Origin of the sequence: Yoonia sediminilitoris, from assembly GCF_003058085.1 — a bacterium.
Classification (GTDB): domain Bacteria; phylum Pseudomonadota; class Alphaproteobacteria; order Rhodobacterales; family Rhodobacteraceae; genus Yoonia; species Yoonia sediminilitoris.
Genome location: NZ_QBUD01000004.1, coordinates 56,850 through 168,521 on the forward strand (window position 1 = coordinate 56,850; position 111,672 = coordinate 168,521).

Genomic DNA, 111,672 nt, shown 5'->3' on the forward strand with positions numbered 1-111,672 from the left:
GGAATCGGCGCACGCCCCAGTAAATTGCCGCCCCAAGTCCGAGGACGGATAAAACCGACAGGCCCCAGAAGAGCTCAAGCGGCATGATATCATGCCAGCCCATCATCAGCGGGGCAAGTACAACGAACATGACAGTCCACAGCGGCCAGAACGCCCTGACGACCTGCTCGGCCACCATGCCTGCGCGTGTCAAAGACACGGGCCAACGCAAATGGCGCATCTGGTCAGTCGGTTGGGTCAGTGGGCTTCTCCTTTAGCTCAGCCACTCCGGCAGTGTATCGCGGCCTATCATCTCTTCATAGGTAGGGCGCGCGCGGATAACTGCAAATTGATTGCCATCAACAAGCACCTCCGGGATTAGCGGTCGCGAATTATATTCAGACGACATGACCGCACCGTAAGCCCCCGCTGAGCGGAAAGCCACAAGATCATCCGGCTCCACCCGCGGCATTTCGCGCGCTTTGGCGAAGGTATCGCCGCTTTCGCAAATCGGACCAACGATATCATATTTTGCGGGCGCGTCCCCCGGTTCAGGTTCGACCACTGGCACGATATCGTGCCATGCCTCGTACATGGCCGGACGGATCAGGTCATTCATCGCACCGTCGAGAATCAGGAAATCGCGGTCTTCACCGGATTTCACATAGATCACTTTTGACACCATCAGCCCTGCGTTGCCTGATATCAGGCGGCCCGGTTCGATCTCTATCTCGCAGCCCAAATGACCGACCGTGCGTTCGATCAGCTTGCCATAGTCTGTCGGCAGCGGCGGCGCCTCGTTCGAGCGCGCGTAGGGAATACCCAACCCGCCGCCCAGATCAAGGCGGCTGATCTCGTGCCCGTCAGCGCGCAACTGTTCGGTCAATTCGGCGACTTTCTTGTAGGCGGCCTCGAACGGGGCAAGCTCGGTCAGTTGCGATCCGATGTGCACATCGATTCCAATGACCTTCAAGCCGGGCATTTTAGCCGCCATCGCATAGACATCGCGGGCGCGGCTGATGGGGATGCCGAATTTATTCTCGGATTTGCCGGTGGCGATTTTTGCGTGGGTTTTTGCATCCACATCCGGGTTTACCCGCACGGTTATGGGCGCAACCTTGCCCAGCGACCGCGCGACCTGATCCAGAACGACCATTTCAGGCTCGGATTCGACGTTGAATTGGCGGATGCCCCCTTGCAGCGCCGTACGCATTTCGTCGGCGGTCTTGCCGACGCCCGAAAACACGATGCGCTCACCGGGGATGCCTGCGGCCCTCGCACGCAGATATTCGCCCGCAGACACAACATCCATGCCGGCGCCCGCATCACCCAAAACCTTTATAACCGCTTGATTAGAAAGAGATTTCATTGCAAAGCAAACAAGGTGGTCAGCGAAACCCAGCGCCTCGTCAAAGAGCGCGAAATGACGGATCAGCGTAGCCGTCGAGTAGACATAGAACGGCGTTCCAACCGCCGCCGCGATTTCGGCGACAGGGACGTCTTCGGCGTAAAGCGCGCCATCGCGATACAGGAAATGATCCAATGCGGGTGATCCTTTTGCAAAACCGACCCCGGACATATCAGATAAAGGGTAAAGACCAACCCCGGATTAAAGGTCGCGGACGGTGTATTTGTCGGGCGTGTAGACGATCCGCATCCGCAGGTACAAATACAGCGGCAATCCGCAGCTGACCCCGATCAGGAAGGTCGCGGGGATTGCCAGCAAGCCCATCCAGTTCTTTGTCTTGGCGACCTCGGTAACAATCCACAGCGTCAGCGCCACCGCAGCAATCGTCAGATCCCAGACAAGGCCGCTGCTGGCCGCATTGGCGTGCCACGCGTCCACCATTTTCATGATGTCGAAGCCTTCGGCCTGAAACCATTGCAGGAAATAGTACATCGGATGAATTGCGCCCCAGATCGCAATCAGCAGGAAAACAGGACGCATCACAGGCCCACCCCGATTGATACAGTGCCATTGCTGGCCCCGACGCTTGCATTTGTACTGACCCCGCCGGACCCGACGCTCAACCCGACATTCGCGCTCGGGCGCATCGGTGGGCCATCAGCACCGCAAGATGCCAGCCCCATGATGCCAATCAACAAAACTGCCCGTTTCATTCCAACTTTTCCTTCCAAGTCGCGATTTGTGCCCTCACCTGTGAGGGTGCAGTACCGCCGAAACTCGTTCGTGACGCAACAGAGTTTTCAACCCCCAGCACGTCAAACACATCCGCGCGAATGTCAGCATGCACTGACTGCATCTGCGCAAGCGAAAGATCAGGCAGATCGCACGTTTTTTCTTCGGCCAATGCCACCAGCGAACCTGTTACATGATGCGCCTCGCGGAACGGTAGCCCAAGTTCGCGCACCAGCCAATCGGCCAGATCGGTCGCGGTGGAAAAGCCTGTCGCTGCAGCCGCCTTCAGGCTTTCGCGGTTGGCCGTCATATCCGCCACCATGCCCGTCATGGCTGCCAGCGCCAGCATCAGGTTGTCAGCAGCATCGAATGTCTGTTCTTTATCTTCCTGCATGTCCTTAGAATAGGTTAACGGCAGCCCCTTCATCACAGTCATCAGGGCCACATTTGCCCCGAAGATGCGGCCAATCTTGGCGCGGATCAACTCTGCCGCGTCCGGATTGCGCTTTTGCGGCATGATGGAAGACCCGGTAGACCATTTGTCGGACATCTTGACGAAACGGAACTGGGCCGAGGACCAGATCACCAATTCTTCGGCCAACCTGCTGAGGTGCATCGCGCAGATGCTTGCACTTGCCAGAAACTCCAGCGCGAAATCGCGGTCCGCCACACCATCCAGCGAATTGGACATCGGGCGATCAAAGCCCAGTGCTTGCGCTGTCATGTCACGATCAATCGGGAACGACGTACCAGCCAATGCGGCAGCGCCAAGGGGCGATGTATTCATCCGCGCACGCGCATCGGCAAAACGTGACCGGTCACGCGCGAACATTTCGACATAGGCCAGCATATGATGGCCCCATGTCACCGGCTGGGCCACCTGCAAATGGGTAAATCCGGGCATCACCCAGTCGGCCCCCGCCTCTGCCTGGCCCAGCAGCGCCTTTTGCAAGGCGCCCAATGCTTCATCCGCCTGATCGCACTGATCACGCACCCACAGGCGGAAATCGACAGCAACCTGATCGTTGCGCGACCGGGCTGTGTGCAAGCGCCCCGCTGGTTCGCCGATCAGATCGCGCAGGCGCGCTTCCACATTCATGTGGATATCTTCCAAAGCGGTCGAAAAGGGGAAATCGCCGGTTTCAATCTCTGACAAAACGGTGAGCAGGCCTTCCCTGATGACCTCTGCATCGTTATCGCTGATGATGCCTGTTGCGGCCAACATGGCGGCATGGGCCCGTGAACCTGCAATGTCTTGCGGCGCGAGGCGGCGGTCATACCCGATCGAGGCGTTGATCGCCTCCATGATCGCGTCTGGTCCGGCGGCAAAACGTCCGCCCCACATTGAGTTTGCGGATTTGGTCATGAAGGAAACGCCTATGCGAAAATTAACATCGGTCCTGCTTTATACGGCACTTGCTGCTGTTGCAAACATCGCGCAGGCACAGACTGCCAACATCGCGGATCTACGCGAAGGTGACATGCGCAAACTGGCCGTGCATAGCACGCCCGTCGCAAGCACGGATACCCCATTCACCGGGGCCGACGGTTCAGAAATGACGCTGGCTGCCTTTGAAGGGCAGATTGTCGTCCTGAATTTCTGGGCCACATGGTGCGCACCCTGCCGCAAGGAAATGCCGCAACTTTCCGCGCTTCAAGCCGAATTGGGTGGCGCTGATATGCAGGTGGTGACAATCGCGACCGGGCGCAATCCAATGCCCGCGATGCAGCGTTTCTTTGATGAAATCGGCGTTGATAATCTGCCCCTGCACACCGACAAGCGGCAATCACTGGCGCGCAGCATGGGTATTCTGGGCCTGCCCGTGACTGTTATCCTTGACCGCAACGGTGACGAAATCGCCCGTCTGCAAGGCGAAGCGGATTGGTCAAGCGACAGCGCCAAATCAATCTTGCATGCGCTGATTGCCGCGCCCTCCTAGGGTCAGGCCCCTAGGCGCGCCCGGCGGTTCCTGACAGCAGCAAAGGGTCAATGCCAATATGCTTGAGCGCGGCTGACCATTTATGTTCGTTGGCCCGCCCAAACACGATGTCATCGCGAGCATCGCAGGTCAGCCAGCCATTCTGGGCAATCTCGGCTTCTAATTGCCCCGGCCCCCAACCTGCGTAGCCCAGCGCCAACATGGATGTATCCGGTCCCTTGCCTTGTGCGATATGTTCCAGCACATCCAGCGTTGCGGTCATGCTGATATTGTCATCAACCCGCAAGGTCCCATGTTCGGACCGGTAGTCGGTCGAGTGCAGGACAAACCCGCGCGCATGATCCACCGGACCACCAAAATGGACACGAATATCACGGACGCCGGGTGATCGGTCGATTCCCAATTGCTCAAGTAGATCCGAAAAGCGCACGTCCGTCTGTGGCTTGTTCACAATCAGCCCCATGCCGCCATCATTTGAGTGAGCACACATGTAAACGACGCTCTGCGCAAAACGCGGATCGCCCATCTCGGGCATGGCAATCAGAAGTTTACCTGTTAAATCTAAACGATCAGAAGTCATGTCCTTATTATTTGCGCCTGGGCACAGCGACGCAAGTAACAACGTGACATTCTAATCGCCCGAATGTGACTTCCCATTTCAGGCCGGGTAACTAAATAAGAAACATGCGTTATTTCATGCCCACAACAGCCTTTGCCCTGCTTCTGCCCGTTCTGGCGGCGGCGGGGCCCTATGACGATCTGGCGCGAGTCGAGGTCTTGCCCGGCTGGCGGATGGAATCGGGTGAACATATGGCAGGCTTGCGGATTACGCTGGAACCGGGCTGGAAAACCTATTGGCGCGCGCCCGGCGATGCGGGAATTCCGCCGTCGTTCCAGTTTGCAGGATCGGATCAGATTACAGGCATCACGCCGCATTGGCCCGTGCCCGAAGTCATTGACCAAAACGGCATGATGTCGATCGGCTATTACGACGGCGTCGTATTTCCCCTGACCGTCACAAGCCGGGCCACGGATGTACCGCTTGAAATCAGCGGCACCTTGAGCATTGGCGTCTGCGAAGAAATCTGCATCCCCGTGACACTGGACTTTCAGGGGCTGCTGCCATCCGAGGGTGCCCGTGACGCATCGATTACGGCCGCTTTGATCAACCAGCCGCTGACTGCGTCCGAAGCGGGTGTTGGCGATGTCACCTGCGCACTTATGCCGATCAAGGACGGTCTGCGTGTCACGACGATTATTGATGTCGCCTCGGCCGGACAACCGGAGCATGTCATCGTCGAAGCTGGCACATCGACTGTCTGGGTGTCAGAGGCTGATATCAGCCGCACCGGAAGCAAGCTGCACGCAAGTGTCGATATGGTGCCTCAAAGCGGGTCGGCCTTTGCATTGGACAGATCCAAGGTGCGCATCACCGTGCTGGGCAGTGACCGTGCGATTGATATTCGTGGTTGCAGCGCAGGCTAGTTGCGTAAACGTGCCGCACCAATGGTGGCACTTGCCAGCACATAGATCGCAAGCAAGAGCAGGGCCAAGCCCGCCGCAAACACGCCAAAGGCCGCAGCGATCCCGCTGTTCAGGATTGGCATGATCGCAGCCACAGGGGCCCAGGCGGCGCCAGTGACAATAACCGGCCCCAACGTTGCAGCGAACAGCAATGCGGCACCAACCGCCCCAAGACCTGCGGGCAGTATGATCGCGGCGCGGCGGCCGCCCAGCGCGCGCTTGGCGGATTGCACCTGTTTGCCCACATCCGCCTGCATCGCCATCAGCGAAGGCACCACAAGCAGCACCAGAAACATGCCCACCCCTAGGCCAAAGACCAGCGTAATCACCGTGGGTTTGAGGAACTCAGCCTGATTGGACCGTTCATAAAGCAGCGGCATCAATCCCAACACCGTGGTCATCGTCGTCAGCATCACAGGGCGCAACCTGTCTGCGGCCCCGTCAATGATTGCAGGGACAAGCCCGCGATCCTGTGCGTATTCGTCAACGGTCGTCACCAGTACAATGCTGTCGTTGATGATGATCCCCACCATCCCAATCATGCCAACAACCGAAAACATGCTGAGCGGCACATCCCAGACATAGTGACCCCAGATCGTCCCGACGAGGCCGAAAGGAATGATCGCCATAACCACCACGGGCCGGGTCCAGCTGCTGAAAATCCATGAAAGCGTCAGGTAAATCCCCAACAGAACCAAGACCAAGCCTGTCTGCGCATCAGCAAGGAAGTTACGTTCCTGTTCGCTTTGGCCGGACAACTGGCTTTGAACCCCAAAATTACTTTCGATCCGGGGCAGAATGTCATCGTTGATGATTTTCTGAATTTCGGTCGCCCGGTCGGCATTGTCATCATCCAGATCGCCCTGCACCGATATCAACTGGATGCCATTTTCGCGCACCACGGTAGAAAAACCTGTCCGGCTTTGGCTGGTCACAACATCAGCAAGGGGCACATAGAACCCGTCGCCCGTGCGAATCTGTGTGCGATCAAGAAAATCGGCTGACAATTCCTCGGGCGGCAGTTCAACCCTGATCGTCGCGGAACGTGCCCCATCTGGATAGCTCGCGGCTTCGATCCCGCCAAGCCGGTTGCGCAGCACGCGCCCCAGACCATCGATATTGAGGCCAAGCGCCTGCCCTTGCGGGGTCAATTCAAGGATGAGTTCTTCCTTGTCATAGGACTGCGAGTCCTCCAGCCCCGAAATCTCAGAGAATTGCAGAAGCTCGGCCTTCAGAGCCTCGGCGGCGGCTTTGAGGGTTTCACTGTCTGCACCGAACATCTGAATATCAAGACTGTCGCCACCCGGCCCACGCCCCCAACTGCGGAAGCTGACGGTTTCGGCCATGGGGTGCTGGACGATGCTGTCTTGCAGTTCACTGACAAAGGAAAAGCTGGAATAGGGGCGGCTGTCGGCATCAATGAGTTCAATCGTGATCGACCCAAGCTGATCGGCATCCTTGGTCTCAGACCCGGCCACAGCGCGCCCCGAATTGCCGCCGACCTCTGCCACCACGTATTTGAGCGGGCTTAACCCGTGGCGTTCCGCGTATTCCGCGCCCAGCGCTTCGGTGGCGCGCTGCATTTCGCGCATCATTTCAAGCGTGTCTTCGCGCGTGGCACCGGGCAGCATGGAGAAGTTGCCGGTCACCTGTGACTGTTCGGGCGCATTGAAAAACCGCCAGTTCACGTCGCCCTTGATAAAAAGTGCAAGCTGGCTGGCCAAGGCGACCAGCGCCAGGGCAAATACCGGATAACGCGCCCAGATCACAAACCGCATGAACGGGCGGAACAGCCTGTCACGGCACCAGTCAAAGCCTTTGTTGACGAATTTGGACGGCAGATCGTACCAATGATCCTTGGCGGTATGGGCAATCGCATGCGACAGGTGATTGGGCAGGATCAGAAAGCATTCGATCAGACTGGCAGCCAGCACGACGATCACGGTGTAGGGGATATCAGCGATCAAACTGCCGAAACGGCCCCCGATCACGACCAGCCCGAAGAAGGCGATGATCGTCGTGGTCGTCGCGGAAAACACCGGGCTGAACATCCTTTTGGCTGCATTTTCGGCAGCAACGGTCGGGTGTTCGCCCAACTGGCGCACCCTGTAATCGGCATGTTCCCCCACGACAATCGCATCGTCCACAACAATGCCAAGGGTAATAATCAACGCAAAAAGCGAGATCATGTTGATCGTGATACCCACCGCGTACATCAGCGCAATCGCGGCCAACATGGCAACGGGAATGCCCGCCGCCACCCAGAACGCCGTGCGCGCGTTCAGAAACAAAAACAGCAGCGCCACAACCAGCATTAGCCCGGTCAGACCATTATCCAACAGGATATTCAGGCGGCCTTCGATGAATTCCGCCCGACCATTTGTCAGCGCAATCGACACGCCCACAGGCAAAGACGCGGTCAGTTCGTCGCGGACTTGTTCGACTGTGCGCTGCATGCCGATGGCATCACCTTGCGCAGAGCGCTGCACCCTGATTTTGATCGCCGGATCATCGCCCACAAAATAAGCGCGCTCTCGGTCGGTGCCTTCGACCTTGATCTGGGCGACATCCGCAATCGTCAGCTTTGAACCGTCGGCGTTGGAGCGCAGGACGATTCCGCCGATGTCCTCTGCCGTGCGTTTGGCGACACCGGTGCGCACGCGCGCGCTGGATGAAACGTCGCCTGCGGGGTCCGCGTCTGCCTCCTCGGCGATGCGGGCGGCGATGTCGGCCATCCCGATATCATGTTCGATCAGGGCCAAAGATGGTACCTGCACGATTGTCGACGGGGCGGCCACACCTTGAATGACAACCTGCGTCACACCTTCGGCGAATAGCCTGATCGAAAATTCATCAGCAAAGCGCGCAAGCTGGTCAACGCCAACAGGCCCCGTCAGCACCACGTCGGTCACGCGGTCGGACCAGCCACCACGCCGGATGTTGGGGTCGTCGGCATCATCGGGCAGATTGTTGGTGCTATCGACGGCCAGCTGCACATCCTCGGCCGCGCGGTCGATGTCGTAACCGGGGTCAAATTCCAGCCGGATCGTCGCGCGCCCTTCGGTGGACCGCGACGAAGAGGACGTCACCCCCTCGACACCAAGCAAAACAGGTTCCAGCACCTGCACAATGGCAGCGTCGACATCTTCGGCGCCTGCCCCGTCCCAGTTGACCGACACGCTCAGGTCATCAACAACCACATCGGGGAAAAACTGCGCCCGCATGTTGGGAAAGGCCAATAGCCCGGCCGAGATCATCAGCACCAGCAGCAGGTTTGCCGCCGTCCGGTGCCGCGTGAAATAGGACAGGATACCGCCTGCGCCTGCCGTCAGCCTGTCGCCTCCGGTTGCCATCAGCTGCCCATCCTGCTTTCCAGCCGTGCGACCGTTTCGGATGACACTTCGTCTTTTTCAAGCTGGCCGATGATCCGCGCCTTTACTTCATCAGGCATCCGGCTGTCGGTGACAAAGCTGACCAGTTTTGCGCGCCTGTCAGGATCAAGCGCGATCATTTCGGGCTGTTCCGGTTGTTCGACGACGCCGGGGCGGATGGGGCGCACTTTGATCCCCGCTCCCAATAGGGGCGACCGTTCTGCAACGATTGTCGCACCGTTTAATTCGCCTACGCTAATGATCACATCGTCACCCTGCCTGCGCAGCAAGCGCACCTGACCGACTTCAAGCCGGTCCTCTGCGCCGACAACCAAGACGGTTTCATCCGGCCCCACGGCAGTTGCGGGCAAGCGCACGACTTGGGTCAGCGCAGGTTCTTTAATGCTGACCGTCACAAAATCGCCGGGGCGAAAGCCCGGTGCCGCCTCCAATTGCGCAAACAACAGGCGACCCGTTTGCCCATCACCGACGCGCGCGCCTTCGCGTGTAATCTGGCCCGTGGCTGCAAGGTTCACCCCCGCCACATCCAATGCCACCGACACGGGCGCGTTGATCAACGTGCCATTTCCATCCAAAAGCCGGGCATATTGCGAAGTTGAGACTCGGAAAGCGACCTCCAGTCGTGTCGGGTCAACCAACTGCGCAAACCGCTCGTTCGGCGTGACCCGCCCACCGGGGCTGATGGTGACATCGGCCAATGTGCCGTCGAACGCAGCAAACACTTGTGTATCGGCAAGATCGCGTTCCGCCTCTGCCATACTGATTTGCGCCCGTGCCAGACGGGTCGTCGCCTGATCAATGCGGGCCTGTGCGGATGCAACGGCCTGTCTGCGTGTCAAAACCGCCGCCTGCGCGGATGACGCAGCCAGCTCGGCGGTTTCAATTGCGGCTGCTGTGCCAACGCCGCGCGCGGCCAGATCACGGGCACGGGCCAGGGCCTGATCACGCAGAGCGGCCTGCGCTTCGGCGGCCCGAAGCTCATCTTGATCAAGCAGAACAGAGCGTTGGGCATCGCGCAGTTCTGCCTGAGCATCCTGAAGGTCGGCGCGGACACGATCCCGGGCCGCTTCGGCCTCTACCGGGTCAATCCGCAGCAAAAGCTGGCCTTCGGTAACGGTGCCGCCCTCCTGCAAGGCTTCGCTTGCCTCAAGCACAGTGCCGCCTGTTACACTGCGCAAATCCAGCGTCCGCTGGCTGCGCAATTCGCCAAATGCCGTCAGCTCCGGGGTTAAGGTCTGCGCCTCAAGCGTGACCACATTGACCGCCAGTACGCGTTCGCGCTGGGGAAAACTGCGTGGTTCTTCGTTCATCCGGGCGACCACGGAGCCACGGACCAGACTGCCCGCCCACGCGAGCAGCGCCAGCGTCACCGCCAACAGAAAAATGCCGATCAGGCTACGACGAAGAAACCGCATGTTAGTTTTCCTAGATATACGCCTTAGATTTAGGTGCGGGCGCTTCTATGTCCAGTTGAACGCACGCTGCATTTATTTCCGGCGCAAATGTTCATCAAGACGGGGCATTATTTCAACGAAGTTGCAGGGGCGATGCCGATAATCAAGCTGTTTGGAAAGGATTTCGTCCCACGCATCCTTGCAGGCACCCGGACTTCCGGGCAACGCAAACAGATATGTCCCCAGTGCGACCCCCGCAGTTGCCCGGCTTTGTACGGCAGATGTACCGATTTTCTGCATGCTCACAATGGTGAAAACAGTGCCAAAAGCATCAATTTCCTTTTCGTAGACATCGCGGTGCGCCTCGACCGTAACATCGCGCCCAGTCAGGCCAGTGCCGCCTGTGGAAATGACCACATCGACCCCGTCATCATTGCACCAGACACGCAGTTGGGCAGCAATCTGATCCCGCTCATCCGCGATAATTTGACGATCAGCCACCGTATGCCCTGCGGCTGTGATCCGGTCGACCAGCGTCTGACCTGATTTATCATCCACCAGCGCGCGGGTGTCACTCACGGTGAGCACGGCAATGCGCACGGGCTGAAAATCCATTGTTTCGTCAATTCGACTCATATGATCCTCTTGAAATCTGGATACCTTTTAGTCGCGCAGCCGCGCGTTCAGCGCGAGCAGATCTGCCCATGCTTCGCGCTTGGCGGCGGGGTTGCGCAGCAAATAGGCCGGATGGAACATCGGCAGGCAGGGCTTGCCAAGCACTTCGGTCCAGTGGCCACGCAAACGCGTAATGCCCGTGCGGCCCAGCAATGCCTGACATGGGGTGTTGCCCATCAAGACGACAATATCGGGGTCGGCCAGCGTGATATGCCGCTCAAGAAAGGGCAGCATCATCGCAATTTCGGCAGGCTCTGGCGCACGGTTGGAGGGCGGACGCCATGGCATCACATTGGTGATATAGACCGCGCGGCTCAACTTCGCGTGGTCGCGCGCCAGATCAATGGCGGCCAGCATACGGTCCAGTAATTGCCCGGCGCGGCCGACAAACGGCTTTCCCGCCCGATCCTCTTCGCGGCCAGGTGCTTCGCCCACGATCATCACGCGCGCGCCGCACTGACCATCACAAAAGACAAAGTTGCGCGCGCCCCGTTTGAGTTCGCAGTGTTCAAAGGCCTGCATCGCGGCCGCCAGACCGTCCAGATCAACCGCCGCAGTGGCCGCAGCCTGCGCAATGGCAACAGGGTCAACCTGCACCTTTTCAGGAATAGGCGGCGGGCCGTCCTTTGGGACTGCGGGTTTTGGCGTGGGTTTGACCGCTTCCAATGCGTAGCGGTCTATCGGCGTGTCCTGAATGGCGTCGGTCGCGCCAAGTTCCACCTGCCATTCCAGCAGGGCGCGATCGTTCCAATAGTCTGACACAGAATCCATAGCGCATATGTTAGCGGCCTTTCGATCCGGGTGGTAGCGCGATCCGCTTGCCCCCATGCTTTGTGCTTTCTATAACCACCCGGAACAGCAAGGGTGGCCCGCGATGACATTCCGACAGCAGCATCTCTTGGGGATCGAGCCGCTTCATCCAACCGAGATCACAACAATCCTTGATCTGGCCGACAGTTACGCCGAACAAAACCGCCGCCGTGTCCAGCATAAGAACGTGCTTGCAGGGCTGACCCAGATCAACATGTTCTTTGAAAACTCCACCCGCACGCAGGCCAGTTTTGAATTGGCTGGCAAACGGCTGGGGGCGGATGTGATGAATATGGGGATGCAGGCCAGCTCGATCAAAAAGGGCGAAACGCTGATCGACACGGCGCTGACGCTCAATGCCATGCATCCTGATTTGTTGGTGGTGCGGCATCCACACTCGGGCGCGGTTGATCTACTGGCGCAAAAGGTGAACTGCGCGGTCCTGAACGCGGGCGATGGCAAGCACGAACACCCCACGCAGGCGCTGCTTGATGCGCTGACAATCCGGCGCGCCAAGGGGCGGCTGCACCGCCTGTCCATCGCGATTTGCGGCGATATCGCCCATAGCCGCGTCGCGCGATCCAACATTATGCTGCTGGGCAAGATGGAAAACAGGGTGCGGTTGATCGGGCCGCCGACCCTGATGCCATCGGGCATTGGTGAATTTGGCGTCGAAGTATTTGAGGACATGCGCGAAGGGCTTCGCGATGTGGATGTTGTCATGATGCTGCGACTACAGAAAGAACGGATGGATGGCGGTTTTATCCCGTCCGAGCGTGAATATTTCCACCGCTACGGGCTGGATGCCGAAAAGCTGGGTTACGCCAAATCCGACGCCATCGTGATGCACCCCGGACCGATGAACCGCGGCGTCGAAATTGACGGCAATATCGCTGACGATATCAACCGGTCAGTCATTCAGGAACAGGTTGAAATGGGCGTCGCCGTCCGCATGGCCGCAATGGACCTGCTTGCGCAAAACCTGCGCGCAAAACCCAAAGAGGTCATGGTGTGAGCATCAATATTCCCGCCAATGACTTTGGCCAGATCCGCATTTTCGAAGCCAGGACCGATTTGCCCCAAGAGGTTCTTGATAAGACGCCCGAAGGGCTGCGACTTCTTTTGGGCACTGATGCGCTAGATCCCAATTACATTGATACCGTGCGCATCAAGGACCTGAGTTCAATGCAGTTGGTCGACTATATTCAGCAAGGCTATGACATGCAGGCCGCGCCCTACGATGTGCCCGCCCTGAACGGGATCGAAGGGTACGCCGTGCTGGTGATGTCGGCTGCATCACGCGGTCAGGCTGTCACGTTGACGCCTGCACCATGGCTACGGCATGTGACCACGCTTGTCCCCAAGGCCCAGCTGGAGGTCATCACACCACTCAGCAGCACATCGGCCCAAGGAGTCATCGGCGACGCCCCCGTCAAGGAACCAAAATCAGATGCCCGCATCGGCGGCATGGTCGCAACCTTTGCGCTGATCGTCATGTTTTTGCTGGTGGCGGTCATGGTTTGGGTGGCCTGACATGAATTGCGCACCTCGGAAAGACACTGCATGACTGATATTTTCTTTGCCAACGCGCGCCTGATCGACCCTGCCGCCTTGACGGACCAGCCGGGCGCTTTGCTGGTGCGCGACGCCAAAATCGCCGAGGTCCACGAGGGCCATCCAGCGCCGCCAAAATCGGCCAACGTCATCGACTGCGGCGGCATGTGCCTTGCACCGGGGATCGTTGATGTCGGCGTCAAAGTGTCCGAGCCCGGCGAACGGCACAAGGAATCCTTCCGCTCAGCCGGGCGGGCCGCAGCGGCGGGCGGGATTACCACCATCGTCACCCGCCCCGATACGTCCCCCGCGATCGATACGCCCGAAACGCTTGAATTCGTCGAACGCCGCGCGCAGCTGGATGCGCCGGTCCATGTGCTGCCCATGGCGGCCCTGACCAAAGGGCGCGACGGGCGCGAAATGACCGAAATCGGGTTGCTGCAAGATGCAGGTGCCGTTGCCTTTACCGATTGCGACCGTGTGGTGGGCAACACCAAGGTATTCAGCCGCGCCCTGACCTATGCGCGCAGCCTTGACGCGCTTGTCATTGCTCATGTGCAAGACCCCGGCCTGTCGGACGGGGCGACTGTGACCTCTGGCAAATTTGCATCGTTGCGCGGCTTGCCCGGCGTCTCTGCCATGGCCGAACGGATGGCGCTGGACCGGGACATCGCGCTGCTCGAAATGACCGACGCCCGCTATCATGTGGACCAGGTCACCACGGCACGCGCCCTACCCGCACTCGAACGGGCCAAGCGCAACGGGCTGCGTATCACCGCAGGCGTCGGCATCCACCATCTGACGCTGAATGAGCTGGATGTGGCTGACTACCGGACGTTCTTTAAGCTCAAACCACCGCTGCGCAGCGAAAATGACAGGCTGGCCGTCGTTCAGGCGGTTGCAGAAGGGCTGATTGATATCATCAGTTCCATGCACACGCCCCAGGATGAGGAAAGCAAGCGCCTGCCGTTCGAGGAAGCCGCCAGCGGGGCGGTCGGGCTTGAAACACTGCTGCCCGCTGCGATGCGACTGGTGCATGCGGAGATGATCGACCTGCCGCGCCTGTTCAGGGCACTGTCGCTGAACCCGTCAAAATTACTGGGCCGAAGATCGGGGCGGTTGCAGGCTGACGCCCCTGCCGATCTGGTCCTGTTTGATCCTGACGCGCCATTTCTGCTGGATCGCAGCAAACTACTGTCGAAATCCAAGAACACCCCCTTTGATGGCGCGCGGCTTCAGGGCAAGGTACTTGGCACATGGGTGAATGGGCTGCGCATTTGGGGAGATAACTGATGCCATTTCTGGAAAGCACAATAGCGGTCATGATCCTTTGGGCCTGCCTGGGATATTTGCTCGGGTCGATCCCCAGCGGCGTGATTATCGCGCGCCTCATGAACCTTGGCAATCTGCGCGATATCGGCTCAGGCAACATTGGTGCCACCAATGTCTTGCGGACGGGCAACAAAAAGGCTGCCGCCATGACCCTGCTGTTCGACGCAGCCAAGGGCATTGCCGCCGTGGTTCTGGCCAGTATTTTTGCCGCCGAGGACGCAGCACAACTTGCTGGGCTGATGGCATTTCTGGGCCATTGCTTTCCAGTCTGGCTAAAGTTCAAAGGCGGCAAGGGCGTGGCCACCTACCTTGGGGTGATTGGCGGGCTGGCCCCGTTTCTAGGGCTGGTGGCCTGCGGTATCTGGTTGGTCGTCGCCCTGATCTCACGCTATTCGTCGCTGGCGGCGTTGGTGGCGGCGGGGTGGCTACCGATCGTGATGGCGATGACGGGTTATGGCACCTTGTTCCTCCTTGGCGTCATCCTGGCCCTCCTGATTTACGCGCGGCACTGGGGAAATATCCAACGCATGAAGGCCGGAACCGAAACAAAAATCGGGGCCAAGGCCTGACTGAGGTTTACAGCAATTCAACGCGAAGAAATGAAGCCGCAAATGCAGGCATGAATTGCGCGCCGCTTTGGCACTTGGCCAAAAAGCCAATTTTCAAAATTCGCCTAACCGCATTCGAGCCGGAGCCAGACGAGTGCATTGTTTATGGCTTACCCTCGCAGACACCGCAGCAGATGCTTTTCGACAAAGCCAGTCACTGCTGCGAGGGCCGCGCCCTTGGTTGCGTCGGGCGTCTCATGTCACAGGTGCGCGGCCCGCTGTGCAACGCGGGGTTTCGCATATACGCCAAGAACTCCGGAGCGATTGAATGACATCATTCAATTCCGAAGAACTGTTCGGCTTAACGATATAGCCGTTGGCGTTATTATCATAGGCTTTGTTAACATCCTCCTTGCTGTCAGACGTCTTAAAGACAAAAACCCTTGCGGATTTCAGGTCACTGCATTCTCTCAACGCGACCAGAAATTCATGGCCATTCATACGAGGCATGTTGATATCAAGCAGAATGACAAATGGATCAGGAAGAATTCCCCTCGTTTGGTTCTCTTTGAGTATTTCCAACGCCTCAACACCGTCTCTTGCCCGTACCAAGGAATTGGATGCACCAAGTCGCTTCAACCCGCGCCGCAAGATTTCCACGTCTAAGTCATTGTCCTCGACCAATAGAATGTTCATTTCCTCTTTCATCTCATGCAGCCTCGCTTGGCTGCGCATGCGACTGCAACTGTTTCCTGATCGGCCAATCAAAACCAAACGCCGCACCAGTCCCAATTGACGATACGAGCTCTACCTTCCCGCCATCAAATTCGACCACCTTCTTGACAATTGACAGGCCGATCCCTCTGCTTTTAGGCGTGTCGCCTGTGCGCAAGGTCTGAAATACATCGAAGATCCGATCATGGAATTTGGGATCAATACCAGGTCCGTTGTCCGAGACAACGAGACGTGCCCGATCACCGACGCGCAGTGCACGCACATTGATCCGAAGCGCTGCCGTGCCGACGTGATACTTGACCGCATTCCCGACAATGTTTTCAAGCACGCGGCGCAAGTTTGTCGTATCAACATGAATGGTGCCGACATCATCGGTCAGCTGCAACTGCTCTGGTGCCAGATCAAAGTCCACCCTCATGCTATCAATTGCCTCTTTGATGTCCAACGGATCGCCCGTGTCCCCTTGGTTACCGATGCGCGAATATTCCATGATGCTGCTTGTCAGGCGGGACATCCGGTCAATGCGTTCATGTATGCGCGCCAGATTGCTGCGCACCCCGGGGTTTGCATCGACAGACGCAAAATAATCTTCGAGATCCTCCTCTATCATCTCGGTCAGGCCGCCAATGCCGCGAATTGGTGTCTTGAGGTTATGCGAAACCGCGTAAGAGAACTGTTCGAGTTCGTCATTCGTGCTCGAGAGATACCGATTAGTCTCTGCCAGCTTGGCCGACTCTTGTCGCAGTGCGGCAGTGACATGCTTGGCATAACGGACCGCACGCGTGCGCGCGCGGGCCATGACGACAAGACAAAAAACAATCAACGCTTCAGTCAGCAGCCCCGCAAACAGAATAAAAGTAAGCTGGGAATAACTGTTTTCCTGACGAAACGTGAGGTTCGTCCGGATATCGAAGCCCCGATTGCGACCATAGAGATCAATCAGAATCTGATCGGAAAACATCGGGTCAGGGTCAAACATCGGCTCGGTGGTTTCATATTCATCGTAGATGAGTTCACTGCCTTCAGAGATGCTCAGCACAAATGCCACCTGCATTCTCAATTGATATGGCGCGCAACTCTGACATTTATGGTCCGGCTCCTTTTCGCTTCCAGAACCGTACAGCCGAATTGTTAAGAAGTTGCTCTACAGCAAGGTACAGTCGAAACAACGCCGTAGATCCGACCTACAGCATTTCGGCTTTGACCTGAGCCATCAGCGAAAGCGGAAAAACCCATAACATGTGAACGGCGCACGGCGTTTCCCGAAAAGCCGAGGCTCAGTTTTTTCACGAAACGCAACTATAGATCACTTTGCAGGACCAACCTAACGCGGCGGCAAACGCACCGCACCATCCAGCCGGATCACAGTGCCGTTCAGGTAAGGATTAGCGACAATCTGGCTGACCAGTTGGCCAAATTCCTCGGCCTTGCCAAGCCGCGCCGGAAACGGAATGTTAGCCGTGATTGCGTCAACGGTTTCGGTCGGCAGCCCCTCCATCATCGGAGTATAGAACAAGCCCGGCGCTATCGCCATGACACGGATGCCGGTTTTGGCAAACTCGCGCGCCGCAGGAAGGCACATCGACGCAATCCCTCCCTTGGACGCCGCATAGGCGGTTTGCCCCAATTGTCCGTCCTCATAGGCGGCAGACGAGGTATTGATGATAACGCCACGTTCGCCATCCTCCAGCGGATCGAGGCCTTGCATGCCCTTTGCCGCGTGCGACATCACAAAGTATGATCCGATCAGGTTTACCCGAATGACCCGCTCAAACAAATCAGTCGACAGCTTCCCCTCGCGACCGACAACTCTTGCGGCAAGCCCGATGCCTGCACAACTGACAGCGATGCGCGGCACGCCAAGATTTTCTGCAACCTCTTCAAAAGCAGCCGCCACCTGCGCCTCGTCCCCCACATCGGCACGCACGGCAATCCCGTCAATTTCCGCGGCGACCGTCTTGGCCTTGTCACCATCATAGTCAAGCACAGCGACGCGCGCGCCTTGTGCTGCCAGAACCCGCGCCGTGGCAGCCCCAAGGCCGCTGCCACCCCCGCTGACCAAAGCAATCTGGTTTGATACCTGCATGGGAGAGTCCTTTCGTTATGTTCCTTAACGGTTATACGCCTTATCGATTTTGCGTCAACGAATCCCGTTCAGCACAAGCAATGAACCCAGCCGCACGCCAGATGCCAGATGCCAGATGCCAGACCGTAAGGTGGAACTTGGACCACCTTCCTAGTAACTATATTCCGCGTAGATCCGTTTCAGGTCGCCATGCCAATCACCGTGGTAGTGATCCAAAAGCTCGTCCGCCGGGGTTTTGCCGGTTTCGATGCTGTCCTTGAGCGCATTGAGGAAATGGGTTTCATCGGGCACCATGCCACCCGCACCCGGCATGCCGCGTGCCTTGAGGCCGGATTCGGAAATTGCCACAGCTTCGCGCGCCAGATCGTGCATATTGATCCCGTCAACCTGCGCCTGCAAGCCATCGACGGATGCTGCGACGCGCAGGGCCTCGCGCTGCTCGGCGGTCCACCCCTTACACAGGTCCCATGCTGCGTCCAAAGCGCTCTGGTCGTACATCAGGCCCACCCAGAAGGCTGGCAAGGCACACAACCGCCGCCATGGGCCACCATCGGCGCCGCGCATTTCGATGTACTGTTTCACCCGCGCTTCGGGGAATACCGTGGTCAGGTGGTCAGCCCAGTCGGACAGGGTTGGCTTTTCACCCGGTAGTGCGGGCAATTCGCCTTTCAGAAAGTCCCGGAACGACATGCCAAGCGCGTCGATATATTTGCCATCGCGATAGACAAAATACATCGGCACATCGAGCACCCATTCCGTCCAGCGTTCAAACCCGAAACCTTCTTCAAAGACAAAGGGCAGCATACCGGTGCGCGCGTCATCCAGACTGCGCCAGATCCGACTGCGCCATGATTTATGGCCGTTTGGCTTGCCTTCAAAGAAGGGCGAATTGGCAAACAGCGCCGTTGCAACGGGCTGCAAAGCCAAGGCGACGCGCATTTTCTGGACCATGTCAGCCTCTGATCCGAAATCGAGGTTTACCTGCACGGTACAGGTGCGGCGCATCATCTGGGTGCCGTGAGTGCCGACCTTGCCCATATAGTCGTTCATCAGCTTGTAGCGGCCCTTGGGCATCAGTGGCATCTGCTCGTGCGTCCATTCGGGCGCGGCCCCCAGACCGATGAATTTCACACCGATTTCGTCAGACACCGATTTGACCTCGGCCAGATGCACATTCACCTCGTCACAGGTCTGGTGAATGCTTTCCAACGGGGCACCGGACAGTTCCAGCGCACCACCGGGTTCGAGGCTTACATTTGCGCCCTCCTTGGTCAGGCCAATGATGTTGCCATCTTCAAACACCGGGTCCCACGCAAAGCGATGCTGCAATCCTTCAAGGACCGCCCGAATGGACCGCTTACCCTCGTAAGGCAGGGGCAAAAGGTTTTCGCTGCAATAGCCGAACTTCTCGTGCTCAGTGCCGATGCGCCAGTCTTTGCGGGGCTTGCAGCCTTTGGCCAGATATTCGACCAGCTGCTCGTGATGTTCGATCAGGCCACCGCCAGATTGAGGGACAGACATGGGCAAGGCTCCGTTGCGCTTAACAAGACTCCATCGGTGCCGTGAACCAACGGGAGTGTCAATGCAAGAGAGGTCGTACCCTGCTCCACACCGTCACGCGCACATCAGGCGTGCGCGACAGCACATCAAGCACCGCAGACGTGTTGATGCCGGGCAATGCGGCAAAGATGTCGAACAGCGCATCCGCCCCTTTTGCATTGACGGGAATTGCAATGCGCTGCCCGCCCATGCCGGTCAGAATCCAACTGGGGTTGGGATAAGTGCCGGGATCAAGCTCAAGCATGTTCATCTCGTCCAGATCCATCATGCCGCCGTCCAGCGGGCCGAAATAGCCCAGTCTGCGTTCCTTGATCTGGACCACGCCCGGCCCTTCACCGTCCTGCGCAAAGCGCACGCGTTGCACGGCGGCGAACCCCCAAGCGGTACTAATTGCCAATATGACAAGACCCATCCAGAAGGTGATCCCGACGCCAGACAGTGCCCACCACAGCCCGAACAAGGCCGCCGCACCGGCGATCAGTACCTCGCGCCAGCGAATCAAAAAAGCACGCACTTCTGGGCGCAGGAAATCACCCATGTGCCACCTGATGGCTGCCATAGATCGCCATTGCATATTGGCCTGTCTGGTGAAATCCGATCGCGCGATAAGCCTTTTCTGCCGCCGCATTGGCAGCAAACAACACCGCTGTTTCCGCCCCCTGCCCGCGGGCCTGGGCCAGATGCAGCGCCACAGCTTTGCGGGCGTAGCCACGGCAGCGTAGCGCAGGCGGTGTGTAGACCCCGCCGATTTGCACGGTGTCGGGCAGTTCTGCATTGAACCCTGTCATACAAACGGGGACACCATCGCTGAACAGAACGCGGTGACTGTCCCGCGTCAGATAGCCTGCAACATCGCGCCGCGCTTGCGCCTTGGCCGTTGCTGCCGGGACGGCGAGGGACTCCATGCAATAGCGCGCCCGCCAGTTTTCGATCATCTGCAGGTGCGCATCGGACAAGGGGCGCAAATCGCACTCATCGCAATCGGGCATGGTCATCTGTGACAAGGTCATCTGGTATAGCGGCTCCACCGTGTCCAACGCGGCCAAGGTGGTGATCCCCAGCGCGTTCCGCAACCCTTGAACTTGAGACGCTTCGCCCAACAAGCCCTTGACCTTGGTCTGATGCATGACAGCAGCGATGTCCCCCCACGCGGCGGTGGGGCATTGCGGAAAAATCAAGCCCTCATCCGTCAGACCGAGTACATCTGCAATCTGCCCGGCCTGCCAATTCATCCAGAAACTGACCGCCCTTGGGTGTCCGCCGGACATGCCGTGGTTGATCAGGTTGGTCAGCGGAAACATGGACGTGGCGATATGCGCCCGCAGAAACGTTTCTATCTGCGGGCGGTCGGCAAGGGTCGCACGGATCACCGCCAGTCACCCAAAGCCTGCTGCCAGACGGTCAGGGCCGCGACCGCCGCTGTGTCAGCGCGCAGGATGCGGGGGCCAAGACTGACGGAATGCGCGTTCTGCATCGCATGCAGTTGCGCGCGCTCGGCTTCGGAAAATCCACCTTCTGGGCCAATCAATATCGCCCAAGGCCCCACGATCTGTGGCAGTTTGGCAGCATCGCCGACCAGCCCCTCGTCGCAGAACATCAACTGGCGGTCGTCAGGCATATTCGCAAGAAACGGCTTTAGTTTGACCAATTGATCCACCTTGGGGACAAAAGTGCCACCGCATTGCTCTGCAGCCTCGATCGCATGGGCTTGCAGTTTTTCAGGACGCAGCCTGTCTGCATTCTGCGTAAAGTCCGTCTGTACCGGACAAATCCGCGACACCCCCATCTCGACCGCTTTTTCGACAATAAAGGCTGTCCGTTCCTTGCGGATCGGCGCGAACAAGAGCCACAGGTCTGGCGGCATTTGCAGCGGTCTGGTCTGCGCACGGCAAACAAGGACCCCGCCTTTCTTGCTGGCCTCAACCACTTCGGCGTCCCATTCGCCATCGGCGCTGTTGATCAATGACAGGACCGCGCCAACGGGCAATCGCATCACCCCAAACAGATAATGGGCCTCCTCCCGCGACAGCGGAACCGATTGCCCTTCCCCCAGCGGGTGATCTACATAAAGTCGAACCTTGGATGCCATGAGGCGGACCATATGACCGACAATACCAAGACGCCAGACCCCGATGACCCCGAATTGGGTCGCGTTGCGGACGCCGTGAAAGGGAATTGGGTTGACCAGATAGCACCTGGCCCAACGCGCCCCTATTTGCGACTAAGCCGGGCGGACAGGCCAATTGGCACTTGGTTGCTTTACCTGCCGTGCGTCTGGGCGGTTGCTCTTGCGACGTTGAACACTGGCACCTACGGGCCGATGGATATCTGGATCATCGCAGGCTGCGGCATTGGCGCGTTCCTGATGCGGGGGGCGGGCTGTACTTGGAACGACATCACCGACCGGGATATTGACGGGCAAGTCGCGCGCACGCGGTCGCGGCCGATCCCGTCAGGACAGGTGACTGTCAAAGGGGCATTGATCTGGATGATCGTGCAATCCCTCGTGGCATTCGGGATTTTGCTGTCGTTCCAGCCGGCGGCCATTATCCTTGGCATTCTGTCACTTGCGCCTGTGGCCATTTATCCCTTTGCCAAGCGGTTCACTTGGTGGCCGCAGGTTTTCCTTGGGATCGCCTTTAACTGGGGGGCACTTCTCGCATGGGCGGCGCATAGCAACGCGCTGCACCCTGCCGCCATGCTGCTGTACTTTGCCGGCATCGCCTGGACACTGTTTTACGACACGATCTATGCGCATCAGGATACCGAAGATGACGCGCTGATCGGGGTGAAGTCAACGGCACGGCTGTTCGGTGACAACAGTCGCAAGTGGCTGCGTCTCTTTCTGACGCTGACCATCCTTTTGTTCGGGGGCGCGGTTGTGATGGCCTGCTATGACCGGTCGATTCTTTCGCTGGTGATCGCCTTGGGTGGGCCATGGGCGATGGGCTGGCATCTGACATGGCAGTTGGGGCGCTTTGACCCTGACGATAACGGCTTGTTGCTCAAACTCTTTCGGTCGAACCGGGATGCAGGCCTGATCCCGCTGCCGTTTTTTGCCATAGCGCTTTTGGTGTGATTGAATATCGTCCTGCCCCGGCCTATGCAGTTGAAGAAATAAACTACGGACTCACATGCGCCTTTCCGCCCTTTTCATTCGACTGATCGTATTTGCGATTGCGGGATTCGGTGCGGTTGCCGCAGCGCGTGTCGCGGTCAGTACAGTTGAAACCCGTTCGGTCATCGCCGTGCAAGAAAGCCTTGTAGATCAGGGGTATGAATGGGCCTCTGTGCTCGGCGACGGGTTGCAGGTGATCCTTGAAGGACAGGCCCCAACCGAAGCCACGCGATTCCGGGCGATTTCGGCGGCAGGCGAAATGGTGGATGCCAGCCGGGTGATTGATAATCTGTCGGTGGTTGATTCGGCACAGCTGGCCCCACCGGAATTCGCGATCGAGATTTTGCGCAATGACAGCGGCGTATCACTGATCGGACTGATGCCCGCCGATACCGACAGAGAAGCACTCGCAGCCCGGATCACCGAAATCGCAGATGGGCAAAATGTGACTGACCTGCTCGAGGTCGGGGATTATCCGGCAGCGGACACATGGCGCCCGGCCATGACATATGCGTTGCGTGCCTTGGCACTTTTGCCGCGCTCCAAAATATCGGTCAAGGCAGGGCGCGTGGACGTCAGCGCGATCTCCGACAGCGTCGAAGAAAAGCGGCGCCTTGAGACGGCACTTGCGCGGCAACCCCCCGAAGGCGTTCGGCTGGCGGTCAGCATCAGTGCACCGCGGCCTGTCATCTCTCCTTTCACCACCCGTTTCACGATTGATGCGGCCGGTCCGCATTTTGATGCCTGTGCGGCCGACACAGAGGAGGCGGCGGCCCAGATCGTGAAGGCCGCAACAGCAGCAGGACTGGCCGAGAAGGCCAGTTGTACGTTAGCACTGGGCGCACCGTCACGCTCTTGGGGTCAGGCTGTCGCAATGGCCATCGGCGCTGTTGGCCAACTGGGTGGCGGCACTGTCACCGTCTCTGACACCGACGTGACGCTGATCGCGCCACTTGGCACCGGGCAAGGCACTTTCGACGATATTGTCGGCGCGCTTGCAAACAACTTGCCGGATGTCTTTGCTCTGACCGCAGAATTGCCCGTTGTGCAGGAAGTCAGCGCCGAAGGCCCGCCTCAGTTCACTGCAACCCGCAGTCCCGAAGGCGAAATCCAGTTGCGTGGCCGCGTGCCCGACGAAGTTTCCAACACCGTCGCCGAGAACTTCGCACTCGCCAAATTCGGGCAGAATAGCATCACCATGCGAACCCGCATTGCCGAAGGGCTGCCAGCAGGCTGGTCGGTCCGCGTGCTTGCCGCGATCGAGGCCCTGTCAGAGCTGTCGAACGGCGCGGTCATTGTCGAACCAGACCGTATCCAGATCAAAGGCAAAACCGGAAGTCAGGACGCATCGGCGAAAATTTCGCGCCTGATGATCGACAAGCTGGGGCAAGGGGCGGTCTTTGAAATCTCTGTCGAATATGTCGAACAGCTTGATCCCATCGCGGGCCTGCCAACGCCCGAAGAATGTGTCGAACAGATCAAGGTCGTGACCGAGAACCGCAAAATCACCTTTGACCCAAGCTCTGCGCAAATCTCGGCCTCGGCGTTGGCGGTGCTGGACGACATTGCCGAAATCCTGAAAATCTGTGGCGATTTGCGGATCAGGGTCGCAGGCTATACCGACAGTCAAGGCCGCGAGGAAATGAACCTGAACCTGTCGCAGCAGCGCGCGCAGTCGGTTCTGGACGCCCTGCGACAGCGCCGCGTGCCGGTGAGTACGTTCGAGGCAAAAGGCTATGGCGAAGCCGACCCGATTGCCGATAATGGCACCGAGGAAGGGCGTGAAGCGAACCGGCGGATTGAATTCAGCCTGATCGTGCCGGAACCGACGGTTGAAGAAACGACAACTCTGGACGAACTGGCCGGTGAGGCACCTGTCGAAGATGCCCCCGCCGAAGACACTACAAGCGAATAGATAAGGCAAAGACGTTGAACAGAACCGAATTCATCATCGCAACAGCCGTCATCCTGTTTGTCGCGTTCATGCTGGGCTGGTTTGCAAGCTGGCTGGTCAACCGTTTCACACGGGTCACAAAATCCGAAGTGGGCGAGTTGGACAAAATGGCGCAGGCGCTGCACGAAGCAGAAGAGACCCGCGATCAGGCAATCACGTACCTGCAACAACGCGAAGCGGAAATGACCAACCAACTGTCCCAGACAGAGGCCGAATTGCGCGCTGCCATGGACGGCCTGCGCGAGGCGCGCCACGAAACCGAAGAGTTGCGCAACTGGATCGAACAGAACCAGGCTGGATGAGATCACCCCCACACTATCGTAACTGAGAGCCCGACCGGCTGTCAGGCCGGGCAGCATCCGACCCTCCCCACGGGAGGGGGCTTCCCCCTTACCCAGGGCCGGGGGCCGCCCTCAGATTCGCAGTGCGCATCATGCAGGTTTTTCGGGGAACGCTATCGCAAATGCAAATCCTCTGCTGATTTGCGGCAACGACAACTGCTATCGGCGTGCCGCTTCAGTCTTTGCGGCTGACTTCCAGATGGTTGCCCTGACCTTTGCGAATGTCGAACCGCCCGATTTTTGCCAGCAAATCACTCAGCTTTGCACTGCCATAGGTGCGCGGGTCAAAGTCCGGGGTAGCGCGGGTTATGTACTGGCCCAACTGGCCAAGCGCGTACCACTCCCCTTCGGGATCAATACTGTTCATTGCGTTGATGATAAGGGGCACAGCCTTTGTGGGAGGCAACCGGTTTGGGGTCTCGCCACTTGACTTGCTGGCCTTTTTGGGCGGCGTGGCTGCGGTGGTTTTGTCTGGTTCAACGATGTTTTCGATCAGGATAAAGCGGTTGCAGACATTGCGCAGACTCACGGGGGCTTTGCCTTCGCCGATGCCAATGACCTCAACACCGTCTTCGCGCAAACGGTTCGCAAGGGCTGTGAAATCGCTATCAGAACTGACCAACACAAACCCGTCAAACCGACCCGTGTGCAAGATATCCATGGCATCAATGACAAGGCCGATATCGCTCGCGTTCTTGCCTTTGGTATTCGCCGTTTCCTGATTGGCGACCATACCAAGCTCGACCACCTTCTTTTTCCAGTTGCCAAGCGCGTCGCTCGACCAGTCGCCATAGACCCGCCGCAGCGCAGGTTCGCCATATGTCGTGATTTCGCGCAAGATATCATCAGCATATTTCGCGGGGATGTTGTCGGCGTCGATGAGGACAGCTAGCAACTTTTGATCGCGTGGCATGGGCTCATTCTCCTGTTTGGCGACGACTTGAAGTGTCGGCATTGTTGGTCAGTCAAACCCCTGCCATGTTTCGTTGCAAGATGCACGACCCCCCTTGCGAAGTCCCGCGACATCGCCAAAAATAGCGGCATGAAAAAACTGGCAGTATTTTTGTTACTCGGCGCATGCGGTAATGCAGGATTGACGCCCGGGTGTGATGTGTCGCGATATGACGGGCTTGTGGGGCAGAATCTATCGGCCCTTGATCAAAGCACCGGAGACTTCGTGATTATCAGAAGCGGCGAAGTCTGGACAGGCGGCACCGGCGGGGAAACGATTGTGTTTCTTGACCGTGATCGCAATATCCTGAGCTTTGGTTGCGGTTGATCCGATTGGTATGAAACGCCTGGGCCTTTTGATCCTTCTGGCAGGGTGCGCCGCTGCGCCAACGCCAGCGCCGATAACGCCGCGATTGCCTGACACCTGCGACGCGGAATCCTACGGATATCTTGTGGGTCAGGATGCCACTGCACTTGAGACAGTGTTGATCATGCGGATGGTGCGCGTCATCCGCCCCGGCGATCTGGTTACACAGGACTACCGGCCACAACGGATCAACTTTGAAATTGACCGGACGAACCGTATCGCGGGCATCTCTTGCGGTTAGGGGAATTTTTGCGATTTCTCCGGTGCCGCGAACTGGGTGGGGGCTATTGGCCGCGACACCGGAGTAGCATTTCGCTATGAATTCAAACTAACCACGACATGTGGCCCCAGTGCGCAGCAGGTGCGGCGGACTGGTGGCCATTTTAAGGCGGAACAAAGGCACGGTTATGGGCTGGCTTGATTTTCACTTCAAACGGCGCAAGTCTGACGTATGAACATGCAACTGCATCCCCCATTTCAGGCTCCGCAGCAGATCCATTTTCACCGGACCGAGTTAAACGCAATTCTCGGGCTTTATGGCCGGATGGTTGCGGCCGGCGAATGGCGCGACTACGGTATTTCGTCACTGCGCGAAGTGGCTGTTTTCTCGGTCTTTCGGCGGACTTCGGAAAACCCGCTTTACCGGATTGAAAAACGCCCGAAGCTGCGCATGAAGCAGGCGCAGTTTGCGGTGATCGGGATGGATGGTCAGATTCTCAAGCGTGGCAATGAATTGCGGCAGGTGTTGCGGGTTCTGGAGCGCAAGTTGATTCGCGCGATTGACTAGGGTCAGGACCCTAAAGTCGTTTCCGCGCCAGGACGTCCCCGCCCCCCTGCGCCGCGATACGCAGTATCGCCTGTTCCAGTGGCTCGTAGCGTGTTGCCATGTGATGGGCATTTGCGTGAATCATCGTGTCATCATCCACCATCATCCCCACGTGACCGGCCCAGAAAATCAGGTCGCCGCGCTGAACAGGACCGTCAATTTCCTTGCCCAATTCTGCCTGCTGCATGTCGCTGTCGCCCGGACAGGGAATGCCACAGGCGGTCAGGCTTGCGGTGACAAGCCCCGAACAATCAATCCCCCGGGTTGAATTGCCCCCCCAAAGATAGGGCACACCAAAGTGGATTTGCGCCACAGCCACAGGGTCGGTGAGGGGCTGATCCAGCGGGCGCAAATGTTTCTTTGGCACAAACCCCTGCATTGTTTCGAAAAACTTGTGCCGCTCGTCCAGCACCTGCAGCCGCGCACCAAAGGGCAGGCTGGCAATGTTCCCAGATTTGAAATCTTCTGCTGCATAGGCATGTGTGGCCAATGTCGTCACAAAATGCGTCACAGGCGCAGGCGCGCCCAGCGCTTCCGCGCGAAGGTATCCCACATAGCCATCTGCGGCCTGTACAAAGCACCATCCATCGCGCTCTTCAAAGACTGTCACCTGCGCGCCCAAAAGCAACTGCCGGTCCCGCGGGCCGTCCGGGCTGCGGCAAAGATCACTGACCGGCGCAATCAGCGTCTTTGGCCAGCCTTCCAGATATTTTTCAGCTGGGACCACCCCGGCGAGATGCAGTGCCGCGACCCGCCCATTTGATGCTGTGCGCCTCCCGTCGGTCACAGGCCCAGCATTTCTGGCAGCGCCTCAAGCACGGCACGCGCACCCATGCCGACACCCCCGGCTGGTCGCGCCGGTGCTGCGGTTGGCTGCCAGCCATAGATGTCGAAGTGGATATAGGGGCTTTCAACAAACCGGCGCAGGAACAAAGCCGCGGTGATGCTGCCGGCAAATCCCCCCTTGGGTGCATTGTCCAAGTCTGCAATGCCCGGCTCTATCATTTCTTCGTAAGGCGCGTGAAACGGCATCCGCCAGACAGGATCTGCAACCTGTGCCGCAGCCTTTGACAAGGCCGAGGCATGGGTATCACTGTCGGTGAAAAACGGCGACAGGTCCGGGCCCACAGCGACCCGTGCCGCGCCTGTCAGGGTCGCCATCGAGATGACAAGTTCAGGATCATCTTCGTCTGACAGGGTCAGTGCGTCTGCCAGCACCAGCCGCCCTTCGGCGTCCGTATTGTTGATTTCGACCGTGAGACCCTTGCGCGAAGTCAAAATATCCTGCGGGCGGAAGGCATTGCCATCAATAGCATTTTCAACCGCAGGAATAAGCACGCGCAGCCGCAGCGGCAGCCCCACCCCCATAATCATATGCGCCAACCCCAGCACAGTTGCCGCCCCGCCCATGTCCTTTTTCATCAGTCCCATGGACCCGCCCGGTTTGATGTTCAGACCGCCGGTGTCGAAACACACGCCCTTGCCAACCAACGTCAGTTGCGGCCCCGCGGTCCCCCAGCGGATGTCCAGCAAACGCGGCGCACGGGTCGAGGCACGCCCGACTGTGTGGATCATCGGGAAATTGGCCGGAATCAAGTCATCGCCGGTTATGACATTGATATCGGCATCAAATTCCGACGCCAGCGCGCGCGCGGCTTCCTCCAGCTCTTGTGGGCCCATGTCCGACGCCGGGGTGTTGATCAGGTTCCGGGTCAGTATTTCGCCTTGTGCGATTGTCTCGATCCGGGCCGCATCAATTCCCTTTGGTGCAACAAGTGACGCGCCCATAACCGCAGGCTTGCGATAGCGATCAAATTTGTAGCTGGCCAGCAACCACGCAAGGGCGGCTTCCTCCAGATCGCGCCCAGACAGGCCGCTGGCGATATCATAGGTGCCCTTGGGCAGCTTTGCGGCGGCGGTGCCCATGTGGAAACGACTGCGGGCCCGCTTTGCAGATGTCCCAAACCCGAAAAGCGCCATCAGCGGTTGCCCCGCAGCATCAGGCACCGTGAGCACCTGCCCCAACGCCCCGGTGAAACCTTGCTGCGCCGCCCAATTCCGGGCCGCGTCAGGTAGGGTCGTGAGGAACGCCTCACAGGCCTCCGCCTCTACCACGTGAAGTGGAATCGCGGCGTCGGTGGCTTTAACAAAGGGCATACTTTTCTATCCTGTCGGTTTACGTCGCCGACAGACTAACCGCCATCCCCGCGCCCGCAAGGGGCCACGGGTTTTTGGCGTGTGTTCAGAACGCAATTGTGGCGAAACTAGTGGTCGCGAAAATTCCAGACCTCTGACACGGCCACGTCAAAACCACGTTCGAGCCGGGCCATTGTCGCCTCAAGTGCGACGCCGTCGCGCTGTTCAAGGCATTGCGAGACATGACCTGCGGCAATCGCCACCTCGGTCAGCCCGATCTGGTCGGCCACCGCGGCTATGCGCGCGGCCGGTTTGACCAGCTTGGAAAACGCACTTTTCGCCATGTCTGTCTGCATCATATCCAGACGCAAGGCGATATCTTCCAGAACGCGGCAAATCACCTCTTCCGCTTCGGCTGCGTCCTTCAACGCAAACAGACGATTCAAGGGAGCCGGGTCAAAATGCATTTGATCCGGACAACGCAAGATAACGACATCTTGCTCCTGAGGGGCCACATTGGGCTGGAGATGTGTAATATCTGTCATGTGTTTCGGGATAATCGACCAAGGTTCCCATAAGGTTGAGACCAAAAAGAAAATCGCTCGAAATCCATGAAAATGCAACGTATCTAGGGGGCAGTTGTAAGGGACCTGACCATGAAATACGCACGCCCATTGCCAGCATACCTGACCACGCGCTACCGGGGCTGGAAGGCAACGACATATGCCGAAGACAAGGCCTGGTATCGCAGGCTGGCCGAAGATGGCCAGCATCCGCGCGCCATGGTGATTTCCTGCTGCGACAGTCGCGTCCATGTCACGTCGATCTTTGGCGCCGATCAGGGGGAATTCTTTATCCACCGCAACATCGCCAATCTGGTCCCGCCCTACAGCCCCGACGGCAAGAATCACGGCACCTCGGCCACCATCGAATATGCGGTTGGCACATTGAAAGTGGCGCATCTGATCGTGCTTGGCCATTCGGGCTGCGGCGGGGTGGAAGGGTGCTATCACATGTGCTCCGGCAATGCGCCCGAACTGGAAGACAGCAGTAGTTTCGTGGGCCGCTGGATGGACATTCTGCGTCCGGGGTTTGAACTGCTTCCCAAGGGCGACGAGGCGATGCGCAAACGCGCACTGGAAAAGGCGTCCGTCGTGATTTCACTGGAAAACCTGATGAGCTTCCCTTTCGTCAAGCAGGCGGTGGAAGACGGCGTTCTTTCGCTGCACGGCCTGTGGAACGATATCGGAGAGGGCGGACTGGAAGCGTATAGTCCCGATACACAGGGGTTTGTCGCGGTCTAGCATCGGGCGTTGGGTGAATTCTCTCTCGGATAACGCGCCGATAACTTTGTGCCTTGTCGGTGCAAATCACACAGGGTGATGCAGTCGAACCCGGTCAATTGCCCTACGCAGAAAGGCACGGGTCGCTTTTGCGTCCCGCCGCGCGATCAGGCAGAACTCGACCATCCGGCCATTTGAGTCGGAGGCCCGCCTAAATAGCGCCATTTACCACCAACGCGAATTTCGGTTTCATACATTGCCCGGGAGGCGATCACGCAGTGATCTGCCGAGAGGGGACGCCAGTCTACACTTGCGCGGCGCAAGTGTTTCCCTGCTCGTTTCGCCAATTCGGGGCCAGACTTCTGTGCCCGGCGATATACTGCTGATCGATCCGCTGGAATGCCACGCTCGGCCAAAAGATCAACGACATCCTGATACGTCCAATGGGTAGCGCAGATACCAGCGCACAGCACAATGGATGATACCAAACGGAAACCAGAGATCTGTGATCCGAGATCTGCGCTGCATGCGGACCCTTCTAAAACCTGAAAGTGACAACAGGCCCCAATTCATGCAACAGTCCCACACATTGGTGGCATACAGGGCAAGGGCGCATGCCAGCTTCACCTTGTTGCCAATCCTCCTTCCTGCGCTATGCGTAATTTCTCGAACTTTGGAACAATCCGACTTGTAATTGAACGTACGTTCAATTAATCGATCAAAAAGCAGATAGGGCGCATTATGTCTGAAATACTCTCCCTCGCCGGGGCGAACCTGATTTCGCCCATTATCCTGAGCTTTGCTTTGGGGCTGGCAGCGGCTTTGGCCCGATCCGATTTGACCATTCCAGAGGCCGTAGCAAAAGGTATGTCGGTCTATCTGCTCTTTGCCATCGGCTTTAAAGGGGGGGTCGCAGTCAGCGCGCACGGGGTCGATCAGACGCTCATACTTACAGTGCTGGCCGGGCTGGTCCTTTCGTTTGGCCTGCCCCTTATTGCTTTTGCCCTATTAAAAATCATGACCGGCCTGTCGCGCACCGATGCAGCGGCAGTGGCAGCGCACTACGGCTCGATCAGCATCGTGACCTTTGTGGCCGCCACATCGGTGTTGGAAGGGCGGATGATCGACGCGGAAGGTTACATGGTCGCTGTGGCTGCCGTGATGGAAGCGCCCGCTATTCTATCGGCACTTTGGCTTGTGGCCCGTGGCGGTGGCGGAGGCGCGATGGCGCCGGGGCTGATGCGGGAAATTATGCTTAACGGCTCGATCGTGTTGCTTGTGGGATCGTTCTTCATCGGCGCAATCACCGGCGAAAAGGGGCTGGAAGAAATCAGCGCCTTCATCGTGACCCCATTCAAAGGAGTGCTGTGTCTGTTCCTGCTCGACATGGGGCTGATAGCGGGACGGGGACTGCGGCAATCCAAAGGCGTGCTTGGGGCGGGAGCAGTGGCGTTTGCCGTTGTGATGCCACTGATCGGGTCCACAATCGGTATGGCACTGGGCATGATGGTGGGCCTGTCGCTGGGCGGAATAGTGCTGCTGATGGTGCTATCGGCCTCGGCCAGCTACATCGCCGTGCCCGCAGCCATGCGGGTGGCCCTACCCGAGGCGAACCCGTCGGTTTACCTGACCTTGTCACTGGGCGTGACATTCCCCTTCAACCTGACGCTTGGTATCCCGCTTTACCTCGCTACAGCGCAAATCGTGACCGGAGGCTGACATGGAAACGCATACAGCAAAGCGTGTTGAAATCGTGATCGAAGCCCCGCTGGAGCGGCGATTGACCGACGCGCTGACACAGGCCGGGGTAACAGGCTACACCATTCTGCCGGTGCGCGGCGGATCAGGGCGGTCGGGGCAATGGACCAGAGAAGGGCAAATCGGTCGGGCGGGGATGGTGGCTGTGGTTTGCCTGATCAAACCCGAACGGTTGGACGGGTTGCTTGAAGCGGCGTTCACGGTTGTCGAGAAACATATCGGCGTGGTCAGCATTACCGACGCGCAAGTGTTGCGCGCCGAACGTTTCTAGGGTCAGAACCGCGGCCAGACCGTAAGATGGGTTTCAACCCATCCCCCTATTGCAGCACATAGCCACTCGGCCATGTCAGTGTGTAGCTCAGATTGATCTCTTGCGCTGCACCGGCAGGCACCTCCAGATCCCATTCCAGAATACCGCGCTGACCATCGGGGGCGACACGGGTGACACGCGGGCTGGCGTCAAAGCTGACCTCCAGATCGTCCTGTTCCGAATAGGGGATCGCGTCTCGCAACAGGACTTTCCAATCCTGACCGGTGACGTTGCGCACCGTCATCACTGCCTCTTCGACCAGTTGATTCGCACTGGTAAAGACGCCGACATCACCCTCGGATTTGCTGGGCGTCGCCCTTGTCAGCAGTAGCCCGTCAAGCGGGCCAAAGCCCATTTTGGTGTCAGCGCCGGCAGCCAGCAACGGCATCTGGCTAAACCCGATCATGGTGCCATCGGCAAAGATCAATGCACGCCCCGGCAACAGCACTTCTTGGGTGGTGTTGGTCATTTCCGCCATTCGGTAGGCGATGCTGTCACGGCTTGGGGCCGCTTCCGCCCATACGTCCGCATCCAGTTCCAGCGTATCCAGTGGCAGGCGCAAATCCTCAACCCCGTTGCGAATATCCACAGTGCCCGGGTAGCTGTATGTGACTGTTGCCCCGCTAAAGTCGGCAGTTGCCCCAAAGGCGGCGTCCTCCATGACGATCGGAGGTGCAGCGGGGGCTGCCATCGTGCGCGGCTCCATTATACCCTGCAACGCAAAGTCGGAATTGCGGTCGCCCTCCAGCTCGTCTTCAGAGACAATACGGCGTAACGGGGCCCAAACACCGCTTGGGGCCGTCTGTTCACCGGGGCGGGCCGTCGACAGGATCAGTTTCACATCGAGCCAATCCTGACCGGTGCTCTGGCTGACCACCACCGACCGCTCCAGATCAATGCGTGGCGCAACGCCGGTTGTCAGGCGCATGTCATAAACAGGGGACCAATTAGCAAACCCTTCCAATGCGCTGATATCGACGGTTACTTCGCCAGACTCTGCGGCCTGCAATGTGAATGTCAGGACGGCGCCCTCGGTTTCGGGTGCCATGAGCGCTTCAAGATGTTGGCGCGCCTCTTCCAGAGCAATGATATCATCTTCGCGGGCGCGCTCTGCTGCGGTGGCTTGCTGTTCGGCAGCAAAGGCATCCTGACGCAGGCGCAGGATTTCGGACCCGACCATCTGTGCCAGCGCCTGAATATCAGCGACAGAGGATGCAGTGATTGCCTCGCTCGCATTGCCTTTACTCAGGCTTTGCAGGAATGCGATTTGTTCATTCGCCGCCGCGACATGCAGACGTATTTCTGCAATGGCATCATTGCGCTGCCGCAGCACATCTTCCAGTTCTTCAACCCGCGCCTTGGCTGCTTTTACCTCGGGCGATGTCTGGTCAGGCGTCACGGGCAGGCGATCATAGGCCAGATTGACCGCACCAATCTGCACCCCGTCGGGGGCCGCCAGCCGCAGCCCCTCTGACGGCAGGTTTTGCGGCAATCCCGGTACGATAATATCGTGGCGTCCGGCTGGCAGATCAAGCGTGATCTGGCGCGTCACGGTGGCCACGCCAGGATAGATCGTGACCGTATCGACGCGGGCCTCTGCGGTGAATGTATCGGCCCAGCCGGGCGCGCAAAGCGCGATAAAGCTGGCGGTCAGAAAAGGGCGGAACATATGATTCTCCTTGCGGTTTTTGGTTCTCTGCATGTTTGACGCGCGCGGCATTCTGATCCTTGGCGCCTCCGGGCAGGAACTGTGCAAACATTCCCTCTATTGGCGATTGTTCCCAATCTGCAACGTCTGACAATGCGTTTTGACGGGGCCATTGGTGGATTTGTCGATCCAAGCAAAGGTGATGTGATAAAAAGTTCAATGACAAAACGCAAAGTATATGAAGATGAAACATTTTTTTTCGATCGCCTCGCTCGCAATTCTGAGTGGCTGCGGCGGAGGTGGCGGCTCTTCCGATCAGGAGACCGGCCCTGATGACCCTCTTGCACTCTCAGCAGAAGAGGTCGCGCTTTTGCGGATGCCGGAGGATGTTACCTTTGACATTCGCAGTGACGAGGTATGGGTGGCGTTCGAGGGACTTACCACAAACCTCGATCTCCAGCCCAATCCGCCAAGCGCACAGTTTCGGGCATATTCCGGCGGCCGCGGCGGCAGCCGCCTGTTGATCGGCGAAACCCCGTCGCAAACGGCGCAAGCATTCCTGTTATTCAGTTCTGGCAGCAACGGCATTGGTGCGTCTGGGACACGGCTGGTGCGCCTGACCGATACGTCCGTTCCGGAGGGTGGCAGCGCCATATATTTGGGCGAATATGTGGGCAGCTATAGCGCCGGCTTTAATGCCTCCGGCGATGTGCGCCTGACCGCGGATTTCGGGCGATCCAGTATCTCTGGCACCATCACCAACCGTCAGCTGGAGGGTGCAAACATCGGGGGCCGTCCTGCCGAAGATGTGCTTCTGACAGAAGCCACAATCATCGATGGCGCCTTTTCGGGGGAAACTTCGGGGGGTCGCGATCTTTTCCTGACCGAAGAGCCGACAGGCAGCTACGAAGGGCTGCTTGTGGGCGGGGATGCGGATGGCGCTATTGGTGCGGTCCGCATCGTCCATGCCAATGGTGACGAAGAGCCGACGATAGAATGGGGGCTTTTCTGGGCTGAAGAATAGCAGGGGTGGCGCAGGGCTGCGCCACCCACTTATTTTAGCCCTTTTTCAGGCACTCGCGCCCGAGCGTTTCGGCAATCTGCACCGCGTTCAACGCAGCGCCCTTGCGCAGGTTGTCAGACACGCACCACAGGTTCAGCCCGTTATCAATCGTGCTATCCTGCCGGATGCGGCTGATGAAAGTCGCAAAATCGCCTACACATTCAACAGGCGTGACATAGCCACCGTCTTCGCGCTTATCGATGACCATGACACCGGGGGCCTGCCGCAGGATGTCGCGGGCTTCATCCTCATCAAGGTGTTCTTCGAATTCGATATTCACCGCCTCTGAGTGGCCAACAAAGACGGGCACGCGCACGCAAGTGGCCGTGACCTTGATCTTCGGGTCGACGATCTTCTTCGTCTCCGCGACCATCTTCCATTCTTCCTTGGTCTCGCCACTGTCCATAAACACATCAATGTGCGGAATGACGTTGAATGCGATCTGCTTGGTGAACTGCTTGGCGGGCTTGTCGTCGGTCGGGTTGTAGATCGACTTTGTCTGGTCCCACAGTTCATCAATGCCGCCCTTGCCTGCGCCGGAGACGGATTGGTAGGTGCTGACAACAACGCGCTTGATCGTGGCACGGTCATGCAATGGCTTGAGTGCGACAACCATTTGCGCGGTCGAGCAGTTGGGGTTCGCGATGATGTTTTTCTTGGTGTAGCCGTGAATCGCTTCTGCATTCACTTCGGGGACAATCAACGGCACGTCGGGGTCGTAGCGATAAAGCGATGAGTTATCGATGACCACACAGCCTGCTTTCGCGGCCTTGGGCGCGTAAATCTTCGTAGCGTCCGACCCGACGGCAAACAGGGCCATATCCCAGCCGGTAAAATCAAACGTATCAAGGTCCTTGGTCGTCAGGGTTTTATCGCCAAAGCTGACTTCGCTGCCCAGCGATTTACGGCTGGCAAGTGCGGTGATTTCATCCACGGGGAAGGCCCGTTCGTGAAGAATGTTCAGCATTTCGCGGCCCACGTTCCCTGTGGCGCCGACGACGACGATTCGATAGCCCATTTGGCTGGCTCCTTGGTTGCAAGTGGGGCCTCTTACCGCGATGCGGCGGGCAGGGAAAGGGGGCGAAACAGGATGAAATGGCTTGCCGTGAATTCTCGCTGAACCTGTGTCCCTTAAGGGTAACGCATCAATTTCACTTGGCGTCAGCGCATCTTGCCCATGCAATGCGCGATCAGTCGATGTCGGAGCTTCACGTCACTGGACCATCCGGCCTTTTCGCCGCTTCACTATCTTGAGGAAATAAGGTCTGCCTTCATCACACGACTGTTGCACCAAAAGCAGGTCTTCTACGTTCCGTAGCGCGCCAGAAACATCGCGACCGCCCCGTCAACAACGCGCTTACGCTCGGCGTCGGTGAATTCTTCGGTCATGTTAAAGACAACCCGCGGAAAAATATCCGCCTTGCACAGTTCGTGAAACTGGTCCGCTGCGAGGGTCAGATCATCAATCTGCAATTCACCCCGGCCAATGGCGATCTGGAAAAATCCGACAATCTTGTCACGCACTAATTTCGGCCCGCTGTCGTAGAATTCGCGGCCCAATTCAGGGAAACGGTCGCTTTCGCCCACGCAGGTCCGAAAAATGCGCTTGCCGAAACGTGAGGTAATGAAAGCGACGATCTCGTGACCGATCCGGTGCAGCACCTGTGCGACGTCGGCATCCATATCGATGGTGTCCATCGCGTTTTCCGCCTGCCGGGCACATTCTGTTCTTGCAACTTCCATGAACAGCATCCGCTTATCGGGAAAGTAACTGTAAAGCGTCGCCTTGGAGACACCCGCCGCGCGCGCGATCTCATCTACCGACGCCCCTTCGAAACCGTCGTCCAGAAAAACCTGTCGGGCTCCTGCCAGAACCTGATCAAATTTGCGGCCCCGCTTGGGCTCAATCACACCGTCCGGCATATTTTCCTCCGCCCTCCTTCTTTCACTTATAAACTGATCAGTTTAGTTGTTGCAACTTGCTTATGTAGGGCAATAAACTAACTTAGAACTATTCTAAAGAAAGGGACATACCGATGATTCCTGGAGTTGCCAACCGACGTCGCTTCAAAGACCTGTCTGAAAAGGAAATCCTTGCTCTCGCGATCTCGTCAGAGGAAGACGATGCCCGCATCTACCGCAGCTACGCGGACATGCTGCGCGCGGACTTTGCAGCCTCGGCCACGATCTTTGAAAAGATGGCAGCAGAAGAGGACGAGCACCGGCGCCGGCTGATCGATCTTTTCAAGGCCCGATTTGGCGATGTGATCCCTCTGATCCGGCGCGAGCATGTCTCCGGCTTCTACGCCCGCCGCCCTGTCTGGCTTGTGGAAAACCTTGGGCTTGCGCGTATCCGCGACGAAGCCAAGCAGATGGAACGCGACGCGCAGCGCTTCTACGAAACCGCCGCTGCCAGCACGACCGATGCAGCGACGCGCAAGCTGCTGGGTGACCTGGCCGCCGCAGAGGCCGGTCATTCCGACAAAGCGGATACGCTGACGGCCGATGCGCTGGATGAGGACACAAAAACAGCCGAAGAAAGTGCAGCCCACCGGCAGTTCATCCTGACGTGGGTGCAGCCCGGACTTGCGGGCCTGATGGATGGCTCCGTGTCGACGCTCGCTCCGATCTTTGCGGTTGCCTTTGCGACCCAGAATACATGGACCACGTTCCTTGTCGGGTTGGCCGCGTCAGTCGGTGCCGGGATTTCCATGGGCTTTACCGAGGCCGCATCAGACGACGGCCAGATTTCCGGTCGGGGATCACCTGTCAAGCGCGGGCTGGCTGCGGGTGTGATGACGACCATTGGTGGATTGGGTCATGCCCTGCCCTATCTGATCACCGATTTCTGGACCGCAACAATCATTGCCTTTATCGTTGTTTTTGTCGAACTCTGGGCAATCGCCTGGATTCAGAACAAATACATGCAAACCCCATTCCTGCGGGCCGCGTTTCAGGTGGTGTTGGGGGGCGCACTTGTATTTGCGGCCGGGGCCTTGATCGGGTCGGGCTAGGTCAGCAAAACTGCAGGTTTTTGGAAAACTGACCCGCTCCATATCAAACAGGTTCTCTTTCTTATGGCCAAAAATATCCCGGGGGTCCGGGGGCAAAGCCCCCGGCCTGTCGGCTTGCATCGCAAGTCGAAACAAAACTGACGGCGGTACCAGACGGGAATCTGCTGCGGCACCAAGACTGCCTGCATCAAGCGGTTTCAGACGTCGCGGACCATGGTTGTCGCTGCGTTAAAGCGGAAAATATAGCGCAAAATGCCTAGTTTCCGGGTTCCGATAGCTTCGAAACCTTCCTGCTCATAAAGCGCGCGGGCGCGCTTGTTTGTGTCGACCACATCCAACCGCACTTGCGTGTAACCGCGCCGACGGGCCTCTGCATAAAGCTCTTGCAGCAAGGCAGTGCCAACCCCCTTGCCTCGCGCATCAGCGGCAACGAAAAGCCCGTCCATCAGGAAACGCTTGTTTTCCACATCCCTTTCGAGCGCTGCGATCAGCAAGCCCCGCAATGCTGCGCTGGTCCATCCATAGACCCTTCGCATGTCGGGGAATGTGCCGCCCACCAGTGCGCCGTTCTCGGTCTTGAACCCGGCAACCCCAAGCAATCGGCCCTGCGCGTCATGGGCGCAAATACCGTGGTCGCTGCGCATAACAACCCCGATGAATTGCACCGCCTTGTATTTTGGGCCCAGGACAAACCCCAGCTTTTCACCAAAGGCCTGCCAATAAAGCGCGACGGCTTCCGCCCGGCTGGCATCGGGAATACCGGTACTGACTTTCATAACCCAAAGCTGCCAAATGGCACAAAACGCACGCTGTCGCCGGGGCGGATTTCGCGGGCAGAGTCGTCAAGTTCAACCAGACCAGTGGCCCAGCTGAGCCCCGACACCCGTCCGGATCCTTCTGATGGAAAGATGGCAACGCGGCCATTGCTGATCCGGGCGCGCAAATACTCGCGCCTGCCTGCTTTCTTGGATTTGCGAAAGGTGGCCCTGCCCATGTAGCCTTCAGGTTCGCTCCAGGTCCCGCCAGCAAGCACCTGCAATGCAGGACGCGCAAAGATCAAGGCGCATATCATCGCCGCAACCGGGTTGCCCGGCAATCCCAAAACCGGGGTCTTGCCCCAAAGCCCCATTGCCAAGGGACGCCCCGGTTTCATCGCAACGCGCCACATGGCCAACGAACCTGCGTTTTTTAGCAGTGACGACATGTGGTCTTCGTCCCCGGCAGAGGCGCCCCCGGAACTGATGATCACGTCACACGATGCTGACGCGCGGTCCAGAATGCCGCGTAATTGCCCACGGTCATCCGGCGCGCGGCCCAGATCGACAACCTTGTACCCCCACGCCGCCGCGATAGCGCACAACATCGGGCGGTTTGCATCAAAAATCTGGCCTTCGGTTGCTTTGCTACCGGGGGCCAGCAGTTCATCACCCGTCGACAGAATACCGACACGCAACCTTGTCCGCACGGGCAGTTCACCCACCCCTGCCGCCGCTGCAGTGGCAAGATCGGCGGGTGTCAACAGGCGGCCTGCACGCAGGATAACCTGATCTGCCGCCATGTCCTCTCCGGCCTTCCGGGCGTTGGCCCCAAGCCGGATCGGTCCCCGAAAAGCGATGCATTTGTCCGTAACATTCACGTCCTCTTGCAGGACGACCGTATCAACGCCCTGCGGCAATACCGCCCCGGTCAACACCCGCAGCGCATGTCCCGCGGGCACGGTCCCGTCATAGGGATGGCCTGCGGCAGAGCGTCCTTCAAGCAGGGTCATGACATGTTCACCCGCTTCGGCGGGCCCCGCAAAACCATAGCCATCGACAGCCGAATTGGGTGCAGGCGGATGCGCACGCAAGGCGGTGACATCCTGCGACAGGATCCGTCCCGCGCCATCGTGCAGGGGCACCGTTTCTGACCCGGTGACAGGCGACAGGTTATCGCGCAGATGGGCCAGCGCCTTTGGCACCGGTGTCCAAGTGACACCGGGCGGCAGGGCGAAACAATCGTTGCGCAGCGGCGGTGCCTGAACAGGGGCAACAGCCGCCTTCATCAGCAGCTTTTCGTGACCAAGCCCCAGAATAGACCCTTCCGGCGTGGCGGGCACATCCAGCAAAGTTTCAAGCTCGTCCGGTGGCATCGCCGACACCGCGCGCGCCAGCGTATACACCTGATGGGCATCCCTGACCCGGTCATCAGGTTGGGTGGCGGCCACGACCTTGCCGATTAGCGACGGCCAGACTTCGACCAGCGCCACATCCGCCGTCAACGGCTCGAACGGCCAGACGGATGCCCCGCATGTCTTTCGCAAGCGCGACAAGACAGGCAGGCCCATGATGGTCTGCGACCCGACCGCCCCCGCGCCGGACAACTGCCAGACTGGAAAGGCCCCTTTGGCGGCCTCTTCTGCGGCGCGTTTTTCCGGCAGGCCGTGGCCTTCGCGCGTGCTCCCCTTACGCGGCAAACGCTTGACATCACGCTTGAGCGCATTGCCCCAGAACGGCCCCACGCCGGGAAACAGCGCGTTGATTTCGCCTGCCACATCAAAGCGATTGTTTGATTTCGGGCTGTCCTCGATCTTGGCCTCAAACCAGTCCCAAACAGCAAAAGGGTCATCAGAACCGGTCAGAACCTCGCCAAATCCCATTGGGTAGCCAAAGGCAAAGTCAAACCCTGCCAGAACCTTGCGCCCGGCGGCCTGTTCGGTGCGCAGGAACTCTGTGATCCAGCCTTCCGCCACCTGACGGTTGCGCAGATAGACAGGTTCCTGAGCGATGCCATTGCGGGCAACGCCAGCAAAGATCGAATCCTTTTTGGGGGTTGGGCCACGGTCATTGCCGCCCGACCAATCCACCATCAGGACCGTGTCGAATTTCATAGGCCAACCTCTGCAAGGATAAAGTCTGCCACAGCAGCAGTATCATCAAGATCGAAAACCGGGCGATCAAGGTCGAGGGCCGTGTCGCTTGCGACAGCGCGGATGGTTGGGTCGTTTTCTGCAATAAGCGGATTGCCGGTCACAGCGCGGTGCGCCTCGACCTTGGCGTGACTGTCGCGCTTGTACCCTTCGATCAGCACCAGATCGACCGGGTCAAGACGGTCTATCAGTTCCGCCAGCGTCGGCTCGGTCGCGTCGCGCAATTCGGTCATCATCGCCCAGCGCGTACCAGACGACAGGATCACCTGACTGGCCCCCGCCTGTCGGTGGCGAAAGCTGTCCTTACCCGGCTGGTCCACATCGACCCGGTGGTGTGCATGTTTGAGCGTGGATACCGTGAAACCCCGCCCTGTAATTTCGGCGACCAGCCGTTCCATCAGGCCAGTTTTGCCTGCATTCTTGTAACCGACGACGCCATAGATCTTCATAACATCGCCTTTGCCTTGGTCAGGTCATCCGGTGTGTTGACGTTGAAAAAGGCCGCATCATCGGGAAATTCCGCCGTGGCAGCCCCGTGCTTGTCGGTCCAAAGCACCACCTTACGCAAGCCATCCTGCAAGGCCGCACGCAAGTCATCGCGCAGGGCCACGGGCCACAGCCCAAAGGTCGGATGCCGCCCGCCGGGTGTTGCGGCCAACGCCATCTGCGCGCCTTTCTTGTCGGCGGCCCGCACCAGTTGCGGCACCAGATCACAGGGGAAAAACGGTGTGTCGGCCGCAGCGGTCACAATGTGGCTCGCCCCTTGAGTCGCGGCCCAGTCAAGGCCCGCCAACACGCCGGACAATGGCCCGGCAAAACCATCGATGCTGTCGGGCACCACAGGCATGTCCAGATCGGCAAATCGGGAAGGGTCGCCATTGGCATTCAGCGCAAGCCCTTCGACTTGTGGTTCAAGCCGGGCGATCACATGCGACAGGATCGTACCCGCACCCAAGGGCAAAAGCCCCTTGTCGCCGCCACCCATGCGCGTGGCTTGCCCGCCCGCAAGGATGACACCCAGCGGCGCTTGCGACAGGTCCATCATTTCCGCCCCATCCTACGCGGTTCATCTGCGACTTTCGCAGGGTCCGCGTCACGAATCAGGCGGTGTTCACCAGCAAGGCAGACAAAACGTTGCCCCTTCATGCGCCCGATCAGCGTCAGACCGACCTGCTGCGCAATTTCCACACCCCATGCGGTGAAACCGGAACGCGACGCCAACACAGGAATGCCCATCAGGGCGGTCTTGATGACCATTTCAGACGTCAGCCGGCCCGTCGTATAAAGGGTCTTGTCCGCCGCGCTGACCCCTTCGGACAGCATCCAGCCTGCAATCTTGTCAACCGCGTTATGGCGGCCGACATCCTCCATATAGACCAGCGGGCGCGGCCCTTGGCACAGGACTGTGCCATGGATTGCACCGGCCTCAAGATAGAGAGACGGGGTCCGGTTGATGTGGGCAGCCAGCGCATAAAGGTCAGAGGTGCGTACCTGATTGTCCGGCAGCGTCAGCCCCTCGAGTCCTTCCATCATATCGCCAAAAACCGTTCCCACGGCGCAACCGCTGGTGCGGGTCTTTTTCTTCAGCTTATCCTCGAACGTCGTGGTCGCTTCTGTGCGAACGACCACAGTTTCAAGCTCTTCGTCATAGTCGACGCCGGTGATCGGTTCACCATCACGCAACATGCCCTGATTGCGCAGGAACCCCAGCGCCAGATATTCAGGATAGTCCCCGATGGTCATCGCTGTCACGATTTCCTGCCGATTGAGGAAAATCGTCAGGGGACGTTCCTCAACCACATTCAGGTCAACAGGCTGCCCGTTCTGGTCAGTGCCCGTGACCCCGCGTGTCAGCCGGGAGGCTCCCGGATCAGGTGCAATCAAATAGTCGGATAGATCGTCAAGCCGCGCCAATTGTCATTCCTCAATCGCGCAGTTAAGCCTAGCGCAACGCAGCCAAACTAGGCCAATGTCATGACGACTTCCACCACGAAAACGAAAGCCCGGAACGCATATCTTGCCGGGGTGCGTGACGGCACACCCTTTATGTTTGTAGTCGTGCCTTTTTCCGTGCTGTTCGGGGTGGTCGCCACTGACGCGGGTCTGTCGCTGGCACAGGCCATGAGCTTTACCGTTCTGGTCATCGCAGGTGCGGCGCAGTTTGCTGCGTTGCAAATGATGGTGGAGAATGCGGCCTTGCCCTTGGTCCTGCTGGCTGCATTGGCCGTGAACCTGCGCATGGCGATGTATTCGGCGTCGTTGGTGCCCTATCTGGGGGCCGCACCAATGTGGCAGCGGGCTTTGGTGTCTTACCTGAACTTCGACCAGACCTATCTGACCAGTATCACCCGTTACGAAAACAGCCCCGAGATGACAGTGCCCGAGCGGGTGATGTATTTTATGGGGGTCGCCACACCCATCGTGCCGCTTTGGTACAGTATGACGCTGGTGGGCATTTTTGCGGGGGCGTCTATCCCTGATGCATGGGCGCTGGATTTCATCTTGCCGATCACTTTTCTGGCGATGGTTGCCCCGATGCTGAAGTCCCTTGCCCACTTGGCCGCTGCCGCCGTTTCGGTTGTTGTCGCCTTATTGCTGATCAACCTGCCATCTGGCATGGGTCTGCTGATTGCAGCGGGGGCGGCGATGGTCACAGGCACGCTGGTTGAGACATGGCTGGAGCAACGCAAATGACCTACAGCACAGTCCAAATCTGGGGGATCATCGCAGCCCTTGCGGTCGGAACATTCCTGATCCGCTTTTCGTTTCTGGGACTGATTGGCGATCGCCCGATGCCGCCGATTGTCTTGCGGCTGTTGCGCTTTACGCCTGTGGCTGTGCTGCCGGGCATGGTCGCCCCGCTGGTGCTTTGGCCCGCCGCCACCGATGGCGACCCCGACCCCGTCCGGCTGGTTGCCGCAGCGGCAACACTTGCCATCGGGATTTGGAGCAAGAACGTCCTATGGAGCATGATTGGCGGTGCCGCGACGCTGTACGCCGGTTTGGCGCTTACGGCTCTGTTCTGAGCGCCGCCGCAATTTCACGCGCTGCGATGCTTTTGTCGTCAGCGTCATTTTCGCGATAGACGCGGGTTTCGACGCCGGGCAATTGCCCAAAGGCCGTGTTCAGCTTGTCAGGGAACCATGTTTGGGGCAGATCCGCGAACCCCGGCAACGACCGCAAAAGCCGCGAGGTGAAGCGGGTGCAGTTGGCCTGTGCCACCGGACCGACTTGCAACGCCTTCTTGAACGCCTGTTCGGCCACATCGGGGCTGACTTCAATTTTGTGGCCGACCACATAGTAGGTCACGCGGGCATGAAAGCTGACGTAATATTGCTCAAGCTCAGGCGTCACGCCAAACAGCACATCGTTGCGTTCGGGCATACGGGATTGTTCCCAAGAACCGGCGGGATCGAACATGACCCGCTGGCTGGCATCGATCAACAGCGCGGAATGGGCCCCGTTGTCAGAGCCGACATTCAACATGGTATAAAGCGTCAGAGACTTCGGCCCTGTCCCGCGATAGACCGCCTTTGACACCACATTGTCAGGTGCCCACACTTCCTGTGTTGCGCAGGCTGACAGGGCCAGCGGCGCGCCGATCAGAAATTGCCGTCGCAGCAAGGACCTAGCCGTTGACCAATGCAATAAAGATCAAAAGGACGATGCAGAAAATCGTGCCTTTCGTGACCATGGACATAAAGGTAGCAAACGTCTTTTCCTGAACGCTTATGTCCATTTCACCGTGCTTGTGTTCAGCCATGTCAGATCCTTCTCAAAACGTGTTACGCATCGCATAACCGATAAAAACCAGCCTGTCACCCGGTCAGTTGGTCACATTTTCATCGCGCTCCAGCCCTTCGGCCAGCCGAAACCCGATCCGCTTGGGCTCTGGCTGGTCGATATGTTTGGGGCTCGCGATCAAGGTCACATTAAGTTGGCTGACATGCTGGATCAGCTGGGTCTTCGCCCCTGCTTCATTGACGCCATAATATGTCACTATATCAGGGTCGTAGTAGCCCAATCCTTCGATACGGATCACACCGGCATTGCCCCCGGCCAGCCCCATCCCGACCTCGTGATCATTATCCAGCTGCTTTTCGAAGTTCTGGATATACATGATGATTCGCTCGTAGGCCCATTGCGCCGGGCTTTTCTGTTTGACCGGTTCGCCCAGCGCCTTGGGAAGGTCATCCGCTGACACGCCGGGCACGTCGGGGTCGGTGTGGATTTCCCGCATTTTGGGCAGGGCGTCATTTTCCCAATGCTCCGCCGAGGTATCAATCGTCATCTGATCTTTGGTCATAGGGGCACCGCCGTTGTTTCCTTGATCTCCTCCATAACGAAACTGGCCGAGATATCCGAGACCGAAATCCGCGCAGTCAGCCGTTTGTAAAAAGCATCATAGGCGGGCACATCGGCCAATCGGACACGCAGCACATAATCCAGATCGCCGGTCATGCGGTAGGCCCCGACCACTTCCGGCATGGTCCCGAGCGTAGACTGAAAAGCCGCCCGCCACGCATCATCGTGTGCATTTGTGCGGATGAGAACGATCGCTGTCAGCGGGGCACCGACCTTTTTGGGGTCCAGCAGGGCGACCCGCCCTTTGATGACACCCGCCTGCTCAAGCATCTTGATCCGCCGCCAACAGGCATTGCGCGACAGGGCAACCTGATCACTGATGTCATCCACCGATTGCGCGGCATCATTTTGCAGAAGCGCCAATATAGCGCGGTCTTTTTCGTCTATGATATGGTCCATGTGCAGGATTTTATCCCAATATTGCATTATTCCGCAATCATCTTTGGGATCATTTCTAACCCTGCACTGGTTAGACTGCATCAAACCAAATGAAAGAGTTCACAAATGTCCAACAGCCGTTCAACCATCCCAAACCCGTTCGCAGCCCTGTTTCTGGCGCACCCCGCGTCAGTTGATGAGACCTATTTCGAACACATGCGCTTTGCCTTCAGCTTTGCCTTTTGGCTGGGCCTCGCTGCCTTGGCAGCACTGATACACGCACTGATCCCGGCAGCATGTGAAACCACCGCGAGCCGTATTCTAACGCGCCTGCACGGCAGGATCGCCGCCCGTCACGAAAGCGATTGATACTCCCACGCGCCATCTGTGTTCAGGGTCCGGCTGACCTTGCCCGCCTGATGCAAATGGTTGACATGGGCCACGGATTCGACCAGCGCCAGACCATATTCGCCCTCGCCAATCTGGCGTTTGAACAGCGCCGGAAAGCAGTCGCCGGCGGTTTTTGGCTTTGACAGGAACACCAAGAGGCGGTCCAGCGCACTGTGGTGGTTTTCGATCATCTGGCGCAGCCGGTCCGGCAGACCGGTGAAGGGCAGTTTGTGACCGCCAAGAACCAATTGATTTTCATCCGCAAAGGGCTGGAACCGTTCGCAGGCCTCGATCCACCCAGTGACCGGATCGGCCTCTGGTTCTGTCGGGTAAACGCCCAGATTCGGGCTGATCGACGGCAACAGCTGATCGCCGCCAATGACCAGATTGTCATCACGGCTCCAGAATGTGGCATGTTCAGGGGCGTGGCCGTTGCCCATGCGAATATCCCACGTGCGGCCGCCCATCGCGATTGTCTGCCCCTCGACCAGCCGCAGGTATCCCAGCGGCAATGGATCGACACAGTCGGAAAAGTTGAAGGGTCTGTCACTTTGCCGTTTCGCGAAAACATCGGGCGACATCCCGGCCCGCTGATAGAAGGTCAACGTCTCAGGCGGGTAGCTTTCCTGCACATCCAATGTCAGCATCCGCGACATCAGCCAGCTTGTCTGGGACATGGCCAGTGTTGCCCCTTGCGCCATGAACCAGCCAGCAAGGCCGACGTGATCAGGATGGTGATGGGTCACGACAACGCGCGACACGGGTTTTCCCGCCAGCGGCCCATCCAGCAACGTCTGCCATAGCTCGCGGCCACGCTTTGACGCAAAGCCGGTGTCAATCACAGTCCAGCTGTCGCCGTCGTCCAGCGCATAGACGTTCACATGGTCCAGTGCCATCGGCAGTGGCAGGCGCATCCACAGCACACCCGGTGCAACTTCGATCGCGTCGCCTGCGGCGGGCGGGGTTTCCCAAGGGTATTTGATCATCCGCGTTCCTTACGTGGCCGCACCGGCGGGGGCAATGCCCGCAGCATTGCCGCGTGCCCGTTTGCGACCCGAAGGTACAGCGTTTCGCTATCCCGCAAGTTCTTCCGCTGTGATGGCCATCAGATCATCGCCCCCTTCGCGGGCGTGGGCAAGCAGGCCTACATGTTCGGGCAGCACCCGCATGATGTAGAAGGTCGCAAGCTTCAGCCGCGCGACATCGCCATTGATCGCGGCCGACAGGTGGGCGTGGCCACCCAACACCCGTGCAAAGGCGCGCAGAAAGGGCACAGCCCCTGCAAAACGGTTGGTCAGATCATCCTGACTGACCAGCCATTCGGTAGTTTCGCGCAACGTCTCTGCCGCTTGCCAGACGGCTTCGGCCAATTCGGGATGGGTGGCTTTTGCGTTTTCGGCCCCCTGCTCGATTTCATCAAGCAAGGCAAAGGCGGCTTCGCCCCCATCCATCAGTTTGCGCGCAACAAGGTCCATCGCCTGAATGCCGTTGGTGCCTTCGTAGATCGTCGACACGCGCACATCACGGGCATACTGAGCGGCACCGGTTTCCTCGATAAAGCCCATGCCGCCAAAAACCTGTATGCCTGTGGCAGCCAGTTCAACGCCAATGTCTGTACCGAATGCCTTGCAGATCGGCGTCAGGAATGCTGCACGCGCCGTCCACGCTTTGTCACCTGTCGCCGTTGACATATCAATCGCAACTGCGTTCATCAAAGCGATGGCGCGTGCGGCAAAGACTTCGGACTTCATCGTTGCCAGCATCCGGCGCACATCGGCATGTTCTACGATGGTGCCCGTGCCCGGTGCACGGCCCTGCTTGCGGTCCATGGCATAGGCCAGCGCATGTTGCAGCGCACCTTCGGCAATGCCGATGCCCTGCGTGCCCACACCCAGTCGGGCGTTGTTCATCATGGTGAACATGGCCGCCATGCCGCCGTGTTCGGCACCAACGAGCCAGCCCTTTGCACAATCATATTCCATGACGGCTGTGGGCGACCCGTGCAGGCCCATTTTATGCTCCAGACTGACGATGCGCAGGCTGTTGCGCTCTGCGGGTTTGCCATCGGCATCGGGAATCAGCTTGGGCACCATAAACAGGCTGATGCCCTTGGTGCCGGGCACCCCGTCGGGCAACCGCGCCAGCACCAGATGGCACGTGTTCGCTGTGAAATCATTATCAGCCCAGGTGATATATATCTTTTGACCCGAAATCGCATAGCTACCGTCACCGTTTGGTTCGGCTTTGGTGCGCAAGGCCCCTACATCCGACCCGGCCTGCGGTTCGGTCAGGTTCATTGTGCCGTTCCATTCGCCCGAAATCAGCTTGGGTAGATAGGTCTCTTTGATGAAATCGGACCCGTGATGCTCCAGTGCCTCGATCTGGCCCTGACTCATCAACGGGTTGAGTTGCAAAGCAAGACAGGCGCCGGACATCATGTCATTCACGGCGGTGGTCATGGTCATGGGCAGCCCCATCCCACCATTTTCGACCGATGCTGACATGCCGATCCAGCCGCCCTCTGCGATGGCTTGATAGGCGGCACCAAATCCAGGCGGGGTACGAACAACACCATTTTCCAGACGCGCAGGATGCAAGTCGCCGTCGCGGTTGATTGGCGCGATCACTTCGTCACACATCTTGGCCGCTTCGGTCAGGATGGCATCAACCATATCGGCCGTTGCATCGGTAAAGCGGTCCGTTGCCGCGACCTTATCGAAACCGACGACATGCTCCATCAGGAACCGGAATTCATTGACTGGTGCACGATATGCCATGGTATTACCTCCGCTTTGTTCCGTGCCAAAGGGCGTTCCGCCGACACAGCCACTTGACGCTACGATAAACTTGCCTTCCGCCCCTTCAACCAAAACGCCACGTCACGATCTGTGACAAAGATGGTTAGGGCCCAAAGCCCCCGTCCGCGCAGTTTGCTGGACACTGGCGCTTGCGGCGCTACGCTGGCCGCATGACAGCCACACCGCATTTCGCAGAACCCGCCCCACGCGCCCTTTGCACCGATTGCGGGGTGTCGCGGATGTCTGACCCAAGTGCCTGCGGTCAGGCCTGCCAGTTCATCAAACCAGACTACCCCCGCCTTGAGCAAAAGGCGCATGGCCGCGCCGCTGCCACGTCGGGCGACGAAGCCTTCTTTGGTGTCAACGCCGCGATGTACCGTGCCGCCCTGACCCCGGCCCGCCCCGGCGCGCAATGGACAGGCCTGACAACAAGGCTGGCCGAACAATTGCTGCAATCGGGCACGGTTGATGCGGTGCTGACGATGGTCCCTGATGCAGACGACAAGTGGCGACCCCGCCCTGCAATCATCACCGACCCCACTGACATGGCAGAGGCGCGGGGCATGCGCATGGGCTATGCCCCGCTGCTTGCCCTGTTGGAGCCCGCGCGTGATGCAGGGCACAAACGTATCGCCGTGATCGGCATCCCCTGTCAGATTTACGCCTTGCGCGCGCTTGAGGCCAAATTGGGTTTTGAGCGCATTTATGTGATCGGTACCCCATGTTCCGACAACACCACGACCGAGAATTTTCACGGCTTTCTGGCCCGCCTGACCGATAGGCCAGAAACGGTGATCTACATGGAATTCCGGGCGGATTATCATGTGGAGTTGCGCTTTGAAGACGGTAGCCAGCGGCTGATCCCGTTTCTCAAGCTGCCTATCAGTGATCTGCCGCCCGACTTCTTTCCGCTGACTTGCAAGACCTGCGTGGATTACACCAACCGGCTGGCCGATATCACCGTGGGGTATATGGCCGGTGAGGGCGACCAATGGCTGATCGTTCGTAACGCACGCGGGCAGGCGATGCTTGATGCGCTGGGGGACGAAGTGATGCTGACCGCCCCCGGATCACGTGGCAAACGGGCGGGGTCTGTCAAAGGGTTCGTCGAAAACACGCGCCTTGCGGCAGGGGGGCTGCCACTGCGCCGGATGCCTGACTGGCTGCGCGGCATCATGGGCTGGCTGATGCCGCGGATCGGGCCACGCGGGTTGGAATTCGCTCGCGCACGGGTGGAAATGAAAGCGGCCGAGACGGTCCTGCATCTGCGCCGCGAAGAACCCGCCAAGATGAAAAACATGATCCCCGCCCATGTCTGGAACCTTGCCGAACCCTATGGGCTGACCCCGGACGAGGGTGAAAAACGCTAGGGGCTTTTCGCAGTATAGACACCAACAACCTCAAGACTGTTGGTATCAATGGCGACGGTCCCGCCGACCTCATCCGCATCGGGGCCAAAAAACTCGCCCCTTGTGCCAGATGATTCCGTGTCGTCATTCAAGCCCGAGAACAGGCTGCCTGTTCCCGTCGCACGCCCGCCGACAAAGGCCGCCCCGTTCAAATTGGCGCCAGATATGGTGAGCGTGCCCGCGTCAATTGTTGCGGGGTCCGCATTTCCCCGACCTGTCAGACCGGTAAAGCTGATGTTCGCGTTGCTGTTCTCAAAAGAGACGTTCACCTCGGCCGCTCCGCTGACGGCATAGGTGTCTGTCGTATCGGTCGCCTGTAGCCGCACGTCGCCATTGTAAATGGACGAGCCTGTCCCAATTCCCGTTGCAAGTGCCGATGATGTGGGGGCCGTCTGGACACCCACAACCCCTGTGCCGAACTGGTCAAAGTCAGACCCCTGCAATTGGAACACCCGGACATAATCCGTGTTTGACAGGTTTTGCAGTGTCGCGGTGCCACCTTCATCAAGATCAACCAAGGTCCGGCCCTGATTGATCGCCCCGGCGAAAAGCCCGCCGGTGATACGGCCTGCATCGTGGTCAAGCGCGCCAGTGTTCTGGTCCAATCCGGTTAGTTCGGTCGACACGGACACATAGCGCAAAGACGACAGTTGTCCGCTTGTCGTATTGGCAAATACCACCGCACTGCCCTGCACGCCGTCCACCGCCTCTGGCGGGATTGACGCGCTTTCGCCAGAAATGTCAGCCGCAGGGGCCTGCACTTCGCCGCTACCGCCGCCACCGCCACAGGCGCTCAGCAAAATGGCAGCGCATATCGCAAGCGGCCAAGGGCCCGTTCTGTCCGTTTTGGTCATATCAGAAAGTCATCCGTCGTCAGGCCGCTTTCCAGCAGGCCGTGAAATACAATTGTCGTGCCTTGGTCGGCAAAAACCGCGCGACCGCCTGTGTCATTGATATTGGCAAAAACGTCGCTTGCGCGGCTGTAGCCAAAATCAATGAGGTCGATCTGGTCAATCCCGCTTTGGAAATCGACGCCCACGGCGCGTGTGCTGGCCGGATTGCCGGCATCAATCGCGAGTTCCCCGATCACGTTGGTCCCATCATCGGTGCGGAACAGGAAAATATCAGCGCCGCCGCCGCCTTCCAGATAATCAGTGCCTGCGCCTGCAATCAGCACATCGCGCCCGGCAAAGAAACTGTTGGCGGGGTCGCCGCGCAGCGTGTCGTTTCCTGAACCACCATCCAGCCGGTCATTGCCGATGCCACCCAACAGGATGTCATTGCTCCCGCCGCCGTTGGCGGTCAAAGGGCCAGCGCCGCCAACGATGACGTCATTGCCGACGTTCCCATAAAGGGCATTCACCCCCAAGGTATCTACGATGTAATCCGCCCCGCTGTTGCCCGATATGATGTCATTGCCGCCGCCACCGTTGATCCGGTCTGCCGCCTGGCTGCCCTGTACTACGTCGTTGCCTGCGGCTGCATCAATCGTCTGCCCGGTCAAATAGCTGCTGTAATCGATCATGTCATCGCCATCTGTGGGCGCATCAGGAACGGTCGATTCCCTTACGCCGTAAAGCGCTTGGATCCCTGCGATGTCGCCATCGCCCAGTTCGGTCGCATAGACTGTAGCATTCATGATCTCGGTATTGTCGGTCACATGGTCGAGCCCCAGCGCATGCCCGATTTCATGCAAGACAACTGCAAAAAAGCTCAGCCCGCCTTCATCGTCCGGCACCCATGTGTTGTCAGAGTCCATATAGATCGTCGCGCTAAAAATCTCGGCCACATCATTGTCGCGATCAGCGCCAGACCTGTAACGATAGCTGGCCAAGCCAACCGTGGACCCCGACAGGTTTGGAACCTGCGATGCATTATCTGTCTCGATATCAATGTCGGCGCTGCTGTTGGGGTCATACTCCACCATACGGAACGACAGGTTCGTCACCGATTGCCACGCGCTGAACGCCGCTTGCACAGCGAATTCGAAATTCGTCCGGCTAAAGCGGGAATCATGTCTCAGATCATCAAGGTTCATTGACCATGTGATTTCACCACTGGGGCGCTCCAGTACGTCCTCGCCCCATTTCAGGAAATAGAGGTTCGGGTCGTCTTCAAAGGTCCCTGTGGACAGTTCGTAGGTCATGCAGTCGCTCCGCTTGGGCGCGGTCACACGACGCCCATGCCATTCGTTAACACTTGATTAACCTTTCACCAGAGACACTGACGAAAATAAGGCAAGAACCAGAACCACAGAGGGATTTCGGCACGTTGATGCCGAGCGGGCCAAAAGTCGGCAGAATAACGCTCAAATGCGGGCTTATCCGCTGGTTAAGCGTTAGGATACGGGCAAAGCGGTCGTCTGCCGCACGGTGCGCAATGCAAACGATGACTGCATTTGGGCAACCCCCGGCAAGGTCGCAAGGTAACGGCGATGGATGCGCGCGAAATCATCGGTATCGCGGGCAACAACCTTTAGCAGATAATCCGCCGTCCCGGCCATCAAATGACATTCAAGCACGTCGGGGATACGGGCCACAGCCCTTTCAAACGCATCAAGCACCTCGTTCGCCTGGCCACTCAGCGTGATTTCGACAAAGACGGTCGTCGGCAATCCCATCTTGCGGATGTCCAACAAGGCGACATAGTCCCGGATATAGCCGTCTTTCTCAAGCCGTTGCACACGTCGGTGGCAGGCAGAGGCGGACAGGTTTGCGACCTCGGACAGTTCCGCGTTCGATATACGTCCGGTCTTTTGCAGAACCGCAAGGATTCGGCGATCAATGCTATCAAGTTCCAATTGGCGCGTAATCCTTCGAAGAAACGAATAACAAGCACGTATTTCTACCGCAGATAACGCTAACAGACAATCAATCATCCCGAGAATTTGCATGCGTTCTCAAGCATCATTGCCCTGCATGAGGGAGGAAGACACTATGCACATCGGTTGCCCGAAAGAAATCAAACCGCAAGAGTTTCGCGTGGGCCTGACACCCAACGCCGCACGCGAGGCGGTCGCACATGGTCACAAAGTGACAGTGGAAACGAACGCGGGTGCGGGCGCGGGTTTTCCCGACGCAGACTACAAGGACGCTGGGGCCGAAATTGCCGGCACCGCTGCTGACGTCTTTGACGCAGCAGACATGATCGTCAAGGTAAAGGAACCGCAGCCCGTCGAACGCAAAATGCTGCGTGAAGGACAGATTCTGTTCACTTATCTGCATCTTGCGCCGGATCCGGCCCAAACCAGGGACCTGATGGAATCGGGTGCCACCTGCATCGCCTATGAGACGGTCACAGACGACCGCGGCGGGCTGCCGCTGCTGGCGCCCATGTCTGAAGTGGCGGGCAAACTTGCGCCGCAGGTCGGTGCTTGGACGCTGCAAAAGGCAAACGGCGGGCGGGGTGTGCTGATGGGTGGCGTTCCCGGTGTCGGCCCGGCCCGCGTGGTTGTTATCGGCGGCGGGGTTGTCGGGACCCATGCCGCCCGGATCGCAGCGGGCATGGGTGCAGATGTCACCGTGCTGGACCGTTCACTGCCGCGCCTGCGCTATCTGGACGATGTATTCGGCAGGCAATTCAAGACTTCCTATGCCAGTGCGGGCAACACGATGGACCTTGCCCGAGAGGCGGATTTGATCGTCGGTGCGGTGCTCATTCCCGGTGCTGCGGCGCCCAAGCTGATCTCTCGGGCGCAGCTGGCGGAGCTGAAACCGGGGGCCGCTCTTGTTGATGTGGCCATTGATCAGGGTGGTTGTTTTGAAACCTCAAAAGCGACGACCCATCAGGATCCGATCTATGACGTGGACGGGATCATGCACTATTGCGTTGCCAATATGCCGGGGGCCGTTGCACGGACCTCCACAATTGCTTTGGGCAATGCGACAATGCCGTTTATGCTGTCGCTTGCCGACAAAGGCTGGCGGCAGGCCTGCGAAGACGACCCGCATCTGCTGGCTGGGCTCAACGTACATGCGGGGCAACTGACCTATTATGCAGTGGGCAAAGCGCTTGGCATTGATGTGCTGTCGCCCACGCTGGCGCTCAGATCATAGGCATTACTTAAAAAGGCCAAAAAGCCCGCGCGTCAGCGGGCTTTCTGGCCCATATCCGCAGCTGCGCACAGGGTTACCTGCAAAAACCACACAGTAACACGGGTTTCATTAACCAATTTTCCCCCTACCTTGAGGTCATCTGTCCTAACCCAAGGAAGCCGACCAAATGCTTGATCTGTCCGCCTACCCGATCACTCAACGATGGCCCGCCAAAGACCCGTCGGTCATTCAGCTTTATTCCTTTCCGACCCCCAATGGCGTGAAGGCGTCAATCGCCCTTGAGGAAATGGGCCTGCCATATGAACCGCATCTGGTGACTTTGTCAGACAGCGATGTGAAAAGTGACGCCTTTCTGTCGCTGAACCCCAACAACAAGATCCCCGCCATTATCGACCCCAATGGGCCTGATGGGCCAATCGGGATTTTTGAAAGCGGGGCAATCCTACTGTATCTGGCGGAAAAAACGGGGAAGTTCATCGGCAGCAGTGCCGCTGACAAGGCCCGGATTTCCCAGTGGCTGATGTTCCAGATGGGCGGTATTGGCCCGATGTTCGGACAGATGGGTTTCTTCTATAAATTCGCCGGATCACAGATCAAAGACGCGCGCCCCCGCGAAAAATACCGCGACGAAGCCATCCGTTTGCTGGCTGTTGTCGACAAGCAACTGGAAGGGCGCGACTGGATTACTGATGACTATTCCATCGCCGACATGGCCATTGCCCCATGGATCAATGCGCTGGAATTCTACGGCACCAAAGATGTTGTGGGCTATCATGACCTGAAAAACGTCCCCGCATATGTTGAACGGTTTTTTGCCCGCCCCGCCGTCGACAAGGCCAAGAACATCCCGCCGCGTCCGGTCTAGGGTCAGGAATCTGGTGATAGAGATTTTGCATTGGCTTGATCTCTCTGAGATAGTGGGCCGCGAATATAGAATGAGGAAATAATCATGACCCTGAGTGTATACCTGTCGGGTGAAATCCATACGGACTGGCGCGACGAAATCATCAAAGGCAGTCAGGCCGCAGGTCTGGATGTCGTGTTTTCATCGCCTGTGACTGACCACGCTGCATCCGACGATTGCGGCGTCGCCATCATGGGGGCAGAACCGGACAAGTTCTGGCATGACAACAAGGGCGCAAGGCTGAACGCGATCCGCACTCGCCACGGGATTGAAATGGCCGATATTGTCGTTGTGCGCTTTGGTGAGAAATACAAACAGTGGAATGCTGCCTTTGATGCGGGTATGGCCGCCGCTTTGGGTAAATCGCTGATCGTGATGCATCAAGACGAACACCAGCACCCACTCAAAGAGGTAGACGCCGCAGCGCTGGCCGTGACCAAGACGCCCGCGCAGGTGGTCGATATCCTGACATATGTGCAGCGCGGCACCCTGCCCTGATCTGACAAGTTTGATCCGCAGGCCCAGAGGTTGCTCTGGGCCTGTTTTCAAGCCCTAGCCGCGCAATACCGCGCCAGTGGCCTTGGTCACTTTCTCTACGATCTTGGCGCTTACGGCTTCAATATCAGCATCTTTCAACGTCTTTTCAGTCGGTTGCAGGCTGACAGTCACGGCGAGCGACTTTTTGCCCTCGCCCAGATTGCCGCCGATGAATTCATCAAAGACACGCACGTCAGTGATCAACGCCTTGTCGGCGGCGGCGGCGGCGTTCACGAGCGTGAGCGCATCAACCTGCGCATCGACGACAAAGGCAAAGTCTCGTTCAACTGCTTGCAAATCATTTGCGGCAAGGGCTGCGCGGGTTGCTGTCTTGTTCTTGGGCACCGGCACTTCGTCCGGCCAGATCATGAACCCGACGGCGGGACCTTTGATGTCCATTTCGCGCAGAACCTTGGGGTGCAATTCTCCAAAGATACCCAGCACTTTCTTGGGGCCTAGACAGATTTTGCCGTGCCGTCCGGGGTGCCACCATGCGTCGGCACCACGCAGGATTTGCACCTTCGCTGGCGCGTTGATCGCGGCCAATATCGCCTCTGCATCGGCTTTTGCGTCATAGACATCGACCGGGCGCGATGTGCCGTGCACGTCTTTTGGGCCGGTACGGCCGATCAAAATGCCTGTGACCAGATTTTGCTGTTCACCGGGTTCGCCGCCATCAAAGCCTGCGCCGACTTCAAACAGGGCCATATCCATGAAACCACGCGCCTGATTACGGGCCGCTGCCCGCAAAAGACCGGGCAACAGGTTGGGACGCATGTGCGACATTTCAGAACTGATCGGATTTTCCAGCATGGTCGCGTCATCGCCACCGCCAAACAGCTTTGCTGCTGCTTCATCAACGAAACTGTAGGTCACACATTCATTGTAGCCCAACGCTGCTGCTGTCCGGCGGGCGGCCTGTTGACGACGCTGTGCAGGAGTCAGGATCGGCTTTGGCACCCCCGGATCCATGCGCGGCAATGGCTTGCCCTGCAATTTGGTCAGCGATGCAATCCGCGCGACCTCTTCCACCAGATCAGCGGGACCCTGTACGTCAGGCCGCCAAGAGGGTACGTGCGCCATGTCACCATCCAGCGTGAAGCCGAGTGCCTTCAGCGTGGCCTGCTGCGTGTCAGCGGCAATCTCCATACCGACAAGGCTGACAACACGGTCCGTATCCAGCTTGTAAGCGCGCGAAGTATCGGGCACGGAACCGGCCTGAATAGGCGCGGACGCTTCGCCGCCAGCATGATCGACGATCATGCGCACTGCATGTTCCAGACCTTCGGGCGTGAAGGCCGGGTCAACACCGCGCTCAAACCGATAGCGGGCATCGGAATTGATCTTCAGCGCGCGGCCCGTATAGGCAATCTGGACCGGGTCCCAATAGGCGCTTTCCACAAAGACATTCACGGTCTCATCTGAACAGCCGGTTGTGCTGCCACCCATAATGCCCGCAATGCTTTCGGGGCCTGTGTCGTCAGAAATGACCATCTGGCCCTGTTGCAGGGTGTATTCCTTGTCATCCAGCGCAACGAGCGTTTCACCACCCGCAGCGCGATGCACGCGCAGGTTGCCTTTGACCTTGTCCATGTCAAAGACATGCAAAGGCCGATTCAGATCGTATGTAAACCAGTTGGTCACATCGACGAGAAAGCTGATCGGGCGCAGACCGATGGCGCGCAACTGGGCTTGCAGCCACGCCGGGCTGGGGCCGTTCTTGACACCACGGATCACACGCCCGCAAAAGACCGGGCAGCCGTCCAGCGTGTCGTCATCAATCGTGACTGCAATATCAGCCGCAAAGCTTGCGGGCACCGGCGTGACCTTGACCTCTTTCAGTGTGCCAAGGCCACGGGCTGCAAGGTCGCGCGCCACACCGCGCACACCAAGCGCATCCGGCCGGTTCGGCGTGATGGCGATTTCGATGACCGGATCAACCATGTCGGGTTTGTTGGCGGCCAGCCAGTCGGTAAAGCTTTCTCCGACTTCGCCCGACGGCAGTTCGATGATGCCGTCATGTTCGTCTGACATTTCCATTTCGCGTTCGGAACACATCATGCCGTAAGATTCGATACCCCGGATCTTGCCCACGCCAATCGTCGTGTCGATGCCGGGGACATAGGTGCCGGGGGAAGCGATCACCACGGTGATGCCTTCACGCGCATTGGGCGCACCGCAAATGATTTGCGTCGGCCCGTCAGCAGTTTCAACCTGACAGACCTTCAGCTTGTCCGCATCGGGGTGCTTTTGCGCGCTGATCACCTTGCCGATGGTAAACTCAGCAAGCTTCGCAGCCGGATTTTCGACCCCTTCCACTTCAAGTCCCAGATCGGTCAACGCCTCTGCGATCTGATCGACAGTTGCATCAGTTTCCAAGTGGTGTTTCAGCCATGAAAGCGTGAATTTCATAGGGTGCGTCCTGCGGTAAATACGTTTGCAGAGGGCTTACCGGATAAGGGCCGGAGGGGAAAGAGGGCGCGGCGCCAAAGCCCATCAGGGATAGCCGGGTGCCCGCCCCAGCAGTTCGTCCAACTGCCGCCCGATCCAACCCCTTGGGATGAAGTGCCCGCGCGGATGCACATCAAGGATCACACGTTTGCCTGCTGCGCAGCGCGTCCAGACATGCCGGGTGAAAGTATCCCGGCGGGTCACCGACCATACATCGCGTGTATGTTCCGCCCCGCATCCGAACTGTGCGCGCCATAGGGCCACTGGATTGAGCCTGTCACCGTCTGGCCCAAACGGATAATCCATCACGTTGTCGGATAGCCCATGCACATGGCGCACCTCTTTGGGGCCTTGCGGACAATCCGTGCGTTGATTGAGCGTTCCCGACACGGCCAGCAATGCAGCGACATCATTGCCGTTCTGACAAGCGTAGCGCCATGCCATGGCCGCCCCGAAAGAGTAGCCGGACACAAAAATGCGGCTGGTGTCGATAGGGTATCGCCGGGCTGCATCCTCTAGCGCTTTCGTGGCAAAGGCCACGTCCCTATGGCGGTCTGACCAGAAATCCCACGTCCGATTGACCCCGGTTGGCGCAATCAAGAGCACCCCGCGCCTGCGGGTCGCACCCGATATGCGGCCATGATAGACAGGGACCGCACCAGTTCTGCCCCAGCCGTGAAAATGCAACATGACAGGCAAGGCCGACACGCCATCCCATCCATCCGGTTCCTTCACATGATAGCTGCGCCCGTCAAGCGTGCAGGGCACCTGCCCATGACAGGGGTTGCCCGGCAGAACAGAGTCAGGGCTCGTGGCTTGTGATTTAACGCTGCCGGCGATCGAAAGCAACAAGAACAGAACAAAGCGAAACAGCATGGCAAAGGCATTCCCTAAAGCGTTTCGCAAAGAACCTTAATCACGGCTCTTCGGGAAACGCATTGCAACGCCCAGATGGCATCGGACCTCGCATTGTTGACATGGCTCAGGTCAGAGGCAAAAGGATTTATTCTGCGTCCGGCTGCTCTGCACCCTCAACCAGTACCCCGCCCTGACTTTTCCATTCTTTGACTGATGCCGGGTAAACGCGCAAGTCTTCAAGACCCGCCAGTTCGGACGCATAAAACCAGTTCAAAGCGGACAGTTCGCCAGTGCGACAAAATCTGACTGTCGTGCCCTACTTCCAGTCGGGTTCATAGCGGCCCAAATGAACAATCACGCTTTTGACGCCAGCTTCGACGTTGATATCAACAGACAGGGTGGCAAGCAGCGGCTGTACCGGTGCATTCGTGGCCCCAAGCAAGGTCGTTGCAAGTGCGGCGCCCGCATCATTGAGACGCCGAAAGAAACTGTAGCGGCGAGCATCAAGAAGATGGTATTCGATTTGCCCGGTCGCGATGCCATACACATCAAGTTCATCGGCGCGCCATTCATCGGAAAAAGTGATATTCGCAAGATATGGCTGCTGCTCGGCAGGCGTGTCAGCGACCGGCAGCCCCGCATCCACCCATGCCTTGTGACCACCATTCAAGATCGCCAGCTTTTCGGCACCAGACGACTTCAGCGAGCAATAGATGACCGCGGCACGGCCACTGTCCATCATGTTGGACCGCGAATGGACAATGATAACAGGTTCATCAAGCCGCAATCCGGCCTGCCCAATGATATCTGAACGCACGTTGGGCGGCGGCGGCGGGCCGGGGTTTGCCTTGCGGCCGCGCCATTCCGAATAGGGAACCGACATTGCGCCAGGGATCACACCTTTGGCGACAGCCTTTTTGCTCAGGATATCAAGGATTTGCACTGACGCGGTTCTCTTGATCAGATCCAGTGAGTTCGCACCAGGCATGACCGACCAGTCAATCGGGTTGCTGGCTGACGTCTCTTTGCACGGTATTTCCAAGGTCAGACCAATCTGGATAAAGTCCGGGTTATCGCCGGACACGACGGTATGGGTCGCGCCACATGAAAATGCGGCGGCGCCGGAAAGGGCCGACATCAGCATTGCAGAAAGGAATGATCGAATTGCGGCCAAAACAAAGCCTCGTCAATCAAATTACTCATAAGAAGCTATCGCGCACAGCAATCGAAACAACTTGCCGAAATACCCTCCGGTTCAATGAATCCGGTGGGTAGAGTGCGCAAATGGCAAATTTGAGGAGCTGTCGGACCATACAATCGACGCTGCGTGACATAGGTATCACTCAATGGCCATGTGGCGCCACTCCGCAGTGCGCATCACGACGTGGAAACCAGCAGTCTTTCAGGTCAGATTGCGGCTCTACACTGCTGGTTTTGGTCGCTGGCGGCCGTGCGCCACTATCTGCTTAGCCCACCGTGCAGGGTCGGTTGATCAAGAGCGCCAAAGCCGAAGTGGCGCAGCCACCGCAAATCGGAATCAAAGAATGCCCGCAGATCGGGAATGCCATATTTCAGCATCGCAATCCGGTCGATTCCCATGCCGAAGGCAAATCCCTGCCACTGGTCCGGATCAACGCCCGCCGCCTGCAAGACCTTGGGGTGGACCATACCACTGCCCAAAATTTCGAGCCAGTCATCGCCTTCACCGACCTTCAGGGTACCGCCTTCCCACGAACAGCGGATGTCCACCTCGGCTGATGGTTCGGTAAACGGGAAATGAGAGGCGCGGAAGCGGATGTCCACATTGTCGACTTCGAAATAGGACTTCACGAATTCTTCCAATACCCACTTGAGATTCGCCATCGAGATATCCTTGTCGATGGCCAGCCCTTCGACCTGATGGAACATTGGCGTATGGGTCTGGTCATAGTCCGCACGATAGACACGACCGGGACAGATGATGCGGGTCGGGGCACCGGTTGTCTCCATGCTGCGAATCTGGACCGGGCTGGTGTGGGTACGCAAGACATGCGGCGGGCGGTTATCACCTTCGCCTCGGTGGATATAGAACGTATCCATCTCGGCGCGGGCCGGATGATGACCGGGAATGTTGAGCGCATCAAAGTTGTACCAGTCACTTTCAATCTGTGGACCCTCGGCAACCCGAAAGCCCATATCGGCAAAGATCGCAGTGACTTCTTCGGTCACTTGGCTGATGGGGTGAATGGTCCCGTGGGGGCGCGCACGGGCGGGCAATGTCACGTCAAGCCACTCTGTGCGCAACCGTTCATCCAATGCCGCATCCGCCAAAGCCATTTTCTTGGCTGCCAGGGCGCTGTTGATCTCATCCTTGAGCGCATTCAGCGCAGGCCCGGCGATCTGGCGCTCTTCTGGCGTCATTTTGCCCAGTTCGCGCATTCTCAGGCTGATTTCGCCCTTTTTGCCCACGGCCTGCACGCGCAAGTCCTCAATCGCAGCCTCGTCGGCGGCATTGGCGATCAGGTCCAGATATTTTTGCTTCAGATCATCCATGGCAGGGCCTCTCCTTACTTTGGTGCTCTGCTACCCTGACAGCAAGGCCCATGCAAGGTGGGCCATGCTGCGCCATGTGTCCCCCTGTTTTATAGAATTCACCGCAGCCAGCACCGGGACAGCTTAAGCGGTTCTTATCATTTTCATGTGAAGGCTCTTTTTATGCGCGTGATTAGGTCAATTGATGAAGTCTTTGCCACTTCAACAGTCCCACAAAGCGAGGTGGAGTCAGGGGATATTTGCGTCCCCATCGCCTTTCTCAATGACCTGAACAATGCAGACACAACGGATGGTCTTCTCAGCGTTTATTCAGTCTGGGCGCAAAAGCTGCTGGGCGCGGATCGCTGTTCGATTGCGTTGAAAGAGGACGCGAATTCGCTTGTTGTAACTGTCATGAATGGTGAGGCAGGCATGCCAATGGGCGCGCGATATGCACTTCATGACACAATCATCGGCGCCGTCAGTCAACGCGAGGAGATGCTTCACATCCCGGATATTACACAGCTCGACATCGCTGAAGCAAAAGCGGTCATGAAAATGGGTTATCATGCGGCCATTCTTGCGCCCATTGTCAGCGGCGATATCTGTTTCGGCACGTTAAACGCCAACTTCAAAAGCCAGATCAAAGACGCGCCTGCACAACTGGCACTGATACAGGTAATGGCGCAAAGTCTGGCCGCGCGCATGCGGATCATCTCCCAGATGGACGACCTGAACGACCTTGTCCTGACTGACGCGCTTACCGGTGCCCACAATCGCCGCTTCCTCGATGCACAGGCACAAAAACTATGGGAAGCATGGACAGACCACCGATCCCCTTTTTGCGTGGTGACGATTGACGTGGACAAGTTCAAAAGGGTCAATGACACCCACGGACACGATGCCGGTGACACCGTCCTTCGCACAATGGTCAAACGTCTCATGTCGAATTCCAGAGTGGATGATCATATCATCCGCCTGGGTGGTGAAGAATTCTGCACGCTGTCCGGCAAATCGGATTTGAAAGACGGTATCGCCCGCGCACGGCGTCTGCATACCGCCATCAGGCAGAATCCGTTTCAAATTGGGGCGCTCGCACTTCCCCTGACAATCAGCGTGGGTCTGTCGTGCGTGGTCTCTGACGATACCTGCTATGAAGATGTGCTGCTGCGCGCGGACCAGGCGCTTTACCAGGCCAAAGCATTGGGCCGCGACAGAATTGTAACCTGCGGAAATGACGTGTTTATGGTGGTTTAAGCAGGGGGTCGCACATATCACCCAACTTTTTGCCGGATAACTGCCCGACGGACAGGGCATTATCAGGGCCCAAGTTTGGCAATTTCAGATTTGAAGTAAGCCAGTGTGACAGTGGCACGGTTACCTGCAATCCCATGGTATTTCGATCGCCCGTCCGAGGCAGGCAATCCCGCCCAGATTGCAGCGAGGTTATTCATGAATTGCCTTTGGCTCAACTGCCCTGCCATGAAAGCGGGGAAGCCTGCATCGACCAGCAGCACGTCTGCCAGCCTGTCCTGCAAGGCGGGGGTGAAGCGCGCGTTGCGCTGTGTTCCGGTCTGGCTGACGACCCGTCGTAACGTATCGGGGATGAACTGGTAGCGGCCAATGGCATGAGGCTGGCCGGGGGTACCGGCGATCCAGTCAAAAATCTCGCCAATAGTCATTTGCGTGGGGCGTTTCCCCGGTTTGATCCGAGCACCATGTTGCACTGCATCATAACCGGCACGCGGTGATTCCGCACGCCCGATGACAGCGCGCAATCGTTGAACAGCACTGCCATCCACCCCCAGGCGAAACCGTTGCGCTGTCGGCAATGCGCGCGTCAATACGGGTGCAAAGAAACTGCCCGTTGATTGACCGGAGAATAGGCTGGCATCCAGCCGCGGCGCAAGATTCGCCCCGGGCTGCTGAAACAATGATCCGCGGCTTTGTGCTGCGGCGTTGCTTCCCATCAAAGATCCTGACTCAGCCCAGCCAATAACGGGCCAGACAGAAACCAAAAGTGCAAAGATCCAACGCATCGACATCCTGTCCGATAAAATCTGGGGTATTTTGACCCAAATTCATTGCGTTTTGGTTTCGATGTTGACGGGAGTTCGAAAATTCTCAGCTTGTCAGACACATGAAATGAAAAAGGGGCCGCCAATGGCGACCCGCTATCCATTCTCATCTGACCAGCTTAGCGCTTAAGCCAGCGCAGCCTTTGCCTTGCCCACGATTGCGGCAAATGCGTCGGGCTCGTTCACGGCCAGATCGGCAAGAACCTTGCGGTCAACTTCGATCCCGGCGAGGTTCAAACCATTGATGAACTTGGAATAGTTCAGGTTTTCGTCAACCGTCCGTACGCCAGCGTTGATTCGCTGAATCCACAAGGCGCGGAAGTTGCGCTTGCGATTGTGACGGTCACGGGTTGCATATTGGTTGGCTTTGTCGACAGCCTGCTTGGCGACCTTGAAGGTCTTGGAGCGGCGATCGTAATATCCTTTGGCAGCGTCGAGTACTTTTTTGTGACGACGGTGCGTGACGGTTCCACCTTTAACGCGCATATCTCAATTCCCTCTAATTAGCGTGCGTATGGCATCATTGGCTTGATGATACCTTCGTCAGCTTTACAAAGCGTGGTTGTGCCACGCGCGTTGCGAAGGAACTTGTTCGTGCGCTTGATCATGCCATGGCGCTTGCCCGCCTGGGCAGCCACAACACGGCCAGAGGCCGTCACTTTGAACCGCTTTTTGCAGCTCGATTTTGTCTTCATCTTCGGCATTTCCGTCTCCATCTATTGGTCGGTCGGATCGCACGACTCGGCATGCCACTTAAGCCGGACGCGCGGGTTGAAGCGGTGCTATAGAAGCTCCCCCGCCTGTTTGCAAGCCTTATTGCCCGCATAGCAGCCGTCAGCGATACTGTTCAGTTCAGATACTTCGCCACCACACTGACAAACACATCATCAAAGGTCGCCACGCTGTAGGCAGCGGGATTCTGAGACATGGCGTAATATGCCGCCCCGGCACCGGCAATCAGCATGAACAGCGCCATCTTCGGCCCGCGCCGGTCGGAAAACGCGCTCATGAAAGCCGGAATCGAGAAAGCCGCCATTGTCACGCCAATCACGAAAAGCAGATCAAAATCCATGTGCTGTTTCCCCCCACCCCGGCCGATTCTAATCGTGGTCAGAGGCAAAAATCAAACGCTCTTCACAAGGGGCGACCCGCAGGATGTTTGTGGTGCCGGCAGTATTGAAAGGCACGCCCGCAGTCACAACAACCATGTCCTTATTTGTGGCCAGACCTTCGGCAATCGCTGCACGCACAGCCGCGATCACAGCATCCTTAAATCGATTGACTTCACCGGTAATGACACAGTTCGTGCCCCATGACAGGCACAACCTGCGTGCTGTGCCTTCTACACTGGTCATCGCGATGATCGGCACTCTTGGCCGTTCACGCGACACCAGCAAAGCCGTCGTACCGGATTGGGAAAAACAGCAGATCGCCTTGATGTCCGTTGTCTCTGCAATCTCGCGCGCGGCAGAGACGATCCCGTCTGCGACGGTCTTGCCTTCGGCGTTGCGCGATGCCGCCATGATGTCGGTATAGGTGGGGTCGGATTCAACTTCGCCCGCGACGTTGTTCATCGTGCTGACCGCCTCAATCGGGTAAGACCCGGCGGCAGATTCCGCCGACAGCATAATGGCGTCTGCGCCTTCATAAATGGCCGTTGCCACGTCGGACACTTCGGCGCGGGTCGGCATCGGCGAATCAATCATGGACTCAAGCATCTGCGTCGCCACAATCACCGGCTTTGCTGCCGCCCGGCACTTGCGCACCAGTTGTTTCTGGATCGGCGGCACGTTCTGTACCGGCAGTTCAACCCCCAGATCGCCGCGTGCAACCATGACGCCATCACTTGCTTCCAGAATGGCATCAAAGGACTTAATGGCATTGGGCTTTTCGATCTTTGACAGGATTGCCGCACGCCCTTTGGCCAGCGCGCGCGCCTCGGCCACATCCTCGGGACGTTGCACGAATGACAAGGCCAGCCAGTCGACGCCCAACTCGCAGACAAATTCCAGATCCTTGCGATCCTTTTCGGACAGCGCGGCCAGCGGCAGGGTCACGTCCGGCACGTTGACACCCTTACGGTTGGAAATGGTACCACCCACGATGACCTCACAATCGGCAAAGTCTGCGCCGCAATCCTTGACGCGCAAAGCGATCTTGCCGTCATTGACAAGCAGGCGGGCACCGGGACGCAACGCATCAAAGATTTCCTTGTGGGGCAGTTTGACCCTGTTCACGTCGCCTTCGCCATCATGAAGGTCCAGCCGGAACGACGCACCCTCGACGAGCTCTTCTTCGCCATTGGCGAAAGTACCAACCCGCAACTTGGGCCCCTGCAGGTCAGCGAGAATACCAATCGGGCTGTTCAGGTCCTTTTCGACCTGACGAATGATATCATGCCGCACCTTAATTTCAGCGTGATCACCATGTGACATGTTCAGACGAAACACATCGGCACCGGCCTCGTGCAAAGCGCGGATCATTTCATAGTCATTCGAAGCGGGGCCAAGAGTTGCGACAATCTTTACGTTACGATGGCGTTTCATGGGTTCGGTCCTTGCTTTGCGTGGGGTCGTTCACTTGCTGTCGCCGTTAGCGGTAACAGCACCCTTTGGCACCTTATTGCGCAATTCCAATCACAGAACAACTACAGCCTTTTGCGAAGAACCTGAAACACAGATTTTCGCGGCAGACTCGCAACCTAAGATCAATGCGCCGGGCTTGACGCAAATCTGCAATTCCGCTTTCCCGCGAAACAGTTTAGCCTAGCGCTGGATAGACGAAAATGACGACCAAGAGGTGAACAATGGACGACCAGACACGGATCGAGCTTGAAGCTGCCGCATTCCGACGCTTGCAAAAGCACCTGATGGAAGACCGCCCGGATGCCCAGAACATCGACATGATGAATCTGGCCGGTTTTTGCCGGAACTGCCTGTCACGCTGGTATCAGGAAGCGGCGAACGCGCGCGGGATCGAAATGACCAAGGACGAAGGGCGCGAGGCCTTCTATGGCATGCCCTTTGCCGAATGGAAGGCCAAGTACCAGACCGAAGCATCGCCCGAGGCACAAGAAGCGTTCAAGACGTCGCACGGTTAGGGGCACGTAACTTGTAGCCGCATTTTCCAAGTTGGATGTGGCGCATCGTTACACGATATCGGATTTGCAGCGATAGCATCAGATGTCGCACATTAGAAATAATCAGGGAGCTTCTTGGGGCCTGAATGCCGCGTAATCCTGATTGGTTCGGCCAATTCGGGAGCCTTGGCCCCTCTTCTGGCCGACATCCGGTGTGCCCAATCATATCTGCGATATACTCCGTGATAGTCGACACCATCGCCCTGATAGTTGCCAAAATGCATATTTTCCGGCCGCATACCGAATTGGTCCAGTTTCCAAGGCGTTATGTGTTTCCGTCACTCATATGACTGGCACCCATCTTCTCCTGCGTCTCGGCATCCGCCAGTTGCGCTGCAAACAGCTGCACCCGCAACTCGCCATCCCCAACGACCGGCTTGAAGTTCGCGATCACCGACACGGTTGTTTTCTGTTCAGGTGCGATCTCATCCAGCAGCTAGTTGATCTCTCCCGACTGCCGATCCTCGGCCCTCAGCCGCACGGGAAAAACCCCGCCCTTGATCTGATCGCGGATTTTCGCGTCAACCTCTTCCGACATGGACGCCCAGATCGCCTTGAGGGGTACATCTGCAGCCGTCGGATTGCTAGAAGCGCCTACACCGCTACCTTGCGGCTTTCGTCCAGATAAATCTCGCGCAAGCGGGCCGCTATGGGGCCGGGTGTGCCTGTGCCGATGGTGACATCGTCGATCTCGACCACCGGCATGACAAAGGTGCTGGCAGAGGTGATAAATGCCTCATCCGCCTCTTGCGCCTCTGCAATGGTAAAGCTGCGTTCTTCCACTTTCATCTGCGCCTCTTTGGCAAAGCGCAGGACGGCGGCGCGGGTGATCCCATGCAGGATTTCATTGCCCAAGTGGCGGGTGATGATCGTGTTATCCTTGATGATATAGGCGTTGTTTGACGTGCCTTCGGTCACGGCCCCATCCTCAACCATCCACGCATCATCCTTGCCTGCCGCCTTTGCCATCATCTTGCCCATGGAGGGGAACAGCAGTTGCACCGTCTTGATATCGCGGCGCGCCCAGCGCTGATCTTCGATCGAAATGATCTTGATACCTTTTTTGGCGGCAGGGCTATTGGCCAGCCCCGGTTTGTTCTGGGTGAACAGGACAACGGTAGGTTTGGTCGTCTCAGGGTCAGGAAAGACGAAATCCCGGTCATCGGGCGCACCACGGGTGATCTGTAGATAAATCATCCCCTCTTCAATGCCGTTCAGCCGCACCAGTTCGCGATGCACGTCCAGAAGGTCTGGCAGCACGTCGGGATGCGGCATGTCGAGCTCGCGCAGTGACCGCTCCAGTCGCTTTGCATGGCCATCAAAATCGATAAGCTTTCCATCCAGAACCGACGTGACCTCATAAACCCCGTCCGCCATCAGAAAGCCGCGGTCGAAAATGGATACTTTGGCTTCGGTCTCGGGCAGATACTCTCCGTTGACATAGACAGTACGGGTCATGAAAAGGCTCCTTTTGCGTTTGCAACGTGGTCCATTGTTTTTGGGCCGGGGTCAAGATGAACAAATGCTATGAGGACAAAGCCTGCTTCGCTATCCCCACAAAGCAGCATCAGGTGGATGCACTCCGGCATCATCATAGTGCAACGGGGTCTTGCGGTCCTCGGCCAGCAACAGGGGCGCATCCAGATCGGTAAAGGCGACCCCTTGGGCCAGAATGGTTGCAGGTGCCATCGCAAGTGATGAGCCAACCATGCAGCCCACCATCACGCCAAACCCGTCCGCCAGCGCCTGTTCTTTCAGGGCCAGCGCTTCGGTCAGGCCACCAGTCTTGTCGAGCTTGATATTGACCATGTCATATTTGCCTTTCAACGCAGGCAGGCTGGCGCGGTCATGACAGCTTTCATCGGCACAGACCGGCAGCGGGCGCGCGATTTCGGCCAGCATGTCATCGGCGTCCGCAGGCAGGGGCTGTTCCACCATCTGCACGCCAAGGCGCAAAAGATGCGGGGCAAGGTCGGTATAAATCTCTGCTGTCCAACCTTCATTAGCGTCAACAATGATGCGGGCATCCGGGGCACCGCGGCGCACCGCCTCCAATCGGGCCATGTCATCTCCCGTGCCCAACTTGATCTTGAGAAGCGGGCGAAAGGCATTTTTTGCCGCCTGCGCCTCCATCACCGCCGGGGTGTCCAAAGACAGTGTATATGCCGTTACGACGGGCTTCGGGGCAGGCAGATGCAGCAGGTCCCAGACCCGGCGCCCTGCCACCTTGGCAGCATAATCCCAAAGCGCACAGTCCAGCGCATTGCGGGCCGCCCCTGCGGGCAAGGCATCAGCCAGGTCCGCCCAGCGCCCTGAAAATCCATCGATTTGATCCGTGACGCTCTCAAGCGTCTCACCATAACGGGCATAAGGCACGCATTCGCCGTAGCCCGACACACCGTCCTGACTGACATGGACAGTCAGCACCTGCGCTGCGGTCCGCGACCCGCGACTTATGGTAAAGACCTGCGCCAGTTGAAACACGTCACGGCTGACTTCTATCTGCATGATTGCCCCTTCTTATGGCCAAAAATATCCCCGCCGGAGGCGGAAACTAGATCGCCTGCAAAGCATCGACCAGACGGCCAGCGCCATAACGGAAGGTATCAACCGTGGGCAATCCCATCCGGTCCTCAATCCGGGCCAGACAATCGGCGGCCTCGGCATCCGACAGTTTCTGTGTATTGACAGAGATGCCGACGACCTGACAGGCCGGATTGGCGATGCGGGCCATGGGCAAGGCGGTATCGCGCAGATCTTCGAGACTGGGCAAGGCATAATCCGGCAGGCCACGCATGTGGGTACGGGTCGGCTCATGGGCCAGAACCAGGGCATCCGGCTGGCCACCATGGATCAACGCCATGGTGACACCGGAATAGGACACATGAAACAGACTGCCCTGCCCTTCGAGGTGATCCCAATGATCCGGGTCATTGTCTGGGGTCAGATATTCGACCGCGCCTGCCATGAAATCAGCGATGACCGCATCCAGCGGCACGCCACCACCTGTAATCAAAATACCAGTCTGTCCTGTAGGACGAAAAGTGGATTTCATGCCGCGCCTTTGCATCTCGGCATCCATGGCCAGGCCCGTATACATCTTGCCGACCGAACAATCGGTGCCGATCGCAAGGCACCTTTTGCCAGTGCGCTTGACACCATTGGCAATCGGATAGGCGACAGACGGGATGCGCACATCAAACAGGGTGCGGCCATTCACGCGCGCGGCGGCGACCAGTTCATCTTCGTCACGCAGCAGATTATGCAGGCCCGATGCAATGTCGAAACCCATCTGCAGCGCCTTGACCAATACCTCTTTCCACGCCTTGGAAATATAACCGCCGCGATTGGCAACACCGATAACAAGGGTCTTGGCACCTGCTGCCTGCGCGTCTTCCAACGACATATCACGGATGCCAAGGTCAGCACCGCAGCCCTCCATACGCAACTGGCCGACGGCATTTTCCGGTCGCCAGTCTTTGATGCCCTGCGCCACCTTGGCGGCCAGCTGATCAGGGGCATCCCCAAGAAAAAGCAAATAAGGGGTTTGGATCATGACAGGGCTCCATTCAGAAATTGTGGCATTGGCGGGAAGATTGCGCGAAATAGCTGCAAAGTCATCGCGGATTACACGCTGAACGGCGAGCTTTGCGACAGAAGTTTGCAGGAAATTCAGTAATAGTCGAATAAATCAGCGTTATATTACCGTAAGATGGATCTTGATCCATCCCCAACAAAAAAGCCCGGGCGCTTACGCCCGGGCCAAATCTCAGCGCATCAAGGCGGCGCCTTAGCTCTTGGTGAATTCCGGGTATGCTTCCATCCCAAGTTCGGCACCATCAAGACCCGTGATTTCAGCTTCTTCGCTGACGCGGATGCCCATGACACCCTTCAGGATAAGCCAGACCACAGCGGACGTGACCACAACGAAAACACCGACGATGATGATCGACATCAACTGACCCATGAAGGTCGCGTCCGGGTTGGTCAGCAGAACAGCCATCGTCCCCCAGATACCTGCGAACAGGTGCACCGGGATGGCGCCGACAACATCGTCAATCTTCAATTTGTCGAGGAATGGCACAGCAAAGACAACGATGACGCCGCCGACACCACCGATAATCGTCGCCATACCCAGACCCGGGGTCAAAGGTTCTGCCGTGATCGATACCAGACCGGCAAGGGCACCGTTCAGGACCATTGTCAGATCAGGCTTTTTGTACAGAACCTGTGTCAGGATCAGCGCGACAATCGCACCACCGGCAGCAGCGGCGTTAGTGTTGGCAAAGATGCGTGAAACATCAGCCACGTCACCGATTGAGCCCATGGCCAATTGTGACCCGCCGTTGAATCCGAACCAGCCCAACCACAGAATGAATGTCCCCAATGTGGCCATTTGCAGGTTTGAACCCATGATCGGCACAACCTTGCCATCTTTGTACTTGCCCAGACGCGGCCCAAGGATGATTGCGCCAACCAAGGCAGCCCAGCCACCGACGGAGTGCACGACAGTTGAACCGGCAAAATCGAGGAAACCGAACTGCGAATCAAGGAAACCGCCGCCCCACTTCCATGACGCCTGAATCGGATAGATGATCGAGGTCAGGATGATCGTGAAGATCAGGAAGGGCCACAGTTTGATCCGCTCAGCCAACGCACCCGATACGATCGAGGCAGTCGCCGCACAGAACATCAACTGGAAGAAGAAGTCAGAGCCTGTCGTGGCATAGGAATAGTCATCCGCACCCTCCGCTGTGATACCCACAGCCTCAAGGATACCAGGACCCCAGACACCCGACAGATAGCCGCCGGTTTCGTCAGACCCCATGGCCCATGTGCCCAGTGGGTACATCAGGTTGTAACCGATCAGATAGTAAAAGATCGTCGCCAAGGAAAACAGGCCAACGTTCTTTGTCATCTGCATGGTGACGTTTTTGGAACGTACCAGACCGCCTTCCAGCATGGCAAAACCGGCCGCCATGAAGAACACCAGAAAACCGCCAACCAGGAACAGCAGTGAATTGAGGATAAAGACTGTGTCAGTGGACGGGTTTACCCCGGCCTCCTGCGCCAGTGCGAACGTCGGTGACAGCAGTGCAGCCGTCCCGACAAGAAGTGATTTTGAAAGTTTCATAGACTTGTCCCTTGTTACGCGATTACAGCGCGTCGTCATTGGTTTCGCCGGTACGCACCCGCAATGCGGATTCAACGTCGAGCACAAAGATTTTGCCGTCGCCGATCTTCTCGGTTCTGGCGGTTTCGGCGATGGTTGAAACGACCTGATCGGCCATGCTGGCCTGCACGACGATTTCAAGCTTGACCTTTGGCACGAAGTTCACGGCGTATTCAGCCCCGCGATAAATTTCGGTGTGACCGGACTGGGACCCGAAGCCCTTGATCTCGGACACCATCATTCCGCGCACGCCCACGTTGGTCAGCGCTTCACGCACTTCCTCCAACTTGAACGGTTTGATTGTTGCAATGATGAGTTTCACTGTCTTCCCCTAGCAAATGTGCAAGGCGAGCTACTGGCAGCCCGCTCAGTGAGGACACAAAGCGCGACTTGTAGGCGGTAACAAGGTAAAGCACCGGTTAAACCGGCCTGGATTGCGTCACATTTGCACAATTTTTGCACAAATTACCGCCAATGCCTATTTTTTGGTCAGTCAAGAAAGGATGGCGGCATGGCGGGAACACTCTCTACATTTGCGGGCGGCCGCGTTATAGGTGATCAAAACAGACAAAGCAGTCGGACGAGCGGTACATGAGTGGAAACGGCAAAAAGCGGGCACCGTTGGTGGCCGAAAAGCGCTATGCGGGAAAACCGGCAGCCAGGAAAAAGGCTGCCGCGCCCAAAAAGCGCAAACCGGCGACCCGGCGCAAGGCAACTCCAAAACGGCAAGGTCCCCGCGGGATCATCGGCTGGCTGATGTTTCCATTCCGCTGGGTTGCGCGCCTGATCTGGGCCTTCACATGGCGCATCGGCCTGATCACGGCGCTGATCATTGGCGGCTTTTCTTTGTACTTCGCCAGCCAGATGCCCCCGATGGAAGACTTCACAGACGGGCGCACCCGCGGATCGGTCACAATGACCGACTTCAAAGGCGACATATTTGCATGGCGCGGCGATCAGTTCGGCGGCCTGATCCGCGCGGGCACGGTGTCGCGCCATCTGCGCAATGCTGTCGTCGCCACCGAGGACAAGCGTTTCTACCGGCATTTTGGCATTTCTCCGCGCGGGATCGCCTCTGCGATCCGCATCAACATGAACGCAGGTCGCAGCCCCTTGTCAGGCAATGGCGGTTCGACCATTACCCAACAGACAGCCAAGCTGCTGTGCCTCGGTGTCCCGTTCGACGCCGACAAATGGGAAAGCGAAGCTGACTACGAAGCCGATTGCCGCAGGGGGTCGCTCTGGCGCAAGGCCCGCGAGGCGGTTTTTGCGATCGGCATGGAAATCGCCTACAGCAAGGAAGAAATCCTGTCGATCTACCTGAACCGCGCATACCTGGGCGCGGGCGCGCGCGGCTTTCAAGCTGCTGCCGAACGCTATTTCAGCAATGATGCCGCAACACTGACCCCGGCACAGTCGGCCATGCTGGCGGGCCTTTTGAAGGCCCCGTCGTCATACGCGCCAACAAGCAACCTGCAACGCGCGCAAGACCGTGCCGCGACTGTGATCCGCCTGATGGAAGAACAGGGCTATCTGACCGTTGCCGAAGCAAATGACGCACGCGCGAACCCGGCCACCCTGTCCGCCACAGCTAAGGCGAACACAGCCACATTCTTTGCCGATTGGGTAATGCGCAGCGGGCCAGAGTTCTTTACCCGCGATACCACAGAAGATGTGATCATCCGCACAACGCTGGACCCTGAAATCCAGCAGAAGGCCGAAGAGGCGTTGGAGGCGGTCTTTGAGGAAAAAGTCAGCCCCTCGTCGGTGGCCGAGGCTGCCATTGTGGTCATGTCTGCGGACGGCGCCGTGCGCGCGATGGTCGGTGGGCGCACCGCCGCCAACCCCGGCGACTTCAACCGGGCAACACAGGCCAAGCGGCAAACAGGTTCGGCCTTTAAGCCGTTTATTTATGCAACTGCGCTTGATTTGGGCATGTCCCCTTATGACATGGTCGATGACCGCCAATTATGCTGGAAACGGCGCGGCGCTGCCGACTGGTGCCCGGAAAACTATGACCGCAAGTTTGTGGGTCCCGTGACCCTGATTGACGCGCTTGCCAACAGCCGCAACATCCCCGCGATTGTCCTGTCAGAGGACGTCGGGCGCGAACTGGTCAGCAATGTCGCACAGGGGTTTGGCTTTAGCGGCGATCTGGCCGCTGGCCCTGCGCTGGCATTGGGTGTGTCGGAAAGTTCCCTGCTGGAAATGACCGGAGCCTATGCGGGTATCCTCAATGGCGGCTCTGCTGTTGTTCCTTACGGTTTGGTTGATCTGCGCATTCAGGGCGACAACGATTCCATGATGGATTCGCGCAATGCCGGTATCGGCGAACGGGTCATTCGGCAGGATGCGGCCCGGACCCTGACATGGATGATGACAAAAGTCGTCGAAGAAGGTTCTGGCGGGCGGGCACGGATTGACGGCTGGCAGATCGCCGGCAAAACCGGCACGACCCAAGGCGCTCGCGATGCATGGTTCATCGGCTTTACCGGCGACTATGTCACAGGCGTCTGGATGGGGAATGACGACAACACACCACTCAAAGGGGTCACAGGGGGCACATTGCCCGCCGAAATCTGGCACGAAACCATGGTCCGCGTGCTGGCCGACAAAACACCAACCCCGCTCCCCATGCTGGCCCCTGCGCCACCCGCATCGACAGGTATTCTGACCGGTGAAGGCGGCAAACAGCTTGATGCCGACGTGCAGAACGTGCTGAACAGTTTGTTCGGGAACTAAAGCGTTTCGGCTTTAACCTGAGGTATCAGATAAAGGCAAAACGCCCACGACATACGAAACTTGCAATGCGTTTCCGCAGGGTCAGGGCCCTAAGAGCTTTGATTCAGGTTCTTCGTGAAACGCTGTAAGTAGCACGAGAGTAGGCGCTAGAGCTCGCCCTCTTCACAGCGCTCATAGCGGAAGGCGTAGCCATCCCAGATCATGTAGATGCCTTCGCCAGACGAATCATTCATCAAGATGGCGCGTTCGTCCCATGTCGATCCTTCGCCTGAACACTCCATCGTGTAAATCGTTGCGTCCATATCGTTGATATCGACAGGCTTGGTCATACGGCATTCGACTTCGACACCGTAGAAAATACTGTCTTCTATCTTCAACGATCCACCGTCAACACCAACAAGCGCACATTCAGCGTTAACAGTCTGTTTATAAACACCATCATAAGGTCCTGCGTGGGCTATTCCAGCCAAAACAGCACCAATTAAAAGGCTTGAAGAGATCAAGTTGAGTTTCATTACTAAACGTTCTGAGCGATTCTATGATTCAAATCAACGCTGGAAAGGTCCGCATGGGCAACAATCGGCCCCTTGGCGGTTTTCGCGTTAACTCTGCCTTGAAAAGCTGTAAATTGCGCCGCACTACGACCTGAACAAGACGTTACCTAACGGGGCACACTTTGGACGAGATGAAACAAAAGGGCGAAGCCGAACTGGTCGACGCCCGCAAAGAAAGCCGCCAGCTTTATTGGATGGTCGGCATCTTCAGTTTTTTCGTGAACCTGCTGATGTTGACCGGACCGCTCTACATGCTGAACGTCTACGACCGGGTCCTCAGCTCGCGGTCGTTCGAAACTTTGATCGCGCTTTCGGTGTTGGTGGCCTTTCTCTATTCGATCATGGGTATTCTGGACTATGTGCGTGGCCGGGTCATGGGCCGCGTGGGTGCCCGCTTTCAGGCGCGCCTTGACCGCCGTGTCTTTGGCGCCGTTTTGCGCGCCACAACGCTCAACCGTGCCCCGCGCGAAGCCGCCACCGGTCTGCGCGATCTGGAAGCCGTGCAGCGGCTGATCACGTCACCGGCGCTGATGGCGCTGTTTGATCTGCCGTGGGCACCGCTGTTTTTCTGGGGCATTTTCATTTTCCACCCGCTGATGGGTTTGCTGGCCATCGTTGGCGCAGTCATCCTGATTGGCGTGGCGCTTTTCAACCAGTTGACGACCAAAAAGCCGCTGGAAGAAGCCAACGCCGCCAGCTTTGCATCGGAACAGATGGGCAGCCAGATACGCGGCGAAAGCGAAATGGTGCATTCACTGGGGATGCGCGGGGCCGCGTTTGACCGCTGGCAGATCGCGCGCGGCAAGTCGCTGGATGCCACCATCGGGGCTGCGGATGCGTCGGGCACATTCACTGCGATGACCAAGTCATTCCGCTTGTTCCTGCAATCGGCGATGTTGGGTCTGGGTGCCTATCTGGTACTGATGAATGAACTGTCGCCCGGCGCGATGATTGCCGGTTCGATTCTGTTGGGTCGCGGGCTTGCGCCAATCGAGCTTCTTGTCGGCCAATGGGCCGTGTTTCAGAAGGGACGCGAAGGCTGGCGGCGACTGGCCGTTTTGCTGGGCACCATCCCCGAAGACGAACAGCGGATGCAACTGCCCAAGCCAAAGGCGCGCCTGCTGGCCGATCAGGTGACCGTTGTGCCGCCGGGCGAAAAGCAGGCGTCGCTGCGTCTGATCAGTTTTGAAGTGAAACCCGGTCAGGCTGTCGGTGTCATTGGCACGTCAGGCGCAGGCAAATCGACTCTTGCGCGGGTGCTTACGGGCGTGTGGCAACCGGCTGGCGGCAAGATCCGTCTGGATGGGGCTGCTTTGGACCAATATGACCCCGATGTTCTGGGCCAGCACATCGGCTATCTGCCCCAGCGGGTGCAGCTGTTTGATGGCACGATCAAGGAAAATATCGCCCGCATGTCAATGCAGCCGGACGATGCCGAAGTTGTCAAAGCTGCGCGCAAGGCCGCCGCGCATGAAATGATCCTGAAATTGCCCGATGGCTATGACACCAGAGTATCGGCCAACACGGGCCGACTGTCGGGAGGCCAGATCCAACGTATCGGTCTGGCGCGGGCTATGTATGGCGACCCTGTTGTTCTGGTACTCGATGAACCGAACTCCAACCTCGACAATGATGGGTCCTCTGCATTGAACCAGGCCATCAAGACACTTAAGTCCGAGGGGAAAATCGTGTTTATCATGGCCCACCGGCCAGCGGCTATTCAGGAATGCGACATGTTGCTGGTGATCGAAGCAGGCGCACGCCGCGCCTTTGGCCCCAAGGATGAGGTCCTGTCTGAAATGGTCAAGAACCATAACGAGATCAAGCGTAGTGCAGGCAAGACAGGCGGTGTGTCATGATGATGCCCGGCAAGTCAAATGCGTCCGACCAACGCTGGTCGGCCAAACGGCATCTGGTTTCGGGGTTAATTGCCCTGTTCATTCTTGTGGGCGGCTTTGGCGCATGGTCGGTTCTGGCCCAGATCACCGGCGCTGTCATCACCAGCGGCCAGATCGAAGTTGATCGCAACAGGCAGGTGGTCCAGCACCCTGACGGCGGCGTCGTCGAAGAAATTCTAGTCGATGAAGGCGATGTCGTCGAAGCGGGTGACCTCTTGATCCGGCTAGACGCCAATACCCTGAAATCCGAATTGGCCATCGTCGAAGGGCAGCTTTTTGAAATCCTCGCCCGTCGTGGCCGACTGGAGGCGGAACGCGACAATGCCGCGGCCCCAGTGTTCGATCCGCTGTTGACCGGGTCCGATAACCCGGAAGTGCACGAATTGATCACCGGCCAGATCAGACTGTTCGAGGCGCGGCTGGAATCCAGCAAAAGCGCCAAGGAACAGTTGACCCAGCAGCGCGCGCAGATTGCAAGCCAGTTGGCAGGCATTGGCGCACAACAGGCCGCGTTGGAAACCCAACAGGAACTCATCACACGCGAACTGGCGGACCAGCAAAGCCTGCTGGATCGCGGCCTGGCACAAGCTAGTCGCGTGCTGACCCTGCAACGCGAAGAAGCCAGCCTGCTGGGCCGCGTCGGCGAGTTGACCGCGCAGGCTGCACAGGCTGGCGAACGCATGACCGAGATCGACATCCAGATTTTGGGCTTGTCCTCGACCCGCAGGGAAGAGGCAATCACCCGCCTGCGCGATTTGCAGTATAACGAACTGGAACTGTCCGAGCGGCGCCGCACCCTGACCCGCCAGCTGGACCGGCTTGATATTCGCGCCCCTGTCTCAGGTGTCGTCTATGGCTTGGCCGTTTTTGCGGAACAATCCGTCATCCGGCCTGCCGACCCTGTGCTTTATCTGATCCCGCAGGATCGCCCGTTGGTCATCGCGACACAGGTGCAGGTTGTCGATATTGACCAGATTTATGTGGGCCAGGAAGTGACATTGCGTTTTTCTGCGTTCGATCAGCGGCGCACCCCGGAATTGAAGGGGGCTGTTACGCTGGTGTCGGCCGATGCGTTCCAGAACGAAAGCTCTGGCTTGTCCTATTACCGGGCCGAAGTGCAGTTGAATGACGGCGAAATCGGCAGACTGCCCGAGGATATGACCTTGATCCCCGGTATGCCGGTTGAGGCCTTTGTACGTACGGCTGACCGGACCCCGATGGGCTACCTGCTCAAACCGCTGTCAGACTATTTCGCCAAGGCATTCCGCGAGTCGTGAATTGCACCTTCCTGATTTGCCCGCTAGCGTCCGGACAAAACAGGAGGACATCATGAGCACCATCGAATCCAAACTTGCCGAACTGGGGGTGACCCTGCCCGAGGCACCTGCCCCCGCAGCCAATTATGTGCCCTTTGTTGTTGTTGGTGATCTGGTGCATGTGTCGGGCCAGATCGCGGCCAATGCCGACGGTATGATCAAGGGCAAGCTTGGCGCAGATATGGATGCTGACGCCGGTGCGATCGCCGCGAAATCATGCGCAATCAGCCTGCTGGCCCAACTCAAAGCTGCCTGCGGCGGCGATATTGACCGGCTTGTCAGGGTCGTCAAACTGGTTGGCTTTGTGAACTCCACGCCTGATTTTGGCGACCAGCCAAAAGTGATCAATGGCGCATCAGACTTCATGGTGGCGGCCTTGGGCGACAAGGGACGCCATGCTCGCTCTGCTGTCAGTGCCGCCAGCCTGCCGTTTGGCGTGGCTGTCGAAATCGAAGCGATCTTTCAGATCAAATGACCCTGCCCACCAGCTTTTTTGCCCGTCCTATCACCCATCGGGGGCTGCACGACCGCAAGGCAGGGCGGGTCGAGAACAGCGTGAAATCCTTTCAGGCAGCCATTGATGCAGGCTACGGCATCGAACTGGACCTGCAGCTGTCAAGCGATGGCCATGCGATGGTATTCCACGATGACCTGCTTGATCGGCTGACGAGTGAAACCGGCCCGGTGTGCGACCGCACACGTGCAGAACTTGAACAGGTAGCACTGACTGACGATGGCAGCCTGATCACTGCGCTGGACGATGTGCTGACACTGGTATCAGGCCGCGTGCCATTGCTGATTGAAATCAAGGATCAGGATGGCGCGATGGGTGCCGATGTTGGCACGCTTGAAGCGGCAACCGTCGCCGCGCTGGATGGATATTCGGGAGATGTCGCATTGATGTCGTTCAACCCGCACGCGGTCGCAGCCGTTGCCACCCTCGCGCCCCATATCCCGCGCGGCATCGTCACATCATCTTATGCGCCAAAGGTCTGGCCAGAGGTGCCACCCGAAAGGCAAGACGAACTACGTGACATTCCCGATTTCGGACCTGTCGGTGCCTGCTTCATCAGCCACGAGGCTTCCGATCTGGACCGACCGCGTGTGGCCGAACTCAAGGCGCAGGGGGCGCATATCCTCTGCTGGACAATCAGATCGCCGCAAGCAGAGGCAAAGGCCCGCAAAATCGCTGATAACGTCACCTTTGAAGGGTATCTCGCTTGACGTGCGCACGCGCCCGACCAATTTGCAGACTATGACTGAAGCCCCAATCGAGATTACCGCGCACCCGGACCTGACAGGCATTACCGCTGACGACTGGGATGCCTGCGCATGCCCAGAGGGTGCCGAAGGCCGCCCCATCGATCCGTTCACGACCTATCGCTTCCTAAAGGCACTTGAGGACAGCGGTTCTGTCGGACCGGGTTCAGGCTGGCAGCCGCGCTATCTGACGGCGCAGACCAAAGGTCAGCTAATTGCCGTTGCCCCGCTTTATGCCAAAGGGCACAGTCAGGGCGAATATATCTTTGATCATAACTGGGCGCACGCATACGAAAACGCAGGCGGGCGTTATTACCCCAAATTACAAATCGCCGTGCCCTTCACCCCCGCCACAGGCCGCAGGTTTCTGACCCGACCGGGGTTCGAGGCCGTGGGGATGTCGGCCATTATCCAAGGCGCAATCCAGATTGCGGCCGACAATGAACTGTCGTCCGTCCACGCGACCTTCTGCACAGAGGCAGAGGCGATTGCAGGGGCCAAGATGGGCCTGCTGCACCGCATTGGTCAGCAATTTCATTGGGAAAATGACAGCTATGCCGATTTCGATGCCTTCCTTGCGTCGCTCTCGAGCCGCAAGCGCAAGAACATCCGCAAGGAACGTGCAACCGCCAACAGCTTTGGGGGTGAAATCATCGAATTGACCGGCGACCAGATCCAGCCGGAACATTGGGATGCCTTCTGGCGGTTCTATCAGGACACCGGGAACCGCAAATGGGGCACGCCTTATCTGACCCGCCAGTTCTTTGACTGCGCGCAGGAAAGCCTGCGCAATGATATGCTACTGGTGCTGGCCATGCGGGACGGACGCGCCGTCGCGGGTGCGCTCAATTTCATCGGGCGCGAAACGCTTTTTGGGCGTTATTGGGGCTGCACAGAACATCACCCCTGCCTGCATTTCGAATTGTGTTATTACCGAGCCATTGACTATGCAATCCGGTATGGGATGAAACGGGTCGAGGCGGGCGCGCAAGGCGAACACAAGCTGGCCCGCGGCTATCTGCCAGTTGCCACCCACAGCCTGCACTGGTTTGGCGATCCGGGCTTTCGGGACGCCGTAGCCAACTACCTTGAGGCAGAACGCGACGCCGTTGACCATGAAATCGAAGTGCTCACCAGTTACGGGCCTTTCCGCAAAACACATCAAGAGGAACAGCAATGACCGATAAACTGACCGATGCGGAACGCAGTGATCACATCGACCCGCTGTTGGAAAACGACTGGCAAATGGTCGATGGCCGCGATGCGATCCATAAGACGTTCATCTTTCGGAACTTTGTAGAGGCTTTTGGCTTTATGACTCGTGCAGCCATGTGGGCCGAAAAGCTGAACCACCATCCCGAATGGTCAAATGTCTACAAAACCGTCGAAGTAACGTTGACGACGCATGACGCAGATGGCCTAAGCGCACTCGATGCAAAATTGGCCAAGCGAATGGATGCGCTTGCTGGAGGATAATTTGGAAGACCTGTTGAATACCGTGATCTGGAACGGCAAGACCATTGCCGATCTGCTGTCGGCTGAATTTCTCGCCACAATGTTCGGTAGCGTCATTGCTGCGATCCTCATTCTATTTCTGGGGTTCATTGTCGGGGGATGGGCGCGCAGGCGGCTTGTCAATCTGGGCATCAGTCAAAAGCACCTTGACGAGACCCTGTTCAACTTTTTCGGCAATGTCGCACGCTATGTGATCATTGGCTTTGCAGTTATTTTTGTCCTTAATACCTTCGGGATTCAGACAACCTCATTTGTGGCCCTGATCGGTGCGGCGGGTCTGGCGATTGGTCTGGCACTCCAAGGCACCCTGTCCAACGTCGCCGCCGGTGTGATGATCGTCTTTTTCCGGCCCGTCAAAATCGGTGATTTTGTCGAGGTCAACGGCCAGATGGGTACCGTCAAAGATGTCACCCTGAACTTTATTGAACTGGCCTCGTCCGCCAATGTGCAAATCATTATTCCGAACGCGCAGGTCTGGGGCAATACGATCATCAACTACTCTACCTACGACACCCGCCGCGCCGAATGGACCTTTGGCGTCGGCTATGGCGCGAACCTGAAGCTTGCCGAAGAGGTAATCAGAAAAGTCATTTTGAATGACCCGCGCGCCAAGCAAGAACCAGCGCCTTTCATTCAAGTGAATAATCTGGGCGACAGTTCGGTCGATTTTCTGGTGCGGGTCTGGTGCGACAGGGCGGACCTGTTCCAGTTTCAGGCTGACATGAAACGCCAGGTGAAAGAGGCTTTTGACGAGGCGGGCATCGATATCCCTTTCCCGACACAGACAGTGGTGCAGGTGAAAGGCTGAGCCTGAAAGAGATGCGGCCCGATCAATTGATCGGGCCGCGCATCGTCAATTCGTGTCTGTTTCGGCGTCAGCCCATGGCTTCCAGCAATGTCTCGCCTGCAGAAATCTCACATTCGCCCGGATTTGTTTCGGCGTTCAGAATTTTTATCTCACCGTTTTCGACCAGCATCGAATAGCGCTTTGACCGGTCGACAAAGCCCACAGGCGCGGCACTGAAATTCATGCCGATGGCGGTTGTAAATTCGCTTTCCGCGTCTGCCAGCATCGTAATGCCGGTGTCATTTGCGCGCGTGCTGTCGCCCCATGCTTTCATAACAAAGGGATCATTCACTGCGACGCAGATAATCTCGTCCACGCCTTTTTCCATGAAATCATCGTAGGTAATCATAAAGCTGGGCACATGCGCGGTCGAACATGTCCCTGTGAAAGCGCCCGGCAATCCAAATATGACCACCTTACGGTCTTTCAGTTTGTCGCCCAGGGACACCTGCCTTGGTCCATCTTCGCCCATCACGAGCAATTTCGCGTCCGGTACCGTGTCACCAACCTTGATTGTCATTCAATTGATCCCCCAAAATCCATTTAAGTGTCTTGACCACTCTCATATAGAGTTCTTTACAGCAAGGGCCAGCTATCAAAGGTATCAAGAATATGGAACACATCGTTGTTGTCGGCGCGGGACAGGCGGGTGCCTCTTTGGTGGCCAAATTGCGCAGCGAAGGGTTTGAAGGGGACATCAGCCTGATCGGCGCCGAAAAGGTGCCGCCTTACCAACGCCCGCCACTTTCAAAAGCCTATTTGCTGGGGGAAATGCCCGAAGAACGGCTGTACCTGCGCCCTGCTGCATTCTACGAAGACCAACGGATTGATTTGCAGTTGGACCGCCGCGTAGTTGCCATCGATCCGGCCGCCAAGACCATCACCTGTGATGATGACGAGGTCATCTCATACGACCAGCTTGCCCTGACGGTCGGCGCGCATCCGCGCACCTTGCCTGCTGCAATCGGCGGGAATCTGGATGGCGTCTTTGCAGTGCGCAATCTGGCTGATGCCGATGCAATGTCTCCTGCCTTTGTGGCGGGCAAACATGTGCTGATCATCGGCGGTGGTTATATCGGTCTTGAGGCAGCGGCCGTCGCCGCAAAACTGGGCCTGAAGGTCACGCTGGTGGAAATGGCCGACCGTATTTTGCAGCGGGTGGCAGCGCCTGAAACATCCGACTATTTTCGCGCACTCCACCGCGCCCATGGCGTTGATATCCGCGAAGGTGTCGGCCTTGATCGTTTGTTGGGCGACGATTGTGTCACCGGTGCGCGCCTGACGGACGGAACCGAGCTAGACATTGATTTTGCCGTGGTCGGTGTCGGTATCAACCCGGCGACTATCCTTGCCGATAGCGCGGGGCTGGTCGTTGAAAACGGGATTGCCACGGACAGTCACGGTCGTACCTCTGACCCGCATATCTGGGCCGCCGGTGATTGCGCGACATGCCTGTTTGCAGGCGCGCCGATCCGGCTGGAAAGCGTGGGCAACGCCATTGATCAGGCAGAAGCGGTGGCCAAGAACATGCTGGGCCAAGACCAGCCCTATGTGCCGAAGCCCTGGTTCTGGTCAGATCAATACGACTGCAAACTGCAAATCGCCGGCCTGAATATGGGCTACACCGATGTTTACATTCGCAAGGGGGATGCGCCGGGGGTCCAGTCGCATTGGTATTACAAGGGGGATGAACTGATCGCGGTGGATGCCATGAATGATGCACGCAACTACATGATCGGCAAACGCCTGATTGAGTCGGGGCGCAGCCCTGCGCCTGCCGTCATCACGGACCCGGCAACGGACATGAAAGCCCTGCTGAAGTCGTGAGGATCATTGCAGGCACCCATCGGGGCACAACGCTTGCCGATGTAGGTAAGGGAGACGCGAGCGCGCATTTGCGCCCCACATCTGACCGGGTCCGCGAAAGTCTGTTCAATGTGCTGCAAGGCGGGCGCTTAGGCGACCCGATCTCCGGTGCCCGCGTGCTTGACCTTTTTGCGGGGACAGGCGCACTGGGACTGGAGGCCCTGTCGCGCGGTGCGGCACATGTGACCTTTGTTGACAGCGGACGCGTGGCGCAAAAGCTGATCAAGGACAATATCGCCAAGCTGGGCAGGCAGACCGACAGTACTGTCGTCGCCACCGATGCGCGCAAACTTCCGGCGGGCGCGCTGTGCGATCTGATATTTCTTGATCCACCCTATGGACAAAACCTTGGCCTGCCAGCTCTGCAAGCTGCACAGGCCAAGGGTTGGATCGCGCCGGACGCGCTGATTGTGTGGGAAGAAAACCAACCACAGATCGCGCCTGCCGGATTTCAGAAACTGGATCAGCGCCGCTATGGCGACACATGGATCACGGTGATGCGTCATGCCCCCTGAGTTGGTAATCTTTGACTGCGACGGCGTGCTGGTCGATACCGAACCTGCGACCGATGCGATACTTTCAGAAAACCTGACCCGTCACGGTCTCCCGATTGCGCCACACGAGGTCCACCAATTGTTCGCTGGCTGCACCATGGCTGGCGTTGAGGTCGCGGCACGAAAGCGCGGCGCAAACCTGCCCAACGGGTGGCTGGACGACATCTATGATGCGGTCTTTGCGGAACTGCGCAAAGGCGTGCCGGTCATTGCGGGCGTGATAGATTTGATTGCCCAATGCGACGCGGCAGGCGTGCGGCGGGCCATCGCCTCCAACGGGCCCATCAAAAAGATGGAGATTTCACTGACACCAAGCGGGCTTTGGGACCTTTTTGAGGGACGCATTTACAGCGGGCATGACCATGGCCCAAAACCCAAGCCTGACATGTTGCAACGGATCATGGCAGATGCGAACGTTGCAGCCCAAAACACAGTGATGATCGACGATATGCCTGCGGGATTCAACGCCGCCAAGGCCGCAGGCGTCCGCTGTTTCGGCTACGTTGCGGATGGTGATCCTGCAAGGATCGGGGACAGCCGTGCGCGCCCGGTCAGCCACATGAGCGAAATTGCCGCCGCATTGGGGCTGAAGGCACGTTGAGACGCCAGCCGTTAGCCACTGTCGCCTGAAAGCAGCATTTGTTTGAGGTCCTGCACCACGGCCGGCATTTCGTGCAGGTTCAGCGCTGAATGCAGATCCACCAGATGACTTTGCATCAATTCTTCGGCGCGGTCGCCATCCTTGTCCGCAATCGCCTTGATCAACGCGTGATGTGCCTGACTTTCGCATAGCGCACTTTCGCGCCGCCAATAGAGGGCAATAATCAGTGAAGACCGGGCAATCAACACATTCACCATATCTGTGATCGTCTGCTGACCCGCAATGCGCGCAATCTCAAGGTGGAACTGGCCGGACAGAAAAAGCGCCCGCCCGCGATCACCTGCGTCCAGGGCAGAATGTTCCTGCAAAATATGCGCCTGCAATACGTCGATATCAGCGGGTTTCGCCCGTAGTGCCGCACTGCGTGCGGTACGTGGCTCCAGCAGTTCGCGCGCCTCGAACACCTCATGTGCTTCGGTCAGACTGGGCTGGGCTACAAAAGCACCGCGATTACGCTTGATTTCGACCACTTGTTGATGGGCCAAAGACTGCAATGCCGCGCGCACAATCGTGCGGGAGACGCCGTAGATATCTGACAGGTCATCCTCACCCAGCTTGGTACCGGGGGCCAGTCGATGTTCGTGGATCGCACGTGACAAGGCAGCGGCGATGCCTGCGCTCGAAACCGGGGAATCACTAGCGGTATTTGTTGCGGCCATGCGGTGCTCCTTGGAGCGGGAATGCCAGACAGGTGCATCCGGAACAAGCCGGAACGGATCTTCGCCGATTTACTTATTGATTGTATACAACAATGCGCACAATAATCAGGCATCACATGGGCAGGGCGCATGAATTTGAGGCGGAAGCATACTTTCAGACGCAGCACCGCGCTGTATGCATTGCATGAAGCGGGGTCGCATGGGTTTCATTCTTCCAACAGATAGGGACAAAATATGAATGCTGTGGCTCAAGACCTCGAACTTGTGTCTGTAACAAAGCGGTACGGTGCGACAGTCGCCGTGGACGCCATCAATTACCACTTCAAGCCTGACAGCTATACCTGTCTGCTTGGGCCGTCAGGCTGTGGCAAATCATCTACCCTGCGGATGATCGCAGGCCACGAAAGCGTCAGCGACGGGTCAATCCTCCTGGCAGGTCGCGATATTTCCGATCTTCCGCCAGCCAAACGTGGCACCGCGATGATGTTCCAGAATTACGCGCTGTTCCCGCATCTGAGCGTGCTGGATAACGTCGCTTTCAGCCTCAAGATGAAGGGGGTCGATTCTGCGGCCCGCAAAAGCCAGGCGCACGAAATGCTGGAACTGGTCGATCTGACAGCTCTTGCAGACCGCATGCCTGACCAGCTTTCGGGGGGGCAGCAACAACGCGTCGCCCTTGCCCGCGCGCTGATCACACGCCCGCAGGTGTTGCTGTTGGACGAACCCCTTTCGGCACTCGACCCTTTCCTGCGGATCAGAATGCGCAGCGAGTTGCGCAAGTTGCAAAAGGAACTGGGAATAGGCTTTGTGCATGTCACCCATGGTCAGGACGAGGCGCTGGCGCTGGCCGACGATATCATCGTGATGAACAACGCCGTAATCGAACAGGCAGGTCCGGCGCGCGACGTGTTCAATGCGCCCAAGACAAGGTTCGTGGCGCAATTCATGGGTGGTCATAATGTGATTGCCCTGCCTGACGGACATTTTGCGATTCGCACCGACGCCGTTGGCGTCACCTCTGCCGATGCAGGCCTTATCGAGGCGCAAGTGACCGCCGTAGAATATCAAGGCACCCATGTATCGCTGTCATCACGCATTACTGGCGATCAGGAAGTAACGGCTCTGGTGCCCGACGACACATTCTTTGCCAACCCGCATCACCCCGGCGACCGTATCGGACTGCATTGGGATGCCAAGAACCTACACCAACTGACGGCCTGAACGCCGCGACCTCACCCACAAGGAGAAATAAATGACCGAGACGACCAAGAAACTATCCCGCCGGAGCGTGCTGAAAGGTGCCACCGCAACCGCCGCCTTCACCGCCGGGTCAACATTGGGCGCACCGATGATCTGGGCGCAGAACATCAAGGATGTGACCATCCGCCAGTTCGGCACAGGGGTTTCCAACCTCAATGAAGTTGCGCAAAAGGTGAAGGAAGATCTGGGCTTTACTCTGGAAATGACCGCACTGGACACCGACAGCGTGACCCAGCGTGCCGCGACACAGCCCAACAGCTTTGACATCGCCGATATCGAATATTTCATCTGTAAAAAGGTCTGGGCCGCAGGCAACCTGCAAGCCATGGACACCACCAAGCTGGACAATTACGACAAGATCGTCGGCATCTTCCGCAACGGTAAATTGACGCCAGACAGTGAAATTGCACAAGGGACTGCACCGCACACCGTGGGCTTTACCACTGGCCAGAACGGCACAGAGTTTGTGCAGGAAGAATCCGGCTGGATGACCCTGATCCCCACGATCTACAACGCCGACACGCTGGGCATTCGCCCTGACCTGATCAACAGACCCATCAACAACTGGTCCGAGTTGCTGAACCCCGAGTTCGCGGGCAAGGCCTCAATCCTTGATATTTCTTCCATCGGGATCATGGACATGGCGATGGTCGTGGAATCCATGGGCGAATACACCTACCCCGACAAAGGCAACATGACGAAGGAAGAGATCGACCTGACAATCGGCATCTTTACCGAAGCCAAGAAGAACGGCCAGTTCCGCGCCTTCTGGAAGTCATTCGACGAAAGCGTCAACCTGATGGCATCGGGCGAGGTCGTGATCCAGTCGATGTGGTCGCCCGCGATCACCGCTGTCAAATCCCAAGGCATTCCGTGCGTCTATCAGCCGCTGGAAGAAGGCTACCGGTCTTGGGGTGGCGGTCTGGGCATCTCTGCCGCGCTGTCGGGATTGGAACTTGAAGCCGCTTATGAATACATCAACTGGTATCTGTCCGGCTGGGTCGGCGGCTTCCTGATGCGTCAGGGCTATTATTCTGCCGTGCCTGAAACCTCCAAGGCGTTCATGTCTGAAAACGAATGGGGCTACTGGTTCGAAGGCAAAGAAGCCACCGACGCGATCACATCGCCATTTGGTGATGCACTGGCAGGCGCCGGCGACGTGCGCGACGGTGGTTCGTTCGAAGAACGGATGGGTGCTGTCGCTTGCTGGAACTCTGTCATGGACGAAAACCAGTATATGGTCCGCAAGTGGAATGAATTCATCGCGGCCTAAAATACGACCTGGTGCGCTGCCTTTGGCAGCGCACCACCTCTCCTGACGTTCGGACACCCCATGCAAAAGCTTCGCGAAAACAATGCCCTGATGGGCTGGTTGATGGTATCGCCGCTGGCATCTGTGCTGCTGGTGTTTCTGGTCGCCCCGATCATCATGATCGTCATTGTCAGCTTCTGGCGGGCGACAGAATTTTCGATCATTCCCGCGTTTGTCTGGGAAAACTATGAGTTTCTGTTCGGGTCGCCCGTGACCTACACAGTCTTTCTGAACACTTTCAAATATGCACTGATCACATGGATTTTCACCGTGTTGATCGGATTTACAGTCGCCTATTATCTTGCCTTCCATGTCCGCAGCCTGACTTGGCAGATCGCACTTTTCCTGTTGTGCACGATTCCCTTCTGGACCTCGAACATCATCCGCATGATTTCGTGGATTCCGTTTCTGGGGCGGAATGGCATTGCCAATTCGGCGCTCATTTCATGGGGCGTGATTGACGAACCGGTCGAATGGCTGCTGTTCAGCGACTTTGCAGTCATCCTGGCCTTTGTGCATCTTTACACGCTTTTCATGGTGGTCCCGATCTTCAACACGATGATGCGGATCGACAAATCTCTGATCGAAGCAGCACGGGACGCAGGCGCAAACGGCGTGCAAATTCTATGGAATATCATCATCCCACTGACCAAACCCGGCATCATGATTGGCACGATTTTTGTCGTGACCCTTGTGATGGGCGACTTTATCACCGTGCGTTTCATGTCCGGCTCACAATCCGCCAATGTCGGGCGGTTGATTTCCAATGACATCGCGCTGCTGCAATACCCAAGCGCCTCGGCCACGGCGATCATCCTGCTGATTACGGTATTGATGGTGATTGGTATTCTGCTGCGCTTCGTCAACATCCGAAAGGAGCTGTAGGATGGAGCCGCGCCCCCGTTCGTTCTATGTCCTCACCGCGTTCTTCGTGCTTTTCATCCTGTTTCTTTACGGGCCGACCATCACAATCGGTATCCTGTCCTTTCAGGGCGAAGGCGGCGGGCTGACATTCCCGATGCGGGGCGTGTCGCTCTATTGGTTCTTTGATCTGTTCGAACAACAGGCCGTGGGCGATATATGGGGCAGCTTCCGGCGCAGCCTTGTGCTTGGCCTGATGGTCATGGTCACGACAGTTGTCGTGTCAGTCATGGGCGGGTTGGCCTTTCGCAAGAAATTCCCCGGCTCCAGCATTCTGTTCTATCTGATCATCACATCGCTGGTGATCCCCTCGATCCTGATATCGCTCGGCGTTGGCCTGCTGTTTTCGCAATCGGGGTTGGACGTACATTGGTCCACCTCCGGCTTTGGCTCGCAACTGACATGGACGCTGCCATTCGGGCTGCTGATCATGTTTGCGGTCTTCAACCGGTTCGATAAAAGTTACGAAGAGGCCGCCCGCGACCTTGGTGCCACCCCTTGGCAGACGATCAGGCACGTTGTCTTGCCGATCATCGCCCCATCGCTGATCGGGGTCGCACTGTTCGGCTTTACCCTCAGCTATGACGAGTTTGCACGCACGTTGCTGACCGCGGGCAGTTACAACACTCTCCCTCTTGAGATTTACGGTATGACGACCAATGTGACATCGCCAGTGCTTTACGCCTTGGGAACACTGACGACCCTGTTCTCGCTCTTGATCATTGGCGTTTTCCTTGCATTGGCATTGCTGGCAAACCGCCGCCGTGCGCGTGCAGGGTCCGACGCGGGCAAGGGTGTGTGATGATCATTCTCATCAACCCCAACAGCACGGTGTCCATGACAGAGGCCATGGTGGACACTGCCCGAAAAACACGGCCGGACAGCAAGATTGTCGGATGGACATCGCATGCCGGGCCGCCCGCAATTCAAGGGCCCCAAGACGGAGAGGCCGCCGTGCCGCCCCTACTGGAGCTAGTGAAAAAGGCCAACGCCGATGGCGCTACAGCCATCATCATTGGCTGCTCGGACGACACTGGTCTTGACGAAGCCCGCGCCATGTCCCCCTGCCCTGTGATCGGGATCGGGCAGGCAGGTTATCACATGGCCTGTCTGGCCAGTCCGCGGTTTTCAGTGGTCACAACGCTGGCCGTCTCCGTCCCAATTCTGGCCGGAAACATCGAAAGCTATGGTTTGGGACAGCAGATGGCAAAGGTGCGTGCCAGTGGGGTGCCGGTTCTGGCGCTCGAAACCGACCGCACCAATGCAACCGCCCAAGTCATGGCCGAAATCGACAAGGCCCGGCAGGAGGATGATATCGGCGCCGTGGTACTGGGCTGTGCGGGTATGGTGCATATCATCGACGCATACGCCGAAACCTACCCGATCAGGTTGATCGACGGTGTGCGTGCTGCAACCCAAATCGCCAGCACTTTCTAGCTGTTGAGGCTGGCCATCAGTTGATAAAACTTCTCGCCCTGCACGGCGACATGCCCGCGCAAGGCGGCGGCAGCCTGTTCGGGGTCGCCTTCCTGTAGGGCGGCGACAATCGCCACATGCTCGGCCATCGACTGGTCCAACCTGCCACGAAACCGCAATTGGACCTTGCGATAGGGTTTCAGCCGATTTTGCAGCCGTAGCGCCTGTTTCTCCAGATAGCTGTTGGCCGCACTTTCATAGATCACCTGATGGAAAATCTCGTTCTGCGCGTAATAGCCTGCGTGATCCTGCTGAGCGAGCGCACGCTGGCAATTTTCATTTGCGGCGACCAATCGGTCCAGGGCGCTATCCGTGATGCGCAGTGCGGCATACCTGCCGCAAGCGGCCTCAAGCTCGGCCATGGTTTCGAACATTTCCATCAGTTCAACAGGGCCGGGTTGCCGCACAAATACACCGCGACGGGGAATCTGCTCGGCCATGCCAGAGGCCACAAGCGCATGCAGCGCTTCGCGAATAGGCGTACGCGAGACGCAAAACTGTTCTGCAAGTTTGAGTTCGTCAAGACGCTCTCCATCCTTGAATTCACCTGAAAACACAAGTTGTTCCAGCGTTTCGGCAATCTTGTCTGCGCGTCTTACTTCCATGACACTGCTTAACACGCCAGCCGCCGAGAATGCAATATCTGCATTTTTGTATACAAGATATTTGACCTTGAATGCGAAATGTGAAACCTATGGGCGGTAGATTTGGGCGTTGTCCCTGATCACACCTAGGGAGGAAACAATGAAATCGAATTTCTTGATGACAGCCGTCGCTGTCGCATGTCTTGGTTTTGGCGCGGCTGCAAATGCAGAGACATTGCGCCTGTCACATCAATGGTCCAACACCGATATCCGCCATCAAGTCGCGCAAATCGTTGCAGACGGGGTCGCCGAAGCCGGCGTTGATCTGGAAATCCAGATTTTTGGCTCGCAGTCACTGTTCAAAGCGCGCGAACAATATCGGCCACTTAGCCGGGGGCAGTTGGATATGACCGTCTTGCCGCTCAGCTATGCAGGCGGACAACAACCGGCCTACAACCTGACTCTGATGCCCGGCCTCGTGAAAAACCACGACCACGCTGCACGGCTCAGCGCATCGCCTTTCATGGCCGCACTTGAAGAAAAGATGGCCGATGATGACGTCATGGTGCTTGTCCATGGCTATCTGGCAGGTGGTTTTGTCGGGAAAGACAAATGCATCACAGCGCCCGAAGATGTCGCGGGCTTGCAGATCCGCGCAGCTGGCAAGTCGTTTGAACAAATGCTTGCCGGGGCAAATGCATCCATCGCGTCCATGGCATCGTCCGAAATCTATAACGGTATTCAGACCGGCGTTTTGACGGCCGCGAACACGTCATCATCGTCCTTCGTATCCTACCGGATCTATGAACAGGTCAGCTGCTACACGCCAGCAGGCGACGTCGCCCTTTGGTTCATGTACCAGCCAATGCTGATGAACAAATCCACGTTTGACGCACTCAACGCGGACCAGCAAGCCGCCCTTTTGGCCGCAGCAGAAAAGGCGCAAGCCTACTACCTTGAGGAAGCCAAGAAAGAGGACGCCGCATCTGAACAGGTGTTCCGCGATGCGGGCGTCGAAATCGCCGAGATGTCACAGGATGATTTCAACGCATGGCGCGCATTGGCGCAGGAAACCTCGTACAAAGCCTTTATCGAAGAGGTCCCTGACGGGCAGGCGCTTCTGGATATGGCGCTCGCCGTCGAATAATCGCGACGAGAGAGGCGCCAAACGGTGCCTCTCTCTCTGCTTCTTTTTTCGGACAATGAAGGAAAGCTTATGGCTGGCCAAAGCTCTGCCGTTGCATCGCACACGGGCACAAATCCCTTTTTGAAATTCGTGGCCGCACTTTCGACCGTCGCGGGTTGGTGTTCGGCAGCGATGATCGTTTCGGCGGTTTTGATCACCTGTCAGATGATTTTCGTCCGGTTCGTGCTGAATGGCTCAACCATCTGGCAAACCGAGGCCGTGATCTATCTGGCCATCGGCTCTACCCTGATCGGGCTTCCGTATGTGCAGCGGCTGCGCGGGCATGTGAACGTGGACCTGATTCCGCTCACCATGGGGCCGCGCACGCGCTATTTTATGGCGCTGTTCACCTTGTCGCTGTCCATCATCATGGTCGCGATCATTCTGTGGTATGGTTATGAATTCTGGCATTTCGCCTATGAACGAAACTGGAAGTCAGACACCGTCTGGGGGGTGCGCCTATGGATACCCTATGCTGCCCTGCCGATTGGATTTGCCTTATTTTTGCTCCAACTGATCGCTGATCTGGTGGCCTTGATGTTGAAAATTGACAAGCCCTTCGGGCTGGAGGACGCGTAATGGACCCGTTGACGCTTGGGCTTTTGGTAGCTCTATGCACCATCGTCGTGCTGTTTTCCGGTGTGTCCGTCGCACTTGGACTACTGATCGTTTCCGCTGGCTTTCTGATGATCTTTGACGGGATGCGGTCGCTTGAACTGATCCCCGAAATCCTGTTCGGCAAGCTTGATAATTTCGCCCTTTTATCAATCCCGATGTTCATCATCATGGGGGCGTCGATCGCATCGACGCGCGCGGGCGCTGACCTTTATGAGGCGCTTGAGCGCTGGCTGACGCGTGTTCCCGGTGGCCTGGTGATTTCCAACCTTGGGGCCTGTGCGCTGTTTGCCGCCATGTCCGGCTCAAGCCCCGCGACCTGTGCAGCCATCGGCAAAATGGGTATCCCCGAGATGCGCAAGCGGGGCTATCCTGACGGTGTGGCGGCAGGTTCAATCGCAGCCGGGGGCACACTGGGCATATTGATCCCACCATCGGTGACGATGATCGTTTATGGCATCGCCACAGAAACCTCGATCGGGCGGCTTTTCCTCGCGGGAGTCTTTCCCGGCCTTCTGCTTGTCGCACTCTTCATGGCGTGGTCACTATTCTACACATGGCGGTACGGAGACCGCAAACTGTTGACGACAACAACCTATTCATGGGCTGAAAAGTTCGAAATCCTGCCGCGCGTTGTGCCGTTTCTGCTGATTATTCTTGGCGTGCTTTATGCGATGTATGGCGGCGTCGCGACTCCCTCTGAAACTGCCGCTGTCGGGGCATTGCTTTGCCTGCTGATCGCGATGGTGATCTATAAGCTGTGGAACCCGCGCGACCTTTGGATTGTCTTGCGTGACAGCACCAAGGAAAGCGTGATGATCCTGTTCATCATCGCGGCGGCAGGCGTGTTTTCCTACATGCTGTCGAGCCTCTTTATCACCCAATCCATCGCTGCATGGATCGGCACATTGGATGTAAACCCATGGGTGCTGATGCTTGCGGTCAACCTGTTCCTGCTGGTTGCAGGCTTCTTTTTGCCGCCTGTCGCGGTGATCCTGATGGCGGCGCCGATCTTGCTGCCAATCATCACCACCGCCGGGTTTGATCCGATCTGGTTTGCGGTCATTCTGACCATAAACATGGAAATCGGGCTGATCTCGCCGCCTGTGGGACTGAACCTTTACGTCATAAACGGCATCGCGCCGGATATCTCGCTCAAGACAATCCTGATGGGCTCCCTGCCCTTCGTCGCCTGCATGGTCATTGCGATTGTGCTGCTGTGCGTCTTTCCGCAAATTGCCACATGGTTGCCGAATGCCGTCATGGGAACACGCATGTGAGCTTTTTCAGCGATCTCATCTCGACAGTTTTCGAGCGTCGCTACCGCCGCGCGCTGTCTGATCAGGCAGACGGACGATCCCTGCGCGAACTGGCGATGGACCTGCTGGGCACCCGTGGTGAGGTGTCGGGCAGTGCGCTGGCCCATATGATCCTTGACCGTTATGCGGCGATGTCAACCGATGACAAAATCGCATTCTTTGACTTCCTGACCCACGACCTTGGGATCGTGGCCGAAGATGTGCAAATGACCCTGCACGCCTATCAGAACGTCCCGTCCAAAGACAGCTACCGCGCTTTTGCCGCCGCAAGCGAACCGCGGCGACAGGAACTTGCGCGGCGCCTGAATCAGGTGCCGGGCGGCACGGCGCAACTGGTCGCGATGCGCAGGGACCTGTTGCGCATGCTGGCAGATCACCCTGCATTTGCGCCGGTGGATGTCGATTTCAAACATTTGTTTTCATCATGGTTCAATCGCGGCTTTCTGGTCCTGCGCCCCATCAACTGGTCCAGCCCTGCGGAAATCCTTGAAAAGATCATCGCCTATGAAGCCGTGCACGCCATCGACAGCTGGGATGATCTGCGCCGCCGCCTGCAACCCGCAGACAGGCGCTGTTTTGGTTTTTTCCACCCCGCCATGGCGGACGAACCACTGATCTTTGTTGAAGTCGCGCTCACGCGCGGCATCCCCAACTCAGTTCAGGATTTGCTGGCCGACGCACGCACAGAGATTGAGCCCGAAGACGCCGACACCGCCGTATTCTACTCTATTTCAAACTGTCAGGCCGGCCTTGCTGGCATATCCTTTGGTAATTCACTTATAAAACAGGTCGTGTCAGACCTGTCGCGTGACTTGCCCCAATTGAAAAATTTCGTGACCTTGTCGCCCATCCCGGGATTAAACAAATGGCGCGAAGCGACGGGGCCGGAAACGACCGCAACCGATCAGGATCAGGCCATTGCTGCGTTTTACCTGTTAGAGGCCAAGCGCGCAGACGGCCTGCCTGTCGATCCCGTGGCACGGTTTCACCTTGGCAACGGTGCGATGATCCATGCCGTGCATGCGCATGCTGACTTATCCGAAAACGGCATGAAGCAATCAAATGGCACGATGGTGAATTACCTTTACGACCTGTCGCAAATCGCCAAGAACCACGAACAGTTCGTATCTGACGGCAGCGTCATCGCCTCAACCGAGGTCCGTACACTTGCTGCCACGGTTCACCGCGAAAAGTAGGAGCGTGAGAATGGCAAACCCTCTTTATGATACCCTCTTTGGCCAGCATCACGGCAAGTCCGGCACCTTTCTGCACATGCAGGATGGCACGACTATGTCCTATGCCGGTTTTCTGGGTCTGGCCGCACAATATGCCAACTTGCTGGTCCAGCTTGGCCTGAACCCCGGTGATCGCGCCGCCGTTCAGGTCCAAAAGTCACCGCAGGCGTTGGCCTTTTATGCGGCCTGTGTGCAGGCTGGCATCGTTTTCCTGCCTTTGAATACGGCCTATACGGCGGACGAGGTGCAGTATTTCGTCGAAAACAGCGGGGCGCGGGTTTTGCTGTGCGATCAGGCCAAGGCTGACAGCCTGCGACCCGTCGCAGAGGGCTGCGATGCAGCGCTGGAAACGCTGAATGGCGATGGAACCGGCAGCTTTGCCGACAAGGCCACAGCGCTTCCCGACAACTTTGATACGGTGGCACGCAGCACTGATGATCTGGCCGCGTTTCTTTACACATCCGGGACAACCGGGCGGTCAAAAGGGGCGATGCTGACACAGGGCAATCTTTTGTCAAATGCGCAGACGCTTGTGACGGAATGGCGCTTTACCGCAGATGATATATTGCTACATGCGTTGCCGATCTTTCATACGCATGGGCTATTCGTGGCTTCCAACATCACCTTGCTCGCAGGGGGGCAGATGATCTTTTTGCCCAAGTTCAATCTGGACGTGATGATCGAAAAGCTGCCATTGGCAACCGCCATGATGGGCGTTCCAACATTCTACACCCGTCTTTTGGGCGATGCGCGTTTTACCAAGGACCTTGTACAGCATATGCGCCTGTTCGTGTCGGGCAGCGCGCCCCTGCTTGCCGAAACCCATATCCAGTTCGAAGAGCGCACCGGCCACCGTATCCTTGAACGCTACGGCATGACGGAAACCAACATGAACACCTCCAACCCTTACGACGGCGAACGCAGGGCGGGCACTGTCGGCTTTCCCTTGCCGGGGGTGGAGTTGAAAATCACCGACAGCAAAACCGGCGCCACGCTGCCGCAAGGCGAGATTGGCGAGATCGAAGTCCGCGGTCCGAATGTCTTCAAAGGCTACTGGCAAATGCCCGAGAAGACCGCCGAAGAACTGCGCCCGGATGGATTCTTTATCACCGGCGATTTGGGGCAGATCGACAAAGACGGCTATGTCCAAATCGTCGGTCGCAACAAGGACCTGATCATCTCGGGGGGGTATAATATCTATCCCAAGGAAGTTGAGCTTTTGCTGGATGAACAGAACGGCGTGCTGGAAAGCGCTGTCATTGGTGTACCACACCCCGACTTTGGTGAAACGGTCGTCGGTATTATCGTGCCCGATGGCGACTCTGACCCCGATCTTGATGCGATTGCCGCTAACATCGGCACATCACTCGCGCGTTTCAAGCAACCCCAAAAGCTGATCGTCCGGGCGGAATTGCCGCGGAACACAATGGGCAAGGTACAAAAGAAAGCGCTGCGCGACGAATACGGGGCGCTGTTTGAAAAAGCGCGCAGCTAGGGTCAGGCGGTGCGATCGGTTTAATTGACACCTTTCAGTGGTCTGCTCTGGCGCAAGATATTGCGCCAGAGCGTTGGGTTTAGTGGCCGTACTTCTTGATCTCGCCGGATTGCAGGCGTGACGCATAAGACGCCAACTCTGCCCGCACCAGTTTCATCAGGAAATACAGGCAGAAGATGTTCACGACTGCCATCGCAAAGATCGCCGCATCAGAGAAGTCGATCACAGGACCAAGCGACGCAGCAGCCCCGATGACGATGAAGATGCAAAAGATGATCTTGAACACCAACTCTGTCGTCTTGCCTTCGCCAAACAGATAGGTCCACGCTTTCAGGCCGTAATAGCTCCATGAAATCATGGTCGAGAAGGCGAACAACACAACCGCAATTGCCAGAACATAAGGGAACCAGCTAATACCTGATGCGAATGCCGCAGAGGTCAGGGCAACACCTGAGTTCCCGTCGACAGTTGCGATGGCACTCCCCGCTTCGTTCAGGACGTAGTTGCCTGTTGCCGGATCAATGATCAGCTGTTGCGAGATCACAATTACCAAGGCTGTCATTGTGCAGATAACCACCGTGTCGATCAGCGGTTCAAGCAAGGACACAAACCCTTCGGTAATAGGCTCACTGGTTTTCACGGCAGAGTGCGCGATCGCGGCAGAGCCAACGCCCGCCTCGTTCGAGAAAGCCGCCCGTTTGAAGCCCTGGATCAACGCCCCGACCATGCCACCGGCAACACCCAATCCAGTAAAGGCACCGGCAAAGATCTGGCCAAACGCCCATCCGATCATGTCATAATTCACAATGAGAATGACCAAGGCCGCGCCCACATACAGAATACCCATCAATGGCACGACCTTTTCGGTCACATTCGCGATCGATTTGATCCCGCCAACAATCACGGCAAAGACGACACCCGCAAAAATGATCCCTGTAATCCAGCCCGGATAGTCGCCCACGATACCGGATATTTGCACATGCGCCTGATTGGCCTGGAACATATTGCCCCCGCCCAAAGCGCCCAGGATACAAAAGACGGAAAACAGGATTGCAAGAATCTTGCCACCCGGCAAGCCAAGTTCCGAAAACCCCTTTGAGATGTAATACATCGGGCCACCCGACACGGTGCCGTCGGGATATTCGTTCCGGTATTTCACGCCCAGCGTACATTCGGTGAATTTCGATGCCATACCCAGAAGGCCCGCCAAGATCATCCAGAAGGTAGCACCTGGCCCACCGATACCAACGGCAACAGCAACGCCCGCGATATTCCCTAGACCAACAGTACCCGAAAGCGCGGTCGCCAAGGCCTGAAAGTGGCTTACCTCGCCTGCATCGTTGGGATCAGTATAATCACCTTTGACCAATTGAATGGCATGTTTGAAAAACCGCAGCTGCACAAAACCGAAATAGAATGTGAAGATCGTTGCGGCGATGACCAGCCACATCACGATCCAAGGAAAAGCCGTGCCTGGAATCGGCGCGAAAATAAGGCTGACAAAGGGGCCTGTGATATTTGCAAAGACTTCGTTGACCTTGGCATCTATTCCCATTGCCTCTTGGGCAGCAAGCGGGCTGGACGTCAGGGCTGCAACGGCTGAGGCCAGCCAGAATTTGTATGAATGCATGATTCCGTCTCCTATCCGACGACCGTGACAGGCACATCTGCGGCCATGACGAGGTTCTGGGTTGAACTGCCGAAAATACGGCGGGTGAAACCGTCAGCCGATGAACGCCCGACAATGATTTGTGACGCGCCATTTTCGACGGCCAGCCTGTTCAAGGTTTCCGCCACATCACCGTGCCTGACCAGACCGCTGGCCTTGAAACCCGCGTCCTGCAGTCCGGTGACGGCAGGCTCCACGATGCGCGACGTCGCCAGCGTGATTTCCTCTTCGCGCCGCTTGTGGCGCTGTTCATTTTCTTCCGGTGTGTTGAATGTAAAGGGCGACCATTCGATCACATAAATGACCAACAATTCACACCCGTCGATCATGGTTGCGAGGTTTTTGGCAAATGTCAGGGCATGTTGGCCCGTATCCGTGCCATCAAGACCGATTGCAATTTTCACCGTCATTACGTCCTCCTTATTATAGCTATTCGTTTTTGTTGAAGGGGACGGCAGGGCGGAAAAAACACGCTCCGCCACATCTGATTCCCGCACCCCTCGGTCACCAGTATGTGTGATTTTCAGTGGCGAGTGGGAATTTTTCCCGAACTCAGGGCTGCGGCCTTGGAGAGAGGGTCGGCAAACCCATCACAAAGCGGGCAGTTTTCGATCAGTGCAGCGGATTGATGCCGCGCTTGTATCCCGCTTCAAGCGCTATGGACAAGCATAGGAAGTCGTCCGAACCAGCGGCTCGGACGTCCTACGCGTTAACCTATTGCTGGTGGTCAGTTTACCTGCCCGGCATGTGCTTCCACAGCTTTTCGGGCTGCTGCCACAAGTGCCGCGCCATCAAAGCCCTTGGCATCCATCTCTGCGATCCAATTTGCGGTGACAGTCTCGCCCAAAGCTTTGATGCGGGCGGTTTCTGCCTCTGACAACTGTGCGATTTCATTGCCGTCGGCGGCCATCAACGCGCGCCCACCAACATCGCCAGTATCATGGGCATGCCCTGCCCAGCGACTGGCCATCATGCCGGAATTGGCGTCAATCACGGCTTTCAGGTCCGCTGGCAGGCTTTCATACACATCCTTGTTCATCGCCCAGATGAAATAAAGGTTATAAAGCGCACGGTCCCCCGCGACATCGGTGTGACTGTCCGTCAGTTCGTTCAGTTTGAGCGATGGTGACATTTCCCAAGTGATGACACCGCCATCAACGACCCCCTTGGACAGGGCTTCAGGGAATTGCGGCACTGGCATGCCAATCGGTGTCGCGCCCAATTCCTGTAGCAACAAGGTCGCAGGGCGGGACGGGCCGCGCAGCTTGAGGCCTGCGAAATCCTCGACCGTTTGCACCGGTTCCCCGCGTTTATGCACGATACCGGGGCCATGCATATGGGCGGCAATCAGATGCACATCGGCGAAATCATCCATCAGAAACTGCTGGGTGAAATCCCATGCGGCAGCACTGGCCTCTTCCCCGGACTTTGTCGTCATGAAGGGCAGTTCCATTGCCTCGGCTTCGGGGAAACGGTTGGGCTGATAGCCGGGAATAACCCAGCCGCCATCGATGGCACCATCACGGATCAGATCATATTGGCTTGGGGCGGCTCCACCCAACTGCATAAAGGGATAAAGCTCCACCTTGATGCGGCCATTCGACTGTTCCTCAATCGCGTCGGCCCATGGCTGCATAAAGTAAGTCGGGTTCGCACTGGCCGGTGACACAAAATGCTGGAACCGCAATGTGACCTCTTGCGCCAGGGCAGAGGTTGCAGTCAGGCTGAAGGCTGCCGCAATAGCGGCTTGTTTGATCAGGTGCATCTTTTGCATCCTTTCTTTTCAATCATGTCTGGAAGGGCGTCACCGCTAGCGACGCTGTATAAATAGGCGCCGACACTAAATCCGACAAGTCCGGGCTATAGGTGAATATTGCGCCTGTTTTGTCCCTTTACCGCGGCACGTAGCATTGATTTGCCCCATGCCATTGACGCAAATCAAACGTTGTAGGTCGGATGAAACCTGCCACCGGGGGACAGCGTAAAGATATCTGCGCCATCCGCCGTGATCCCGATGGAATGTTCAAACTGCGCCGACAAGGACTTGTCACGGGTCACTGCGGTCCAATCGTCGGCAAGCACTTTGGTATCCGGGCGGCCCAGATTGACCATCGGCTCGATGGTAAAGAACATGCCTTCCTCCAGCATAGGGCCGGTGCCGGGGCGGCCATAATGGACCACGTTCGGCGGCGCGTGAAAAACGCGCCCCAGACCATGCCCGCAAAAGTCGCGGACCACAGACATGCGATTGCTTTCCACATAAGTCTGGATCGCGTGGCCGATATCGCCAAACGTATTGCCCGGCTTTGCGGCCTCGATTCCCTTCATCAGGGCGTCATGTGTGACCTGAATCAGGCGCTCAGGCTTGCGGGCCAGATTGCCCGCGACATACATGCGGCTGGTGTCGCCAAACCAGCCATCGACGATGACGGTTACGTCGATATTCAGGATATCCCCGTCTTTCAGTTTCTTGTCGCCGGGGATGCCATGGCAGACGACATGATTGACCGATATGCAACTGGCGTGCTTGTAACCCTTGTAGCCGATCGTGGCCGAGGTCGCACCGGCGTCACCCACCCACTGTTCAATCAGGCGGTCAAGTTCGCCGGTGGTCTGACCGGGAAAGACATGTTCCGCGATATCATCCAGAATTTGCGCGGCCAGTCTGCCCGCCACATGCATGCCCGCGAAGTCTGCGGGTTCGTGGATGCGGATACCGTCTTTGGTGATGCGGCCATTGCTCGTCTGCACAGGTGTCGTCCTTTGTCGCTGTCAATTCTGCACATATGGGAAATCTGAGTTGAGTTCTAGAGCCGGACAGGGATGATCTTGTCCAGTGTGATCGCAACCGGAGATATGGCACAAGACATGGCGAGACATTGCACGCCCGTGGCCGTTGCTTTAGCGACGGCTTCTGCATAGGTCGGGTCGATATCACGCGCAAACCCGACAACGTCGCAATCGGTGCGCTGCACCAGATAGAACATGACCGCGCGGTGCCCCTGCGCCACCATATTGCCCAACTCATCCAGATGTTTTGCCCCCCGCGCCGTGACGCTGTCGGGGAATTCTGCCAGCCCCGGCGTCCGGGACAAGGTTACGCTCTTGACCTCCACATATGTATCGGGGCCCTGCCCGCTCAATAAAAAATCAATCCGGCTATTCTCGCCGTATCTGACTTCCGGCCGGACCAGATCGTAGTCGGGCAAACCGGGCACCTTATGGGCGATCAATGCGGTTTTGAGCAGCCTGTTGGGCAATGATGTATCGACTCCGGTGAAATGCCCGTTTTCATGATCCACCAGACGCCAGCCGTACTTCAGCTTTTTCCTGGGGTCGTCATTGGGTTCCGCCCAGAGTTTCGTACCCGGTTCGGCCAGACCCATCATTGATCCGGGATTGGCGCAATGGGCCGTAACCTCGCGGCCATCTTCAAGCCGGATATCGGCCAAAAACCGTTTATAGCGCCGGATCAGACGGGCAGGCATAAGAGGCGTGGAAAAAACCATTGCCGCACCCTATAACGATTCCAATCTGACGAAGGAATACCACAATGCCCAATCCCACCGCCGCCATGCTTGTCATCGGGGATGAGATTCTATCAGGGCGCACGCGTGACGCGAACATGCACTATCTGGCGGGCCAACTCACCGAGGCCGGTATCGACCTTAGGGAGGTCCGCGTCGTCAGTGACGATTCGTCGGCGATCGTGGCCGCCGTCAAAGCGCTGTCTGCCAGCTATGATACTGTTTTCACAAGTGGCGGCATCGGGCCAACCCATGATGATATCACCGCCGACTGTATCGCCGAGGCCTTTGGGGTGCATATCGACGTACGCGATGATGCCCGCGCCCTGCTGGCGGCACATTATGCCAAAACCGGCTCAGAGTTGAACACAGCAAGATTGCGCATGGCCCGCATACCGGACGGAGCAACTCTGATCGACAATCCCGTCAGCGTGGCCCCCGGCTTCAAGATCGGCAATGTATATGTGATGGCAGGCGTGCCATCAGTGTTTCAGGCAATGGTAGCAAGCGTTCTGCCAACGCTCACGGGTGGCGCCCCACTGATATCGCGCAGTCTGCGAGTGGTGCGGGGTGAAGGAGATATCGCAGAACCGCTTGGTGTATTTGCCACGCAGTTCTCTGATCTTTCGGTGGGGTCATACCCCTTTCAGAAAGACGGGATTTATGGCGCGAATATCGTTGTGCGCGGGACGGATGCCGCCAGACTGGATAGCGCCATGGCAACCTTGGAAAGCATATTTGCGGCGTGACCTTACCTTCGGCCCAGAAGCTTTATGCCATTATTGATGGCACCTGGCCCGCGTCTGCCAAGCAGGCGCTGGGTCCATGGACTGTGCGTCTGGATGACAGCGGCAGCAGTCGGGTCAGCGCCGCCACGGCAGAAGCACCCGCCACCGCCGAAGATATGGACCACGCCGCAGCATCCATGCTGGAGGCGGGCCAGAACCCCCTGTTCATGATCCGCGAGGGCGAGGAATGGCTGGACCGCGCGCTTGAGGCGCAAGGCTACGTCATCAAGGACCCAGTCAACATGTACGCCGCCCGGATTGAAGACATCGCCACCGAACGCCCGCCACCGATCACATCGTTCGAGGTCTGGCCGCCGCTGACCGTACAGAACGAGATTTGGGAGGCAGGCGGCATCGGCTTTGGCCGCCAAGCCATTATGGACAGGGCCCGTCCGCCGAAAATCAGCCTGCTTGGGCGTCTTGATGATCAGCCTGCCGGCACCGCCTACGTGGGTATGGCAGCAGACTGTGTGATGATCCATGCTCTTGAAATTGCAAAAGAACATCGCAGGAAGGGGCTGGCTGCCCATATGACGCGCGCGGCTGCCTATTGGGGCATATCGCAGGGTGCCAAATTCATCACCCTTGTTACGACACAGAACAATGGTCCTGCTAACGCGCTCTATACTTCCCTCGGGATGGAGGTTGTGGGACAATACCACTATCGCAGCCTACCGGAGTAGACCCCTTGACCAAGCAACCAACTGCCCTTGACCTGCCAATGGTCGACCCGCTGCCCGAAAACACCCGGAAATACTTTGATGTCTGTCAGGACAAGCTGGGCATGGTGCCCAATGTGTTGCAAGCCTACGCCTTTGACATCGACAAACTGAACGCATTCACGGCGCTATATAACGATACGATGCTCGCCGCTTCCGGGCTGTCAAAGCTGGAACGCGAAATGATTGCTGTCGTTGTGTCCTCGATCAACAAATGCTTCTATTGCCTCACCGCCCACGGTGCCGCCGTGCGCGCCCTGTCCAGCAATCCCCAACTGGGGGAAATGCTGGTCATGAACTGGCGTGTCGCCCCCTTGGATGCACGGCAGACGGCCATGTTGGAATTTGCAGAGCTTGTCACTATGTCCAGCGCCAAAGTCGGCGAAACCGACCGCGACGCACTGCGTCAGGTGGGCTTTAGCGACCGTGATATCTGGGATATCGCATCTGTGACGGGCTTTTATAACATGAGCAACAGGATCGCATCCGCCACCGATATGCGCCCGAATGAAGAATACCATACACAGGCCAGATGACACGGTTTCTACTCTCGATTTTACTGACAATGTGGGGCTTTGCCCTGCCCGCGCAGATTCTTGACTTTCCAAGCAACGCAACCCTGCAAATGGAAGAGGTCAGCGCGCTCGACAGTTACGCCATGCCGATCAACGTGTGGAAGAACGGGATCATGCCAACCGAACTGGTCGAGGGCGAAATGACCCAACAGGCATGGCGGATAGATGCACAGTCCTTGACGACTTTGCAGCTATTGCGTCCGTTTCGTGAACAACTCCGCAATGCACGCTATCAGATCATGTTCGAGTGCCAGACTGAGCAATGCGGCGGGTTCGATTTCCGCTTTGGCAGCCCGACATTGCCGCCCCCCGAGATGCAGATCAATCTGGGCGACTTTCGTTATCTGGCCGCATGGCGGTTTGGCGATGATGGTGCCGAATATATCAGCCTTTTTGTCAGCCGCACTGATGTCGCCGGGTTTGTGCAGATCACCCGCGTCGCGCCGCCCAGTGATGATCTGGACACGCTTGCCACATCCTCGGCCCCGATTGCGCGCGGCATCGGCACTGTCGATGGTGCATTGTCTTTGCAGATGGAAAACGTCGGCCGCGCAGTCCTGAATGACCTCACTTTTGAAATCGGTTCATCGCAACTGGGCGCGGGTCCGTTTGGGTCATTGCAGGCGCTTGCCGATTACCTGGCCGCGCAGCCCGATCAAAAGGTTGCCCTTGTTGGTCATACCGATTCCGCAGGGTCGCTCGAGGCAAATATCGCGCTGTCAAAGCAGCGGGCAGCGTCTGTTCTGGAACGCCTTGTCGCCGATTACGGAGTCGACAGGCAACAGATGGAAGCGGAAGGGATGGGCTATCTTGCCCCGTTGGCAACAAACCTCACAGAAGAGGGGCGCGAGGCCAACAGGCGTGTCGAGGTCATCATCGTTTCGACCCGGTAAAAAGAAAAGCGCGGCCAAAAACACAGCCGCGCCAGTTCAGTACTACACTTGGGAAAATCAAATTACCAAACGTCTGGGCCTTTTTCAGCAAAGGTATGGACAAGAAAGTCTATAAACGCGCGCACCTTGGGTTGTGTGAATCGACCCGGCGGGTAGACGGCATAGATGCCTTGGGTTTCTTTGGGCAGATCAGGAATTGCCTCTTGCACCAGCCCGTCGCGCATCGCATCCGCGTAAAGAAAGCTGGGCAAATAGGCGATACCAAGACCCCCAATGCATGCATTCAGCAGGGATTGCCCGTCATTGACGGTCAACCATCCTGCTGTCCGCACTTGTCGCTTTTCGCCCGAGGGTGCTGTCAGTTTCCACACGGCTGAATTGGCCTGATTGGAATAATGCAGCAGCTTATGTTCGTTCAGATCGTCGATTTTCTCGGGGCGTCCGTACTGCTCAAAGTAGGCTGGGCTAGCGATCATACGTTTGGTGGTGTCTGTCAGTTTGCGCGCGCGCAGAGTGCTGTCTTCCAGTTCTCCGATGCGCACAGCCATGTCGAACCCTTCAGAGATCAGTTCGACATAGCGGTTATTGAGGACCATGTTCACGGTGATATCGGGGAACTCCGACAGGAATTCACCCAGCACCGGTGACATGTGGTTAACGCCAAAATCGGTTGCCACGCTGATCCGGAGCAGACCAGAAGGCGCCGATTGCATCGACGTAACAAGCGCGTCCGCCTCGCCGGCGTCGTTCAGGACACGACGGGCACGGTCGTAATAGGCCAGTCCGATTTCGGTTGGGCTGACCCTGCGGGTTGTCCGGTTCAAAAGGCGCGCACCAAGGCGCGCTTCGAGGGAAGAGACGTGTTTGGAAACGGCCGATTTGGATATGCCCATTTTTTTGGCAGCATCCGTAAATCCACCTTGGTCGACGACCGTGGCGAAAGCTTCCATTTCTGTCAGACGATCCATACCCAATTCCTAAACGCGATTTATTTAGCGGTATGGATGCCTGTCAAATCAGGCAGGAATGGGACCAATGCCTGACAATAAGGGGGTATAAGTGCGTTTGGTTCAACAGCGGAAACAGCAAGAACAACTTTCCCGCCGACCAGAACAGCGCCCTTGGAAATTGATTTCATTTAGCTATGCGAAGTAGCGGGATTCATATATGAGCAGCAATCCGCGTACCTTGGTCAATCGCGCGTTTTGCGTCCAGTTCCGCTGCAACATCGGCACCCCCGATGATATGCACCTTTCGCCCCGCCGCAATCAACGCATCGGCCAGCGACCGTTCGGGCAGTTGCCCGGCACACAGCACGATTGTGTCGACCGCGATAAGCTCCGGGTTCTTGCGGTCCTCGCCCTTGCTGATGTGTAGCCCGTCTGCGTCAATCTTTTCGTAATTGACGCCGCCGATCATCTGCACGTTCTTCATCTGAAGACCGGCCCGGTGAATCCAGCCGGTCGTCTTGCCCAAGCGCTTGCCCAGCTTTTCGGCCTTGCGCTGCAACAACACAACCTGCCGCACAGGCGCGTCCGGCTTTGGTCCCTCGGGCCGCAATCCGCCACGCACCTCTGCCGGGTCGCCGACGCCCCATTCCGCCAGCCATTCGTCCAGATCTTCGGTCGGGCTATCATTTGTCACCAAATATTCGGCCACATCAAATCCGATGCCGCCTGCCCCGACCACGGCGACCCTGTCGCCAACCTTGGCTTTGCCACGCAGCACGTCGATATAGGACAGCACGTTCGGGCCATCCTGCCCCGGGATCGCGGGGTCGCGGGGGATGACTCCCGTCGCGATGACGATTTCGTCGAAATCATCCAGCGTGTCTGACGTTGCTGTTGCGCCCAGCTTCAGGGTGATTCCGGCCCGGTCCACCATCGTCTTGTAGTAATCGACCAGCCCCCAGAATTCTTCCTTGCCCGGGACCTGTTTGGCCATGTTAAGCTGCCCGCCAAGCTCTGTCGCCTTGTCAAACAGGGTCACGGCGTGCCCGCGTGCTGCCGCCGTCAGCGCCGCAGACAGACCCGCAGGACCAGCGCCGATAACGGCAACCGCTTTTGCATCCGCAGCCGGTTCAATCGTCAGTTCGGTTTCATTGCAGGCACGCGGGTTCACAAGACATGACGACAGTTTGCCCCCGAACGTATGGTCAAGACAGGCCTGATTGCAGGCAATACAAGGCGCAATTTCATCCGGCTTGCCCGCTGCCGCTTTGGCCACAAAATCCGCGTCTGCAAGGAACGGGCGTGCCATGCTGACCATATCGGCGCAACCATCGGCCAAGACAGCCTCGCCCACGTCGGGCATGTTGATCCGGTTCGAGGTAATAATCGGGATTTGCACCGCGCCCATCAGCTTCTTTGTCACCCAGGTAAAGGCGCGGCGGGGCACAGAGGTCGCAATCGTCGGTATCCGTGCCTCGTGCCAGCCGATGCCTGTGTTCAGGATAGTTGCACCTGCGGCCTCGATCGCCTTGGCCAGTTGCACGACCTCTGCCCAAGTGGATCCGTTAGGCACCAGATCAATCATCGACAGCCGGTAGATGACAATGAAATCCGGTCCCACGGCTTCCCGTACGCGGCGGATAATCTCGACCGGCAGGCGCATCCGGTTCTCGTATGACCCGCCCCATTCATCGGTGCGTTTGTTGGTATGGGTGACAAGGAACTGGTTGATAAAATACCCCTCGGAGCCCATGACCTCGACCCCGTCGTACCCTGCCTGCTGGGCGCGGGTGGCGGCAGTGACGATATCGGCGATCTGCTTTTCAATGCCTTCGGCATCCAGTTCCTTCGGCGGAAACGGCGAAATCGGGGATTTGATGGCAGAGGGTGCGACGCAATTGGGACCATATGCATAGCGGCCGGCATGTAGAATCTGCATGGCGATCTTGCCGTCTGCCTCATGCACCCGGTCGGTGACAACCTTGTGGTTGGTGATGTCTTCATCCGTAAAAAGGCCTGCTGCGCCGGGAAAAACACCGCCTTCTGCATTGGGGGCCATGCCGCCCGTCACCATCAGGGCGACACCGCCGCGTGCGCGGGTCGCGTAGAATTCGGCAACCCGATTCCAATCCTTGGTTTCCTCAAGGCCCGTATGCATCGACCCCATCAACACCCGGTTCTTGAGTGTCGTAAAGCCAAGGTCAAGTGGTGCCAGTAAATGTGGATAGTGGGTCATGATACGCCTCCCGTTTGGGCAACAGTGCCCAATCCTGACAGAAACGTCACCCCAAAACGCGGCGTCATGATTTTGCAAAAACTGACTTGGGTTGCGCATTGACGTAAATCGGGTTTGCACCCACCCTGCGCCAAACGGAGGCAAGACCATGGAAGCAAGTTTTTCACGGCGCAAGCTGCTGACCCCCGCAGAATTGCGGACACTGTCAGAGCGGTCGGATATGCGTGGCGGCATGCAAATGGCCAGCCATCTTGGTGCCATCGTAATGGTCGGCTGGTTGCACTGGCTCGCCATTGGCACCGCATGGGTCTGGCTGACAGGGCTGGCGTTGGGCGTGTTGCTGAATTTCCTCTACGCGGCACAGCATGAATTGTCCCATGCGACCGTCTTCAAGACTCGCAAGCTGAACGAAGCCTTTGGCCGCATCATCGGCTTTGTCCAGATATTCCCCCGCGACTTCGACCAGATCATGCATTTCGCCCATCACCAATATACCCAGGACTGGGAACGTGATGGCGAACTGGTGCGTGAACCCTACACGCTGACCAGCTACCTGCTATGGCTCAGCGGGATCACCTATTGGCGCAATCGCATCGCAGGTACAATCCGGCGCGCACGCGGGATCATCATTGAGCCATACATCAGGGCAGAAGAAGAAGCCCGCGTGATCCGCGAGAGTCGTCTGCATCTGTTGGGCTACGGTCTGATTGCGGTCCTGTCGGTGCTGACCCAGTCCTGGGCCGCGCTGACCTTTTGGCTGCTGCCCATGATCCTGACCAAGCCGATCCACCAGTTGCAGAACACGATTGAGCATCTCGGCCTGTCGCATAATGACGATATCCTTGAAAATACCCGCTCAACCCGCGCGAACGCCCTGCAGCGCTGGCTTTGCTGGCAAATGCCCTATCACACGGCACACCATACATTTCCAGCCGTTCCATTCTGGAAACTGCGCAATCTGAACGCCAAGATCGAGGAAAAGACAGGGCCCGTGCACCGAATGGGCTGGCTGGAGTTCCAGATCGAGGTCATTGGCAAGCTCATGACCAAGGACGAAAGCCAATATCCGATGGACGAGGTCTGGATCATTCCGCGCACAGGTGGCCGCGTGACCCGTATGCCCGCTGAATGAGACGGCTTCAGGTCTATACGTCGCTGTGGGCCATGCAGCCGCATGACCCCACGGGGATCAATCTGCCATATGATCAGGTTTGCGAAATGGTGGCAAAGGCTGGTTTCGATGGGATGGCGATTGATCTAGGGGCCTCCGACGTTGCTGTGGCCCATGCGGTGCGCCCTCATATGGAGGCAAATAACCTGACCCCCTTGATCGTGGCCTTTCCCAAAACCATCGAAAGTCTTGAAGACACGCTGCATATGGCCGCCGACTTTGGCGCGCCCTTTGTTGACGTGATCGGACAGGTAATGCCAATTGTACTTGATGAAATGGTGCCTGTGATCGAAGCCTGGATTGCAATGGCCGACCGCATCGGCGTGCCGGTCCAGTTTGAAACCCACCGGAACTGCATCACGAACGACCTTTACACGACCCTGCAACTGTTGGACCGCATCCCCGACATGCGGATCTGTGCCGACCTGTCACATTATGTCGTGGACCGCGAATTCTGGTACCCCCTTTCCGACCACGACAAGGGCCTGATCAGTCGGGTCTTGCAGCGCTCGGACAGTTTTCAAGGGCGCGTTGCCTCGCGTCAGCAAATCCAGCTACAGCTGGATTTTCCGCAAAATCAAAAATGGGTGGCGCTTTTCAGGGACTGGTGGCGCGAAGGCTTGGCCGATTGGCGGGCACGCAACCGGACAGGCGATTGCATCTTTGCGTGCGAACTGGGCCCACCTGAATATGCCATGACAGGGCCGGACGGGGTCGAGATGTCAAACCGCTGGGAAGAGGCGCAGATAATCATGCGCTGGGTCCGCGACATTTGGGATGACTTGGGCGGCGACGATCCGGAAACAGACACCACGCCTTTCTGATCTAACCATCATTTCGAGTAGCAGCCCGTCAAGGTCCGCAATGCGGGACGTAACGGACCCCGCGCCATGATTGGTTTGCTACGCTTGAAACTCAAACTGAGACAAGGAAATTTGTTCGATCAGCTTATTAGTCCGAGCTGCCGAGCAATGGTTGCGCTGTCGTAATAATCTCGGCCCTCGACCACCATGCCGTCTTTGACGCGCATCACTGAGCAATACCGGACTTCAGCTCTCTTGCCGGTCGGCTGGAAATCTCCAAGACTTGAGCGCAGAACTCCGGTATGTGTTCCGGTGTTCCGAAACTCGACCGTCGCCCACTGCCCGTCTTGGCTGACCATGACGTTTTCGACTTTGCAAAGTCCATCCGGGAAGGCCTCTCGCCAGCGATAGTAGTCGGACTGGTAGGCTTCCTTGCCAGGAAGCTTCTCGCCGCGGGCAATATCTTCGAAAGCACAGTCATCAGCGATCACCTCCATGCCGCGATCGGGATCGCGCATATCCCACGACTCGTGAAATTGTCGGACAACCTTTTCAGTAGGGTGCATGATCTTGGCCCTTTTGGGTGTAGGTGCGTCGAGGTTAGCAGTAGACCTTCACAAGTCCACTGGAAAAATTTATTTCGGGCTCAAATCGGTCATCCATCGCACCAAGAG

At 57.7% G+C, this 111,672-nt stretch carries 119 protein-coding genes (1 of these 119 cut by a window edge); 53 read left to right on the top strand and 66 right to left on the bottom strand.

Annotated features, from left to right (window positions below; genetic code table 11):
* The 5 genes from C8N45_RS10100 to argH form a co-directional block, all read right to left on the bottom strand.
* Positions 1–220, bottom strand: partial view of a DUF4175 domain-containing protein gene (locus C8N45_RS10100; protein ID WP_108386129.1) — the beginning only. It extends 2,405 nt beyond the left edge of the window; 220 of the gene's 2,625 nt are visible here — the first part of the coding sequence; its start codon is at positions 218–220; its stop codon lies off the left edge, out of view.
* A gap of 33 nt (positions 221–253) precedes the next feature.
* A complete protein-coding gene (lysA, locus tag C8N45_RS10105; protein ID WP_108386354.1) occupies positions 254–1,522 on the bottom strand; it encodes a diaminopimelate decarboxylase in 1,269 nt (422 codons plus the stop codon).
* Between the two features lie 66 nt (positions 1,523–1,588).
* On the bottom strand, positions 1,589–1,927 hold the full coding sequence (locus C8N45_RS10110) for a DUF2834 domain-containing protein (RefSeq protein ID WP_108386130.1): 339 nt from the start codon (positions 1,925–1,927) through the stop codon (positions 1,589–1,591).
* Complete coding sequence (locus C8N45_RS23220) at positions 1,927–2,100, bottom strand: hypothetical protein (RefSeq protein WP_168769447.1); 174 nt, start codon at positions 2,098–2,100, stop codon at positions 1,927–1,929. The genes C8N45_RS10110 and C8N45_RS23220 overlap by 1 nt, the downstream gene beginning before the upstream one ends.
* A complete protein-coding gene (argH, locus tag C8N45_RS10115; protein WP_108386131.1) occupies positions 2,097–3,485 on the bottom strand; it encodes an argininosuccinate lyase in 1,389 nt (462 codons plus the stop codon). The genes C8N45_RS23220 and argH overlap by 4 nt, the downstream gene beginning before the upstream one ends.
* A gap of 13 nt (positions 3,486–3,498) precedes the next feature.
* On the opposite strand from argH, the gene C8N45_RS10120 reads away from it, so the two are divergent.
* A complete protein-coding gene (locus tag C8N45_RS10120; RefSeq protein WP_108386355.1) occupies positions 3,499–4,059 on the top strand; it encodes a TlpA family protein disulfide reductase in 561 nt (186 codons plus the stop codon).
* Between the two features lie 10 nt (positions 4,060–4,069).
* Here the strand turns inward: C8N45_RS10120 and C8N45_RS10125 are convergent, their stop codons facing one another.
* On the bottom strand, positions 4,070–4,639 hold the full coding sequence (locus C8N45_RS10125) for a YqgE/AlgH family protein (RefSeq protein ID WP_108386132.1): 570 nt from the start codon (positions 4,637–4,639) through the stop codon (positions 4,070–4,072).
* A gap of 116 nt (positions 4,640–4,755) precedes the next feature.
* Between C8N45_RS10125 and C8N45_RS10130 the strand changes: the two genes are divergently transcribed.
* Positions 4,756–5,544: a protein-disulfide reductase DsbD domain-containing protein gene (locus tag C8N45_RS10130; protein WP_245882625.1), complete on the top strand. Its 789-nt coding sequence runs from the start codon at positions 4,756–4,758 to the stop codon at positions 5,542–5,544.
* On the opposite strand, the gene C8N45_RS10135 is transcribed toward C8N45_RS10130, so the two are convergent.
* The 4 genes from C8N45_RS10135 to C8N45_RS10150 all read right to left on the bottom strand — a co-directional run bounded on the left by C8N45_RS10135 (position 5,541) and on the right by C8N45_RS10150 (position 11,815).
* The gene (locus C8N45_RS10135; RefSeq protein ID WP_108386134.1) at positions 5,541–8,936 is read right to left on the bottom strand and encodes an efflux RND transporter permease subunit; all 3,396 of its coding nucleotides are present in this window, start codon (positions 8,934–8,936) and stop codon (positions 5,541–5,543) included. The genes C8N45_RS10130 and C8N45_RS10135 overlap by 4 nt on opposite strands.
* Entirely contained in the window at positions 8,936–10,390 is a 1,455-nt protein-coding gene (locus tag C8N45_RS10140) for an efflux RND transporter periplasmic adaptor subunit (RefSeq protein WP_108386135.1), read from the bottom strand. The genes C8N45_RS10135 and C8N45_RS10140 overlap by 1 nt, the downstream gene beginning before the upstream one ends.
* A 72-nt stretch (positions 10,391–10,462) precedes the next feature.
* Complete coding sequence (moaB, locus tag C8N45_RS10145) at positions 10,463–11,005, bottom strand: molybdenum cofactor biosynthesis protein B (protein WP_108386136.1); 543 nt, start codon at positions 11,003–11,005, stop codon at positions 10,463–10,465.
* Between the two features lie 27 nt (positions 11,006–11,032).
* Positions 11,033–11,815, bottom strand: a complete 783-nt coding sequence (locus tag C8N45_RS10150) for a uracil-DNA glycosylase (protein ID WP_108386137.1) — start codon at positions 11,813–11,815, stop codon at positions 11,033–11,035.
* A gap of 103 nt (positions 11,816–11,918) precedes the next feature.
* Here C8N45_RS10150 and C8N45_RS10155 point away from each other — a divergent pair, with 103 nt between their 5' ends.
* Genes C8N45_RS10155 through plsY form a run of 4 tightly spaced genes read left to right on the top strand, consistent with a single transcriptional unit; the run spans position 11,919 to position 15,309 of the window.
* On the top strand, positions 11,919–12,869 hold the full coding sequence (locus tag C8N45_RS10155) for an aspartate carbamoyltransferase catalytic subunit (RefSeq protein WP_108386356.1): 951 nt from the start codon (positions 11,919–11,921) through the stop codon (positions 12,867–12,869).
* On the top strand, positions 12,866–13,387 hold the full coding sequence (locus C8N45_RS10160; RefSeq protein WP_108386138.1) for a hypothetical protein: 522 nt from the start codon (positions 12,866–12,868) through the stop codon (positions 13,385–13,387). Before C8N45_RS10155 ends, C8N45_RS10160 begins: the two co-directional genes overlap by 4 nt.
* Before the next feature lie 30 nt (positions 13,388–13,417).
* Positions 13,418–14,701 carry a dihydroorotase gene (gene pyrC / locus C8N45_RS10165; RefSeq protein WP_108386139.1) on the top strand — a complete coding sequence of 428 codons (1,284 nt, stop codon included), beginning with the start codon at positions 13,418–13,420 and terminating at the stop codon, positions 14,699–14,701.
* Positions 14,701–15,309 (top strand): glycerol-3-phosphate 1-O-acyltransferase PlsY, encoded by a 609-nt coding sequence (gene plsY, locus C8N45_RS10170; RefSeq protein WP_108386140.1) that lies wholly within the window; start codon positions 14,701–14,703, stop codon positions 15,307–15,309. Before pyrC ends, plsY begins: the two co-directional genes overlap by 1 nt.
* A gap of 234 nt (positions 15,310–15,543) precedes the next feature.
* Here the strand turns inward: plsY and C8N45_RS10175 are convergent, their stop codons facing one another.
* From C8N45_RS10175 to C8N45_RS10205, 7 genes are all read right to left on the bottom strand, one after another.
* Positions 15,544–15,996 carry a response regulator gene (locus C8N45_RS10175; RefSeq protein WP_245882628.1) on the bottom strand — a complete coding sequence of 151 codons (453 nt, stop codon included), beginning with the start codon at positions 15,994–15,996 and terminating at the stop codon, positions 15,544–15,546.
* Position 15,997: 1 nt separating this feature from the next.
* Positions 15,998–17,071, bottom strand: coding sequence for a sensor histidine kinase (locus C8N45_RS10180; RefSeq protein ID WP_168769448.1), 1,074 nt, complete (start codon positions 17,069–17,071; stop codon positions 15,998–16,000).
* Between the two features lie 276 nt (positions 17,072–17,347).
* Positions 17,348–18,109 carry an SDR family NAD(P)-dependent oxidoreductase gene (locus C8N45_RS10185; RefSeq protein WP_108386142.1) on the bottom strand — a complete coding sequence of 254 codons (762 nt, stop codon included), beginning with the start codon at positions 18,107–18,109 and terminating at the stop codon, positions 17,348–17,350.
* Between the two features lie 150 nt (positions 18,110–18,259).
* Positions 18,260–19,630 (bottom strand): glutamate--cysteine ligase, encoded by a 1,371-nt coding sequence (locus tag C8N45_RS10190; protein WP_108386143.1) that lies wholly within the window; start codon positions 19,628–19,630, stop codon positions 18,260–18,262.
* Positions 19,631–19,688: 58 nt separating this feature from the next.
* Positions 19,689–20,228 (bottom strand): hypothetical protein, encoded by a 540-nt coding sequence (locus tag C8N45_RS10195; protein ID WP_245882629.1) that lies wholly within the window; start codon positions 20,226–20,228, stop codon positions 19,689–19,691.
* The gene (locus C8N45_RS10200; RefSeq protein WP_108386145.1) at positions 20,200–21,039 is read right to left on the bottom strand and encodes a GNAT family N-acetyltransferase; all 840 of its coding nucleotides are present in this window, start codon (positions 21,037–21,039) and stop codon (positions 20,200–20,202) included. The genes C8N45_RS10195 and C8N45_RS10200 overlap by 29 nt, the downstream gene beginning before the upstream one ends.
* On the bottom strand, positions 21,036–21,758 hold the full coding sequence (locus tag C8N45_RS10205; protein ID WP_108386358.1) for a 16S rRNA (uracil(1498)-N(3))-methyltransferase: 723 nt from the start codon (positions 21,756–21,758) through the stop codon (positions 21,036–21,038). Before C8N45_RS10205 ends, C8N45_RS10200 begins: the two co-directional genes overlap by 4 nt.
* A 12-nt stretch (positions 21,759–21,770) precedes the next feature.
* Here C8N45_RS10205 and ubiA point away from each other — a divergent pair, with 12 nt between their 5' ends.
* The 3 genes from ubiA to C8N45_RS10220 are packed head-to-tail and all read left to right on the top strand — an operon-like array spanning position 21,771 to position 25,043.
* Positions 21,771–22,748 (top strand): 4-hydroxybenzoate octaprenyltransferase, encoded by a 978-nt coding sequence (gene ubiA, locus C8N45_RS10210; protein WP_108386146.1) that lies wholly within the window; start codon positions 21,771–21,773, stop codon positions 22,746–22,748.
* A 55-nt stretch (positions 22,749–22,803) separates the two neighbouring features.
* Positions 22,804–24,702 carry an OmpA family protein gene (locus C8N45_RS10215; RefSeq protein WP_108386147.1) on the top strand — a complete coding sequence of 633 codons (1,899 nt, stop codon included), beginning with the start codon at positions 22,804–22,806 and terminating at the stop codon, positions 24,700–24,702.
* A gap of 14 nt (positions 24,703–24,716) precedes the next feature.
* On the top strand, positions 24,717–25,043 hold the full coding sequence (locus C8N45_RS10220) for a hypothetical protein (RefSeq protein ID WP_108386148.1): 327 nt from the start codon (positions 24,717–24,719) through the stop codon (positions 25,041–25,043).
* 214 nt (positions 25,044–25,257) lie between these two features.
* Here the strand turns inward: C8N45_RS10220 and C8N45_RS10225 are convergent, their stop codons facing one another.
* Positions 25,258–25,995 (bottom strand): NYN domain-containing protein, encoded by a 738-nt coding sequence (locus tag C8N45_RS10225; protein ID WP_108386359.1) that lies wholly within the window; start codon positions 25,993–25,995, stop codon positions 25,258–25,260.
* Positions 25,996–26,124: 129 nt separating this feature from the next.
* Here C8N45_RS10225 and C8N45_RS10230 point away from each other — a divergent pair, with 129 nt between their 5' ends.
* The 3 genes from C8N45_RS10230 to C8N45_RS10240 all read left to right on the top strand — a co-directional run bounded on the left by C8N45_RS10230 (position 26,125) and on the right by C8N45_RS10240 (position 27,187).
* On the top strand, positions 26,125–26,361 hold the full coding sequence (locus C8N45_RS10230) for a hypothetical protein (protein ID WP_108386149.1): 237 nt from the start codon (positions 26,125–26,127) through the stop codon (positions 26,359–26,361).
* A 10-nt stretch (positions 26,362–26,371) separates the two neighbouring features.
* Positions 26,372–26,641, top strand: coding sequence for an I78 family peptidase inhibitor (locus tag C8N45_RS10235; RefSeq protein WP_108386360.1), 270 nt, complete (start codon positions 26,372–26,374; stop codon positions 26,639–26,641).
* A 210-nt stretch (positions 26,642–26,851) separates the two neighbouring features.
* On the top strand, positions 26,852–27,187 hold the full coding sequence (locus tag C8N45_RS10240) for a DUF2794 domain-containing protein (protein ID WP_108386150.1): 336 nt from the start codon (positions 26,852–26,854) through the stop codon (positions 27,185–27,187).
* Between the two features lie 10 nt (positions 27,188–27,197).
* Here the strand turns inward: C8N45_RS10240 and C8N45_RS10245 are convergent, their stop codons facing one another.
* The 3 genes from C8N45_RS10245 to C8N45_RS10255 form a co-directional block, all read right to left on the bottom strand.
* The gene (locus tag C8N45_RS10245) at positions 27,198–28,013 is read right to left on the bottom strand and encodes a C40 family peptidase (protein ID WP_108386151.1); all 816 of its coding nucleotides are present in this window, start codon (positions 28,011–28,013) and stop codon (positions 27,198–27,200) included.
* Entirely contained in the window at positions 28,010–29,383 is a 1,374-nt protein-coding gene (locus C8N45_RS10250) for a leucyl aminopeptidase family protein (RefSeq protein WP_108386152.1), read from the bottom strand. Before C8N45_RS10250 ends, C8N45_RS10245 begins: the two co-directional genes overlap by 4 nt.
* Before the next feature lie 107 nt (positions 29,384–29,490).
* On the bottom strand, positions 29,491–29,808 hold the full coding sequence (locus C8N45_RS10255) for a hypothetical protein (RefSeq protein ID WP_133175966.1): 318 nt from the start codon (positions 29,806–29,808) through the stop codon (positions 29,491–29,493).
* 210 nt (positions 29,809–30,018) lie between these two features.
* On the opposite strand from C8N45_RS10255, the gene C8N45_RS10260 reads away from it, so the two are divergent.
* Positions 30,019–30,666: a carbonic anhydrase gene (locus C8N45_RS10260; protein WP_108386154.1), complete on the top strand. Its 648-nt coding sequence runs from the start codon at positions 30,019–30,021 to the stop codon at positions 30,664–30,666.
* 66 nt (positions 30,667–30,732) lie between these two features.
* Here C8N45_RS10260 and C8N45_RS24080 read toward each other — a convergent pair whose 3' ends face one another.
* Positions 30,733–30,870 carry a DDE-type integrase/transposase/recombinase gene (locus C8N45_RS24080; RefSeq protein WP_375342465.1) on the bottom strand — a complete coding sequence of 46 codons (138 nt, stop codon included), beginning with the start codon at positions 30,868–30,870 and terminating at the stop codon, positions 30,733–30,735.
* Positions 30,871–31,386: 516 nt separating this feature from the next.
* On the opposite strand from C8N45_RS24080, the gene C8N45_RS10270 reads away from it, so the two are divergent.
* Together C8N45_RS10270 and C8N45_RS10275 are read left to right on the top strand one after the other, a co-directional pair.
* On the top strand, positions 31,387–32,364 hold the full coding sequence (locus C8N45_RS10270; protein ID WP_108386155.1) for a sodium-dependent bicarbonate transport family permease: 978 nt from the start codon (positions 31,387–31,389) through the stop codon (positions 32,362–32,364).
* Between the two features lies 1 nt (position 32,365).
* Positions 32,366–32,674 (top strand): DUF3240 family protein, encoded by a 309-nt coding sequence (locus C8N45_RS10275; RefSeq protein WP_108386156.1) that lies wholly within the window; start codon positions 32,366–32,368, stop codon positions 32,672–32,674.
* Positions 32,675–32,720: 46 nt separating this feature from the next.
* Here C8N45_RS10275 and C8N45_RS10280 read toward each other — a convergent pair whose 3' ends face one another.
* Positions 32,721–34,382: a DUF4139 domain-containing protein gene (locus C8N45_RS10280; protein WP_108386361.1), complete on the bottom strand. Its 1,662-nt coding sequence runs from the start codon at positions 34,380–34,382 to the stop codon at positions 32,721–32,723.
* Between the two features lie 223 nt (positions 34,383–34,605).
* Here C8N45_RS10280 and C8N45_RS10285 point away from each other — a divergent pair, with 223 nt between their 5' ends.
* Positions 34,606–35,385, top strand: coding sequence for a HupA family protein (locus C8N45_RS10285; RefSeq protein ID WP_133175967.1), 780 nt, complete (start codon positions 34,606–34,608; stop codon positions 35,383–35,385).
* 34 nt (positions 35,386–35,419) lie between these two features.
* Here the strand turns inward: C8N45_RS10285 and C8N45_RS10290 are convergent, their stop codons facing one another.
* Together C8N45_RS10290 and C8N45_RS10295 are read right to left on the bottom strand one after the other, a co-directional pair.
* Positions 35,420–36,442, bottom strand: coding sequence for an aspartate-semialdehyde dehydrogenase (locus C8N45_RS10290; RefSeq protein WP_108386158.1), 1,023 nt, complete (start codon positions 36,440–36,442; stop codon positions 35,420–35,422).
* Between the two features lie 287 nt (positions 36,443–36,729).
* Positions 36,730–37,347, bottom strand: coding sequence for a TetR/AcrR family transcriptional regulator (locus C8N45_RS10295; RefSeq protein ID WP_108386159.1), 618 nt, complete (start codon positions 37,345–37,347; stop codon positions 36,730–36,732).
* Between the two features lie 113 nt (positions 37,348–37,460).
* Here C8N45_RS10295 and mbfA point away from each other — a divergent pair, with 113 nt between their 5' ends.
* The gene (mbfA, locus tag C8N45_RS10300) at positions 37,461–38,438 is read left to right on the top strand and encodes an iron exporter MbfA (RefSeq protein ID WP_108386160.1); all 978 of its coding nucleotides are present in this window, start codon (positions 37,461–37,463) and stop codon (positions 38,436–38,438) included.
* A gap of 197 nt (positions 38,439–38,635) precedes the next feature.
* Here the strand turns inward: mbfA and C8N45_RS10305 are convergent, their stop codons facing one another.
* From C8N45_RS10305 to C8N45_RS10325, 5 genes are read right to left on the bottom strand one after another with little or no spacing between them, the layout of a single operon-like run.
* Entirely contained in the window at positions 38,636–39,214 is a 579-nt protein-coding gene (locus C8N45_RS10305) for a GNAT family N-acetyltransferase (RefSeq protein ID WP_108386161.1), read from the bottom strand.
* Positions 39,211–41,307, bottom strand: coding sequence for a molybdopterin-binding protein (locus tag C8N45_RS10310; protein ID WP_108386162.1), 2,097 nt, complete (start codon positions 41,305–41,307; stop codon positions 39,211–39,213). Before C8N45_RS10310 ends, C8N45_RS10305 begins: the two co-directional genes overlap by 4 nt.
* Entirely contained in the window at positions 41,304–41,795 is a 492-nt protein-coding gene (mobB, locus tag C8N45_RS10315) for a molybdopterin-guanine dinucleotide biosynthesis protein B (protein WP_108386163.1), read from the bottom strand. The genes C8N45_RS10310 and mobB overlap by 4 nt, the downstream gene beginning before the upstream one ends.
* Complete coding sequence (mobA, locus tag C8N45_RS10320; protein WP_108386164.1) at positions 41,792–42,391, bottom strand: molybdenum cofactor guanylyltransferase MobA; 600 nt, start codon at positions 42,389–42,391, stop codon at positions 41,792–41,794. Before mobA ends, mobB begins: the two co-directional genes overlap by 4 nt.
* The gene (locus C8N45_RS10325) at positions 42,388–43,260 is read right to left on the bottom strand and encodes a formate dehydrogenase accessory sulfurtransferase FdhD (RefSeq protein WP_108386165.1); all 873 of its coding nucleotides are present in this window, start codon (positions 43,258–43,260) and stop codon (positions 42,388–42,390) included. Before C8N45_RS10325 ends, mobA begins: the two co-directional genes overlap by 4 nt.
* Before the next feature lie 60 nt (positions 43,261–43,320).
* Between C8N45_RS10325 and C8N45_RS10330 the strand changes: the two genes are divergently transcribed.
* Together C8N45_RS10330 and C8N45_RS10335 are read left to right on the top strand one after the other, a co-directional pair.
* Entirely contained in the window at positions 43,321–44,040 is a 720-nt protein-coding gene (locus C8N45_RS10330; RefSeq protein ID WP_108386166.1) for an AzlC family ABC transporter permease, read from the top strand.
* A complete protein-coding gene (locus tag C8N45_RS10335; RefSeq protein ID WP_108386167.1) occupies positions 44,037–44,372 on the top strand; it encodes a branched-chain amino acid transport AzlD family protein in 336 nt (111 codons plus the stop codon). The genes C8N45_RS10330 and C8N45_RS10335 overlap by 4 nt, the downstream gene beginning before the upstream one ends.
* On the opposite strand, the gene C8N45_RS10340 is transcribed toward C8N45_RS10335, so the two are convergent.
* From C8N45_RS10340 to C8N45_RS10355, 4 genes are all read right to left on the bottom strand, one after another.
* Positions 44,356–44,970, bottom strand: a complete 615-nt coding sequence (locus tag C8N45_RS10340; protein WP_108386168.1) for a hypothetical protein — start codon at positions 44,968–44,970, stop codon at positions 44,356–44,358. The genes C8N45_RS10335 and C8N45_RS10340 overlap by 17 nt on opposite strands.
* Positions 44,971–44,974: 4 nt before the next feature.
* On the bottom strand, positions 44,975–45,109 hold the full coding sequence (locus C8N45_RS10345; protein ID WP_108386169.1) for an aa3-type cytochrome c oxidase subunit IV: 135 nt from the start codon (positions 45,107–45,109) through the stop codon (positions 44,975–44,977).
* Positions 45,110–45,172: 63 nt separating this feature from the next.
* Positions 45,173–45,652, bottom strand: coding sequence for a DUF6173 family protein (locus tag C8N45_RS10350; protein WP_108386170.1), 480 nt, complete (start codon positions 45,650–45,652; stop codon positions 45,173–45,175).
* Positions 45,649–46,110: an Lrp/AsnC family transcriptional regulator gene (locus C8N45_RS10355; protein WP_108386362.1), complete on the bottom strand. Its 462-nt coding sequence runs from the start codon at positions 46,108–46,110 to the stop codon at positions 45,649–45,651. Before C8N45_RS10355 ends, C8N45_RS10350 begins: the two co-directional genes overlap by 4 nt.
* Before the next feature lie 105 nt (positions 46,111–46,215).
* Between C8N45_RS10355 and C8N45_RS10360 the strand changes: the two genes are divergently transcribed.
* Entirely contained in the window at positions 46,216–46,458 is a 243-nt protein-coding gene (locus tag C8N45_RS10360) for a DUF6356 family protein (RefSeq protein WP_108386171.1), read from the top strand.
* On the opposite strand, the gene C8N45_RS10365 is transcribed toward C8N45_RS10360, so the two are convergent.
* A complete protein-coding gene (locus C8N45_RS10365; protein WP_108386172.1) occupies positions 46,443–47,465 on the bottom strand; it encodes an MBL fold metallo-hydrolase in 1,023 nt (340 codons plus the stop codon). The genes C8N45_RS10360 and C8N45_RS10365 overlap by 16 nt on opposite strands.
* Before the next feature lie 87 nt (positions 47,466–47,552).
* A complete protein-coding gene (locus tag C8N45_RS10370) occupies positions 47,553–49,256 on the bottom strand; it encodes an acyl-CoA dehydrogenase (RefSeq protein WP_108386173.1) in 1,704 nt (567 codons plus the stop codon).
* 191 nt (positions 49,257–49,447) lie between these two features.
* Here C8N45_RS10370 and C8N45_RS10375 point away from each other — a divergent pair, with 191 nt between their 5' ends.
* The gene (locus C8N45_RS10375; RefSeq protein WP_108386174.1) at positions 49,448–50,647 is read left to right on the top strand and encodes a Coenzyme F420 hydrogenase/dehydrogenase, beta subunit C-terminal domain; all 1,200 of its coding nucleotides are present in this window, start codon (positions 49,448–49,450) and stop codon (positions 50,645–50,647) included.
* Here the strand turns inward: C8N45_RS10375 and C8N45_RS10380 are convergent.
* The 3 genes from C8N45_RS10380 to C8N45_RS10390 all read right to left on the bottom strand — a co-directional run bounded on the left by C8N45_RS10380 (position 50,644) and on the right by C8N45_RS10390 (position 53,486).
* Positions 50,644–51,540 carry a transferrin-binding protein-like solute binding protein gene (locus tag C8N45_RS10380; RefSeq protein ID WP_108386175.1) on the bottom strand — a complete coding sequence of 299 codons (897 nt, stop codon included), beginning with the start codon at positions 51,538–51,540 and terminating at the stop codon, positions 50,644–50,646. The two genes, C8N45_RS10375 and C8N45_RS10380, sit on opposite strands and share 4 nt — an antisense overlap.
* Entirely contained in the window at positions 51,537–52,832 is a 1,296-nt protein-coding gene (locus C8N45_RS10385) for a matrixin family metalloprotease (protein WP_108386176.1), read from the bottom strand. Before C8N45_RS10385 ends, C8N45_RS10380 begins: the two co-directional genes overlap by 4 nt.
* A 192-nt stretch (positions 52,833–53,024) precedes the next feature.
* Positions 53,025–53,486, bottom strand: a complete 462-nt coding sequence (locus C8N45_RS10390) for an Lrp/AsnC family transcriptional regulator (protein WP_108386177.1) — start codon at positions 53,484–53,486, stop codon at positions 53,025–53,027.
* Positions 53,487–53,622: 136 nt separating this feature from the next.
* On the opposite strand from C8N45_RS10390, the gene ald reads away from it, so the two are divergent.
* The 3 genes from ald to C8N45_RS10405 all read left to right on the top strand — a co-directional run bounded on the left by ald (position 53,623) and on the right by C8N45_RS10405 (position 56,143).
* Positions 53,623–54,741, top strand: a complete 1,119-nt coding sequence (ald, locus tag C8N45_RS10395) for an alanine dehydrogenase (protein WP_108386178.1) — start codon at positions 53,623–53,625, stop codon at positions 54,739–54,741.
* 166 nt (positions 54,742–54,907) lie between these two features.
* A complete protein-coding gene (locus C8N45_RS10400) occupies positions 54,908–55,606 on the top strand; it encodes a glutathione S-transferase family protein (RefSeq protein ID WP_108386179.1) in 699 nt (232 codons plus the stop codon).
* 84 nt (positions 55,607–55,690) lie between these two features.
* The gene (locus C8N45_RS10405; RefSeq protein ID WP_108386180.1) at positions 55,691–56,143 is read left to right on the top strand and encodes a YtoQ family protein; all 453 of its coding nucleotides are present in this window, start codon (positions 55,691–55,693) and stop codon (positions 56,141–56,143) included.
* A 54-nt stretch (positions 56,144–56,197) separates the two neighbouring features.
* Here the strand turns inward: C8N45_RS10405 and pheT are convergent, their stop codons facing one another.
* From pheT to pheS, 4 genes are all read right to left on the bottom strand, one after another.
* Positions 56,198–58,594: a phenylalanine--tRNA ligase subunit beta gene (gene pheT / locus C8N45_RS10410; RefSeq protein ID WP_108386181.1), complete on the bottom strand. Its 2,397-nt coding sequence runs from the start codon at positions 58,592–58,594 to the stop codon at positions 56,198–56,200.
* Positions 58,595–58,678: 84 nt separating this feature from the next.
* On the bottom strand, positions 58,679–59,509 hold the full coding sequence (locus C8N45_RS10415; RefSeq protein ID WP_108386182.1) for a CE1 family esterase: 831 nt from the start codon (positions 59,507–59,509) through the stop codon (positions 58,679–58,681).
* Between the two features lie 298 nt (positions 59,510–59,807).
* Positions 59,808–60,629, bottom strand: a complete 822-nt coding sequence (locus C8N45_RS10420) for a rhodanese-like domain-containing protein (RefSeq protein WP_168769449.1) — start codon at positions 60,627–60,629, stop codon at positions 59,808–59,810.
* A 320-nt stretch (positions 60,630–60,949) separates the two neighbouring features.
* Positions 60,950–62,023 carry a phenylalanine--tRNA ligase subunit alpha gene (pheS, locus tag C8N45_RS10425; protein WP_108386184.1) on the bottom strand — a complete coding sequence of 358 codons (1,074 nt, stop codon included), beginning with the start codon at positions 62,021–62,023 and terminating at the stop codon, positions 60,950–60,952.
* Between the two features lie 162 nt (positions 62,024–62,185).
* On the opposite strand from pheS, the gene C8N45_RS10430 reads away from it, so the two are divergent.
* Entirely contained in the window at positions 62,186–63,259 is a 1,074-nt protein-coding gene (locus tag C8N45_RS10430; protein WP_108386185.1) for a GGDEF domain-containing protein, read from the top strand.
* 62 nt (positions 63,260–63,321) lie between these two features.
* Here the strand turns inward: C8N45_RS10430 and C8N45_RS10435 are convergent, their stop codons facing one another.
* The 5 genes from C8N45_RS10435 to pyk all read right to left on the bottom strand — a co-directional run bounded on the left by C8N45_RS10435 (position 63,322) and on the right by pyk (position 66,626).
* Positions 63,322–63,972, bottom strand: coding sequence for a lysozyme family protein (locus tag C8N45_RS10435; protein WP_245882630.1), 651 nt, complete (start codon positions 63,970–63,972; stop codon positions 63,322–63,324).
* A 234-nt stretch (positions 63,973–64,206) separates the two neighbouring features.
* On the bottom strand, positions 64,207–64,566 hold the full coding sequence (gene rplT / locus C8N45_RS10440; RefSeq protein ID WP_108386187.1) for a 50S ribosomal protein L20: 360 nt from the start codon (positions 64,564–64,566) through the stop codon (positions 64,207–64,209).
* Positions 64,567–64,583: 17 nt separating this feature from the next.
* Positions 64,584–64,784, bottom strand: a complete 201-nt coding sequence (gene rpmI / locus C8N45_RS10445) for a 50S ribosomal protein L35 (protein WP_108386363.1) — start codon at positions 64,782–64,784, stop codon at positions 64,584–64,586.
* 143 nt (positions 64,785–64,927) lie between these two features.
* Positions 64,928–65,152 (bottom strand): hypothetical protein, encoded by a 225-nt coding sequence (locus tag C8N45_RS10450; RefSeq protein WP_108386188.1) that lies wholly within the window; start codon positions 65,150–65,152, stop codon positions 64,928–64,930.
* A gap of 28 nt (positions 65,153–65,180) precedes the next feature.
* Complete coding sequence (pyk, locus tag C8N45_RS10455) at positions 65,181–66,626, bottom strand: pyruvate kinase (protein WP_108386189.1); 1,446 nt, start codon at positions 66,624–66,626, stop codon at positions 65,181–65,183.
* A 260-nt stretch (positions 66,627–66,886) separates the two neighbouring features.
* On the opposite strand from pyk, the gene C8N45_RS10460 reads away from it, so the two are divergent.
* The gene (locus C8N45_RS10460) at positions 66,887–67,180 is read left to right on the top strand and encodes a DUF1244 domain-containing protein (RefSeq protein WP_108386190.1); all 294 of its coding nucleotides are present in this window, start codon (positions 66,887–66,889) and stop codon (positions 67,178–67,180) included.
* Between the two features lie 304 nt (positions 67,181–67,484).
* Here C8N45_RS10460 and C8N45_RS23900 read toward each other — a convergent pair whose 3' ends face one another.
* The 6 genes from C8N45_RS23900 to C8N45_RS10485 form a co-directional block, all read right to left on the bottom strand.
* Positions 67,485–67,619 (bottom strand): hypothetical protein, encoded by a 135-nt coding sequence (locus C8N45_RS23900; protein WP_258793167.1) that lies wholly within the window; start codon positions 67,617–67,619, stop codon positions 67,485–67,487.
* Between the two features lie 194 nt (positions 67,620–67,813).
* Positions 67,814–68,677: a D-amino-acid transaminase gene (locus C8N45_RS10465; RefSeq protein WP_108386191.1), complete on the bottom strand. Its 864-nt coding sequence runs from the start codon at positions 68,675–68,677 to the stop codon at positions 67,814–67,816.
* Between the two features lie 90 nt (positions 68,678–68,767).
* Positions 68,768–69,727: an N-acetyl-D-Glu racemase DgcA gene (gene dgcA, locus C8N45_RS10470; RefSeq protein WP_108386192.1), complete on the bottom strand. Its 960-nt coding sequence runs from the start codon at positions 69,725–69,727 to the stop codon at positions 68,768–68,770.
* Between the two features lie 46 nt (positions 69,728–69,773).
* Entirely contained in the window at positions 69,774–70,775 is a 1,002-nt protein-coding gene (dgcN, locus tag C8N45_RS10475; protein ID WP_108386193.1) for an N-acetyltransferase DgcN, read from the bottom strand.
* Between the two features lie 234 nt (positions 70,776–71,009).
* On the bottom strand, positions 71,010–72,353 hold the full coding sequence (gene amtB / locus C8N45_RS10480) for an ammonium transporter AmtB (RefSeq protein WP_108386194.1): 1,344 nt from the start codon (positions 72,351–72,353) through the stop codon (positions 71,010–71,012).
* A gap of 22 nt (positions 72,354–72,375) precedes the next feature.
* Positions 72,376–72,714 (bottom strand): P-II family nitrogen regulator, encoded by a 339-nt coding sequence (locus C8N45_RS10485; RefSeq protein WP_108386195.1) that lies wholly within the window; start codon positions 72,712–72,714, stop codon positions 72,376–72,378.
* A 269-nt stretch (positions 72,715–72,983) separates the two neighbouring features.
* Here C8N45_RS10485 and C8N45_RS10490 point away from each other — a divergent pair, with 269 nt between their 5' ends.
* Positions 72,984–75,134, top strand: coding sequence for a transglycosylase domain-containing protein (locus tag C8N45_RS10490; RefSeq protein ID WP_108386196.1), 2,151 nt, complete (start codon positions 72,984–72,986; stop codon positions 75,132–75,134).
* A gap of 146 nt (positions 75,135–75,280) precedes the next feature.
* On the opposite strand, the gene C8N45_RS10495 is transcribed toward C8N45_RS10490, so the two are convergent.
* Complete coding sequence (locus C8N45_RS10495; RefSeq protein ID WP_108386197.1) at positions 75,281–75,649, bottom strand: hypothetical protein; 369 nt, start codon at positions 75,647–75,649, stop codon at positions 75,281–75,283.
* A 170-nt stretch (positions 75,650–75,819) separates the two neighbouring features.
* Here C8N45_RS10495 and C8N45_RS10500 point away from each other — a divergent pair, with 170 nt between their 5' ends.
* Genes C8N45_RS10500 through C8N45_RS10530 form a run of 7 tightly spaced genes read left to right on the top strand, consistent with a single transcriptional unit; the run spans position 75,820 to position 82,485 of the window.
* Positions 75,820–77,547, top strand: a complete 1,728-nt coding sequence (locus C8N45_RS10500; protein ID WP_108386198.1) for a type I secretion system permease/ATPase — start codon at positions 75,820–75,822, stop codon at positions 77,545–77,547.
* Between the two features lie 2 nt (positions 77,548–77,549).
* The gene (locus C8N45_RS10505; protein ID WP_108386364.1) at positions 77,550–78,863 is read left to right on the top strand and encodes an HlyD family type I secretion periplasmic adaptor subunit; all 1,314 of its coding nucleotides are present in this window, start codon (positions 77,550–77,552) and stop codon (positions 78,861–78,863) included.
* 52 nt (positions 78,864–78,915) lie between these two features.
* On the top strand, positions 78,916–79,377 hold the full coding sequence (locus C8N45_RS10510) for a RidA family protein (protein ID WP_108386199.1): 462 nt from the start codon (positions 78,916–78,918) through the stop codon (positions 79,375–79,377).
* The gene (locus C8N45_RS10515) at positions 79,374–80,126 is read left to right on the top strand and encodes a glycerophosphodiester phosphodiesterase family protein (RefSeq protein ID WP_108386200.1); all 753 of its coding nucleotides are present in this window, start codon (positions 79,374–79,376) and stop codon (positions 80,124–80,126) included. Before C8N45_RS10510 ends, C8N45_RS10515 begins: the two co-directional genes overlap by 4 nt.
* A gap of 31 nt (positions 80,127–80,157) precedes the next feature.
* Positions 80,158–81,342, top strand: coding sequence for a GNAT family N-acetyltransferase (locus tag C8N45_RS10520; RefSeq protein ID WP_108386365.1), 1,185 nt, complete (start codon positions 80,158–80,160; stop codon positions 81,340–81,342).
* Positions 81,339–81,638, top strand: coding sequence for a 4a-hydroxytetrahydrobiopterin dehydratase (locus C8N45_RS10525; RefSeq protein WP_108386201.1), 300 nt, complete (start codon positions 81,339–81,341; stop codon positions 81,636–81,638). Before C8N45_RS10520 ends, C8N45_RS10525 begins: the two co-directional genes overlap by 4 nt.
* Complete coding sequence (locus C8N45_RS10530; RefSeq protein ID WP_245882632.1) at positions 81,595–82,485, top strand: mechanosensitive ion channel family protein; 891 nt, start codon at positions 81,595–81,597, stop codon at positions 82,483–82,485. Before C8N45_RS10525 ends, C8N45_RS10530 begins: the two co-directional genes overlap by 44 nt.
* 67 nt (positions 82,486–82,552) lie before the next feature.
* Here the strand turns inward: C8N45_RS10530 and C8N45_RS10535 are convergent, their stop codons facing one another.
* Positions 82,553–83,044: a peroxiredoxin gene (locus C8N45_RS10535; RefSeq protein WP_108386203.1), complete on the bottom strand. Its 492-nt coding sequence runs from the start codon at positions 83,042–83,044 to the stop codon at positions 82,553–82,555.
* A gap of 92 nt (positions 83,045–83,136) precedes the next feature.
* Between C8N45_RS10535 and C8N45_RS10540 the strand changes: the two genes are divergently transcribed.
* The 3 genes from C8N45_RS10540 to C8N45_RS10550 are packed head-to-tail and all read left to right on the top strand — an operon-like array spanning position 83,137 to position 85,545.
* Positions 83,137–84,351, top strand: a complete 1,215-nt coding sequence (locus tag C8N45_RS10540) for an NAD(P)/FAD-dependent oxidoreductase (protein WP_108386204.1) — start codon at positions 83,137–83,139, stop codon at positions 84,349–84,351.
* Positions 84,348–84,905, top strand: a complete 558-nt coding sequence (rsmD, locus tag C8N45_RS10545) for a 16S rRNA (guanine(966)-N(2))-methyltransferase RsmD (RefSeq protein WP_108386205.1) — start codon at positions 84,348–84,350, stop codon at positions 84,903–84,905. Before C8N45_RS10540 ends, rsmD begins: the two co-directional genes overlap by 4 nt.
* On the top strand, positions 84,895–85,545 hold the full coding sequence (locus tag C8N45_RS10550) for an HAD family hydrolase (RefSeq protein ID WP_108386206.1): 651 nt from the start codon (positions 84,895–84,897) through the stop codon (positions 85,543–85,545). The genes rsmD and C8N45_RS10550 overlap by 11 nt, the downstream gene beginning before the upstream one ends.
* 11 nt (positions 85,546–85,556) lie before the next feature.
* Here C8N45_RS10550 and C8N45_RS10555 read toward each other — a convergent pair whose 3' ends face one another.
* On the bottom strand, positions 85,557–86,264 hold the full coding sequence (locus C8N45_RS10555; protein ID WP_108386207.1) for a GntR family transcriptional regulator: 708 nt from the start codon (positions 86,262–86,264) through the stop codon (positions 85,557–85,559).
* Between the two features lie 234 nt (positions 86,265–86,498).
* Here C8N45_RS10555 and C8N45_RS10560 point away from each other — a divergent pair, with 234 nt between their 5' ends.
* Genes C8N45_RS10560 through C8N45_RS10580 form a run of 5 tightly spaced genes read left to right on the top strand, consistent with a single transcriptional unit; the run spans position 86,499 to position 91,194 of the window.
* Positions 86,499–87,485, top strand: coding sequence for an ABC transporter ATP-binding protein (locus C8N45_RS10560; RefSeq protein WP_108386208.1), 987 nt, complete (start codon positions 86,499–86,501; stop codon positions 87,483–87,485).
* Positions 87,486–87,516: 31 nt separating this feature from the next.
* Positions 87,517–88,797 (top strand): ABC transporter substrate-binding protein, encoded by a 1,281-nt coding sequence (locus tag C8N45_RS10565; protein WP_108386209.1) that lies wholly within the window; start codon positions 87,517–87,519, stop codon positions 88,795–88,797.
* A gap of 60 nt (positions 88,798–88,857) precedes the next feature.
* Positions 88,858–89,721 (top strand): ABC transporter permease, encoded by an 864-nt coding sequence (locus tag C8N45_RS10570; RefSeq protein ID WP_108386210.1) that lies wholly within the window; start codon positions 88,858–88,860, stop codon positions 89,719–89,721.
* A 1-nt stretch (position 89,722) separates the two neighbouring features.
* Positions 89,723–90,559 carry an ABC transporter permease gene (locus tag C8N45_RS10575; RefSeq protein WP_108386211.1) on the top strand — a complete coding sequence of 279 codons (837 nt, stop codon included), beginning with the start codon at positions 89,723–89,725 and terminating at the stop codon, positions 90,557–90,559.
* The gene (locus C8N45_RS10580) at positions 90,559–91,194 is read left to right on the top strand and encodes an aspartate/glutamate racemase family protein (RefSeq protein WP_108386212.1); all 636 of its coding nucleotides are present in this window, start codon (positions 90,559–90,561) and stop codon (positions 91,192–91,194) included. The genes C8N45_RS10575 and C8N45_RS10580 overlap by 1 nt, the downstream gene beginning before the upstream one ends.
* Here C8N45_RS10580 and C8N45_RS10585 read toward each other — a convergent pair.
* A complete protein-coding gene (locus C8N45_RS10585) occupies positions 91,191–91,838 on the bottom strand; it encodes a GntR family transcriptional regulator (RefSeq protein ID WP_108386213.1) in 648 nt (215 codons plus the stop codon). The genes C8N45_RS10580 and C8N45_RS10585 overlap by 4 nt on opposite strands.
* 139 nt (positions 91,839–91,977) lie before the next feature.
* Here C8N45_RS10585 and dctP point away from each other — a divergent pair, with 139 nt between their 5' ends.
* The 5 genes from dctP to C8N45_RS10610 all read left to right on the top strand — a co-directional run bounded on the left by dctP (position 91,978) and on the right by C8N45_RS10610 (position 97,667).
* A complete protein-coding gene (dctP, locus tag C8N45_RS10590) occupies positions 91,978–92,964 on the top strand; it encodes a TRAP transporter substrate-binding protein DctP (protein WP_108386214.1) in 987 nt (328 codons plus the stop codon).
* Between the two features lie 69 nt (positions 92,965–93,033).
* A complete protein-coding gene (locus C8N45_RS10595) occupies positions 93,034–93,582 on the top strand; it encodes a TRAP transporter small permease (RefSeq protein ID WP_108386215.1) in 549 nt (182 codons plus the stop codon).
* Positions 93,582–94,898: a TRAP transporter large permease gene (locus C8N45_RS10600; RefSeq protein ID WP_108386216.1), complete on the top strand. Its 1,317-nt coding sequence runs from the start codon at positions 93,582–93,584 to the stop codon at positions 94,896–94,898. Before C8N45_RS10595 ends, C8N45_RS10600 begins: the two co-directional genes overlap by 1 nt.
* Positions 94,895–96,133 carry a malonyl-CoA decarboxylase gene (locus C8N45_RS10605; protein ID WP_108386366.1) on the top strand — a complete coding sequence of 413 codons (1,239 nt, stop codon included), beginning with the start codon at positions 94,895–94,897 and terminating at the stop codon, positions 96,131–96,133. The genes C8N45_RS10600 and C8N45_RS10605 overlap by 4 nt, the downstream gene beginning before the upstream one ends.
* Before the next feature lie 10 nt (positions 96,134–96,143).
* A complete protein-coding gene (locus C8N45_RS10610; RefSeq protein WP_108386217.1) occupies positions 96,144–97,667 on the top strand; it encodes a malonate--CoA ligase in 1,524 nt (507 codons plus the stop codon).
* Positions 97,668–97,746: 79 nt separating this feature from the next.
* Here C8N45_RS10610 and C8N45_RS10615 read toward each other — a convergent pair whose 3' ends face one another.
* The 5 genes from C8N45_RS10615 to sfsA form a co-directional block, all read right to left on the bottom strand.
* The gene (locus C8N45_RS10615) at positions 97,747–99,297 is read right to left on the bottom strand and encodes an alanine/glycine:cation symporter family protein (protein ID WP_108386218.1); all 1,551 of its coding nucleotides are present in this window, start codon (positions 99,295–99,297) and stop codon (positions 97,747–97,749) included.
* An 11-nt stretch (positions 99,298–99,308) separates the two neighbouring features.
* Positions 99,309–99,746: a universal stress protein gene (locus C8N45_RS10620; protein WP_108386219.1), complete on the bottom strand. Its 438-nt coding sequence runs from the start codon at positions 99,744–99,746 to the stop codon at positions 99,309–99,311.
* Between the two features lie 317 nt (positions 99,747–100,063).
* Complete coding sequence (locus tag C8N45_RS10625) at positions 100,064–101,110, bottom strand: TRAP transporter substrate-binding protein (protein WP_375342466.1); 1,047 nt, start codon at positions 101,108–101,110, stop codon at positions 100,064–100,066.
* 164 nt (positions 101,111–101,274) lie between these two features.
* Positions 101,275–102,087, bottom strand: coding sequence for a type I methionyl aminopeptidase (gene map, locus C8N45_RS10630; RefSeq protein WP_108386220.1), 813 nt, complete (start codon positions 102,085–102,087; stop codon positions 101,275–101,277).
* A gap of 56 nt (positions 102,088–102,143) precedes the next feature.
* Positions 102,144–102,845 carry a DNA/RNA nuclease SfsA gene (gene sfsA / locus C8N45_RS10635; RefSeq protein ID WP_108386221.1) on the bottom strand — a complete coding sequence of 234 codons (702 nt, stop codon included), beginning with the start codon at positions 102,843–102,845 and terminating at the stop codon, positions 102,144–102,146.
* Between the two features lie 44 nt (positions 102,846–102,889).
* Between sfsA and C8N45_RS10640 the strand changes: the two genes are divergently transcribed.
* Genes C8N45_RS10640 through C8N45_RS10655 form a run of 4 tightly spaced genes read left to right on the top strand, consistent with a single transcriptional unit; the run spans position 102,890 to position 105,838 of the window.
* A complete protein-coding gene (locus tag C8N45_RS10640) occupies positions 102,890–103,612 on the top strand; it encodes a competence/damage-inducible protein A (RefSeq protein WP_108386222.1) in 723 nt (240 codons plus the stop codon).
* The gene (locus C8N45_RS10645; protein ID WP_108386223.1) at positions 103,609–104,334 is read left to right on the top strand and encodes a GNAT family N-acetyltransferase; all 726 of its coding nucleotides are present in this window, start codon (positions 103,609–103,611) and stop codon (positions 104,332–104,334) included. Before C8N45_RS10640 ends, C8N45_RS10645 begins: the two co-directional genes overlap by 4 nt.
* Before the next feature lie 5 nt (positions 104,335–104,339).
* The gene (locus tag C8N45_RS10650) at positions 104,340–104,906 is read left to right on the top strand and encodes a peroxidase-related enzyme (protein ID WP_245882633.1); all 567 of its coding nucleotides are present in this window, start codon (positions 104,340–104,342) and stop codon (positions 104,904–104,906) included.
* Positions 104,903–105,838: an OmpA family protein gene (locus tag C8N45_RS10655; RefSeq protein ID WP_108386225.1), complete on the top strand. Its 936-nt coding sequence runs from the start codon at positions 104,903–104,905 to the stop codon at positions 105,836–105,838. The genes C8N45_RS10650 and C8N45_RS10655 overlap by 4 nt, the downstream gene beginning before the upstream one ends.
* Positions 105,839–105,900: 62 nt before the next feature.
* Here the strand turns inward: C8N45_RS10655 and C8N45_RS10660 are convergent, their stop codons facing one another.
* Together C8N45_RS10660 and C8N45_RS10665 are read right to left on the bottom strand one after the other, a co-directional pair.
* Positions 105,901–106,806, bottom strand: coding sequence for a LysR family transcriptional regulator (locus tag C8N45_RS10660; protein ID WP_108386226.1), 906 nt, complete (start codon positions 106,804–106,806; stop codon positions 105,901–105,903).
* 193 nt (positions 106,807–106,999) lie between these two features.
* Positions 107,000–109,024, bottom strand: coding sequence for an NADPH-dependent 2,4-dienoyl-CoA reductase (locus tag C8N45_RS10665; RefSeq protein ID WP_108386368.1), 2,025 nt, complete (start codon positions 109,022–109,024; stop codon positions 107,000–107,002).
* A 148-nt stretch (positions 109,025–109,172) separates the two neighbouring features.
* On the opposite strand from C8N45_RS10665, the gene C8N45_RS10670 reads away from it, so the two are divergent.
* On the top strand, positions 109,173–110,156 hold the full coding sequence (locus C8N45_RS10670) for a fatty acid desaturase (protein ID WP_108386227.1): 984 nt from the start codon (positions 109,173–109,175) through the stop codon (positions 110,154–110,156).
* Positions 110,153–111,019: a sugar phosphate isomerase/epimerase family protein gene (locus C8N45_RS10675; RefSeq protein ID WP_168769451.1), complete on the top strand. Its 867-nt coding sequence runs from the start codon at positions 110,153–110,155 to the stop codon at positions 111,017–111,019. Before C8N45_RS10670 ends, C8N45_RS10675 begins: the two co-directional genes overlap by 4 nt.
* Before the next feature lie 119 nt (positions 111,020–111,138).
* Here the strand turns inward: C8N45_RS10675 and C8N45_RS10680 are convergent, their stop codons facing one another.
* Positions 111,139–111,564 (bottom strand): ester cyclase, encoded by a 426-nt coding sequence (locus tag C8N45_RS10680; protein ID WP_108386228.1) that lies wholly within the window; start codon positions 111,562–111,564, stop codon positions 111,139–111,141.
* Positions 111,565–111,672: the final 108 nt, after the last annotated feature.

Coding starts and splice junctions, on each gene's coding strand:
- C8N45_RS10110 (WP_108386130.1), bottom strand. CDS start 1,927: ATGCGTCCTGTTTTCCTGCTGATTGCGATCTGGGGCGCAATTCATCCG.
- C8N45_RS23220 (WP_168769447.1), bottom strand. CDS start 2,100: ATGAAACGGGCAGTTTTGTTGATTGGCATCATGGGGCTGGCATCTTGC.
- argH (WP_108386131.1), bottom strand. CDS start 3,485: ATGACCAAATCCGCAAACTCAATGTGGGGCGGACGTTTTGCCGCCGGA.
- C8N45_RS10120 (WP_108386355.1), top strand. CDS start 3,499: ATGCGAAAATTAACATCGGTCCTGCTTTATACGGCACTTGCTGCTGTT.
- C8N45_RS10125 (WP_108386132.1), bottom strand. CDS start 4,639: ATGACTTCTGATCGTTTAGATTTAACAGGTAAACTTCTGATTGCCATG.
- C8N45_RS10130 (WP_245882625.1), top strand. CDS start 4,756: ATGCCCACAACAGCCTTTGCCCTGCTTCTGCCCGTTCTGGCGGCGGCG.
- C8N45_RS10135 (WP_108386134.1), bottom strand. CDS start 8,936: ATGGCAACCGGAGGCGACAGGCTGACGGCAGGCGCAGGCGGTATCCTG.
- C8N45_RS10140 (WP_108386135.1), bottom strand. CDS start 10,390: ATGCGGTTTCTTCGTCGTAGCCTGATCGGCATTTTTCTGTTGGCGGTG.
- moaB (WP_108386136.1), bottom strand. CDS start 11,005: ATGAGTCGAATTGACGAAACAATGGATTTTCAGCCCGTGCGCATTGCC.
- C8N45_RS10150 (WP_108386137.1), bottom strand. CDS start 11,815: ATGGATTCTGTGTCAGACTATTGGAACGATCGCGCCCTGCTGGAATGG.
- C8N45_RS10155 (WP_108386356.1), top strand. CDS start 11,919: ATGACATTCCGACAGCAGCATCTCTTGGGGATCGAGCCGCTTCATCCA.
- pyrC (WP_108386139.1), top strand. CDS start 13,418: ATGACTGATATTTTCTTTGCCAACGCGCGCCTGATCGACCCTGCCGCC.
- plsY (WP_108386140.1), top strand. CDS start 14,701: ATGCCATTTCTGGAAAGCACAATAGCGGTCATGATCCTTTGGGCCTGC.
- C8N45_RS10175 (WP_245882628.1), bottom strand. CDS start 15,996: ATGAAAGAGGAAATGAACATTCTATTGGTCGAGGACAATGACTTAGAC.
- C8N45_RS10185 (WP_108386142.1), bottom strand. CDS start 18,109: ATGCAGGTATCAAACCAGATTGCTTTGGTCAGCGGGGGTGGCAGCGGC.
- C8N45_RS10190 (WP_108386143.1), bottom strand. CDS start 19,630: ATGTCTGTCCCTCAATCTGGCGGTGGCCTGATCGAACATCACGAGCAG.
- C8N45_RS10195 (WP_245882629.1), bottom strand. CDS start 20,228: ATGGCAGCCATCAGGTGGCACATGGGTGATTTCCTGCGCCCAGAAGTG.
- C8N45_RS10205 (WP_108386358.1), bottom strand. CDS start 21,758: ATGGCATCCAAGGTTCGACTTTATGTAGATCACCCGCTGGGGGAAGGG.
- ubiA (WP_108386146.1), top strand. CDS start 21,771: ATGACCGACAATACCAAGACGCCAGACCCCGATGACCCCGAATTGGGT.
- C8N45_RS10215 (WP_108386147.1), top strand. CDS start 22,804: ATGCGCCTTTCCGCCCTTTTCATTCGACTGATCGTATTTGCGATTGCG.
- C8N45_RS10225 (WP_108386359.1), bottom strand. CDS start 25,995: ATGCCACGCGATCAAAAGTTGCTAGCTGTCCTCATCGACGCCGACAAC.
- C8N45_RS10230 (WP_108386149.1), top strand. CDS start 26,125: ATGAAAAAACTGGCAGTATTTTTGTTACTCGGCGCATGCGGTAATGCA.
- C8N45_RS10235 (WP_108386360.1), top strand. CDS start 26,372: ATGAAACGCCTGGGCCTTTTGATCCTTCTGGCAGGGTGCGCCGCTGCG.
- C8N45_RS10240 (WP_108386150.1), top strand. CDS start 26,852: ATGAACATGCAACTGCATCCCCCATTTCAGGCTCCGCAGCAGATCCAT.
- C8N45_RS10250 (WP_108386152.1), bottom strand. CDS start 29,383: ATGCCCTTTGTTAAAGCCACCGACGCCGCGATTCCACTTCACGTGGTA.
- C8N45_RS10260 (WP_108386154.1), top strand. CDS start 30,019: ATGAAATACGCACGCCCATTGCCAGCATACCTGACCACGCGCTACCGG.
- C8N45_RS24080 (WP_375342465.1), bottom strand. CDS start 30,870: ATGGCGCTATTTAGGCGGGCCTCCGACTCAAATGGCCGGATGGTCGAG.
- C8N45_RS10270 (WP_108386155.1), top strand. CDS start 31,387: ATGTCTGAAATACTCTCCCTCGCCGGGGCGAACCTGATTTCGCCCATT.
- C8N45_RS10275 (WP_108386156.1), top strand. CDS start 32,366: ATGGAAACGCATACAGCAAAGCGTGTTGAAATCGTGATCGAAGCCCCG.
- C8N45_RS10280 (WP_108386361.1), bottom strand. CDS start 34,382: ATGTTCCGCCCTTTTCTGACCGCCAGCTTTATCGCGCTTTGCGCGCCC.
- C8N45_RS10285 (WP_133175967.1), top strand. CDS start 34,606: ATGAAACATTTTTTTTCGATCGCCTCGCTCGCAATTCTGAGTGGCTGC.
- C8N45_RS10290 (WP_108386158.1), bottom strand. CDS start 36,442: ATGGGCTATCGAATCGTCGTCGTCGGCGCCACAGGGAACGTGGGCCGC.
- C8N45_RS10295 (WP_108386159.1), bottom strand. CDS start 37,347: ATGCCGGACGGTGTGATTGAGCCCAAGCGGGGCCGCAAATTTGATCAG.
- mbfA (WP_108386160.1), top strand. CDS start 37,461: ATGATTCCTGGAGTTGCCAACCGACGTCGCTTCAAAGACCTGTCTGAA.
- C8N45_RS10305 (WP_108386161.1), bottom strand. CDS start 39,214: ATGAAAGTCAGTACCGGTATTCCCGATGCCAGCCGGGCGGAAGCCGTC.
- C8N45_RS10310 (WP_108386162.1), bottom strand. CDS start 41,307: ATGAAATTCGACACGGTCCTGATGGTGGATTGGTCGGGCGGCAATGAC.
- mobB (WP_108386163.1), bottom strand. CDS start 41,795: ATGAAGATCTATGGCGTCGTCGGTTACAAGAATGCAGGCAAAACTGGC.
- mobA (WP_108386164.1), bottom strand. CDS start 42,391: ATGATGGACCTGTCGCAAGCGCCGCTGGGTGTCATCCTTGCGGGCGGG.
- C8N45_RS10330 (WP_108386166.1), top strand. CDS start 43,321: ATGACGACTTCCACCACGAAAACGAAAGCCCGGAACGCATATCTTGCC.
- C8N45_RS10335 (WP_108386167.1), top strand. CDS start 44,037: ATGACCTACAGCACAGTCCAAATCTGGGGGATCATCGCAGCCCTTGCG.
- C8N45_RS10345 (WP_108386169.1), bottom strand. CDS start 45,109: ATGGCTGAACACAAGCACGGTGAAATGGACATAAGCGTTCAGGAAAAG.
- C8N45_RS10350 (WP_108386170.1), bottom strand. CDS start 45,652: ATGACCAAAGATCAGATGACGATTGATACCTCGGCGGAGCATTGGGAA.
- C8N45_RS10355 (WP_108386362.1), bottom strand. CDS start 46,110: ATGGACCATATCATAGACGAAAAAGACCGCGCTATATTGGCGCTTCTG.
- C8N45_RS10360 (WP_108386171.1), top strand. CDS start 46,216: ATGTCCAACAGCCGTTCAACCATCCCAAACCCGTTCGCAGCCCTGTTT.
- C8N45_RS10365 (WP_108386172.1), bottom strand. CDS start 47,465: ATGATCAAATACCCTTGGGAAACCCCGCCCGCCGCAGGCGACGCGATC.
- C8N45_RS10370 (WP_108386173.1), bottom strand. CDS start 49,256: ATGGCATATCGTGCACCAGTCAATGAATTCCGGTTCCTGATGGAGCAT.
- C8N45_RS10375 (WP_108386174.1), top strand. CDS start 49,448: ATGACAGCCACACCGCATTTCGCAGAACCCGCCCCACGCGCCCTTTGC.
- C8N45_RS10380 (WP_108386175.1), bottom strand. CDS start 51,540: ATGACCAAAACGGACAGAACGGGCCCTTGGCCGCTTGCGATATGCGCT.
- C8N45_RS10385 (WP_108386176.1), bottom strand. CDS start 52,832: ATGACCTACGAACTGTCCACAGGGACCTTTGAAGACGACCCGAACCTC.
- ald (WP_108386178.1), top strand. CDS start 53,623: ATGCACATCGGTTGCCCGAAAGAAATCAAACCGCAAGAGTTTCGCGTG.
- C8N45_RS10400 (WP_108386179.1), top strand. CDS start 54,908: ATGCTTGATCTGTCCGCCTACCCGATCACTCAACGATGGCCCGCCAAA.
- C8N45_RS10405 (WP_108386180.1), top strand. CDS start 55,691: ATGACCCTGAGTGTATACCTGTCGGGTGAAATCCATACGGACTGGCGC.
- pheT (WP_108386181.1), bottom strand. CDS start 58,594: ATGAAATTCACGCTTTCATGGCTGAAACACCACTTGGAAACTGATGCA.
- C8N45_RS10415 (WP_108386182.1), bottom strand. CDS start 59,509: ATGCTGTTTCGCTTTGTTCTGTTCTTGTTGCTTTCGATCGCCGGCAGC.
- C8N45_RS10420 (WP_168769449.1), bottom strand. CDS start 60,629: ATGTCGGCCCTTTCCGGCGCCGCCGCATTTTCATGTGGCGCGACCCAT.
- pheS (WP_108386184.1), bottom strand. CDS start 62,023: ATGGATGATCTGAAGCAAAAATATCTGGACCTGATCGCCAATGCCGCC.
- C8N45_RS10430 (WP_108386185.1), top strand. CDS start 62,186: ATGCGCGTGATTAGGTCAATTGATGAAGTCTTTGCCACTTCAACAGTC.
- C8N45_RS10435 (WP_245882630.1), bottom strand. CDS start 63,972: ATGGGAAGCAACGCCGCAGCACAAAGCCGCGGATCATTGTTTCAGCAG.
- rplT (WP_108386187.1), bottom strand. CDS start 64,566: ATGCGCGTTAAAGGTGGAACCGTCACGCACCGTCGTCACAAAAAAGTA.
- rpmI (WP_108386363.1), bottom strand. CDS start 64,784: ATGCCGAAGATGAAGACAAAATCGAGCTGCAAAAAGCGGTTCAAAGTG.
- C8N45_RS10450 (WP_108386188.1), bottom strand. CDS start 65,152: ATGGATTTTGATCTGCTTTTCGTGATTGGCGTGACAATGGCGGCTTTC.
- pyk (WP_108386189.1), bottom strand. CDS start 66,626: ATGAAACGCCATCGTAACGTAAAGATTGTCGCAACTCTTGGCCCCGCT.
- C8N45_RS10460 (WP_108386190.1), top strand. CDS start 66,887: ATGGACGACCAGACACGGATCGAGCTTGAAGCTGCCGCATTCCGACGC.
- C8N45_RS10465 (WP_108386191.1), bottom strand. CDS start 68,677: ATGACCCGTACTGTCTATGTCAACGGAGAGTATCTGCCCGAGACCGAA.
- dgcA (WP_108386192.1), bottom strand. CDS start 69,727: ATGCAGATAGAAGTCAGCCGTGACGTGTTTCAACTGGCGCAGGTCTTT.
- dgcN (WP_108386193.1), bottom strand. CDS start 70,775: ATGATCCAAACCCCTTATTTGCTTTTTCTTGGGGATGCCCCTGATCAG.
- amtB (WP_108386194.1), bottom strand. CDS start 72,353: ATGAAACTTTCAAAATCACTTCTTGTCGGGACGGCTGCACTGCTGTCA.
- C8N45_RS10490 (WP_108386196.1), top strand. CDS start 72,984: ATGAGTGGAAACGGCAAAAAGCGGGCACCGTTGGTGGCCGAAAAGCGC.
- C8N45_RS10495 (WP_108386197.1), bottom strand. CDS start 75,649: ATGAAACTCAACTTGATCTCTTCAAGCCTTTTAATTGGTGCTGTTTTG.
- C8N45_RS10500 (WP_108386198.1), top strand. CDS start 75,820: ATGAAACAAAAGGGCGAAGCCGAACTGGTCGACGCCCGCAAAGAAAGC.
- C8N45_RS10505 (WP_108386364.1), top strand. CDS start 77,550: ATGCCCGGCAAGTCAAATGCGTCCGACCAACGCTGGTCGGCCAAACGG.
- C8N45_RS10510 (WP_108386199.1), top strand. CDS start 78,916: ATGAGCACCATCGAATCCAAACTTGCCGAACTGGGGGTGACCCTGCCC.
- C8N45_RS10515 (WP_108386200.1), top strand. CDS start 79,374: ATGACCCTGCCCACCAGCTTTTTTGCCCGTCCTATCACCCATCGGGGG.
- C8N45_RS10520 (WP_108386365.1), top strand. CDS start 80,158: ATGACTGAAGCCCCAATCGAGATTACCGCGCACCCGGACCTGACAGGC.
- C8N45_RS10525 (WP_108386201.1), top strand. CDS start 81,339: ATGACCGATAAACTGACCGATGCGGAACGCAGTGATCACATCGACCCG.
- C8N45_RS10530 (WP_245882632.1), top strand. CDS start 81,595: ATGCAAAATTGGCCAAGCGAATGGATGCGCTTGCTGGAGGATAATTTG.
- C8N45_RS10535 (WP_108386203.1), bottom strand. CDS start 83,044: ATGACAATCAAGGTTGGTGACACGGTACCGGACGCGAAATTGCTCGTG.
- C8N45_RS10540 (WP_108386204.1), top strand. CDS start 83,137: ATGGAACACATCGTTGTTGTCGGCGCGGGACAGGCGGGTGCCTCTTTG.
- C8N45_RS10550 (WP_108386206.1), top strand. CDS start 84,895: ATGCCCCCTGAGTTGGTAATCTTTGACTGCGACGGCGTGCTGGTCGAT.
- C8N45_RS10555 (WP_108386207.1), bottom strand. CDS start 86,264: ATGGCCGCAACAAATACCGCTAGTGATTCCCCGGTTTCGAGCGCAGGC.
- C8N45_RS10560 (WP_108386208.1), top strand. CDS start 86,499: ATGAATGCTGTGGCTCAAGACCTCGAACTTGTGTCTGTAACAAAGCGG.
- C8N45_RS10565 (WP_108386209.1), top strand. CDS start 87,517: ATGACCGAGACGACCAAGAAACTATCCCGCCGGAGCGTGCTGAAAGGT.
- C8N45_RS10570 (WP_108386210.1), top strand. CDS start 88,858: ATGCAAAAGCTTCGCGAAAACAATGCCCTGATGGGCTGGTTGATGGTA.
- C8N45_RS10575 (WP_108386211.1), top strand. CDS start 89,723: ATGGAGCCGCGCCCCCGTTCGTTCTATGTCCTCACCGCGTTCTTCGTG.
- C8N45_RS10580 (WP_108386212.1), top strand. CDS start 90,559: ATGATCATTCTCATCAACCCCAACAGCACGGTGTCCATGACAGAGGCC.
- C8N45_RS10585 (WP_108386213.1), bottom strand. CDS start 91,838: ATGGAAGTAAGACGCGCAGACAAGATTGCCGAAACGCTGGAACAACTT.
- dctP (WP_108386214.1), top strand. CDS start 91,978: ATGAAATCGAATTTCTTGATGACAGCCGTCGCTGTCGCATGTCTTGGT.
- C8N45_RS10595 (WP_108386215.1), top strand. CDS start 93,034: ATGGCTGGCCAAAGCTCTGCCGTTGCATCGCACACGGGCACAAATCCC.
- C8N45_RS10600 (WP_108386216.1), top strand. CDS start 93,582: ATGGACCCGTTGACGCTTGGGCTTTTGGTAGCTCTATGCACCATCGTC.
- C8N45_RS10610 (WP_108386217.1), top strand. CDS start 96,144: ATGGCAAACCCTCTTTATGATACCCTCTTTGGCCAGCATCACGGCAAG.
- C8N45_RS10615 (WP_108386218.1), bottom strand. CDS start 99,297: ATGCATTCATACAAATTCTGGCTGGCCTCAGCCGTTGCAGCCCTGACG.
- C8N45_RS10620 (WP_108386219.1), bottom strand. CDS start 99,746: ATGACGGTGAAAATTGCAATCGGTCTTGATGGCACGGATACGGGCCAA.
- C8N45_RS10625 (WP_375342466.1), bottom strand. CDS start 101,110: ATGCAAAAGATGCACCTGATCAAACAAGCCGCTATTGCGGCAGCCTTC.
- sfsA (WP_108386221.1), bottom strand. CDS start 102,845: ATGGTTTTTTCCACGCCTCTTATGCCTGCCCGTCTGATCCGGCGCTAT.
- C8N45_RS10640 (WP_108386222.1), top strand. CDS start 102,890: ATGCCCAATCCCACCGCCGCCATGCTTGTCATCGGGGATGAGATTCTA.
- C8N45_RS10655 (WP_108386225.1), top strand. CDS start 104,903: ATGACACGGTTTCTACTCTCGATTTTACTGACAATGTGGGGCTTTGCC.
- C8N45_RS10660 (WP_108386226.1), bottom strand. CDS start 106,806: ATGGATCGTCTGACAGAAATGGAAGCTTTCGCCACGGTCGTCGACCAA.
- C8N45_RS10665 (WP_108386368.1), bottom strand. CDS start 109,024: ATGACCCACTATCCACATTTACTGGCACCACTTGACCTTGGCTTTACG.
- C8N45_RS10670 (WP_108386227.1), top strand. CDS start 109,173: ATGGAAGCAAGTTTTTCACGGCGCAAGCTGCTGACCCCCGCAGAATTG.
- C8N45_RS10675 (WP_168769451.1), top strand. CDS start 110,153: ATGAGACGGCTTCAGGTCTATACGTCGCTGTGGGCCATGCAGCCGCAT.
- C8N45_RS10680 (WP_108386228.1), bottom strand. CDS start 111,564: ATGCACCCTACTGAAAAGGTTGTCCGACAATTTCACGAGTCGTGGGAT.